The sequence below is a fragment of the Brevundimonas sp. AVps4 genome, from assembly GCF_058681525.1.
Genome location: NZ_CM178741.1, coordinates 671,335 through 781,593, shown reverse-complemented (window position 1 = coordinate 781,593; position 110,259 = coordinate 671,335). Strand labels below are relative to the sequence as shown.

Sequence of the window (110,259 nt, the reverse complement as noted above, 5' to 3'; positions counted from 1 at the left end):
ACACGTCGGCGCCGGCGAAGCGCGGCTGGTCGATTTCGCGCAAGGCGCGCACCACCTGGGCCACATCTCGAGACGAGCCGGAGATGATCAGGCTGTTGGTGAGGGGGTCGGGCGTAACCCGGGCGCCGCCCAGATTGGGAAAGAGATCGCCCAACAGCGACTGAAGAGCGTTCACCTCTATGGTTTGGACATTGAAGAACTGCACGACACGGCCGCCCCCCGTCGGCGCGGAACGGTCGCGACGTATGTCGCTGCCGAGCGGGCTGACCTGGCTGGAACCCACCGTCACGGCGCCGCCGTCGATGTAGACATCGATGCCGTATTGCTTCAGCGCCTGCTGCGTCAGCCGGAACAAGGCGCGCTTGCTGATCGTGCCGCCCGTGCCGCCCGCGATCACATCGGTACGGGAGGCCACGTCACCGCTGAGCGAATAGGGCAGGTTCAGTACGCCGCCGAACACCGTGGCGGCGAACTGAGGGATGGACTGGGGCGCCAGGGTGGCGTCGACGGGCTCGTCAGGGACCAGGGCCGCGATTTCAGCCTCCGTGGCGGCCGGACGTTGCGTCGCCTGTTCGCCGCGTCGCGGTATGGCGAGCCGTTCCGAGGAGCCGCGCTGCCCCCCCGTCACGGCGCCGGCCGCAGGACTCTCGACTGCCTCCCCCGTCGCTTCCATCGGATCGTGCGCCCGCGTGGCGGTGTTCATGGTGGGGAAGGCGGCGCACCCCGCCAGAACGAGCGGCGTCAAGCAAGCGGCCGCTCTTAGCGAGACGCGCCAGCCTCGGGGTGTGTCGTGTCTGGACATCTTCAGCTCCTGCGCCGCCTCAGTTGTAAAGATGGACCACGCGCGTCTCGCGGCCCTTTCTCAACGTCACGGCGTCTTCTGTAATTCCGTCAATTCGCCAGTCGTCCCCGAACCGGTCACCGTGCACCATAGACCGGATTTGCGCCCCCGGCGCGGCGGGATCGCTGACCAAAGCCTTCAGCGCGCCTGTCGTCGGGTCGCGTTCGACGCCGCGCAACGCCTGTTTGAAGACCACAGCCACATCGGGCGGCGGCGGAGGCGGCGGCGGCGGAGGCGGAGGCGGCGGAGGGGGCGGCAGAGGCGGAGGCGGAGGGTCTGACCGTAACGTCCTCAAGAAGCGGACGGCCGCAGCCGCACTTTCGCCGGGCCGCAAGACGAGCGAATCCTGTCCTGAACCGCCGCGACGCACGGCCGGCGGCTCCTCGGGGCGCCCAGGGGCCTGCCATCCCAGCAGGAAGACGGCGGCGAAAAAGATCAGCACCAACAGAGGCGTCCAACGCATCAGTTCGCCCCCACAGAACGATCCGCCGCACCCGGCGGCAAGGTCACGGGGAAGGCGAGGCGAAGACGCAGCTTGCCGCTGGCGGGAACAGGCTGACCTTGGCCGACCGCCCCCGCCTGCTGCACCTGAACCGCGGCGACCGGGCTCATCTCATAATCGAAGCCGACCACCCGAAAGCCCTCCGGCCAAGCCGATACGCGATCCAAAAAGGCGAAAGTCGGAGTCCACCGCAGGTCGGCCTGGATCTCGGCGCCGAGCCACTGGGTCGTTTCGATCGTTTCCGGTTCGGGGTCCGTCGTAATTATGAAGTTCGTCATGGCCGCGTCCGTGGCGGCCTTGGCCAGCCTCTGTTCGATACGGACCTGAGCGATTGCGACGTTTGCAGCCTCGAACCCCCAGGTCTTCATATCCTCCAAGGCCGTCTCATCGGCGGCGGCAGCCTGCACCCGCCGAGCCGCGCTCGCCGCCAGTCGAGCGCTGGCGCGAGATGTCAGAGCCTCGACATATCGATCTTCCTGTCGCACCCGCCAATCCGCAGCGCTGATCGGCGCATAGATGAGCGCCGCCAAGACCATTACGGCCAGCAAGACGCGCTCCCGAGGAGTGGTGCGTTGCAGTCGGGCGAGTAATGCCCGTGTATGCGTCCGGGCAGACACCCGCAGTCCGGCAATGATGTCCTGCAATACAGCCCCGCCGCATCCTCCGCGTCCGCTCGTTCACAATCGACGCGCACGCTCGGTTCCGCTATAGCAGGCGCCGGGCTGTGGTCATAGCTTCATGCTGATAGGGACGTTGCGTTTGTCCGTTATTTTTTCGCGTCTAATTTCTGGTCGGGCCATTGGTCGGAACGCGCACCGGAAACGCGCCAGGCAGGGGTTCAGCCTGCTTGAGATCCTGGTGGTGCTGGCGATCATCGCCATGCTGGCGGCCGTGGTGGGTCCGCGCCTCTTCGCTCAACTCGACCGATCTAAAACGACGACTGCGCGGCTTCAGATTCGCTCAATCGAAGCGGCCCTGGAGACCATGCGTCTGGACATCGGCCGTTTGCCGACCCAACAAGAGGGACTGGCGTTGTTGATGCAGGCGGATCCCCAACAGGTTGCAGGCTGGTCCGGCCCCTATCTGGACAAGGCCCTGCCTTCCGACCCTTGGAACCGGCCCTACATCTATCTGCCGCCCAGCGCCGCCGCCGACGGCTCTCCGGGCGCGCCTGAGAACCGCGCGAAGGTCGTCAGCTATGGCGCAGACGGCGCAGAGGGCGGCCAAGGAGCCAATGCCGACATCTCCTCCGATCAGCGCTGATCCCGCCAGAGCCGGATTTTCACTGATCGAGATTCTGGTCGTCCTGGCGATCTTTGCGCTCAGTGCGGCGATCATCATGCCGAGCACCGCGCGCATGCTCGATCAAGCGACGTCGCATGCCGTGTTCTTCGAATTCCAGAAGCAGGTCTCCGACTATCGGCGCGAGGCCAACCGAACCGGCATGGCTGTTCGCCTTACGGACCCGGAGGCGGCGCGGTTAGAGAAGGCCCGAGGCAATGGCGAAACGCGTGAACAGGATGATGACGGGTCCGAGCGCACGGTGACGCTTCGGTCACCGTGGCGCTACACCCTGGCTCCGGCCTTGGACATTGCGGCCGGCGGCGTCTGTTCCGCCTCGACCGCCAATCTGATCAACGGCGACCGTGTTGTGATGACGCTTCGAACTTCAGGCGGAGATTGTCGGTTCAGCCGCCTGCAGTCAGCGGCGGAGCGGCCTCGCGGGTCTTCATCTCGATGACCAGCTTCTGATTCTGGGAGTCCGTTCTCGGGCGAACGTCGTAAAAATATCCTGACCCTTCGAAGTCGGCGATCAAGCTGTCGGCGATGCCGACCGCCGTATAGGGCAGGGTCACAGTCAGGGACTCGCTTTCGGCTTCGACTGCTGTCGGCGTCAGATCATAGAAGGCGACGATCCCAATCGCCGCGCCCGCGGCGCTGAGCGGGTTGGTCTGCGCCTCGATCTGGGCATAGGCGGCCAGTTTGCGGCGATCTGCATCCAGTCCCGCCACCCGAGCGGCTTGCGGCGTCGCCGCCTGAACCTGCGCTGTTTCCTTTTCGATCTCCGCCGCATCGGATGAAAGGCGGGCTCCCTGACCTACCAGGAAAAGGCTGACGCCGAGCGTCGCCAGGGCGAGGCCCCCGGCTCCCAAGCCGAGAAGCTGTTCCTGGCTGAGGTCGGATGGCGAGATCGAAAACGCAGGCGTGCTGAAGTCGATGGGCAGGGTCTGGGGCGGGGGGGGCGTCTGGGGCGCGTCCGGAGCGCCGCGCTGGAGGCGCGTGAAGGCGCCCCATGAAGCGCCGTCGAACCGTTCGCGACGCCAGGCCGAGGCGACCAGGCGACGGTCCCGCCACAGCTGCGCCTCATACCCTTCGTCCAGGCGCACGATCCTCCACCCCTGACCCGGCGGCTGCGCCAGAGTCTCAGGCCGCACCATAGGCGATCGCGCGCCGTAGCGCGCAGCCACCAGGGCGTTCACGACTTCAGAATCCCACCACCACACGCCGAAGTCCGCACCGCTCCTGACCAATGCGGAACCGCTGACGAGGTAGGGGGAGCCGGTACGCGCGTGAAGGCGCGCGGCCTGTCCCCGACGCGTTCGAGGCAGGTGGGCGGTCTCAAACAGACTGAACGCCGTCAACTCGCGGGACAGAAGAACGACGGGCGGACGGAGACGCCCTCCCGGACCGCCCCGATGGACCTCGGCCCAGCGCCCGTCGGCGAACACCCGCTCAACGCGGGGCGTAAGGAAGTCGAACTGCATCAGACAAATCAGCCGCGGCCCGCCCCGGAGCCTCTTTCAATTCAGTCTGGTCGATCCAGACGGGGCGCTCAACCCCGAAAGGCGTCAAACTGAGTCTGGCGCTGTAGACCCATGCCGATCGGCTGTCTGCGACGGTCAATAGAATTCGGCCCGACGGAAAGGTGTAGAAGCTGTCTCCGCTCGTGTTCGGCAGACCCGTAGCGGCGGCGAACTCCGCAAAAGACAAAAAGGGCCTTTGCTCGCGCGCCCGCATCGCCGTTTCGACCTGGGCGGGGGTGGCTCCGTAGAGAAGCGTCATGGCCTCGCCGGGCGCCGTATTGACGTTCTCGTTCGTCGAGGTCGGATCCATGGCCAGAAACGGACGAATCCTGCGCCAGGCTGCGGCCTTCACTGCCCTGCGGACTCCGAGCATCGACAACCATTCGTCAGGGCTGCGCATGACCCGGTTGGCGGGGCCTTGGCCGCCATAGTCGCGGCGTTCGGCCCCATTCGGCTGCTCAAGGTCGTCTCGATCGACATAGTCGCCATAGAGAGGGGCTAGGCGACGCGCCAGACTCGGCGACAATCCCAGTGTTTCGCCAAGCCGGAGGTAGGCAGCGTCTGGAAGATAGGCCAGATTCACCAGCCCCGCCTGATCCTGCGGCGTGATCAGCAGTGCTCCGTCAAGATCGATCTGGTAGCGTCGCCCGTCCAGCCGCACCAGTTCGCCTTTCACGCCGACCGGATCAGAGCCGCCGTCGTCATAGACACGAGGAGCGCCCACGTTCAGACCAGTCGGCGCCATAGGTTCCGTGGCGGCCATGTAGGTCATCATCGCTTCGGCCGTCAGGGCGCGAGCGATGAAACGGACGCGGGCGCGGGCCGAGGCCGCCTCCGCCGTCAAGCTGGCCAAGGCGGTCATCGCCACCAGGAAAATCAACGTCACCACCCCGGTCACCGCCAGCACGGCGGGCAGGGCGAAGCCGGAGCGCCTACGCCTAGAGTGGATCATCGAACCGTATCCAACTTTCAGGCCGGCCCGAGTGCGCGGCCTCCAGCACATCGACAGCACCGCCTTGGAACCGAACGAATAGACGGATCGAACGTATCGGCCCGCCGGTGGGGGCTTCCGCCTGCCCGCCGTGTTCAAAGTCTGACGACCAGGTCACGCCGTCCGTCGAGTAGGAGAGACGAGCCTTTGGGTCGCTCGTGGAGATCAGGGTGACAGGCTCGCCCCCCGCCTGGCAGGTCAGCACGCCCTGTCCGCGTTCCGTTCGAACCGCAAGCACCATCCGACCCGCCCACCCCTGGGGGGCGCATTGCGTCGCCCTTTCCGTCACCACATCAGCTTGAAGCCGGTCCGGCGCCCCGACGACGGGCCGATCGATCTGGGCGTCGAACGTCTCGGAGGGACGCAATGCGATGCTTCGGATCATGACGCGGACGTCACCGACAGAAACATCCAGATCAGCGGCGCTCATGGCGCGCCGTCCGAGACTGAAGCCTGCGTCTCCCGCCTTGGTCCCGATCGAGAAAATGATGGCAAGGGCCATGCCGCCGATCGCAAGGACCACAAGCGCCTCAATCAGTGAAAAGCCTGGTCTTTGCGCTCGGCTATGCATCACGCCCCTGATAGCGGGTCCGACCGCAATCGCCAATGCAAGCGTCCCAAGCCACGCTTGGCTCATATCGTCCTATGCGATAACAACGGCTCGACACTCGGGGATCGGGATGAAACCGCTGACTTCGGTCATAGTTGCAAGCGGATTGACGCTGGCCCTTTGGGGCGGGATCAGCGGCCGTGCGCTCCTGGCTCAGGCGGAAGCCGGACCCACAGTCGCCTCCCCGCCCCCGCCGCCGAGCCCCGCCGCCGTCAAGACCGATCAGTCTCGACGCGCGGAACTCAACATGCGGCTTCGTGGAATGATTGCGGAGGGGCGGGGCGGCAGGTTGACCGATGCACCTCGAGCGGCGCCCATGGCGCAGCCCTCTCGCCGCCAAGCGCCGGTCAGCGCTGGAGAACCGGCTCCGGCTGTCCCATCCCGTTCCGAACCTCGCGCGACCATAATGCCGCCGCCTTATGACGCGGCCAAGGCCCGGCCGGCGTCGGCGAGGCGCGGCTATACGGCGCCGCGTCTGGACCTGACCACCCCGCCGACCATTCCCCAGGATCCGTTGGCCTGTCTGACCCAAGCCATCTACTACGAAGCCCGAAACGAGAGCGAAGAGGGTCAGGCCGCCGTTGCAGAAGTCATCCTGAATCGCGCCGCCAGCGGTCGCTACCCCCGTGACATCTGCCAAGTGGTCTACCAACGTAACTCGCGCACCTGCCAATTTACCTTTACCTGCGACGGCTCGATCGGGCGATCACCGGTGAACATGAACGCCTGGGCCAGGGCGGAGCGGATCGCGCGCGGCGTCTATGCCGGAGAGACCAAGGCTCTGCTGCCGCGGGCCTCGGTCAACTACCACGCCAACTACGTTCGCCCGACCTGGGCCAGCAGAATGGAGCGAGTTCGCCGCATCGGCGCACACATCTTTTATGGCGCGCCGCTGAACGGAGCGCCGACGCCCGGCGCCGAGACCCCGCCGCACCAGGGCCTGCTGTTCGTCAAGAATGACGCCATTGAAAGAGCTTACGCCGTATTGACGGGGCGAAGCGAAACTTCAGGATCTCATTGATCCACACGCGAAACTGTCGCGCCCAGCCAGCTGAGCCGCCCATGAAACGCGCCTTCCACCAGCATCAAGCGAATCTCGCTGGCGGCATGAGTTTTCCATTCGCGCTCCAGCGTGATCTCAAAGACGCCGCTTTGGCCGGGGGTGAAGTCGTGAAACACATAGTCTAGACTGTCTCCCCACTGAATCTGGTAAGGTCTGGCCCCGGCATCCACGTCGAATCCCATGCGCGCCGTAATGCGCCACACGCCCCTTGGCAAAAACATGTAGGGGCCGAAGACGAGAAAGCGTGGACGGCCCGTTATGTCCAAAACCCCAGGCTGTTCCGCACCTTCAGGTCCTGGAGTGTACTGAAATATCTCGGGCGCCCAACGGGCGGCCCCTTGTCCGACGAACGCCAAAGCTTCTTGGAAGCGCTCTTCGACAGCCGTTGCCGGACGAAGGTCGCCGACCACGCCGGTCATCTGCGAAAACGGATACGGAAGCGTCTCAGCGGGTGATGTTAGACTGCCTTCAAAGTTCCGAGCAGCGACGATCTTTCGACTCAAATCCAGAACCCGTAAAGGGCGGTCCGAGTCAGAACAGCTGGCCAGATCCATAAAGGCCGGCAAGTCTAATACCGTCGTGTTCTCAGCATTCGCCCCCATCGGGCGTATCCGATCCAAGTCGGATGACAGCACGATCTCCGACCCGACCTCCTCTTCTCCCGTGACCACTTCAACGACGGATAAACCCTGATCTTCTGCGTGCCGGCGCATCGCTAAACGCCAGGCATCCTGGTCTCGAGACGGCGGCAGCACGAACCAGTGCGCTTCGACAGGACTCATGCCGCCCTCAGCCAAGTGTAGACATCAACCGCCTCATTGACGTCCGAGAACATCTTGGCTCGGCCGCTTTCGATGACCAAGGCCGTGTCACAATAGCTGGCGACAAGATGAACGTCGTGAGACGCCATTAAAAACGCCCGATTGGCCCGGTGCTCAAAGAGCTCTTCCTGACATTTGCGTTGGAAGCGGGCATCACCCACGGCGACGAGTTCGTCGATCAGATAGCAGTCGAATTCGATGGCAAGAGACAGTCCGAAGGCGAGGCGCGCGCGCATCCCTGAAGAATAATGTTTTACGGGTCGTAGCAGAGCAGACCCTAGTTCTGCAAAGTCATCCACTCTTTCGCGCATCTCATGGTAATCACGCTCATAGAGACGTGATAGGAAACGGATGTTGTCCAGACCCGACAGGCTACCCTGAAAACCGCCGTTGAAGCCGATAGGCCATGACGGCGACATCTTCCAATCGATGCGGCCTACGGACGGCCGATCCACACCGCCGAGCATGCGGATCAAGGACGACTTGCCCTGGCCATTTCGCCCTAACACGGCCAGGCGACCGTCTCGGTTCAGGGAGAAGGACAGGTTGGAGAATAACGGCTTAGAGGCGCCGAGAAAGGTTCGACTTAGATTGTTGACACTTAGCCCCGGGCAGGCGTCAGGCATAGTCATCAGTCCTGCCGATGCTCTCGCACGCCGGCCCACACCAGCCAGCCGACCCCATAAATCAGCAACGAAGTGGCGAATACGATAAGGATGGAAATGAGGCGCCGAGGTTGGCTCGGACGATCGGGAAGATTGGGATTCACGATCCGCTCCAGGTACAGCTTCTGGCGCCGCGCCTCCTGCTCGGCGGCGACGAGGGCGGTCGTCGACTGGGTCAGTTCGCGATCCGCCAGTTCGCGCTGAAGCATGAGATCCTCATAGGCCCCCAACTTTCCAGCCAGGGAGTTGGACGATCCCGCGATCTTGGCCCGCTCCATCTCAATTTGGCGCTCGTAGGCGGCGATTCGATTGTCCAACGCAGGGATCTGCGGACTATCAGGGGCGCCGGCGGCGACCTGCGCTCGCTCCGCCCGCAGGGCGGCGACAGTCGCCAGAAGGTTGCCGATCAACTGCCCCCCTTCCGTTGCGGTGCGGGCGGGGTCGATGAACTGTTCCTGGTTTCGGAAGGCGGTCAACTGCGCCTGGGCGTCGGCAAGGCGCAACCGGGCCTCATCACGCGCAGCGCGGGCGTCGCGCACGGCGTCGGCGGAGGCTCGGTCATTCAGCCGGTTCACCAGCCGCTCGCCCCCCCGCAGCATGGCTTCGGCGAGCGCATGAGAGTCCCGCGCCGCAAAACCCTGAACCCGCAATGTGCTGATGCCTGTCGCCGAGTCGTATCCGATGGTGACAAAGCGTTCGAGCGCGGCTTCCAGGGAGCGATCTGAACGATCCTCCCCCAACCTAGGCCACCCGGAAAAAACGTCCGCGCCGCGAGGCTTCAACATCGCGTCCAGATCAAACTGCTTCTTGAGATCCTGAATTCCGTCCTGAGAGAGGGCGTATTCATGAACGGCGAAAGCGTCCGTCGAAGTCGTCGAAAGTCCAACCCCCTGAAGCGCCACACCTAATGAACTAGGCTGCGGCTGATTGGCCGCCCGCACGATAAAGCGCGCCTCTGATACGTAGCGCGGCGACGCGATGAGCAGAAAGTAGACCGCGGCGACGACGGTCGGGGCCACCACGACCAAGATCAGCGCCAACGGAACAGCGCGCCACCAAGGCTTCGGCACCGCCGGCCCTGCGAGCAGATCAGGCAAGGGCCCCACATAGTTCAACTTGGGATCATTCATTATTTCAACACCGATCTTACGTCGCGATCATTCAGATTCGAGATGATCACGCGATGTAGCGATCAATAACAAACCGATAACATTGAGCAATATCGCCCACAACAATGGATATCTCAAAGAATAATAGGTCGTCACAAATTCCCCAAATATAGCTTCTCGCGTCATCTCAATGCAATGAACGAATGGTATCATCAGATAGTACTTTTGCACTGACGCGGGAAACCAAGCCACCATCGCGAACGCGCCAGAAAGCGGAATCATTAGATAACCAATTAGTCCCGTGAGACGCTCTACAAACTCGTAACGGATGGAAAGGCCCGTCAATATCATTGCAAAGCCGGCCGACAAGAACCCTAACAAACACCACCCGTAATAAAGAAGCAGGTAATTGTAAGGAAGGCTAACCTGACCAATCACAAAAAGTACAATATAAACAATCATGTAAGCTGTGGTCGCGCCCGCAAACTCCATCATAATACGAGATGATATTATGTGAAGAGGCGCAACTTGGCGATGATAAAGAAGCCCAATGTTCGATTGGAGCGCCACTGTCAGATAGCTAATAAAGTGACGGATAAGAATTATAGCAAGATAACCCGTCATTACAAAGGGCGCCAGCCGAATGCCGTGCTCGTAACTTGGCTTGGTTATGCTCCAAAGCGTCATCACGCCGAACGTAAAGATCAGCGGCTCTCCAATCAGCCATGCGAAACCCAGGCCTTCTCGTCCAAAACGGGTGATGACTTCACGCATCATCAAGGCCGTAACGATGCGCACGTTCCTGCGAACCCAAGCCCAGAGCGGGATGAGCGGCGACCGACTGGCCCGTTGAAGGCGAAAAGTTGGATGACTCATGGGCACGGCGCTGTGAGCGAGAAGTTAGACATACGACGCCTAGGCCGCGACGCCAACGGCGGAGTAAGCCTGGAGAAGTCTTGCTTGATAAGACGCCGGACTGAATTTGGCGGCTTGGACAGGCCCCCTTCTCTCCAACTCTGATCGAAGGTCTTCATCCACGTCCAATGCACTAATCCCCATTTTTATGGCTTGGACGTCATGAGGGTCGACCAGCAGAGCCGCATCGCCGGCCACCTCTGGCAGCGCTCCGCCCGTTGACGTCAACACGGCGGTGGACAATGCCATGGCCTCCAGAACCGGCAGACCAAACCCTTCATACAGGGAAGGAAACAAGACGGCCCGCGCGCCGCGGATGAGGCTCACAAGCGTCGAGAACGACAGGTAGTCGTACTGGCGAATACGATCTGCATTCGCTCCGCCGTCACGCTTGATCTGGTTCAGAAGCGCGACCTCGCCTTCATCAAGCCAAGAGCGACCGCCAATCAGAATCAGCGGACGTTGCACGCCCGATGCGAGATAAGCTTCAACAATGCGGCCAAGGTTCTTTTTCGGCTCAACCGCGCCGAAGTGAAGGAAATAGTCTTTCCACCCTAGCTGGAAGACACCCTCCAACTCCAGAGCGACGTCCTCCCGCCCCCGGCGTGTCAACGGCTCTGGAATATGAACCGCTTGATAGGTGTTTGTGACCCGCCGTTCATCAACGCCAAGCAGCCGAATGACGTCCTGTCGCGTCGCCTCGGATACGACCACAATATGATCGGCCCGCGCGGCGACTTTGAGCCCCAGATCCAGAAAGCGAGCCTTGTCCCCCCCTACCGTATAGGGCAGGCGAAGCGGGATCAAATCGTGGAAGGTATAGATGTTCGGCGTTCGCGCCGAATAAAGGGGCAGCGGGGCAGTCCAATGCATAAGGCCGGGCGTCTCATCCCCCTCCGCCCTGAAGTTCGTAGGCGTTAGCCTTCCATAACGATGGAAGCTCCGGGCCGCCCTGACAAACAGGTCCTGCGCCGTCCAGTAGGTCTGCGCGAGAGGCGGATCGCCAGACGGCCATATCACTTCGCCCGAAGGTCGAACAGGGTACGCCGAACGCCCGAATTGAGACAGAAGGGTGTCCCGAAAACGTTTCACCCGACGTCGGCGATTATCCTGAGGGACAGAGAGCGCTCCCTCGACAAGAAGCGCTTCGTTCAAGGCGTTGTTGGTCTTCGGCGCGGCCGGGGGGCCGTAGAGGATCTGAGTTCCAAACCCTAGAGCATGGGCCGCGTCGAGCAGGTTTCTCCCATAGGTCGCAATTCCTGAGCCTTTCGGAATGGCGAGGTTGAAGCCGTCGATACAGATTGATGTCATTGGCGTCCTTGGGCGGCAGCCGCCCAAGGACGCCAGCCGACTCCTTGCGTCAACCCCAGCGCTACAAATTCAATAGCGCCGGATCGCCCCCCTGCGCCGCGATGTTCACGCTGATCGCCTTTTCCGCTGCATAGCGGATCAGGCTGTTCGGCCCTCCGGCCTTGGGGCCGGTGCCCGACAGGCCTTCGCCGCCGAAGGGCTGGACGCCGACGACGGCGCCGGTGATGGAACGGTTGACGTAGACGTTGCCGGCGGGGACCAGGGCCGTCACCTCGGCGGCGAAGGCTTCGATACGGCTGTGGACGCCCAGGGTCAGGCCATAGCCGCGCGCGGCCAGGCGCGAGGCGACCGATTGCAGCTCGGACGGCTCGTAGCGGTAGATGTGCAGGATCGGGCCGAACACCTCGCGCTCCAGGAAGTCAGGCGTGGGGATCTCGGCGATGGTGGGGGCGAACAGATCGCCCTTTTCCGAACCCAGCGGCAGGGCGGCGCGGGCGATCACCTTGGCTTCGCGGGCCAGACGTTCGACGTGGGCCTCCAGTGCACGGCGCGATTCGGAGTCGATGACGGGGCCGATGTCGGTCTTGGGATCGGCGGGGTCGCCGACGGTCTGGACCGCCAAGGCGCCCTTCAGCCCCTCGATCAGGGCGTCGGCCGACTCCTTGGGCGCATAGAGGATGCGCAGGGCCGAGCAACGCTGGCCGGCCGAGCCGAAGGCGGACTGGATCACGTCGTCGATCACCTGCTCCTTTAGGGCCGTGGTGTCGATGAACATGCCGTTCAGTCCGCCGGTCTCGGCGATGAAGGGAATGATGGCGCCGGGGCGGGCGGCGATCGACCGGTTGATGGCGCCGGCCGTGTCGGTGCCGCCGGTGAAGGCGACGCCGTCGACGCCCGGATGGGCGACCAGGGCCGCGCCGACCGTCTCGCCGCGTCCGGGAACCAGGGCCAGAAGATCGGGGTTCAGGCCGGCCTTGTGATACAGGCGCACCGCCTCCGCCGCGATCAGGGGCGTCTGTTCGGCCGGCTTGGCTAGGACGGCGTTGCCGGCGGCCAGGGCGGCGGCGATCTGGCCGGTGAAGATGGCCAGGGGGAAGTTCCACGGGCTGATACAGGCGAAGACGCCGCGCCCGTGCAGGATCAGCTGGTTGGTCTCGCCGGTCGGTCCCTTCAGGGTCTGGGGCGCGGCGAAGTCGCGCTCGGCCAGCAGGGCGTAGTATCGGCAGAAGTCGGCGGCCTCACGCACCTCGGCGACGCCGTCGTTCAGGGTCTTGCCGGCTTCGCGGCTGAGCAGGGCGACCAATCGGTCCAGATCGGCCTCCAAGGCGTCGGCCATGGCGCGCAGCGTCAAGGCACGCTGGGCTCCGCCCTGGCGGTCCCAAGCGATCTGTGCGCGGGCGGCCGCCTCGACTGCGGCGTCGATGTCGGCGGCCGTCGCTTCAGAAACATGACCCAGAACCTGCGACCGGTCGAACGGATTGGTCACGGCCTGGGCGTCGATCCCGGCCCGCAGCTTGCCGCCGATGATGGGGCCTGAGGTCAGCTTCTCGCGATCGACCGTCTCCAACGCCTTGGCATGGGCTTCGCGGTCTGCGGCCTGGGAAAAGTCGCGGCCGAGGGAGTTCTGACGATCGCCGTACATGTCTTTGGGAACCGGAATCTTGGGGTGGCGGTCGGGCGCCTGCTCAACCAGGGAGATGGGATCGGCCGCGACGGCCGAGGCGGGCACCCGCTCGTCGAGCAGGGCGTGGACGAAGGAGGAGTTGGCGCCGTTTTCCAGCAGGCGCCGCACCAGATAGGGTAGAAGCTCCTCATGTCCGCCGACCGGAGCATAGGCGCGAACGATGACGGTCTCGTCCTTCCACGCCTCCTGCGCCGCGTCGTAAAGAGCCTCGCCCATGCCGTGCAGCCGTTGATGCTCGACGGCGACGCCGCGATCGCGCGCCATGCGGCGGACGGCGGCCAGGGTATGGGCGTTGTGGCTGGCGAACTGGGAATAGATCGCCGGGGAGGCCTCGATCATGGCCCGGGCGCAGACCAGATAGTTCAGATCGGTCGCCGCCTTGGTGGTGAAGACCGGGTAGTCGGTGCGGCCGAAGACCTGGGCGCGCTTGATCTCCGTGTCCCAATAGGCGCCCTTGACGAGGCGCACCATCAGCCGGCGACCCGAGCGGCGGGCCAGGTCGGCGACCCGCTCAATCGTCTCCAGCCCGCGCTTCTGATAGGCCTGAACCGCCAGCCCCAGCCCCGTCCAGCCGCCGAGCGACGGCTCGTGCGCCAGCCGGTCGAGCAGTTTCAGCGACAGGGCCAGACGGTCCGCCTCCTCGGCGTCCATGGTGAAGTTGATGTCGTACTTCGCCGCGATCTGGGCCAGGTGGAGAATGCGGGGGTAGAGGCTCGTCCAGACCTCGTCCTCATGGGTGGCCTCATAGCGGGGCGAGAGGGCCGACAATTTGACCGACACGCCATGGCCGTGCTCCGGCCCCTGGCCCTTGGCCGTCCTGCCCACCGCCTCGATGGCGTCGGCGTAGATGCGTTCATAGCGGTCGGCGTCGGCCAGGGTCCGGGCGCCTTCGCCCAGCATGTCGAAGCTGCACAGCCAGCCTTCCCTGTTCGAGCGTTTCAGCGCGCTCTGGATCGTGCGGCCGACGACGAACTGCTCGCCCATGATCTTGACGGCGGTGGCCACCGCCTGACGGATCACCGGCTCGCCCAGACGACCGGCGATCCGCTTCAGAAAGCCCGGCAGGTCGCTGCGCGCCTGGTCGTCCACATCCACCAGCTTGCCGGTCAGCATCAGGCCCCAGGTGGAGGCGTTGACGAAGAGACTGTCGGACTGACCCAGGTGCGCGGCCCAGTCGGCCGAACCGATCTTTTCGGCGATCAGCCGATCGCGCGTCTCCTCGTCCGGCACGCGCAGCAGGGCCTCGGCCAGGCACATCAGGGCCAGGCCTTCGCGGGTGCCCAGGCTGAATTGCTGCAGGAAGCTTTCGACCACCCCCTGCTTCTTCTGGCTGCGGCGGGCCTGTTCGACCAAGGCCACGGCTTCGGCGACGACCGCGGCGCGTTCGGCGGCGTCCAGCGGAACGCGGGCCAGATTGTCGGCGACCACGGCCTTTTCATCGCGGAACTTGTGATGGTCCAGCTCGTCCCAGAGGGCCAGGGACGAGGGTGAGAAGGCGGGCGGGGTCATCGGCGACAAATCCTGTGGATTTTAGCCGTATATGCCGGAGTTCGTTGAAGGTGCTTCGTATGATATACGCCAAAGCCGAAGATCGTTCGTGAAAGGGCGTGATTTCCGATGACGGATTTGGATCCGGTAGACCGACGCATCCTGCGCGTGCTGCAGGCCGACGGTCGCATCTCCAACGCCGAACTGGCGCGCCGATGCCACCTCTCGCCCGCCGCCTGTTTCGAGCGGGTCAAGCGGTTGCGCGACCGGCAGGTCATCACCGGCTACGCCGCCATGGTCGATCCCGCCCAGGTCGGCCGCGACCTCTTGATCTTCGTCGAGGTCCTGTTGGACCGCACCACCGGCGACGTCTTCGAAGCCTTCGCCGCTGCGGTGCGCACACAGCCCGAGGTGCTGGAATGCCATATGGTCGCCGGCGGCTTCGACTATCTGATCAAGGCCCGCGTCGGCGACATGGACGCCTATCGCGCCTTTCTAGGAGACGTGCTGGTGCGCATGCCGGGGGTCCGCGAAACCCGGACCTATGCGGTGCTGGAAGAGGTGAAGTCGACAACCGTACTGCCGATTTGATCTCTCGTGCGTTCAGACCTCGTTCCAGCCGCAGTGAGCCTTGGCGCTCAACCTTGGTGACGGAACGTAGTGACTGACCTAAGAACAAATCACCTGACAGATCGCAGTGTTGAAAATGACCACCATCTATCCCGTCATCATGTGCGGGGGCGCTGGCACACGCCTTTGGCCGGCGTCCAGACCCTCTCTGCCCAAACAGTTCATTCCCTTGGCGGGCAATCGGTCGCTGTTTCAGGAAACGGTAGCCAGAGTTGCGGAGCTTGTCGGAGATGATGGCGAGCTGGTCGTGGTGGGTGGCGCTGTTCATAGACAGGCTATTCTGGACCAGCTTGAAGCCGTCGGTGTCAGCGCCGTCATTCTTCTGGAACCCGAAGGCCGTGATTCGTCGGCCGCCATGGCCGCAGCCGCCTTGTGGACTTGTCGCCGCGCGCCGACCGCCGTTAACCTCTTCGTCGCCTCTGATCATCACATCCCCGCCCCGGAAGCCTTTCGGCTGTCGGTCAGACAAGCCGCTTCCGCAGCGGCTGAGGGGCGGATCGTCACCTTGGGTGTGGTCCCAACCGAACCGTCTTCGGCCTATGGCTACATAGCCCCGACCGGCCCCGGACTGTCAGACGTCGCAGCCTTCGTCGAGAAGCCGGATCGCGCCACGGCGCAACGATATATTTCCGAGGGCTACCTGTGGAACAGCGGGAACTTCATCGTTCGAGCCGATGTACTGAGCCAGGAAATCGGCGAGCGTGCGCCTGCTGTCGACGCAGCCGTCCGCGTCGCCTTGGACCAATCTGAGACGGACGGCCCCTGCATGACCTTGGGCTCGGGGTTCAAGGCCGCGCCGAAGATTTCAATCGACTACGCCGTCATGGAAAAGACGAGCCGAGCCTCAGTCCTGCCTGTGCGCTTCGAATGGTCGGACCTTGGGGCGTGGGACGCCGTCCACGCCTCGGGCGAGGGCGACGTGGGCTTGCATATATTGGAAGATTCCGAAGGCTGTCTGGTTCGAGCTTGCGACGGCGTCATGGTGGCCGCCATCGGGCTTCGCGACATCGGAGTCATCGTCGAGCGCGACGCCGTGCTCGTTACCGACCTGAGGCGCAGTCAAGACGTCAAGAAGGTGGTGGAACGGCTCAAGGTGCTTTCGCCCCAGCATCTCGATTTTCCCGCCGCCCCTCCTCCGGAACCGCTGGAGGCCGGCGCGGCCCGCTTCGCGACCTGGATGAGGCAGGCGGCCCTGCCGGTCTGGTCCAGTCTGGGACAAGACGCGAAGGGCGGATTTGAAGAGGTCCTGGCGCTGGACGGCCGCCAGATCGCGACGTCGCGACGCGCGAGAGTCCAGGCGCGCCAACTGCAGGTGTATGCTGAAGCCGGTCGGCAGGGCTGGCGCGGGCCTTGGAAAGCCGTCGTCGCCAGCGGATTTGATCGTCTTCAAACCGCCTATCTGCGACCGGACGGGCGGATGCGCGCACTGCTGTCGATCGACGGATCGCCCCTGGACGAGACCCCTGCGGTTTACGATCAGGCCTTCCTGATTTTCGCCCTTGCGGGCGTCTTCGCCGCGACGGGCGAGCCGGGATTAGAAGGCAAGGCCGCCGCGGTGCGCGATCTGTTGGCGCAGGACGTCGATGCAATCGGCGGACTCAAGGAGGCGGGAGCCCACCCCTATCAGTCGAACGCCCATATGCACCTCCTCGAAGCGGCCCTGGCCTGGGAGCAGAGTGGTGGAGACGCCTCCTGGTCCGCCCTGGCGGACCAGCTTGTCCTACTGGCTCGCACCCGATTCATCGACCCTGAGACCGGCAGCCTGCGCGAGTTCTTCGATTCAAACTGGGCGCCGGCGCCAGGCGAGGACGGCCGGCTGATCGAACCCGGCCATCAGTTTGAATGGGCCTGGTTGATGGCGCGCTACGGCCGCCGACGCAACGCCGCCGAGGCGGTCGCGGACGCCTGGCGACTTTATGGATCCGGTTTGAGAGGCGTCCATCGCAGGCGTGGCGTCGCAGTTGACGCCATGGACATCGACGGGGGCGTTCGCAGCGCACGTTCACGCCTGTGGCCACAAACCGAATGGTTGAAGGCGTCCCTGATCTTGGCCGAGCTGAGTGAAGACGGACGACGCGACGCCTGCCTCGATCAGGCCGCCCGCGCCCTGCGCGCGCTCTGGCGCTATCTGACGCCCCAGGGCCTCTGGCATGACAAGATGCTGGAAGACGGCAGCTTTATCGATGAACCCGCGCCGGCGAGTTCCTTCTACCATATCATGGCCGCCTATGGTCAGTTGAGGGAAACCATCGACGCCCTGTTCCCTGAGAAGGCGCCACCTTTGGGCCTTTCCTGACGATTTGTTAGGAGCGGAAGACGGCTCCGTCACGTCAGACGTCAGACCGTCTCGCCATCGTCATTCGAAGCGTCTAGAAGTTCCGCTCTTACTCAACGGCTCAGGGTCCGCCCGCCTCCATGCGCATCGTTCTGGCCACTGACGCCTGGGAACCTCAGGTCAATGGCGTCGTCCGCACCCTGACCCGCACGGTCGCGGAATGCCGCGACATGGGCCATGAGGTGGAGGTCATCGAGCCCAGCCTGTTCAAGACCATCCCCTGCCCCACCTATCCGGAGATTCGGCTGGCGCTGGGGGCCGAGGAAGAGATTCGCGAAATGCTGCGGGCCTTCGAGCCGGAGGCCGTCCACATCGCCACCGAGGGGCCGATCGGCATCGCCACGCGGCGCATCTGCGTGGAATGGAAACTGCCCTTCACCACCAGCTATCACACCAAATTCCCGGAATATGTCTCGGCGCGTTTCCCGATCCCGGTCCAGGTCGGCTACGCCTATATGAAGTGGTTCCACAAGCCGTCCGGCCGGCTGATGGTGGCGACCCCGACCCTGCGGGACGAACTGGTCGAACACGGCTTCAAGAACGTCTCGCCCTGGTCGCGCGGCGTGGACACCGAGGTGTTCCGGCCCGATCTCGAGCCCATCTATGACGAGATGGGCGCCAAGGACTGGCCCCGGCCCTTCTTCCTGAACGTCGGCCGGGTGGCGGTTGAGAAGAATATCGAGGCCTTCCTGGAGCTGGATCTGCCCGGCACCAAGATCATCGTCGGCGACGGCCCCGCGCGCGCGGAACTTCAGGAAAAATACCCCGAGGCCAAATTCCTGGGCGCGCGCTTCGGCGGCGAACTGGCTCGGTGCTTCCGGGACGCCGACGTCTTCGTCTTCCCCAGCTGGACCGACACCTTCGGCCTGGTGATCCTGGAGGCCATGGCGGCGGGCACCCCGGTGGCCGCCTATCCCGCCCACGGGCCGATCGACATCATTCCCGGGTCGAACGCCGGGGTGATCGACGACGATCTGAAGACCGCCTGCCTGAAATGCCTTGATCTGGATCGGGGGACGGTCCGGGCCTATGCGGAGAAGTTCAGCTGGCGGGCGTCGGCCGAGCAGTTCGTGGAGAATCTGCAGCCCTATCCCGAGCCTGAACGGGGCCGCTTCTGGCGACGCCTGCGTCGCATCGCCCGCATCCGCAAACGCGCGGCCGCCTAGCGCTGTCGCCGCTACCGGTTCCTCTCCCCCCGATCGCCGACCGCCTCACGCCCTCAAAGGACCCACCATGCTCAAGCCCCGCCAGGACCTGAAGCCGAACACGGCCGCCTATGAGACGGAGCCCCTGGTCAAGCCGACGGGGTTTCGCGAATATGACGCGCGCTGGATCCTGGAAAAAGAAATCAACCTCCTGGGCGTCCAGGCCCTGGGGCTGGGGCTGGCGACCTATGTCCATGAGATCGGCGTGGCGCCGAAGATCGTCGTCGGCCACGACTTTCGCGGCTACAGCCTCAGCGTCAAACAGGCTCTGATCCTGGGCCTTCTGGAAGGCGGGATGGAGGTGCTAGACGTCGGCCTGGCCCTGTCGCCCATGGCCTATTTCGGTCAGTTCGAACTGGACGCGCCCTGCGTGGCCATGGTCACCGCCAGCCACAACGAGAACGGCTGGACCGGGGTGAAGATGGGCGCGAACAAGCCCCTGACCTTCGGCCCCGACGAGATGGGGCGGCTGAAACAGATCGTGCTGAACGGCGAGGGCGTGGCGCGACCGAACGGCAAACTCGTCCGGGTCGAGGACTTCCGGGAGACCTATGTCGCCGACGTCGCTTCCAAGGTGCAGATCAAACGCCCGCTGAAGGTGGTCTGCGCCTGCGGCAACGGCACGGCCGGCGCCTTCGCGCCCGACGCCCTGCGCCGGATGGGCGTCGAGGTGATCGAGATGGACACCGACCTCGACTACACCTTCCCCAAGTACAATCCGAACCCGGAAGATCACGCCATGCTGGTGCAGATGGCTGAGCGGGTGAAGGAGACCGGCGCCGACCTGGCCCTGGGCTTCGACGGCGACGGGGATCGCTGCGGCGTGGTCGATGACACGGGCGAGGAGATCTTCGCCGACAAGATCGGCCTGATGCTGGCGCGCGACCTGTCCAAGGTCCACCCGAACAGCACCTTCGTCGTCGATGTGAAGTCGACCGGCCTCTACAAGACCGACGAGATCCTCAAGGCCAACCGCGCCGAGGTGGTCTATTGGAAGACCGGCCATTCCTACATCAAGCGCAAGACGGCCGAACTGGGCGCCCTGGCCGGTTTCGAAAAGTCGGGCCACTTCTTCATGGCCGGCGACCTGGGCTACGGCTATGACGACGGCCTGGCGGCGGCAGGCGCAGTCCTGGCCATGCTGGACCGCAATCCCGGCAAGAAGCTCAGCGAGCTGAAGGCCGCCCTGCCCGACGCCTGGACCAGCCTGACCATGTCGCCCCATTGCGACGACGAGCTGAAGTACGGGGTGCTGGAGCGGATCGTGAAGGAATACGCCGATCTGGCCGCAGCGGGCGGCGAGATCCTGGGGCGCAAGATCGTCGAGGCCATCACCGTCAACGGGGTGCGGGTGCACCTGGAGGACGGCTCCTGGGTCCTGGTCCGCGCCTCGTCCAACAAGCCGGAGCTGGTCGTGGTGGTCGAGAGCATGCGCTCAGAAGACGACATGCGCGACCTGTTCCGCAAGGAGATCAAGCCGCGCCTGGCCGCCTATTCCGAGATCGGCGCCTTTAATCAGGAAATCTAAAAAGGCTGAACCAATCCGGCCGATCGTCGCTTCTTGCAGGTCTGCTGCTGGAGGTGGGGTTGCCGCGCTATTTCTTTCATACCCAGAACGGGGACCGCATTCGCGACGACCAGGGCGAGGACCTGCCGAACGTCGACGCCGCACGAGAGGAGGCGGTCACGATCCTGGGGGAAATTCTGCGCTATCGCAGCGCCGGATTTTGGGACACGGGCGTCTTCAGCGTCATCGTCACCGATGCAGAGGGCGTGACGGTGGTCAGCGTTACGGCCAAGGCGTCCCAAGAGGCCCCCCAGGGTTGGGCCTTGGCGGACGCCGACGAATGAACGCCGTCCCAACCGATCCGACCATAAGAACCCTGGTCGATAAGCTGGCGCTTCGCGACCGGCTGTCGCCCGAGGAGATCGCCGCCCTGGACAAGGTGCTCGGTCCGCCGAGGGAGGTCCGCAGCGGGGCGGACTTCGTCCAGCGCCACGGCCATCCGACCCACAGCACCCTTCTGATTAGCGGCTTCGCAGCGCGCCATGTGTCCCTCGCCGACGGCGGCCGGCAGATCACCGAGATCAATGTCGATGGCGACTTCGTCGATCTGCACAGCCTGCTGATGAAGCAGATGGATCACGGCGTGCAGGCCCTGACGGACTGCGTCATTGCCCAGGCGCCGCACGCGGAACTTATCGCCCTTACGGAAAATCACCCGCATCTGGCCCGACTGCTGTGGCTGGACACCTTGATCGACGCGGCGATCCACCGGCAGTGGCTGGCCGTCATCGGCCGCCGCAGCGGCCTCGGCGGCCTGGCCCATCTGTTGTGCGAACTCTATTTGCGCCTTGAGGTCGTGGGACAGGCGGAAGACCGAAGCTTCAGGCTTCCACTGACGCAATCCGTACTAGGCGATATGCTGGGCCTGTCGACGGTCCATATCAATCGTCTGGTCGCCGAGTTGCGCGCCCAGGGCCTGGTCAACTGGACCGGCGGCCAAGTCGAAATCCTGGATTGGCCGCGGCTGGCCGCGATCGCGGAATTCGATCCCGCCTATCTGCGTCTGCAGCGAGAACCGGTGTGACCCGCGCCCCGCGCGTCACTCCACCGTGACGGACTTGGCCAGATTGCGGGGCTGATCGACGTCCGTGCCTTTCTGAACGGCCGTGTAGTAGGCCAGAAGCTGCATCGGCACGGCGTAAACCAAGGGCGCGATCAGGGGGTGGCAGTCCGGGGCGTGGATACGGCGAATGCCGGCGCCGTGCGGGTCGGGGGCGTTTTCCGGGGCGATCATGATTACGGGGCCGCCGCGCGCGGCGACTTCCTGCAGGTTTGAGGCGGTCTTTTCGAACACATCGTCCAGGGGGGCCAGGGCGATGGTCGGGGTTTCCTCGTCGATCAGGGCGATCGGGCCGTGCTTCAGCTCGCCGGCGGCGTAACCCTCAGCGTGGATATAGCTGATCTCCTTCAGCTTCAGAGCGCCCTCCATGGCCAGGGGGAACATGGCGCCCCGGCCCAGGAACAGGATGTCGTCGGCCTTCGCCAGATCCTGGACCACGGCGCGGATGCTGGCGTCCATACGCAGGGCTTCGGCGATCAGGCGAGGGCTTTCGAACAGGGCCTTGACCAGTTCCGCCTCCTGGGCCGCGTCGATCCGACCACGCGCCACGCCCGCCGCGACGGCCAGGGCCAGCAGGGCCGCGACCTGGGCGGTGAAGGCCTTGGTCGAGGCGACGCCGATCTCCGGCCCGGCATGGGTGGGCCACAGCACCTCGGCCTCACGCGCCATGGAGGAGGAGTGGACGTTGACCACCGCGGCCGTCTTCAGCCCCTGGGCCTTGCACCAGGTCAGGCTGGCCAGGGTGTCGGCGGTCTCCCCCGACTGGCTGACGGCGACGGCCAAGGTCTTGGGCGACACTGCCGGCGAGCGGTAGCGGAACTCGGAGGCGATCTCGACGTCGCAGGGCAGGCCCGCCAGCCTTTCAAAGGCATAGCGACCGATCTGGCCGGCGTAGAAGGCGGTGCCGCAGGCCACGATCTGAATCCGCTCGACGGCGGCGAAGTCGATGGCGTTCGTCTTGGCCTTTCCGGTCACCAGATCGAGGTATTCCGACAGGGTGTGCTGGACGCTGTCGGGCTGTTCATGGATCTCCTTCTCCATGAAGTGGCGGTATTCGCCCTTCTCGACCATGGCCGAGGAGGCCGAGACCTGGACGACGGCGCGTTCGACCGGCTTGCCGGCGACGTCGAACATCTGGGCGCCGGTTCGGGTGACGGCGACATAGTCGCCCTCTTCCAGGTAGGAGATCTTCTGGGTGAAGGGCCCCACGGCCAGGGCGTCAGAGCCCAGATACATTTCATCCTCGCCCCAGCCGACGACCAGGGGGCTGCCGCGGCGGGCGCCCAGGATCAGATCGTCCTCGCCGTCGATCAGCACCGCGAGGGCGTAGGCGCCGGTCAGACGGTCCAGAGTGATCTTGAAAGCCTCCAGGGGGCTACGACCAGTGTTGAGCTCGGCGTCCAGCAGGTGGGCGATGACCTCGGTGTCGGTCTGGCTTTCGAAGACATGGCCCTCTGCGGCCAGTTCCGCCTTCAGCTCGGCGAAGTTCTCGATGATGCCGTTGTGGACCAGGGTGACGCGGCCGGCCTTGTGCGGGTGGGCGTTGGCGGTGGTGGGCGCGCCGTGGGTGGCCCAGCGGGTGTGGCCGATGCCGACCGTGGCCTTCAGCGGCGCTTCGGCCAGGACGGCTTCCAGATTGCGGATCTTGCCCTGGGCGCGCCGGCGCTCGACCGCGCCGTCCACAACGGCGGCGACTCCGGCGGAGTCATAGCCTCGGTATTCCAGCCGTTTCAGGCTGTCGATCAGCCGGGGAACGACGGGTCCATTGCCGGTGACGCCGATGATGCCGCACATGCGCTGGGAACTCCGAAGAGGAAGGAAACAGAAGGGCGCCGCTTTGCACTGGCGGCGATCCGGGGCTAAGCCACGCATCAGACCCCACCCGCCGTCTAGGCAATCTTAAGGCGGACTGCATCAAAAATGGGGTTTCGGAACGTTACCCGAAACGAAGGACGACGCCTTGGGCGACAGGAAATATTTCGGCACCGACGGCATTCGCGGGCGCGCCAACACCTATCCGATGACGGCCGAGGTCGCGCTGCGCGTGGGTCTGGCCGCAGGGAAACTGTTCCGCACCGGCGACGACCGCCGCCATCTGGTGGTGATCGGCAAGGACACGCGCCTGTCGGGCTATACGATCGAGCCGGCCCTGGTCGCCGGTTTCGCCTCAGTGGGCATGGACGTGCGCACCTTCGGCCCGGTGCCGACGCCGGGGGTGGCCATGCTGACCCGGTCGATGCGCGCGGACCTGGGGGTGATGATCTCGGCCTCGCACAACGACTATGCCGACAACGGGATCAAGCTGTTCGGCCCGGACGGCTACAAGCTGTCGGACGAGATCGAGCTGAAGATCGAGGCCCTGATGGACGACGGCCTGGACCAGGGGCTGGCGCCGTCGAACAAGCTGGGTCGGGTCAAGCGGATCGACGACGCCCAGGCCCGCTATATCGAGATCGCCAAACAGGCCTTCCCCAAGCGGCTGAGCCTGCAAGGCCTGAGGATCGCCGTCGATTGCGCCAACGGCGCCGGCTACAAGGTCGCGCCCACCACCCTGTTCGAACTGGGGGCCGAGGTCTTCCCCGTGGGGGTGGCCCCGAACGGGACCAATATCAACGCCGAATGCGGCTCCACCCACCCGCAAACCCTGGTCGAGGCGGTCAAACGCTACCGGGCTGACATCGGCATCGCCCTGGACGGGGACGCCGACCGGGTCATCATCTGCGACGAGAAGGGCCAGGTGGTGGACGGCGACCAGATCATGGCCCTGGTCGGCCTGGACTGGGCCCGGCGCGGCCGGCTGGCGGGCGGCGGGGTGGTGGCCACCGTCATGTCCAACCTGGGACTGGAGCGGCGGCTGAAGGCCGAGGGCCTGACGCTGGAGCGGACCAAGGTCGGCGACCGCTATGTGATGGAGCGGATGCGCGAGGGCGGCTTCAACATCGGCGGCGAACAGTCGGGCCACATCATCCTGCACGACCACGCCACTACCGGCGACGGCCTGATGGCGGCGCTGCAGGTGCTGGCGGTTCTGGTCGAGTCCGGCAAGCCGATGAGCGAACTGGCCCGCCAGTTCGACCCGGTGCCGCAGAAGCTGGAGAATGTGCGCTTCACCGCCGCAAAGCCGCTGGAGAACGAGAAGGTCAAGGCGGCGATCGCTGAGGCCGAGGCGGCGCTGAACGGCTCGGGGCGGCTGCTGGTGCGGCCCTCGGGCACGGAGAAGCTGATCCGGGTCATGGCGGAAGGCGACGACGCGGCCCTGGTGAAGCGGGTGGTGTCGGAGGTTTCGGCGGCGGTGAAGGCGGCGGGGTGACTTTCAAGACCCTCTCCCGCTTGCGGGGGAGGTGGCCCGGCGTTCGCGAAGCGAACCAGGGTCGGAGGGGGAAGTCTTCTTTCTTGCAGAAGCGGAACTTCCCCCATCGTCAGCCGTCTCGCTGCGCTCGACGAGCTGACACTTCCCCCGCAAGCGGGGGAAGGTGGTCTGCGCCTTTCCGTGATTTCACTTGCGGGTCACGGCGACCGGCGCTCCATTGGCGCGCAGACATATTCGCTGGGGCCTTCCATGATCGACCGTCGCCGCCTTCTTCTGTCCGCCGCCGCGGGCGCGGGTCTCGCCGCCGCCCACGGGCAGGCGTTTGCGCTGAACGCCCCGGCCGGCGACGCCGCCCAGTCCAAGGCCGCCCTGGCCGCCTTCATGGACCAGGCCTTCGAACAGACCCTGGACCTCAGTCCCGAAACCGTGACCGCCTTCGGCCTGGACACCGGCGCGCGCGCCGCCGCCAAGTCGCAGTTGACCGTTCCGACTCCGGAGAACGAGGAGAAGTTCCGCGCCTTCACCAGAGCCCAGCGGGCCGCACTCGGCGCTCTGGATCGGTCGTCCATGGACGCCCAGGACGGCATCTACTACGACACAATCGCCGATAATCTGGACGGGGTGATCGCCACCTTCGCCATCCCCTACGGCCAGGGCGGCTGGCCCAATCCCTACCGCGTCAGCCAGCAGGGCGGGGCCTATCAGTCGACGCCGGACTTCCTGGCCAACCAGCATACGATCCAGACGGCCGAGGACGCCGACGCCTATGTGGCCCGCATCTCCGCCTTCGCCGACGTCCTGACCGCCGAGACCGAACGTCTGCGCGAGGACTACGCCCTGGGGGTGATCCCGCCGGACTTCATCCTGGCCAAGGCCATCGGCCAGCAGGACGGGATTCTGGCCACCGCCGCCGCCGCCTCGCCCATGGTCGCCTCGGTCGTGGACCGCACGCAGGCCAAGGGCCTGTCGGGCGACTGGGGCGCCCAGGTCGAGGCCCTGCTGACCCAGAAGGTCTATCCCGCCCTGTCGGCCCAGAACGCCCTGCTGAAGGCCGCCCTGCCGCGCGCCGGACACGAGGCCTCGGTCCGACGCCTGCCGCAGGGCCAGCAGTATTACGCCAACAGCCTGCGCTACATCACCACCACCCGGCTGACGGCCGACGAGATCCACCGCGCGGGCCGCGCCCAGATGGCCGAGCTGACCGCCCGCGCCGACGCCCTGCTGAAGGCCCAGGGCCTGACCCAAGGCGCCGTGGCGGAACGGATTCGTGCGCTCGGTCAGGACCCGAAATACGTCTATCCCAACACCGACGCGGGCAAGGCCGAGCTGATCGAAAAGCTGAACCAGCAGATGGCCGACATGCAGGCGCGTCTGCCCGTCGCCTTCGGCCGCCTGCCCAAGGCCTCGGTCCAGATCAAGCGCGTGCCGCCCGAGATCGAGGCCGGCGCCTCCATGGGCTATTACAACGCGCCCAGCCTGGATGGATCGCGGCCCGGCATCTACTGGATCAATCTGAAGGACACGGCGGAATGGCCGTCCTGGACCCTGCCGACCCTTACCTATCACGAGGCCGCGCCGGGCCACCATCTGCAGATCAGTCTGCAGCAGGAAAGCGCGACGGCGCCCAAATATATGAACCTGCTGGGCTTCTCCAGCTATGTGGAAGGCTGGGGTCTGTACGCCGAACAGCTGGCCGACGAACTGGGCGCCTATGAAAACGATCCGATCGGCCAGATCGGCTATGTCCAGTCCCTGATGTTCCGCGCGGCGCGCCTGGTGGTGGACACCGGCATCCACTCGAAGGGCTGGAGCCGCGAACAGGGCATCCAGTACATGATGGAGGCCTATGGCGATCAGGAAGGGGCCGCTGTGTCCGAGGTCGAACGTTACTGCGGCTGGCCCGGCCAAGCCTGCGCCTACAAGGTCGGCCACAATGAATGGGTCCGCCTGCGCGAGAAGGCCAAGACCAGCCTGGGGGCCAGGTTCGACTTGAAGGGTTTCCACGACACGGCCCTGGCCGCCGGGGGCGTGCCCCTGTCGGTGCTGGAGCGGATCGTGGACGGCTGGATCGCGACCCAGGCTTAAGTAAGGGGCCCTAGTCGGCGACCGTCAGCCCGTCGATCCAGCGCAGGCGATTGTGGATGTCGGTGGCGGCCACGGCCGCCTCGGCGGTGGCGACGGCGATCTGGTTGAGGCCGCGCACCACGTCGCCGGCGGCGTAGAGGCCGGACACGCTGGTGGCCTGATGCAGATCGACTTCCAGCCGGCCGTCGGCGGCCAGCCGGGCGCCGAGCCCCCTCGCCAGATCGGCGTTGGGCGACGCGCCCAAGGCGGAGTAGACGAGGTCGAAGGCGCGGCTCTGACCGCCATAGCTCAGGGCCGTCACCCGGTCGTTTTCGATGTCGATCGAGTCCAACGGCGCCAGGATCAGTTCGACGCCGAGCCGTTCCAGCTCGTCAGGACGGCTGAGCGCGTCAGGCGGCCCGATGTGGATCAGTGTCACCCGATCGGAATAGGTGCGCATGAAGGCGGCTTCACGGGCGCCCTTGTCGCTTTGGCCGATGATCGCGACGGCCTTGCCGACGGCCTCATAGCCGTCGCAGATCGGACAGATGCGGACCAGCGCCCTGCGCACCGCCGCTTCGACGCCCGGCAAGTCAGGATGATGATCGACGACTCCCGTCGCCAGAAGAACGGCGCGGGCGCGAACAGATCGGCCAGCCCTCTCTGCGATGAAACGCTCGCCGTCGTGGGTCAGGCGATCGATAAGACCCGGCGTGATGACGGCGCCGTATTCTTCAGCCTGTTCGCGCATCCGCTTCAGAATACCCGCGCCAGTGACGCCCGCCGGAAAGCCCGGCATATTGTGGCTGAGCGGAATCCAGCTGGCGCGAGGCGCGCCGCCGTCCGCCACCAGGGTGCGCCGACGAAACCGGCCCAGATAGGTCGCCGCCGTCAGGCCGGCCGGACCGGCGCCGATGATCAGAACCTCCGGGTCGTTCACCGCGTGCGCCAGGCGACGGGCCACAGATCGGACGGCACGCCGGCGCATTCGCCCATGACGCTTTCCTGCGTCAGGGTGAAGCCCTGCCCGGTCCAGGCCCAGGTCTGGGCCGCGCCGCAGTCGCCGATGCCGCGCCCCTTGGCGAAGGCCGACAGGGTGCGGGTCTTGGGATCATAGGCGCCGTTGACGGTCGCATTGTCGGGCATGACCGGATCGGAGCCTGGGCCTTCCGTTCCGGCGAGGATCGCAGGACGAGGATCGCGGCCGCTCGGCCCCGTCAGATACCAGTTGTGAGTGACGTTATAGGTGCCTGCGCCGCAGGGCACGCCCCACAGCTCGGTCCGCGCGTCAAGTCGGGCGGACATGACCATGTCGCTGACGGCGGGCATGGCGGACTCTTTCAGGCAGTTTCCGACCTCGGTGCGGGCGCGCAGCGCGGCGGGCACGCGCTGGTTCTGATCACCGAACCCCGACTGGTCCACGGCCGGAGCGGGGGTGACGGTCGGCAGCGGCGGCGCGACCGGGACGAGGGCGGCCGGACGGGAGCCGCGTCGGATCAGGGCGGTGGGCGTGTCCAGACGGCCCTGTTTCTCGTCGATCCACAACAGGGCGGCGGCGGCGCCGTGCAGCGAGACTTCCTGGGTGGAAGCCCCGCGAATGGTCATGACCTTTCCCTGGGCAAGGGCGTCAAGGGCGCCGCGGACCCCAGTGCGGATTTCGCCGATGGGCGCGTCGGCGTTGCTCGCCTCGCTGAGCGCGGCCGGATAAGCGCGGCCGTCGATGGTCAAGCCGAGGGGGTTGGCGCCCTTGGCGTCGCCGTCGGGCCAGTAGCCAAACAGGATTTGCGGCTGGGCGTCCGGTCCGGGCGCCAGGGCGATACGGACCCAGCCGGCGGCGAAGTCGGGCGCGAAGCCGAAGGCCCAGCAGGTCCCGTCATTGCCGCAGGTGGCGCGCCAGTCGCGGAAGGTCTTGGTCTCGGGGCGAATTTGCAGCACCGGCGCGGCGACGGCGGGCGCCGCCGTACTGGCGGCCTTAGGCGCAGCAGGGGTCTCGGCCGCATCCTTATCGCCGCATCCGGCGACAGCGAACGCAGCCAGAACAAGAGAGGACAGGGGGACGCCGCGCGACAGTGCGTTCAGCTTCATGCCTTCTTCAACTCCGACGGCCTGTGCGCCGCGCGTGCGCCGGTCTTGGCGCTTTCGACGATATACTCCGGATTGTCCTCGGAGGCCGCAACCTTGTGGCCCTTGACCCTTGTTTCGGAGGTCACCTTCTTGACCACCTTGCCGGTCGTCACGCCCTGGCTGTGGTCCCATTTCACCTTGTCGCCGGCCTTGAATGTCTTGTCCGACATGGTTTCGCTTCCTGCTGCGTCGTTTCCTGCTCAGCGATCAGCCTGCGCATCAGTTCCGCATCGACCACCGGCGGCGCCTCGCAGAAGGTGACGATCCACTGATCCACCAGTCGGCGCTCTTCCTCCGTCATCCTGACGTCCGTGTCTGTTGCTGAGCCAAAGAGAAGTCCGGGCGCGCCAAAGGGTTCAGGCGGGATCTGCGTTATTCCGCGCGGCGACGATGGGCGGCGGGGTTTGCGCGGGCGCTTGGCCTCGCTATACCGCCGCCACGACATTCCCTTCCCCACAGTCACAGGCGGACCGCACGCATGGCCAAGATCAAGGTCGAAAACCCCATCGTCGACATCGACGGCGACGAAATGACCCGCATCATCTGGCAGATGATCAAGGACAAGCTGGTCTTCCCGTTCCTGGATCTCGAGCTGGACTATTACGACCTGGGCATGGAGAACCGCGACGCCACCGACGATCAGGTGACGATCGACGCGGCCCACGCCATCCAGAAGCACGGCGTCGGCGTGAAGTGCGCCACCATCACCCCGGACGAGGCCCGGGTGAAGGAGTTCGGCCTGAAGAAGATGTGGAAGTCGCCGAACGGCACCATCCGCAACATCCTGGGCGGCGTGGTCTTCCGCGAGCCGATCATCTGCTCGAACGTGCCGCGCCTGGTGCCGGGCTGGACCCAGCCGATCGTCGTCGGCCGTCACGCCTTCGGCGACCAGTACAAGGCCACCGACTTCCTGATGCCGGGCGCCGGCACCCTGTCGATCAAGTTCGTCGGCGACGACGGCCAGGTGATCGAGCATGAGGTGTTCAAGTCGCCGGGCGCCGGCGTCGCCATGGGCATGTACAACCTGGACGCCTCGATCCGCGACTTCGCCCACGCCTCCTTCGCCTACGGCCTGGCGCGCAACTATCCGGTCTATCTGTCGACCAAGAACACGATCCTGAAAGCCTATGACGGCCGCTTCAAGGACATCTTCCAGGAGGTGTTCGACGCCGAATACGCCGAGGAGTTCAAGAAGCGCGGCCTGACCTATGAGCACCGCCTGATCGACGACATGGTCGCGGCCGCGATCAAGTGGTCGGGCGGCTTCGTCTGGGCGTGCAAGAACTACGACGGCGACGTCCAATCGGACGTCGTGGCCCAGGGCTTCGGCTCGCTGGGCCTGATGACCTCGGTCCTGATGACGCCGGACGGCAAGGTGCTGGAGACGGAAGCCGCCCACGGCACCGTGACCCGTCACTATCGCCAGCACCAGAAGGGCGAGGCCACCTCGACCAACTCGATCGCCTCGATCTTCGCCTGGACCCGCGGCTTCAAACACCGCGCCAAGCTGGACGGCAACGAGGCCCTGGGCGTCTTCGCCGACACCCTGGAGAAGGTGGTCGTCGAGACCGTGGAGTCGGGCGACATGACCAAGGACCTGGCCCTGCTGGTCGGCGATCAACAGGGCTGGCTGACCACCGAAGGCTTCCTCGACAAGGTCGCCGAAAACCTGAAGGCCGCCCTGCCGGACGTCGGCTGAGCCCGTCCTCAAGCCGTCAGCGCGGCAGGACAGCGAGCATCCTGAAGCCGCGCAAAGCGCGGCAGGACAACAGCCGTCCTCAAGCAGAGCGAAGCGCGGTAGGACACCAAGAGAGAGAGAGAGAGAGAGAGAGAGACAGCCCCGCCGGATCCGTCCGGCGGGGCTTTTCGTTGCGTCCTCCGATGGGCCGTGCATGATCGGGCCCACTGTGGGGGAAGCGACGTGAAACGGTTGTTCGGCAATCTGGTGGTTCTGGCGCTCGTGACGGCGGTCGCGGCCTTTTTTGCGGCGCCGGCGGTGGGCTTTTTCGCCATCCGGTCGGCGGCGGAGGCGGGCGACGTCCAGGGCCTGACCCGGCTGATCGACTTCCAGGCCGTTCGCCAGTCGTTGCGGCCGCAGCTGAGCGGCGGGGTTCAGGCGCCGGCGCCCTCCTTCCTCGAAGACCCGATCGGGGCGGTAAGGCGCCAGATGGAACGGACCCCGGTGCTCAACGCCCCGGACGTCGACGCCTATTTGACTCCGGCGGCCATCTCGGCCCTGACGCGGGGCGAGGGGCGCTACGCCAGCCACTGGTCCGGCGCGGTTGCGCCCCAGGCGGGGGCGGAAACACCCAAGCCCTGGCCTCGGCCGGTGTTCTGGAGCGTGAACCGGGCGCGGATGGCGGTTCAGGACCAGGGCGGATCGCGCACCGTCTTCACCTTCGAACGGCGGGGGCCGTTCGAATGGGTGCTGGTCCAGATCGGCCTGCCCGACGGGGCGGCGCCGGCCGCGCCCGCGCCGGCTGAGCCCTCGTCGAAACCCTAGACGCAACATCCGGCCCGTCTCGACGTTTCGGCTGAAGGAGCACCCATGAAGAAGATCGCCATTGGTCTGGTCGCGGCCATTCTGGGACTGGCCCTTGTCGCCTGTTTCATCTCGCCCTTCGTGGCGGCCCAGAGGCTGATCCGAGCGGCGCGGACGGGGGATGTGGCGGGCCTGGAGCAGACGGTGGACTTCCCCGCCTTGCGCGCCAGTCTGAAGGCCGAGCTGAACGCCCGGGCGGCGATGGAGATCCGCGATCGGACCGGCGAGAACCGGGCTCTGGCCGCCCTGGGCATGATGTTGGCGCCGTCCCTGGTCGAGGGCGCCGTGGACGGCCTGGTCACGCCAGAGGGCGTAGCCGCCATGGTCCGGTCGGGCGACAAGCCCCGGCCCGAAAAACCGGTCCCGTCGGCCGATACGCCGGCGACGCCGAAGGAGCGGATTCATCAGTCCTGGGCCTATCGCGGCGTCAACCGGTTCGCCGTCACCCTGACCCGCGACGACCGACCCGACGACCCCCTGGTGCTGATCATGGAGCGGCGGGGGCCGTTGAGCTGGAAACTGGCGGGGGTGGATCTGACGCCGGACCCGATGGGCTAGGCGCGGCGATCGCCCTCTCCGTCGCTGGATCGCTTCGCGATCGACGCGACACCTCTCCCGCAGGCGGGAGAGGGTCGGGGTATGCTCAGGCCTTCAGCGCCTCGCGGACGGCGGTGAGGCCGTCTTCGGCCTTGGAGCCGTCGGGGGCGCCGCCCTGGGCGAAGTCGGGCTTGCCGCCGGCGCCCTGGCCGCCCATGGCGAGGACGGCGGCGCGGGCCAGGGCGGCGGCGTTGACGCGGTCCGTCAGGTCCGAGGTCACGGCGACAGTGACGGCGGCCTTGCCCTCGGTCACGCCGATCAGGGCGACAACGCCGGTTCCGACCTGTTTGCGGAAGTCCTCGGCCACGCCGCGCAGCCCCTTGCCGTCCACCCCGTCCAGGACGCGGGCCATCAGCTTGATACCCCCGATCTCTTCCGGCGCGGATGACCCGCCCGAACCTCCGCCCAGGGCCAGTTGCTTCTTCAGCTCGGCGACCTGTTTCTCCAGCGTCTTGACCGAACCCTGAAGGGCCTCGACCCGAGCGGGCACGTCGGGGGTCTGGATCTTGAAGTCGCGGGCCAGCTTGCGGGCCACGCCGGCCTGACCTTCCAGATAGAGGCGGGCCGCCTCGCCGGTCAGGGCCTCGATACGGCGGACGCCGGCGGCGACGCCGGTCTCCTGAACAATCTTGAACAGGCCGATGTCGCCGGTGCGGGCGACGTGGGTGCCGCCGCAGAGTTCGACCGAATAGGGGGCGTTGTCGCTGGTCAGCGACCGGCCCAGCGTCAGCACCCGGACCTCGTCGCCGTATTTCTCGCCGAACAGGGCGATGGCGCCGGCGGCGATGGCGTCGGCGGGGGCCATCAGCTTGGTCTCCGCCGGGACGTTCTGGCGGATGACCGCGTTGACCTCGGCCTCGATGGCGGCCAGCTCGTCCTCGGTCACGGGGGCGCCGTGGCTGAAGTCGAAGCGCGCGCGCTCAGAATCGACCAGCTGGCCCTTCTGGGCGACCGCCGGGCCCAGCACATTCTTCAGGGCCGTGTGCAGCAGGTGAGCGGCCGAATGGTTGGCGCGGGTGGTCATACGCTTGTCGGCGTCCACCAGTTGGGCGACGCGGGCGCCCATCTCCAGCCGGCCGGCCGTGATCTGGACCGACAGAACGTGCAGGTCGCCGGCGTGCTTCTTGACGTCGAGAACTTCGGCCTCTCCGCCCGGCCATTCCAGCGTCCCCTGATCGCCCGTCTGACCGCCGCTTTCGGCGTAGAAGGGGGTCGTATCGAGCAAGACCTCGACGATCTCGCCGGCCTCGGCCGCCTCGACGGGCGCGCCGCCGTTCATGACGGCCAGGACCTCGCCCGAACCATCTAGAGAGTCATAGCCGGTGAAGACGGTCGGCCCCATGCGGTCGCGCACGGCCAGCCATTCGCCGGCGTTGGCCGACTGGCCCGAGCCCTTCCAGTTCTCGCGCGAGCGCTGGCGCTGTTCGGCCATGGCGGCCTCGAACCCGTCGACATTGACCGAAAAGCCGCGACGACGCGCCTCGTCCTGGGTCAGGTCCAGCGGGAAGCCGTAGGTGTCGGACAGGGTGAAGGCCGTCTGGCCGTCCAGCATGTCGCCCGGCTTGAAGCCCTGAACCGCCGTGTCGAACAGGGCCATGCCTCGGCCGAGCGTGGTGCGGAACCGGACCTCTTCCTGTTTCAGCGTGTCCTCGATGAAGGGCTGGGCGCGGGCCAGTTCAGGATAGGCGTCGCCCATCTGATCGACCAAGGTGGGGACCAGACGGTGCATCAGCGGGTCGGCCGCGCCCAGCAGATGGGCGTGGCGCATGGCGCGGCGCATGATCCGGCGCAGCACATAGCCCCGGCCTTCGTTCGACGGGGTCACGCCGTCGGCGATCAGGAAGGAGGAGGAGCGCAGGTGGTCGGCGATGACCCGGTGGCTGGCGGCCTGGTCGCCGGCGGCCTTGGTCGAGGTGGCGTCTTCCGAGGCGGCGATCAGGGTCTTGAACAGGTCGGTCTCGAACACTGAATGCACGCCCTGGAGCACGGTGGTCATCCGCTCCAGACCCATGCCGGTGTCCACGCTGGGCTTGGGAAGGTTGCGAACGATCTGGTCGTTCTCCTTCTCGAACTGCATGAAGACGTTGTTCCAGATCTCCACGAAGCGGTCGCCGTCCTCATCCGGCGAGCCGGGAGGGCCGCCGGCGACCTTGTCGCCGTGGTCCCAGAAGATCTCGGTGCAGGGACCGCAAGGCCCTGAGTCGCCCATGGCCCAGAAATTGTCCGAGCCGGCGATGCGGATGATCTTGTCGTCGGAGAAGCCCGTGACCTTCTTCCAGATGGCGGCGGCCTCGTCGTCGTCGATATAGACGGTGACCAGGAGGCGCTTGGGATCCAGGTCGAAGTCCTGGGTCACCAGTTTCCACGCCCGGTCGATGGCGTGTTCCTTGAAATAGTCGCCGAAGGAGAAGTTGCCCAGCATTTCGAAGAAGGTCAGGTGACGGGCGGTGTAGCCGACATTGTCCAGGTCATTGTGCTTGCCCCCGGCGCGGACGCATTTCTGCGAACTGGTGGCGCGCGGATAGGGCGGCTTGGACGCGCCGGTGAAATAGTCCTTGAACGGCACCATGCCCGCATTGACGAACAGCAGGGACGGATCGTTCTGCGGCACCAGCGGCGCCGAGTGCACCTTCTCGTGACCGTCGGCCGCGAAGAAGTTCAGATAGGTGGCGCGGATCTCGTTCAGGCTGGGCATTTGGGCGTGTCTTCGGCTCGGCGGTCGCTAAGGAACCGGCGTCATATAGGGTTTTGTCGGGGAACGCATCATCTGGGCGAGGTGGGGACCGGCCAGATGACCACGCTGTCTCCTCCCCGCCTGCGGGGAGGGGGACCGCGAAGCGGTGGAGGGGGTCTTGAAGTCCCACTGCCGCCTGTTCTTCGTGCTTGAAGAACCCCTCCGTCACGGCGCTGAAGAAGCGCCGCGCCACCTCCCCGCGAAGCGGGGAGGAGACAATGGGCCAGCCTCACACCTGCGGCGGCGGACCGAACTTGCCGGACTGGTAGTCCTGGATCGCCTGGATGATTTCCTCGCGGGTGGTCATGACGAAGGGGCCGTGGCTGAAGACCGGTTCGTTGATCGGTTCGGCGTGGCCGAGCAGGACGACGGCGTCCCTGCTGGCCGTGATCTCGACCGCGTCGCCGTCGCCCAGGGCGGCCAGGTTCCATTCGGGCACGGGGGTTCCGGCGACCGACACCTGGCCGTTGATCGCATAGAAGAAGACGGTGCGGCCGGGCGCGACCGGGACTTCGAACCGGGCGCCGGCGGGCAGGCGGACGATGGCCAGATGGATGTCGATCAGCGACTGGATCGGCGCCTTGACCCCCAGCCATTCGCCGGAGACCGGCTCGACCACCACGCCGCCCTCGGTGGTGAAGGTGGGGATGTCGGCGGCCTGAAGCCCCACATAGGCGGGCCGGGTCATCTTCAGCCGGGACGGCAGGTTCACCCACAGCTGCAGGATCTCCATCGGCCCGCCGTCGCGCTTGAAGTCGGCCGGCGACAGTTCGGCGTGGATCAGGCCCGAGCCGGCGGTCATCCACTGGATCCCGCCCGCCTTGATGATGCTCTCGCCGCCGCCGGAATCGTTGTGGGCCAGCTCGCCGTCCAGAATGAAGGTGACGGTCTCGAACCCCCGGTGCGGGTGCGGGCCGAAGGGCAGGCCGGCGTTGTTCGGCGGATAGGTCTGGGGGCCGTGATGGTTCAGGAACAGGAAGGGATCGACCTGATCCAGGCCCGGACCGGGCACCGGCCGACGCGTGATCAGGTCGCCGATGTCATCCCGGTGGGCCGGATGCAGCCGAAGGACGGGGCGGGGCGTGGTCTCGGTCATGGGCCCCATATAGGGGCAGGCGCGGCTTTGGCGAGCTTGGCGGCGCGCCGCGATCCAAAACCCAGGGCGCCGCGTAAAACCTGCATCTCAGGCGGAGCGTGGATCGATCATGCCTTGAATATCGCGATTTCGACACGCATCGGCCTGAGCGACGCTAGAATCCGCTAAGTGATCAACGGTCCGTTGACACCGTCCCTCTAGGGTCACAAAAGCCTTCGCAACCGCACACGGCGATTGAATTCATTCGCTTTTGAGAAGCATTCGCATGACTCAGCCCAAGCCGAACCCGGGGGTTGCATCGGGCGACCGAACCGGTCGTTTCGTCATCCAGCCCAACGGCCATCTGACCCCGCTCTCGCCCCATATGGGAATCTGGCGCTGGCACGTGACCATGGCCGCCTCGATCCTGTTCCGGGCGACCCTGATCGCCGGCACCGTCGGCCTGGTCTTCGTCGTCGCCTGGCTGGGCGCCCTGGCCTTCGGGCCCGAGGCCTATGAGACGGCCTTGGCCTTGGCGGGCTCGCCGCTGGGCTTGTTCGTCGGCTTCGGCCTGACGGTGGTCCTGTTCTCCTTCATCCTGAACGGCGCCCGCCACACGATCAACGACACCGGCAACGGCCTGACGATCAAATCGGCGACGACCCTGTCCAACATCGCGGTCTGGGCGCCCGTTCCCCTGGCGATCCTGTTCTGGGTCGTCCTGTTCGCTGTCGGGAGGGTTTCGCTGTGAGCGGCGCCGCCAAGTTCAAGAACAACGTCAAGATTTCCGAGCGCCACGGCGCCGGCGAATGGCTGGCCGAGCGGGTGCTGCTGACGGCCCTGCTGCCGCTGGGCGTCTGGGTCGCCTCGACCGGCTTCACCCTGGCGGGCGCCTCTTATGACGCCGTCATGACCTGGTTCGCCAGGCCGCTGAACGCCGGCCTGATGGCGGTCACGGCGGTGCTGCTGTTCGGCTACCTCAGCCTGGCCTGGAAGGTCATCCTCGAGGACTATGTGCCCCAGGTCGGCGCCCGCAAGGCCCTGACGGGCCTGCTGAACCTGGTCCTTCTCGTGCTGGCGGCCGCCAGCGTCTTCTTCATCGTGCGGCTGGCGCTGGGTTCTGCGCCCCTGCCCGCCGGTTTCGGAGCCTGATCCCCAGATGGCCGCTTACGAACTGATCGATCACGAATATGACGTCGTCGTCGTCGGCGCCGGGGGCTCGGGCCTTCGCGCGGCCCTCGGCGCCGCCCAGCAGGGGCTGAAGGTCGCCTGCGTCACCAAGGTCTTCCCGACCCGCTCCCACACCGTCGCCGCCCAGGGCGGCATCTCCGCCTCGCTCGGCAATATGGGCGAGGACAGCTGGCAGTGGCACATGTACGACACCGTCAAGGGGTCGGACTGGCTGGGCGACCAGGACTCGATCGAATATCTGGTCAGGAACGCCCCCAAGGCCGTCTATGAGCTGGAACACTGGGGCGTGCCCTTCTCGCGGACCGAGGAAGGCAAGATCTATCAGCGCGCCTTCGGCGGCATGACCCGCAACTTCGGCGAAGGCCCGGTGCAGCGCACCTGCGCCGCCGCCGACCGCACCGGCCACGCCATCCTGCACACCCTTTACGGCCAGTCGGTGCGCCGCGAGGTGAAGTTCTTCATCGAATATTTCGCGCTGGACCTGATCATGCAGGCCCAGTCTGATGGAACTCAGGCCTGCACCGGCGTGACGGCGCTGCAACTGGACAACGGTCAGCTTCACCAGTTCCGCGCCAAGATGGTGGTTCTGGCGACCGGTGGATACGGCCGGGCCTATTTCAGCGCCACCTCGGCCCACACCTGCACCGGCGACGGCAATGCGATGGTGCTGCGCGCCGGCCTGCCGCTGCAGGACATGGAGTTCGTCCAGTTCCACCCGACCGGCATCTACGGCGCCGGCTGCCTGATCACCGAGGGCGCCCGCGGCGAGGGCGGTTATCTGACCAACTCGGAAGGCGAGCGCTTCATGGAGCGTTACGCCCCGACCGTGAAGGATCTGGCCCCGCGCGACATGGTCAGCCGCTCCATGACCATCGAAATCCGCGAAGGCCGCGGCGTGGGCCCGAACAAGGACCACATCTTCCTGCACCTGGACCACCTGGACCCCAAGATCCTGCACCAGCGCCTGCCGGGCATTTCCGAAAGCGCCAAGATCTTCGCCGGCGTGGACGTCACCAAGGCGCCGATCCCGGTCCTGCCGACCGTCCACTACAATATGGGCGGCATTCCCACGAACTATCACGGCGAGGTGCTGACCCTCCGTGATGGAAACCCCGACAGCGTGGTGCCCGGCCTGATGGCCGTGGGCGAGGCGGCCTGCGTCTCGGTGCACGGCGCCAACCGCCTGGGCTCCAACTCCCTGACCGACCTGGTGGTGTTCGGCCGCGCCGTCGGCCTGCGCTGCGGCGAGGTGGTGGACAAGGCATCGGCCGTGCCCAGCGCCTCCAAGGCCCAGACCGACGCCCACCTGGCCCGACTGGACCGCTTCCGCAACGCTGACGGCTCCACCCCGACGGCTGAGCTGCGGCTGGCGATGCAGAAGGCGATGCAGGCCGATGCGGCGGTGTTCCGCACCGGCGACACCCTGCAACAGGGCACGGACAAGCTGCGCGCCATCGACGCCGCCGGTTCCGACATCAAGACCACGGACCGCGGCCTGATCTGGAACACGGATCTGATGGAAACGCTGGAGTACGACAATCTGATTGCCCAGGCCGTCGTCACCATCGAGAGCGCCCTGAACCGCACGGAATCGCGCGGCGCCCACGCCCGCGAGGACTATCCGGACCGGGACGACGCGAACTGGATGAAACACACCCTGGCGTGGAAGCGCCCGGGCGAACAGGTCCAGATCGACTACCGCCCCGTGCACAATTACACGATGTCCGACGACATCGCGTACATCGAGCCCAAGGCTCGGGTTTACTGAGGTCGAACGCAGATGGTTCAACTCTCCCTCCCCCGCGGCTCCAAGCCCACCAAGGGCAAGGTCCACAAGGCCCCGGCCGGCGCCAAGAACGTCAAGACCTACAAGGTCTACCGCTACGACCCCGAGGTCGACGCCGACCCGCGCTGGGACGTCTATGAGGTCTCGTCCGACGATCACGGGCCGATGCTGCTGGACGCCCTGATCCACATCAAGAACACCATCGACCCGACCCTGTCGTTCCGGCGCTCGTGCCGCGAGGGCATCTGCGGCTCCTGCTCGATGAACATCGACGGGCGCAACGCCCTGGCCTGCACCAAGGGCTGGGAAGAGTGCCAGTCGCACAACATCACCATCTCCCCCCTGCCGCACCAGCCGGTGGTCAAGGACCTGGTGACGGACCTGAGCCTGTTCTACGCCCAGTACGACTCGATCCAGCCCTATCTCCAGTCGGACGAGCCCGACCCCGAGAAGGAACGGCTGCAGACCCCGGCCGAGCGCGAAAAACTGGACGGCCTGTACGAGTGCATCCTGTGCGCCTGCTGCTCCACCTCCTGCCCCAGCTACTGGTGGAACCAGGAGGAGTATCTGGGCCCGGCGGCCCTGCTGCAGTCCTATCGCTGGATCTCCGACAGCCGCGACGACGCCACCCAGAAGCGTCTGGACGACCTGGAAGACCCGTTCAAACTGTACCGCTGCCACACCATCATGAACTGCGCCCAGGTCTGCCCCAAGGGCCTGAACCCGGCCAAGGCCATCGCCGAAACCAAGAAGCTGATGGTCGCCCCCGGCCGCAAGAAACAGGCGGCCTGATCCAGACGGCTTGGCCGCCGACGCCGCCGCCTCCATGACCGCCGGAAGCCTGCTGTTCGCCTATGGCACGCTGCAGGACCCGGCGGTCCAGACGGCCGTCTTCGGCCGCGACCTGGGGCCGGGCGCCCCGGACCGACTGAGCGGTTTTCGCCTGTCGCACATCCCCGTCGACGACCTCCAGGTCACGGCCGAGACCGGCCTGACCCACTATCCGATCCTGATCCCGACGCCGGACGCCGCCCCGCCCGTCCCCGGCCGCCTCTACCCCCTGACCCCCGCCGACCTGACCGCCGCCGACGCCTATGAGGGCGAGGCCTATCGCCGGGTGCGTGTGACGACGGAGGCGGGCGTGGGGGCGTGGGTGTATGTGGCGGCGGAGGGGTGAGGGGTGGATTTGCGCCAAGAGCGGACATCAGCGGTCGATCGGAAAGTAGACATCCAAGAGCGTTCGCCGGCGCAACTACGTTCCTAGACTCCGCGATTAGCGCCTAGCGCGGAAGCAGCCGGCCGCGGCCGCGTCATGCATCGTGACCCCGCTCCCGAGCTGAACCCGAAGTTGCGATTCCAAGTTGGCGCGCGCAAATGTAGTGAAAGTGAGGCGCCCCCCTCTGGTCCCTCGATCATTATGAGAGTCCAGGGGGTTGATAGCCGATCTGCTTCGCCGACGGGAGCGGCCGTGCGGCGGAGCTGATCAAGTTGCGCAGCCGAACGGCCGCGGGGTTCAGGCGCACCGCCTCCGGGGTCAGTCCCCCGTGCGCCGAGTGCGGCCTGACGTGGTTGTAGTCGATGCGCCAGCGCTCGATGACGGCGCGGGCCTCGGCCAGGGTGGCGAAGACCTCCTCGTTCAGACACTCGTCGCGGAGCCTGCCGTTGAAGCTTTCGACGAAGCCATTCTGCTGCGGCTTGCCCGGCGCGATGTAATGCCAGGCCACGCCGGTGCGGTTGGTCCATTCCAGGATGGCCCGGCTGGTCATCTCGGTCCCGTTGTCGCTGACGATCATGGCCGGACGCCCGCGTCGGGCGATCAGCCGGTCCAACTCGCGCGCCATGCGTGAGCCGCCGATCGAGGTGTCGACCACCAGAGCCAGGGCCTCGCGCGTGAAGTCGTCCACGATGCACAGGATGCGGAAGCGTCGGCCCCACGACAGACTGTCGGCCACGAAGTCCAGCGACCAGCGCTGGTTTGGGCCGTCCGGCAGGGCCATGGGCGCACGGGTTCCGGTGGCCCGCTTGCGGCCCCGTCGCCGTCGCACCGCCAAGCCTTCCTCCCGATAGAGCCGGAACAGCCGCTTCTTGTTCATGCTGAGGCCCTCCCGTTGCAACAGAATGCCCAAGCGCCGGTAGCCGAACCGGCGGCGCTCAGCCGCCAGGCTGCGCAGGCGCTCGCGCACCTCCACATCGCCCTGTTCAGGCTCGCGACGCACCGTCTTCGGATCGATCTGAACCAGCCCGCAGGCGCGCTTCTGGGAGAAGCCGCGCTCCGCCATCAGACGAAGCACGGCCGCTCTGCGCGCTGCAGGCCCGATCAGTTTTTTCCCAGAAGATCCTTCAGCGCCGACACGTCCAGCATCGACTCCGCCAGCAGCTTCTTCAGCCGCCGGTTCTCGTCTTCCAGCGCCTTCAGCTTCGTGGCGTCCGACACGCTCATGCCGCTGTACTTCGCCTTCCACCGATAGAAGGTCTGCTCGCTGATCCCGTGCCTTCGGCATACCTCCGCCGTCGGGCTTCCGGCCTCCTGCTCGCGCAGCACGCCTATGATCTGCGCTTCGTTGAACCTGCTCTTCTTCACGTCCGTCTCCTTGATGAAACGGACTCTCACTCAAAACGAGGGATCAGGAAGGGGGCGCCTCACATGTAGTCGATTATTCCCTGCTCCTCGTGGGGGTCGCGGTCGGGGCTGTACCGCCACATCTCTTCCGGCGGGACCGGGTGATCATGGACGATGCAGTCGTCCGACTCAGGGTTGTCGTTTTCGGCCATGCGCAATGCTACCATCTCGACACACCGTGTCAGAGGCTGCCGTAAGCGGATACTCCCAGAGTCCGACATGAGTCAGGTTCAGCCTCCTGCGCCCACTTGAACCGCCCCAGCCCTCCATCCGCCCTTGCACCATCCCCCCGTCTTGATATGAGCGGGCCATGGCCAGCATCACCTATATCGAGCATGACGGAACCGAGCACGTGGTCGACGTGAAACCGGGGCTTTCCGTCATGGAGGGCGCGATCCGGAACAATGTGCCGGGGATCGATGCGGATTGCGGCGGGGCCTGCGCCTGCGCCACCTGCCATGTCTATGTGGATGAAGCCTGGCGCGAGGCGACGGGCAAACCCTCGGCCATGGAGGAGTCGATGCTGGACTTCGCCGAGGAGGTCGAGCCCAACAGCCGGCTGTCGTGCCAGATCCGGGTGTCGGAGGCGCTGGACGGCCTGGTCGTGCGTCTGCCGCAGAACCAGCACTGAGAACCCGCCCCAAGACCCCGTACTGAGGTCAGGCCGCCCGGCGCCTTTGTCGTCGGCGCGCGTTGCAGGACGGCAGTGTTTCCAAGGCCGAGTTTCCCCATGCGTCTGTTCGGATCCAAGCCCGCCCTGCCCGCCGATCGACGCGGCGAGGCTCGTCGCACCGTCAATGCGCGCGGCGTGGTCAGCGCGGCGGGGCTGGAGACGGTCTGCGTCATCGTCGATCTGTCGGACACGGGAATGCGGCTGAGGCTGGACCGCAGCGCGGCCCTGCCCGCCCAGGTGGTGGTGATCGATGTGGCCGAGGGCCTGGCCTATGAGGCGGCCCTGGTCTGGCAAAAGGGGCAGGAGGCGGGTCTGAAACAGACGGGCGCCAAATCCCTGCGCGGCCTGGCGCCCGCCCGGCTGGCCGGGGCGCGCGACGCCTGGGTGAGGGCCGGGGCCGCTAGGCCTACATCCCCGCCGGCATGGCCCCGGCGTTGATGGCGATCCGGCCGATCAGCCCCTTGACGATCAGGTCCAGGGCCGAGCCCTCGCGATAGTCGGCAGCGGCGACGAAATTGACCCGATCCTCCGAGATCAGGGAATAGACCTTCTTCTGGTCCTTCTCGTTCGAGCGCGGGTCATAGACGGCGATCGAAAAGCCGCCCTTGGTGTGCATCATCTTCATGGTCGGCACGTCCGTGTCGCCGTCGCCGATGAAGATCATCCGGTCGAAGGGGACCGGCCGCTGGTCGTCGGGGATGAAGTGGTTGATCCGCTCGTGCTCCCAGTGGTTCTTCACCCCCTTGTTGATGCGGAACAGATACTGGGTCTTGGTGGTGTAGTTGACGCCGACCGCCGGCCAGGCCGCCTCGCCCTTTTCGTCATAGACATAGTGGGAGGCGAAGACGTGTGTCAGGGCGGGCCGGATCGGCGTGCCGTCGATCATCTCCTCCAGCCCGGCCGAGACGATATAGTGTTCGATCTCCAGCCCGTATCGGGCGCCGAAGGCGTTCATCCGGTCGAACCAGCTGAGGTCCTTCAGACCTTCGAACAGGGCCACCGCCTCGCCGTGGCGACGCAGGGTCTCGCGCGTCACCGGGGCGCCGTTCTGGCGCGCATGGTGCAGCATCAGCTGCATGTACATCAGTATGCCGTCGCCGTCGGCGTCCTTGGTCAGGGCCTCGGCCTCGCCCCAGAAGGCGCCGACGTCCATGCCCACCGAGGGGATGAAGCTGACCTCCTGCATGTTGCCGCGCGCCAGGGTGCCGTCGAAATCATAGATCAGGGCGGTCTTGAGCGGGGGCGCGGCAGAGGGGGCGTCGGCCATGGGCGAGGTCCGGAAGAGCGGCAGGGAACCCCGCCCTCTATATCAGCCGGCCTCCTGCGTCGATCTCCGCCTCTGACCGAAGGTCGGGGCCGCCGCCTTCTGCTCGGCCCAATAGTCGGCCCCGGTGGTCGGTTTGAACATGGTGCGGGGCGTGCCGTCCTTGGCCACCACAGCGAAGGTGTTGGTCGAGGCCTGATAGATCAGGGTGTCGCCGTTCGGCCGTTTCACCGTCTCGGCGTCGCCGGGCGGCCGGGTGGTGAAGGCGGTCACCTTGTCCAGATAGGCTTCGGCCGAGGCCGCGCCGAAATCGGCGCCGTTGCGCGCATAGAGGCGGGCGATCTTGGCGTCCACCGTTTCCCGCCGGCTGGCGGTCAAAACCGGCTTGGCCGTTTCCGCCGCAGTCGCCTCGACCGGCGCGGAGGACGGGTCGCCGGCCCCGACGGGCGCCGACGCCGTCCGATCGCGCGTCTGCACCGCCGAACTGTTGTCGCAAGCCGCCAGACCCATGAGGCCGCACAGCATCAAGCCAAACGAGACCGGAACGGCCCCTCTTATCCTCAGCGCGATCATCTTCCCCTCCAACACTCGCTTAAGGCGACGTAAGCACAACTCTATTGTTCGCGCAATGTTCTTTTTGATCGTCTCGACGCCGTCGCCTGAGACCGCTAGAGCGGGGCCATGGACATGCGCGCGCTTACCGACCGAAAGGTGCTGTTGATCGTCGGCGGCGGCATAGCGGCCTATAAGGCGCTGGAGCTGGTGCGTCTGATCGCCAAGGGGGGCGGCGAAACCCGGGTGATCCTGACCGAAGCGGGGGCCGAGTTCGTCACACCCCTGTCCCTGGCGGCGCTCAGCGGCCATCCGGTGCGGTCCGGCCTGTTCCACCCGGACGACGAGACCAGCATGGGCCATATCGAGCTGTCGCGCTGGGCCGATCTGGTGGTCGTGGCGCCGGCGACGGCCGGGCTGATCGCCAAGGCGGCCAATGGGATCGCCGACGACCTGGCCTCCACCACATTGATCGCCACGGACAAGCGGGTGCTGCTGGCGCCGGCCATGAATGTGCGGATGTGGGACCACCCGGCGGTCCAGGCCAATATGGAGCGGCTGAAATCCTTCCCCGGCTTCCACGGCGCGGCCGTGGTCGGACCGGATGAGGGCGAGATGGCGTGCGGCGAGTACGGACCCGGCCGAATGGCTGAGCCGGCGGCCATACTGGAGGCGATCCAGGGCCTGCTGGGCGGCCCCCGGTCACTGGCGGGCCGGAAGGCAGTGGTCACGGCCGGCCCCACCTTCGAACCGATCGACCCCGTGCGCGGCCTGACCAATCGCTCCAGCGGCAAACAGGGCTACGCCGTCGCCGCCGCCCTGGCCCAGCGGGGGGCGGAGGTGACGCTGGTGTCCGGCCCCACCGCCCTGTCCGCTCCGCCCGGCGTCACTCGGATGGAGGTGGAAAGCGCCCTGGAGATGAAGGCGGCGACGCAAGCCGCCCTGCCGGCCGACATCGCCGTCCTGTCCGCCGCCGTGGCCGACTGGCGTGTGGACACCGTCGCCGGGGGCAAGATCAAGAAGGGGCCGGGCGGGCCGCCGACCCTGGCCCTGATCGAGAACCCGGACATTCTGGCCGGGGTCGCCGCGCCGGGACCGAACCGGCCCGCCCTGGTCATCGGCTTCGCCGCCGAGACCACCGATCTCGAGGCCAACGCCCGCGCCAAATTGTCGAGGAAGGGCTGCGACTGGATCGTCGGCAACGACGTCTCGGACGAGGTGTTCGGATCCGACGGCAACGCCGTTCTGCTGGTCACCGCCCAGGGCGCCGAGGTCTGGCCCCGCCAATCCAAGACCGCCGTCGCCCAGGCCCTAGCCGACCGTATCGCCGACCATTTCAAGAGCGCCCAATGACCGAAGCCGTCTCCGTTCAGATCCTGCGCCTGCCCCACGCCGAGGGCCTGCCCCTGCCCGCCTATGAGACGGCCGGGTCGGCGGGCATGGACCTGCGCGCCGCCGTGCCCGAGGACCAGCCCCTGACCCTGGCGCCGGGCCGGCGCGCCCTGGTGCCAACGGGGCTGAAGATCGCCCTGCCTTTGGGCTATGAGGCCCAGGTCCGCGCCCGCTCGGGCCTGGCCCTGAAGCACGGGATCATCTGCCCCAATGCGCCGGGCACGATCGACAGCGACTATCGCGGCGAGTGCGGCGTCATCCTGGCCAATATCGGCGATGAAGACTTCGTCATTCGCCGGGGCGAACGCATCGCCCAGCTGGTGATCGCCAAACACGAACGGGCGGACTGGATCGAAGTCGAGACCCTGGACGACACCGCGCGGGGCGCGGGGGGGTTCGGTTCGACGGGGCGGTAGGGCTCACCTGAAGGCGGGACCACGGCCTCAGGCCGGCCTTGTCGGAGACGGCGCCGCCCCGGCGCGCTGATCCGATTGCGCGCCGCTCAGGCCGTCGCGGCCACGGCGGCCTCGCCTCGCACGGCCGCCTCCAGCGCCGAGGCGAGGCGCGCCGGGTCGATCGGCTTGGTGACGAAGTCGTCCACCCCCACCGTCGCCCAGGCCGCGCGATGGGTCTCCAGGGCGTTGGCCGTCAGGGCGATGACCGGCGTGCCGGCATTGGGCCCGTCCGAGCGAATGGCCCGCGTCGCCGTCAATCCGTCCATAACCGGCATCTGCATGTCCATCAGAATGGCGTCGAACCGGCGCAGGGCCGCCGCCTCCACAGCCTCCTGACCGTTTTCGGCGAAGGTCAGGACACACCCCATGGGCTCGAGCAGCAGGGCCACGATCCGACGATTCACGGGGTGATCGTCCACCGCCAGAATGTCCAGCCCGTGTGCGAAGGTCGAGGGTGCGCTGACCGCCAGGGTCGCCGAGGGGGCGGCGGCGATCCCCATCGGCAGATCGACCGTGAAGATCGAGCCTTCTCCCAATCGACTTTCGACCGACACGGACCCGCCCATCAGCTGGGCCAGTTTGCAGGTGATGGCCAGGCCGAGGCCTGAGCCCCCGTGCCGGCGCGTCACCCCCGCGTCGACCTGTTCGAACACGTCGAAGACATAGGGCAGGCGGTCGTCGGGAATACCGCATCCGGTATCGGTCACCGCGACGGTCAACCGGCCCAGGGCGGCGTTCCAGCGGGCGCGGACCTCGATCCGTCCCGTCGCCGTGAACTTGACGGCGTTCGAGACGAGATTGAACAGAATCTGTTGCAGCCGCAGCGGATCGGTCCGCACGTGGCGCGGCAGGTCGTCAGGCAGGGAGACCTCAAAGGCGACGCCGGCGGCCTGCGCCTTGGGCGCCCACATCCGCTCGAGAGCCTTCAGCTTGTCCACCAGATCGACGGGCGCCTCTTCCAGCTCCATCTTTCCGGCCTCGATCTTCGAAAAGTCGAGAACGTCGTTCAACAGGCCGATCAGAACCTCGCTGGCGTCCTTGAGCATCACCACGTGCTCTTTCTGCGCCGGATCGAGCTGGGACCGTTCCAACAGATTGGCCGAAGTGACCACCGCATTCATGGGGGTGCGGATTTCGTGGCTGACCACGGCGAGGAAGTCGGATTTGGCGGCGCTGGCCACCTCGGCCCTGCGGCGCTCCTCCTGAGCGCGGTCGTTGGCGATCTGAATGGCGCGGTTGGTCTGTGAACTCTGCCGCACCGCGACCAGCAGATGGGTCATGTACAGGACGCAACCCACGGCCACGAGAAGATCGGTAGGCTGGCCCAGGACATAGCCGTGGATGACGGGCAGGGCCAGAAAATAAACGACGGGCGGCGTGGCGGCGCTGATGAGGATTTCACGCTCATGATAGAGGTGTATGGTCACATGAAGCAGCGCCCCTGCGATTAGGATGCTGCCGAACACCATCTGGGACCCACCCCCGTCCGCCCACAGATAGGCGGCGATGGCGGAATAGAAGACGCTGTTGACGAACAGGCTGATGCAGGCGGCGATCCTGAGCCCCCGCGAGGGCGTTCCCCCTCCCAGCCTGCGGATGGCGCCGAAGACGATCCAGTCGGCCGACTGTCCGGCGAAGACCAGCGCCAGCCAGATCGCCGGCCATTTCGACGGCGCTAGCGCCCAGACGGTGCAGGCGATGAAGACGGCGAAGCCGACCCTGACCTTAATTTCGCGTTGCCTGGCCTCGGCGATCCGTGCGTAACGCGCGTGCATTCTTGTGTTTCTCCCGGCCTGCAGCATGCACGGGATTCCCTAACCGCGGCTTTCGCCGGGCCGAGGGACACTACCTAGGGTCGGAGGGTCGCCCCTGCGCGTCTCACACCTTCGACAGGATCAGGGTTCCGTTGGTGCCGCCGAAGCCGAAGCTGTTGGACATGACGTGGGTCAGCTCGCCCTCGTGGCGCTGACGCAGGATCGGCATGCCCTCGAAGGCCGGATCAAGGGTCTCGATATGGGCGCTCTCGGCGGCGAAACCGTTCTGCATCATCAGCAGGCAGTAGATGGCCTCTTGAGCGCCCGCCGCGCCGAGCGAGTGGCCCGTCAGCGACTTGGTCGAGGAGATCATCGGCATCTGATCGCCGAAGACGGCGCGCACGGCCTCCATCTCCTTCGAATCCCCGACCGGGGTCGAGGTGCCGTGCGGGTTCAGATAGTCGATCTTCGGATTGCCGGCCTGTTCCAGGGCGATCTTCATGCAGCGCTGGGCGCCCTCGCCCGAGGGGGCGACCATGTCGTAGCCGTCGGAATTGGCGCCATAGCCGGTGACCTCGGCATAGATGGTCGCGCCGCGCGCCTTGGCCCGCTCATATTCCTCCAGCACCACTATGCCGGCGCCGCCGGCGATGACGAAGCCGTCGCGGTTGACGTCATAGGCGCGCGAGGCGACCGAGGGGGTCTCGTTGAAGTCGGACGACATGGCGCCCATGGCGTCGAACATGTTCGACATGGACCAGTCGATGTCCTCGCAGCCGCCGGCGAAGACCACGTCCTGCTTGCCCCACTGGATCTGTTCGACCCCGGCGCCGATGCAGTGGGCGGAGGTCGCGCAGGCTGAGCTGATCGAATAGTTGACGCCGCGCATCTGGAACCAGGTCGACAGCACGGCCGAGGGGCCGGACGCCATGGCCTTCGGCACCGCGAACGGCCCGATGCGCTTAGGCGAGGTCTTTTCGATGGTGGTGGCGGCGGCCTGAAGGATGACCTGGGTCGAGGGGCCGCCCTCGCCGACGATCAGGCCGATGCGGTCGTCCCGGATTTCCTCGGCCGTCATGCCCGACGACTTCAGCGCCTCTTCGAAGGCGATATGGCCCCAGGCCGTGCCGTTGGCCAGGAAGCGGGCGGCGCGGCGGTCCACCAGTTCCTCCCACGGGCCGATCTTGGGCGGGGCCCAGACCTGGCTGCGGAAGCCGTATTTGGCGTGATCAGGCGCATGGACGACGCCCGAACGGGCTTCGCGCAGGGACTGGGTCACCTCTTCGGCGCCGTGGCCGATGGAAGAGACGATGCCCAGGCCGGTGACGACGACACGACGCATGGTGTTTCCTTACTCTAGCTTCTCGACCCTGGGGGTCTTCCGCGCTGTCCGCGGTTATATAGGTGTTCAGGCGCCCGCCTGCTCGTCCTTGGCGGCGCCGAAGAGTCCCACCCGCATGTCGTTGCAGGTGTAGATCACCTCGCCGTCGGCCTCCAGCACGCCGTCGGCTATGCCCATCACCAGTTTGCGATTGATCACCCGTTTCAGGTCGATCTTGTACACGACCTTCTTGATGTCCGGCGTCACCTGGCCGGTGAACTTGACTTCGCCGACGCCGAGCGCTCGGCCGCGGCCGGGCCCGCCGATCCAGCCCAGATAGAAGCCGACCAGCTGCCACATGGCGTCCAGACCCAGGCAGCCGGGCATGACCGGATCGCCGATGAAGTGACACTGGAAAAACCAGAGGTCGGGATGGATATCCAGCTCGGCCTCCACATAGCCCTTGCCGTGGGCGCCGCCGTCGGCCGTGATCTGGGTGATCCGGTCGAACATCAACATAGGCGGCGCAGGCAGTTGGGCGTTGCTGGGACCGAACAATTCGCCGCGCCCGGAGGCGAGAAGGGCCTCGTGATCGAAGGACGAGGGATATTGGGACTGGGTCAAGGCGATTCCGTCAGGTCTGCTGTTGCCTGCGGGTTACACGACCGCGCCGCTTCGCTCAACAGCGGCGGTCATCGACCCTTCAGCCTCGACCGGTTCCCGCAGGCCGGTTGGCGTTGCATAGCGCGCGTTGCTGGACGCCGAAGACGGCCCTTTCCTGAATCCAGCCGCGCAGGCGGCGCGCCCGCACCCGGCACCAGCCGTCCTCACATTCGTCCAGCGACACCAGGGACCGGGGCGACAGGCGCGCACGGACCGCCGAGGCCTGGGACTTGCCGGCGTGGATCATCACCTCTTCGGCCGAGGTGTTGAAGACATAGCGGCGGCCGGAAGAGACGGTGCGGTGAATCCAGGCCACGGCCCCGTCCGGATCGCAGATCTTTCGCCATTCGGTCGTCTCGGCGATCACCTGGACCGGCAGGCCGGCGGCGCGATACTCCCACAGGATCGGATAATCCAGCCCCGGCCCCTGGCGGGCGCGGACGTGGGAGGACTTCAGCGAGATCCAGCGCGGCACCTCCAGCCCCGTCGGGGTGGGGCGCCCATCGGGCATGGTCGCGCCGGCGCCGGCCATCACCCCCAGGCCCAGAACGGCCAGGGCGACGGCGGTGCGGCGTCGCAGGCTTTGGAAGATGGCGGCGGCTTTGCTAGACACAGTTGGAACGACCCGTCGCGCGGGCTTCGATCCTGAACCATCGCCCGCTAACCAAGGCCCGCAATGTCCGTTCGCAAGCTTAAGGTCGTATTAACCAGACGCCTGCCGGACGCGGTCGAAACGCGGATGCGCGAACTGTTCGACGCCGAGCTGAACCTTAAGGACCAGCCGATGGACCGGGCGGCGCTGGAGGCGGCGGTTCAGCGGGCGGAGGTCCTGGCGCCCACCATCACCGACCTCATTGACGCAGACCTGATCAACGGCGCCGGCGAACAGCTGAAGATGATCGCCAACTTCGGCGCCGGGGTCGACCATATCGACGTCGAGGCGGCCGTGGCGCGCGGCATCATCGTCACCAATACGCCCGGCGTCCTGACCGAGGATACGGCCGACCTGGCCATGAGCCTGATCCTGGCCGTCAGCCGCCGCATCGTCGAAGGGGCCCAGGTGGTGGCCGAAGGCCGTTTCGAGGGCTGGACCCCGACCTGGATGTGCGGGCGCAAGCTGTGGGGCAAGCGGCTGGGGATCGTCGGCATGGGCCGGATCGGCCAGGCCCTGGCCCGCCGCGCCAAGGCCTTCGGCCTGCAGGTGCATTATCACAATCGCAAGCCCGTCTCGGACCTGATCGCCGAGGAGCTGGGCGCCACCTATTGGGACGATGTGGACCAGATGCTGGCGCGGATGGACATCGTGTCCCTGAACTGTCCAGCCACACGGGAGACTCATCATCTTCTGTCGGCCGAACGCCTGGCCCGGCTTCAACCCCACGCCATACTGATCAACACCGCGCGCGGCGAACTGATCGACGAGGCGGCCCTGGCCCAGGCGGTGGCGGCGCGGGCGATCGCCGGCGTGGGCCTGGATGTGTTCGAACATGAGCCGGCCATCCATCCGGGCCTGATGGGCCATCCGAATGTGGTCCTCCTGCCCCACCTCGGTTCGGCGACGCTGGAGGCGCGCCAGGACATGGGCGACCGGGTCATCGCCAATGTCATGACCTTCCAAAACGGACATCGCCCGCCCGACCGGGTCATTCCGGCCATGCTTTAGGACCTGCGATTTCACAGGAGTGTCGGGGCGGCCTCATACCCCTGTCGAAAACGCCGATCACTGGAGGAACCGCCGCGATCAGGGATCGTTTCGGCGGCCTGTAAGGGAAGCGTGCGTTGGACTCCTACTATTGTATCGTCAACCTGCCGGGTGTTCCGGTGCGTGACATCTGCGTTCTGAAGGCCGAGGACGATCGCGCCGCCGACCGGGCCCTGGCCGATGTGGCGGCGACTTGGCCGGGATTCGAAACTCTTTGCCTCTATTGCGGCGAGCGGCTGGTGACGGTGCTCAGCAATCCTGCCCTGGGCTTCGCCGCTCCCCTGCCCGAGTTGGCCCTGGACGACGTGCGGTTCGAAACCGCCGCCTGAGTCGGACAAATCAGCCGCCGCAAACCGGGCATGCGGGATCAGGCGCGATCCGCACCGTTCGCGCCGTTCCCGCCAGGCCGTCATAGATCAGCAGCCGCCCCTGAAGGCTCTGACCCGCGCCTACGATCCATTTGATCGTCTCCAGGGCGGCCATCGAACCGATCACCCCCGCCAGGGCGCCGACGACCCCCACACGCGCGCAGGTCTCCGCATCCGGCGGAACCTCGGGCGTCAGGCACTGATAGCAGGGCCGACCCGCAAACACCCCCACCTGACCGCTCCACCGACCCAGGGCGCCCGAGACCAGGGGCTTGCCCGCCGCCACACAGGCGGCGTTGACCGTATGGCGCGTGGCGAAGTCGTCGGTTCCGTCCAGAACCAAGTCGAAGTCGGCGATCCGGCGCGCTGCGTTTTCGGGCGTCAGACGTTCGGCGCAGGTCTGGATCGCGACATGCGGATTGAGGCCGGCCAATCTGTCCCGCGCCGCCTCCACCTTGGCCCGACCCACGTCGGCGGTGGCGAAAAGGATCTGACGCTGAAGATTGGACAGGGCCACGACGTCGTCGTCGATCAGGCCCAACGTCCCGACGCCCGCCGCCGCCAGATAGAGGGCGGCCGGCGCTCCGACCCCGCCCGCGCCGACGACCAGGACGCGGGCGCGCTTCAGCGCCTGCTGCCCCGGCCCTCCGACCTCGGCCAGCACCAGATGGCGGGCGTAGCGTTCGACTTCATCGTCAGAAAAGGCCATGCCCGTCTCTAGACCGTCGGCGAGGGCGGTGGAATGGCGCGTGCGGCCCCGTCAGCGCGTCCCATCGAGGGCCAGACGGGCGTCGGCGATCACCTGATCCACTTCGAAGGTCACTTCCGACAGGAGCCGCGTCCCGGCCAAACGGGTCAAGATCGGTTCAAGACTGGGCAGGGGGTCGATCTGGGCCATGGCCCATTGCGGAAAGAGACGCCGGTCCACCGGCGTATCGACCAGGACCCGAATATTCTGATGACGGCGGTCGGCCGCCAGCCGGCCCATCAACCGCTCCAGATCAACCCGCCCGCCTTCCAGCAGCTGGAAGAATCGGTCCTGATGCCGCAGCAGGAAACCGGTCACGTGGTCGCGCCGATTGTTCCGATCCGAGGCCCCGATGATGTCGATCAAGGGCAGAAGCCCCGCGCCCGCGTCGCCCACGGCGTCGCTGACATAGAAGATGCGAAACAAACTCATAGGGTACTCATACGCTTAACAACTCGACCGACGAAAAAGGCTCTAGGAGCGAGAGGGTTAACGAAGCCCCCTTGGTTCGACCCATCGCACACTGCGGCCGGCGCCGCTCTCGCTTAGGTTAAGGCTGACGGACGCCGGAACCTCTGCGGTAGCCAGGTAAGGCCAAGGAAATGTGACACACCCCTCAACAGGCGAGCGAGGCTTGATCGCGACGGGCCGCCGCTCCATCTGCGGACCATGACCCAATCCAATTTTCCCGACTGGCACGGCACCACGATACTGGCGGTTCGCAAAAACGGCCGCACGGTGATCGCCGGCGACGGCCAGGTCTCGATGGGACCGACCATCGTCAAGGGCGCGGCGCGAAAGGTGCGGACCCTGGCCGGCGGCAAGGTTCTGGCGGGGTTCGCCGGGGCGACGGCCGACGCCTTCACCCTGATCGAACGCCTGGAGGCCAAGCTGGAGCAGTACCCGGACCAGCTCGCCCGGGCCTGCGTCGATCTGGCCAAGGACTGGCGCACAGACCGCTATCTGCGGCGGCTGGAGGCCATGCTGCTGGTGGCGGACAAGACGTCGATCTTCACCGTCACCGGCGTGGGCGACGTGCTGGAGCCGGAGCATGGGGTCGCGGCCGTCGGTTCGGGCGGCAACTACGCCCTGTCGGCGGCCCGCGCCCTGATCGAGGAAACCGATCTGGACGCCGAGGCGATCGCCCGCAAGGCCATGAAGATCGCCGCCGAAATCTGCGTCTACACCAACGGCAATCTGACGGTGGAGACCCTGGGGGACTGACGCCGCGGGGTCACAGCACGCCGGCGACCAGGCCGAGGGCCTTCGCCTCCTGAGCCTCGATGTACCAGTTCTCCGGCGCGCGCCGAAGCACCTCGTCCATGGTGACGGCGCTGCCGCGCACCAGGTTCTCGAACCCTTCGTTCTGGATGGCGATGGAGTGCTCAAGTTCGTTCAGCATCGCCTTGACCGAGGCGATGCAGGTGGTCAGCGGCCCGGCGATGTGGAGCGTCTTGTCCATCTTTCGCTCATGGATCATCACCCGAGCGCCGCGCGTCAGATAGCGGTTTTCCACCGCAAAAAAGCTCATGAAGGTCGCGCCGGCCGAATAGATGGCGGCCTTGCCCAGAAAGACCAGACGGCGCGCCGGGTTGATGTCGCTCTGAAACCGCACGTCCTCGCCCATCATTCGCGCCACCTCCGGATCGCCGCCCAGGGTGGACAGTTCGATCACCACCAGGCCGCTGTCGGGCGCCTGGGTCAGTCGGTCGCGGAACCGGTCGTACATGGCGTAGTCTACGGCGCCGGCCAGAAGGATGCGCGGGGTGTCGAAGGCCGAGGCGTCGAGCGGACCCGAGGGGGCGGCGCCGATCATCGCGCGTCCTGGATGTCGGCGTCGTCCACCGGATAGCCTTCGGACGAGGCCCAGGACTTGGCTTCGTCCAGCGAGAAGAAGGCCCGGTTTCGCAGACGGCGCGCGCCCTGGTCGTCGATCAGTTCGCACTCATACCACCGGATGGTCCGCCGGTCGGAGGTTCTGCAGGTCCGCGTGAAGACGAGGGCGTGGGGGATCATGGCGCTGAAACGGCGACGGCCCACGCCTGTTCCGTCTGTGTAGGCGTTTTTCCTTTAAGGTCAGTATATTGCATAGGCTGAGGCAAAGACGGCGCCGCCACTCGGCGCCGGAGCATTTGCGCCGCGCCGCCCCTTGGCTTAAGCGCCCGGCATGACCGACGCCCCTCCTCGCCCCCTCGCCCGCAATCCACGCGGCTTCGCCGACAAGCGCGGCCGCGACCTGACCGCCGAACGCCGCATCGTGGCGCGCGTGTCGGAAGTGTATGAGCGCTGGGGCTTCGAGCCGCTGGAGACGCCGGCCTTCGAATACGCCGACGCCCTGGGCAAGTTCCTGCCTGACGCCGACCGGCCCAATGAGGGGGTGTTCGCCCTTCAGGACGATGCGGGTTCGGACCAGCCGGGCGAATGGATGGCCCTGCGTTACGACCACACCGCCCCCCTGGCCCGGTTCGCCGCCCAGACCTGGGAGACCCTGCCCAAGCCGTTCCGCCGCTACGCCTATGGGCCGGTGTGGCGAAACGAAAAGCCGGGTCCGGGCCGGTTCCGCGAGTTCTGGCAGTGCGACGCCGACACCGTCGGCTCGGACCGGCCCGAGGCCGACGCCGAGATCATCGCCATGGCCTGCGAAGGCCTGGGCGCCGCCGGCCTGGACGCGGGCCAGGCCCAGATCCGCGTCTCAAACAGAAAACTGTTCGACGGCCTGTTCGACGCGGGGGGCGTGACCGACGCGGGTCAGCGTCTGACGGCCCTTCGCGCCATCGACAAGTTCGACCGGCTGGGCTGGGAAGGCGTGGTTCAGCTGCTGGGCGAAGGGCGACTGGACGAGTCCGGCGACTACACCAAGGGCGCGCGGCTGCCCCCAAAGGTCACGGGCGCAATCGAGGCCTTTCTGGCGTCCGCCAACACGCCCGGCCTGTCCCGGGCGGCGACCTTGGAGGCCGTAGCCCGGTCCGGCGACCTGGGGGCGGCGGGCGATGCGGCGCTGAGCGAACTGGCGGCGATCGACCGGGCGCTGAACGCCATGTCGGTGGGCCAGAACGCCGTGAAGTTCGACCCCACCATCGTGCGGGGCCTTGAGTATTACACCGGCGCCGTCTTCGAGGCGGAGCTGTTGCTGGAGACGACCGACGACAAGGGGCGGCCGGTGCGATTCGGCTCCATCGGCGGCGGCGGCCGCTATGACGACCTGGTCGCGCGCTTCACCGGCCAGAGCACCCCGGCGACCGGCTTCTCCTTCGGGGTCTCGCGCCTCGCCTCCGCCCTGCGCGCGGCCGGACGCGGCGCGGAGGACGCCGTGCGCGGGCCGGTCGTGGTCATCGTCTTCTCCGAAGAGGACATGGCCCACTATCTGACGGCCGTCGCCGAACTGCGCGGCGCGGGGATCGCGGCCGAACTCTATCTGGGACGGGCCGGGATGAAGGCCCAGATGAAATACGCCGACCGCCGCGGATCGCCTGCGGTCGTCATCCTGGGCGGGGACGAGATCGCCGCCGGCGAGGTCACGATCAAGGACCTGGACGCCGGGCGCGCCGCCGCCGCCGCCATCGCCGACAATGACGCCTGGAAGGCGCAACGGCCGGGGCAGATGCGTGTCGCCCGAACGGCACTGGTCGGCGCCCTTCGAGCCATTATCGAATAAGCTTCGATAAATAACTCTGAGCAGGGTGAGTTATCGACGATAAGTCGAAGAAAGTTCGATTCCGTCCGAGAAGCCCGTTGACGACCTCGGGGGGGTTGCGTCAAATGAACTCACTCGAGGGCAAGCGTTGCTCAAGCGCGCAGCACTCGAAGGCGTTTCGGGGAGGAAACGTCCGCTCTTTAAAGAGCGCGAAAGCCCGCTGCGATGTATCCCCCGCAGCGGGCTTTTTCGCGTCTTGAGTCCAGGCCGACATCGAAAATTTGCAGAAACTGTCGCGGCCATCGACCAATTTTCAGTCTGATGTGTCCAAGGGCTCATGAAAAAAGGCCGGGGCGAACCCCGGCCTTTTCCCGTTTTGCGATCCGGCGACCTACCAGATGCGGACGCGCTCTTCCGGCGTCAGATAGTATTTCGTCCCCGGCTGGACGTCGAAGGCGTCGTACCAGGCGTCGACGTTGCGCAGCGGGCCGATGACCCGGAACTGGGCGGCCGAGTGGGGATCGGTGGCGACCTGCTGCTTCAGGGCCTCGTCGCGATATTTCGACTGCCAGACCTGGGCCCAGCCGTAGAAGAAGCGCTGGTCGCCGGTCGTGCCGTCCAGCACCGGGGCCGGCTGGCCGTTCAGCGACAGGTGATAGGCTTCAAGACCCACGGCCACGCCCGAGGCGTCGCCGATGTTCTCGCCCATCGTCAGGCCCGGATTGATCTTATAGCCGGCGATCGGCTCATAGGTAGCGTACTGGGCGCCCAGACGGGCGGTCAGGGCTTCGAAATTGGCCTTGTCCTCGGCCGTCCACCAGTTGCGCAGCACGCCGTCGCCGTCGGACTTGGAGCCCTGGTCGTCGAAGCCGTGGCCGATCTCGTGGCCGATCACCCCGCCGATGCCGCCGTAGTTGACCGCCGGATCGCCGTTCGGATCGAAGAAGGGCGGCTGCAGGATGGCGGCCGGGAAGACGATCTCGTTATTGGCCGAGTTATAGTAGGCGTTGACCGTCTGAGGCGTCATGCCCCACTCGGACTTGTCGACCGGCTCGTCCAGGCGGGCCAGATCGTAGTTCCATTCGAACAGGCCGCGACGCTCGGCGTTGCCGACCAGGTCGTCGGCGCGGATCTCGAGACCCGAATAGTCGCGCCACTTGTCGGGATAGCCGATCTTGACGGTGAATTTGCGCAGCTTCTCCTGCGCGGCCGCCTTGGTCTCGTCGCCCATCCAGGTCAGGTTGTCGATCCGGTGCGACAGGGCCGTGCGCAGATTTGCGACCAGCTCTTCCATCTTGGCCTTGGATTCGGCCGGGAAGTACTGGGCGACATAGAGCCGGCCCGTCGCCTCGCCCAGCGAACCCTCGGCGAAGGAGATGGCCCGCTTCTCGCGGGTGCGCTGCTCGGGCTGGCCCGACAGGTCGCGGGCGCGGAAGCCCCACTGGGCGTCCGAGAACCGCTTGGACAGCAGGGGCGCCATGTCGTCGGCGGTGTGGAAGGCTTCCCAGGCCTGGAGCAGTTCGACCGGCGTCTCGGCGTAGATGGCCGCGATCTTGGGCATGGCCGTGTCCTGACGCACGATCAGGCGCGGAACGCCGCCCAGCTTGGCCGCGTCGAAATAGGACTGCCAGGCGAAGCCCGGCGCGTCTTCAGCCAAGCGAGCGATGGTGTATTCGTTGTAGGTGCGGTCGCGGTTGCGGTTCTCGACCGGGCTCCAGTGGGCCTCGGCGATCTTGGTCTCCAGGGCGACGATCTGGGCGGCGGTCTCGGTCGGATTGGCCCAGCCGATCATGCCCAGCATGTCGGCGACATAGGCCTGGTACTTCTCTTTCTTGTCGGCGTAGCGGGCGTCCAGATAATAGTCGCGGTTCGGCAGGCCGATGCCCGACTGACCGGTGGAGACGACGTAGCGCGTCGGCTGTTTGGCGTCGATGGTGATGCCGCTGCCGAAGAAGGAGCCGCCGAAACGGCCGACCGTCTGGCCCATGTAGACGGCCATCTTCTCATGACTGTCGGCGGCGCGGATGGCGGCCAGATAGGGCTGCAGCGGCTGGGCGTCCAGCTGTTCGATCCGCGCCTCGTCGATGTAGGAGCGATAGGCGTCAGCCACCTTGGCCTCGTCGGAGCCGGGCGTCAGATCGGTGCGCGCGGCCAGGCCCAGCACCAGCTCCTTCATCCGGTTGTCGGACAGTTCGCGCAGCAGGGCGAAGGAGCCGTAGCTGGTGCGGTCCGATGGGATGACGATCTTGTCGATCGCGGTCCCGTTGGCGTAGCGGAAGAAGTCGTCGCCCGGCTTCACCGAGGTGTCGCGGCCGGCCATGTCGAAGCCCCAGGTCCCGTACTTGGGCGCCTGGGTTCCCTGCCAGCCCGCCGCGGTCTCTTCGCCCGAGAAGAGCGAGACGACGGAGCAGGTTTCGTCCAGGCAGGCGTGGTCGTGATCGACGTCCTGGGCCAGGGCGGCGGCCGGCAGCAGAAGGGCGCCGACCGCGGTCCCGATAAGCAGTCTTTTCATCACTCTATCCTCGGTTCCACCCCCCACGGGCGGGTCGGAGCGGACCCTAGACCCGACGCGGGGCCTGTCGCCTTAAAAAAAGTTCATGAAAGCGCCGCGACCTCTCGCCACAGGCGCCGGTTCCGGGTCACATGCCGGCAGAGCTCGGAGGGCGAATGCAGACGCACGGCGGCGACTATAAGGATCTGGTGGTGTTTCTGGCGGCCGCCGGGGTCATGGTGCCCCTGGTCAATCGTCTGAAGATCAGCCCCGTCCTGGGTTTCCTGGCCGCAGGGGTGGTGCTGGGCCCCGACGGCCTGGCGCGCTTCGCCGACCGGCTGCCCTGGTTGTCCTATTTCACCATCAGCGACCCCGGCCAGCTGGCCCAGCTGTCGGAGCTGGGAGTCGCCTTCCTGCTGTTCATGATCGGGCTGGAGCTGTCGTGGGAACGGCTGCGGGCCCTGCGACGGCTGGTGTTCGGCCTGGGGCTGATGCAGGTGGCGGCCTGCACCCTGGTGCTGGCGGGCCTGTTCATGCTGCTCGGCCAAAGCCTGGTCAGCGCGGCCGTCCTGGGCATGGGCCTGGCCCTGTCGTCGACGGCGGTGGTGATGCCGGTTCTGGCCGAGGGCGGACGGTTGAAGACCAGTGTCGGCCGATTCACCTTCGCCGTCCTGCTGGCTCAGGACCTGGCCGTGGCCCCCATTCTGATCACCGTCAGCGTGATGGCGGCCCTGGCCCAGGGCGGGGGAACGCTGGACCCCGCCGTCCTGGGCCGCGCCCTGTTCACCCTGGTCCCGGCGGCGATGGGCCTGGGCCTTCTGGTGCTGCTGGGCCGGGTGGTGCTGCGGCCCATGTTCCGGTCGGTGGCGCGGGCGCGCAAGGCGGCCCAGGGCGGGGAGCTGTTCGTCGCCGCCAGCCTGCTGGTGGTGGTGGGCGCCGGCCTGGCGGCCCAGGCGGTCGGCCTGTCGATGAGCATCGGCGCCCTGGTCGCGGGGGTGCTGCTGGCCGAGACCGAGTTCCGGCGCGAGGTGGAGGTGTCGATCGAACCCTTCAAGGGCCTGTTGCTGGGGGTCTTCTTCGTCGGGGTTGGGCTGGGGCTGGACCTGGGCGCGGTGGCGGCCGATCCGGTCCTGCTGTTCGGCCTGGCCCTGGCCGTCACAGTGGTCAAGACCGGCGTCATCTTCGCCCTGGCCCGGCTGTGGGGCATGGGCGCCCGGCCCGCCCTGGAGACGGCCCTGGTGCTGGCGCCGGCGGGCGAGTTCGCCTTCGTCGTCTTCGCCACCGGCATGGTGGAGGGCATCGCCCCGCCCGCCCTGACCAGCACAGTGGCCCTGTCGGCGACCCTGAGCATCTTCTCCATCCCGCTTCTGGCCCTGCTGGGCCAGAGGCTGTCGCGCGCCAAGGCCCCCGACCGCCCGACCACGCCAGAGGGCGCCGCGCCGCCGGAACAGGCGGACGGGGCGGTGATCGTCGTCGGCTTCGGTCGCGTCGGCCGCCTGATCGGCGAATTGCTGAAGGCGCACGACCAGCCCTTCATCGCCCTGGACACGGACGCTGCGGCCGTGGCGGCGGGGCGTCGGGACGGGTTCGACGTCTTCTACGGCGACGCCGGCCGGCCCGAAATGCTGTCCCATTGCGGGGTTCAGACCACCCGCGCCCTGATCGTCACCATGGACGCGCCGGGCAAGGTCGATGAGGTGGTGACGGCGGCCCGCGCCCTGCGCGAGGATCTGATCCTGATCGCCCGAGCGCGCGACGATCAGCATGCGGCGCGCCTTTACGCCCTGGGGGTTACGGACGCCGTGCCGGAGACGACCGAGGCCAGTTTGCAGCTGGCTGAGAACACCCTGGTCGATCTGGGCGTGCCCATGGGCCGCGTCCTGGTCTCCATCCATGAGAAGCGCGAACAATTCCGCAGAGCCTTCCAGGCCGCCATGCCCGCAGGAGGACGCAGTAGAACCACCCGCGCGTTGAGAATGTCCCAAATCAATACAGCCAAGCTTGAAAGTTAACCTTGAATATTTTCTCGCCTCACAGGAGAAAAATCGGCCGACCCATTTTCGTCATGGTTCCGTGATGCAAGCCGTCCCTCAGTATCGCGCCGATGACGAGGTCCGGGCCGCAACGCCTCTCTCGTCAGCTCAAGGCGCTTCACCCAAAGTCAACTCGGACCGCCTAGGCGCATCCGAAATTGCGTAGAGTTCAACCTGATTTCATGACCGAATCCGCCCTATCGACCGAAGCTGCGCCCCGCCTGAACCGTCGTCAGGCGGCCAAGGTGCGGACCCGCCAGAAGGTTTTGGACGCCGCCCGCTCCCTGTTCGCTGAGCGGGGCTATGAACCCGCCACCATCCGCGACATCGCCAAGGGCGCGGGCATGTCGACCGGCGCGGTCTTCGCCAACTTCCAGGACAAGGCCGAGCTGTTCGAGGCGGTCCTGACCGAGGACATGTCGCGCCTGGCCGAGGTGGTCGAGGCCGGGGCGCCCGAGGGCGAGCCGGTCCGCCAGCGTCTGCTGGGCGCGCTGAGCGCCGGCTATCATTCGTCGCTGGAGCATCTGCCCCTGTTCCAGGCCATCGTCGCCCGATCCTGGTTCCAGCCCCTGGCGGCCGAGATGCGCGCCCGGGCCGCGACCAAGAAGCTGCTGCTGACCATCGGCGATATTCTTCAGGAGGCGGTCGCCAAGGGCGAGCTGCGCCAGGACGCCGATCTGCGCCTGTTGGTCGAGCTGATCTGGGACGCCTATCTGTCCAACTATCGCCGCGCCGCCTATGACGAATGGGACGCAGCCGCCCTGTCGGACCATATGGGCAAGCAGATCGACGTCATCCTGGCCGGGGCCCTGTCGGCCAAATAGGCCGCCTTTCCCTTTTCAGAGCGCCCTTCAGGCCCGCCCGCGCCCGTCGCCGGCGGGCCTTCGTCCGTCTGGGGCCGGGCCTCGCATCGGACCGAGAAAAAACAGTCCGATGAGTCCCATCGGTCCGACGCCGCGGTCGCGGTTTCGGACATCGAAAAAGACTGTCCGATGTGTCCGACGCCCTTTGTTTTCAAAGCGGATTTTTGGCGCATCGTATCGGACAGTCCGATGGGCGTCCGGCGGGCGGGAGGTGGAGAGACGTCCAGAGCCGCACAATGTCAAAGACCGGGCCGCAAGCCTGACACGGTTTCGAGGGGCGCCGGGTCGAGGCCGCCCGTGAGAGCCTGTCCCTTGAAAAGCCAGGACCTTGTCTTTGAACTTGCGAGGATCGACCCTCAGCCGCGGCGTTTCAGGGTGACGTAGAAGGCGCCGTCGCCGCCGTGGCGCCGATGGGCCGAGGTGAAGCCCGAGACCACGCCGCGCAGGGCCGGCGACTGCATCCATTCGGCGAAGGAGGCGCGGATGACCCCGCCGCCCAGCCGCCCCTGGCCGGTGATGACCAGGACCGCCCGCAGGCCCCGCGCCTGGCAGCCGGTCAGAAAGGCCCGAAGCTGGTCCTCGGCCTCGAACCGGCCGAAGCCGTGCAGGTCGATCCGGGCCTCGATCGGATCGCGCTCGCGCGACAGCCGCTGTTTGCGGCGGGGCTCCAGATCCTCGGGCGCGGGCCGGAGGCGAGAGGGCGCGGGGCGAACCGGGAGGCGGGGCTCGGACGTGGGCTCGGTGCGGGCGAACCGCGCCGGAGAGGTCTTGGCCGGGGGCTTTTCCGCGCGCGACAGAGGGCGGTCCGAGGTCGGGGCGATCAGATGGGCCGGCGCCTCGGCGCCGGGCGTGACCCGCGCGGCCTTGCGCGTTCGGGGCGGCGAGACCGTGCCGGTGATGCGGTTCCAGATGCGACGGTCCTCGGGCGTCAGGCCGTTCTCGTCCCGGCCGGAACCCTTGCGCCTCATGCCGCTTCGTCGTCCTCGATAGGGTCGGCGGGACCGGGTTCATGGGCGAGGAGATCGCCCGGCTGGCAGTTCAGTTCACGGCACAGGGCGTCCAGGGTCGAAAACCGCACCGCCCGCGCCTTGCCCGTCTTCAGGACCGACAGATTGGCCACCGTGACCCCCACCCGGTCGGCCAGCTCGGTCAGCGACATGCGGCGTTCGACAAGGACGCGATCAAGCTGGACGCGGATGGCCATGGGGAAGTCCTAGCGGAAACGGTTCAGATCGTCAGTTCGGATTCGCGGCGCAGCCGCGCGCCCTCGCGAAAGACCTCCGCAAGGACGAAGACGATCAGGACGGAAAACACCGGGGTCAGCAGTTCGCCCAGCCCTTGCGGGTCCATGACGCCGGGCGCCAGGCGGGCGGCGACGAAGCCCTGGGCCAGCCAGACCCCGCCGGTGACCAGGGCCAGGATCAGGCCGATCTGGCGCAGGCGGCGCACATTGGCCGGATGAAAGGGGTCGCCCATGATCAGAGTACGGAAGATGAGGCGCAGGCTGCGCAGAATCAGCATGAAGCCGCCGAAATATGCGGTGGCCGCCCCCAGGCCGAACAGCAGAAGCAGCCGGGTCAGGGGCAGTTGGCGGCCGCCGGTCTCGCCGCTGACGGTGATGTTCACATTGTCCAGCGGGATGAAGACGGCCGCGATCAGCAGCAGAAGAAGAAGGCCGGTGACCAGCCAGAGCAGGACATAGGCCACGTCCAGGGCCACCTTCAGCACGCTGGAGACCGAACCCGGTCCCAGGGCGCGAAACGGGGCGGTGATCGGGGCCCACAGCTGCGGCGTGCGCCCCTCGCCTCGCTTCAGCAGATGGGGCAGGGGCAGGCGCATGGTCGGTCGGTGCTCAGGCCGGAAGGAAGGACGCGGCGGCTGCGCGGGGTCCGGCGAACCCGCACGCAGCCCTATACATCGCGATCTTCGTCAAGGTCGTCAAAGCTCTCGTGATCGATAAGGACTGGACTTGAGGTCGATCAAAAGGCTTGGACCAGGATGGCGACCAGGGCGGTCGGCAGGGCGGCGATCAGAACCGTGTTGACGAAGGCGGCGCCGACCTTGTCCAGTAGCAGCGAGAGGTTCATCGTATGCATAATGTGTCTCCGTTTTTCCTGTTGGGCGATCATCGCCCGTTTTAAGTTTTTTCCGCATGATCCTTCCGGTTATGTCCGGCGTCTTGAACGTTGCGGCCCCGTTCCTGACGATCAATAGATAGGCCGTGTCCTGCGGAAAATCACGTTACATATCGTTTAACGATATTGAACTTTGGCAATAGACTGTTTCAGGACCGTGATCGGCAATGAGTCTCAAGCTTTTCAAGGGGATGCGTATCGTCCTCGCCACCCACAATCCGGGCAAGGTTCCCGAGATCGCCGCCCTGCTGGGCGAAGATTACGAGATCCTCACGGCGGGGCAGCTGAATCTGCCTGAACCCGAGGAGACAGAGACCACCTTCGCCGGCAACGCCCTGCTGAAGGCGCGGCAGGCGGCCGATCGGTCGGGCGAGGTCGCCTTGGCCGACGATTCGGGCCTGTCGGTCGCGGCCCTGGACGGGGCGCCGGGCATCTATTCCGCCCGCTGGGCCGGTCCGGGCAAGGATTTCGCCGTGGCGATGAAGAAGGTCGAGGAAAGGCTGGAGGAGATCCAGGCTGCGGACATGAGCGCCTGGTTCACCTCGGCCCTGGCGGTGGCCTGGCCTGACGGGCCCAGCGTGGTGGTCGAGGGAGTGGTGCGGGGTCGGTTGAGCTTTCCGCCGCGCGGCGACCGGGGCTTCGGCTATGATCCGATCTTCATTCCGGACGAGGCGCCTGATGACGCAAGCGGCCTGACCTTCGGGGAGATGGAGCCTGAGGCCAAGGAGGCGATCAGCCACCGCACCCGCGCCTTCGCCAAGCTGAGAGCCGCCCTGATTGACTGATCCCGCCCAGACCTGGGTCGATCCCGGATCAGACGTCGGCCTCTATGTCCACTGGCCCTATTGTGCGCGCATCTGCCCCTATTGCGACTTCAACGTGGTGCGCGACCGGGGGCGGGTCGAGGAACAGGGGCGGCTGGTGGAGGCGATCCTGGCCGATCTGCGGGCGCAGCGCGCCCTGACCGGGCCGCGCCGGCTGGCCTCGGTCTTCTTCGGCGGGGGGACGCCGTCGCTGATGGCGCCGGACGCCGTGGCGCGGATCATCGATCAGGCCCGCGACCTGTTCCCGCCGTCAGGGCCGATCGAGATTTCGCTGGAGGCCAATCCGACCGATGCGGAGGCGGCCCGGTTCGACGCCCTGGCCCAGGCCGGGATCAATCGGCTGTCCATGGGGGTGCAGGCCCTGGACGACGCCGCCCTACGGTTTCTGGGGCGCGACCATTCGGCGGCCGAGGCGCGGCGCGCGGTCGCCCTGGCCGGACGCGCCTTTGACCGGCTGTCCATCGACCTGATCTACGCCCGGCCGGGCCAGACGCCCGCCGACTGGGCGACGGAGCTGGGCGCGGCCCTGAACATGGGGTTCGAGCACGTCTCGCCCTATCAGCTGACGCTCGAGCCGACGACGGCCTTCGGCCGGGCCCTGGCGCGCGGAACCCTGGTTCCGCCGGACGAGGAGACGGCCGCCGCCCTGTATGAGGCCACCCAGGCGGTGCTGGAGGCCGCCGGTTTCGACACCTATGAGGTGTCCAACCATGCGCGGGGCGTGGCGGCCCGGTCGGCCCATAATCTGCATGTCTGGCGCGGCGGGGACTATCTGGGCCTGGGGCCGGGGGCGCATGGGCGACTGACCCTGGACGGCGTTCGCACCGCAACCGTCGCCCATCGCCGCATCGGCGACTATGCGGCAGGGGTTCAGGCGGGCGCCCCCTGGGCCGAGGTCGAACGGCTGGACGCCGCCGGGGCGGCGGAGGAGCGGCTGCTGCTGGGGCTAAGGACGGTGGAGGGAGCGCCGGTCCGCCTGCTGGCGGACCTGGGCCTGTCGCCCGAGGCGGGACCGACTGCGGACCTGATCGCCGACGGCTTTCTTGCGGTCATGGACGGGCGGCTGGTCGCCACCCCGCGCGGGCGGCCGGTGCTGGACGGGGTGCTGAAGGCCCTGCTGACCTGAGGTCGCGCCTCAGTCCAGGGTCGCGCCGGTGGTGCGCATGATCTCGGCCCGCAGCTCGGGCAGGCCCAGCCCCTTTTCGGACGAGGTCAGGGCCACCACGGGGAAGGCGGCGGGGCGTTTGGAGATGGCCTTAAGCGTGGCCTCCTGCATCCGCTCGCCCTCGCCCTTCTTCAGCTTGTCGGCCTTGGTCAGGACGATCTGATAGGAGACGGCGGCCAGATCCAGGGCGTCCAGCGCCTCGGCGTCCACGCTCTTCAGCCCATGGCGGCTGTCGATCAGCAGATAGACCCGTTTCAGGGTGACCCGGCCGCGCAGGTAATCGCGCCCCAGGTCCTGGAACTTCTTGACCGTGGTCTTGGACGCCTTGGCCCAGCCGTAGCCGGGCAGGTCGACCAGCCGCAGCCGACCGTCCAGATCGAAGAAGTTGACCTCGCGCGTCCGGCCCGGCTCGTTGGAGGCTCTGGCCAGCTTGTGCATGCCGACCAGGCCGTTGATCAGGCTGGACTTGCCGACGTTGGAGCGGCCCGCAAAGGCGATCTCGGGCAGGTCCGGATCGGGCAGTTGCTCGATCTTGGCCGCCCCCATGACGAAGGTCGCCGGCCGCGCGAACAGAATCCGTGCGGCCTCGATCTCTTCGGGGCTGAACTCGGTTTCCTCGATCACGCGGGCGTTTTCTTGAAACGGGCGATGAAGTCGTCGATCGGGTTCTCGGCCTTGTAGCGGTGCATGATGACATACTGCTGCAGGATGGTCAGGATGTTGGACCAGGCCCAATAGACCAGCAGGCCCGCCGCAAAGGGCGCCATGATGAAGGTGAAGACCAGGGGCATGAACTGGAAGATCTGGCGCTGAACCGGATCGGCCGCCGGCGGGTTCATCGCCGTCTGCAGCCACATGGTCAGGCCGTAGGCGACCGCCAGCAGACCGATGCCCAGAGGCCCGACCAGCAGCCCGCCCAGGAGCGGCAGGGTCGCCGGATCCCAGGGGATCAGGCCGAACAGGTTCCACACCACCGAGGGATCGCGCGCCGACAGGTCGTGGATGAAGCCCAGGAACGGCTGGTGGCGCATTTCGATGGTGACCGTCAGCACCTTGTACAGGGCGTAGAAGACCGGAATCTGGAGCAGAAGCGGAAGACAGCCGGCGACCGGATTGATCTTCTCCTTCTGGTACAGGGCCATGGTCTCCTGCTGCTGCTTCTGCGGATCGTCTTTGAACTTCTTCTTGATCTCCTCCATCTTGGGCTGGAGGTTCCGCATCTTGGACATCGAGGCGTAGGCGTTGTTGGCCAGGGGGAACATCACCAGTTTGACGATGACGGTCAGGGCCAGGATGGCGACGCCGAAGCTGCCGACCAGGCCGTAGACATTCTCCAGGATCCAGAAGATCGGGCGTGTCAGGAACCAGAACATGCCCCAGTCGATCGCATAGACGAAGCGCGGCAGGTTGAGGTTGGTCTCATAGGTCTTCAGCACCTCGGCCCGCTTGACGCCGGCGAACAGGCGCTGGGTCTCGGTGGCGGTTCCGCCGGGCTGGATGGTGCGGGTCGCGCCCAGGACGTTGGCTTCCAGCTGCGGCTGGCCGCCCGGAACCTCGCGGACCCGGAATTCGGTTTCGACCGCCTCGTCCTGCTGCGGCAGCAGGGCCGCCAGCCAGTATTTGTCGGTGATGCCCAGCCAGCCGCCGGTCGAGGCGTTCTCGATCCGCGGCTCCTTCAGCCAGTCCTTGTACTTCTTCTGCTCGGTCCGGTAGTCGCCCGGCTTGCCGAAGGTACCGATGGCGCCTTCGTGGACGATGTGGGACGAGCCGGCCAGCGGCGGGACGCCCTGGCGCTGGACGCTGCCGTAGGGGGCGATGGTGATGGCCTGGGTTCCCAGGTTCTGGACCGTGTCCTTGATCGAGAAGACGTAGCGGTCATCGACCGAGACCACGCGGGTGAAGCGCAGACCCTGCCCATTGTCCCAGGTCAGGGTGATCGGCGAGGTGGGGGTCAAGGTCGAACCGGCCGTCAGGCGCCAGACGGTGTTGGGACCAGGCACGCCGCCGGCCACATTGGGGCCGGTCCAGCCGAACTGGGCGAAATAGGCGTTCTGCATCCCCTGGGGGCGGAACAGTTCGACCGGCTCAGGCTTGTCCTGGACCTCCTTGTAGTCGGTCAGGAACAGGTCGTCGATCCGACCGCCCTGGAGCGACAGCGAGCCCTTCAGGGTGCCGGACTGGATCGGCACGCGCGCGGCGGTGCTCAGCGCCTGGCGGCGATCGGTGACGAAGACCGGCCCCTGGGGGCTCAGCGCCGTGCGAGCGGCGTTCTCGGCCGTCTGAGACTGTTCGGCCTGGGCCTGCTGCTGGACGGCGCGGCGCTCGGCCTGGGGCCGCAGCACGGCGAACCAATAGACCCCCAGGATCAGGGCCGAGCACACGATGAAGAGGATCGTGTTGCGCGAGTTCTCGTTTTTCATGGATTCGGGCGGTCCTGGCCGGAGGGGGCGGGGGCGGGCGAAGGCCGGTCGGCCCCCCGATCGTTTCTCGGTGTCGCCAGCCTTGTAAGCGTCGATTTCACATCGTCAAGCAGACGGTCCCACGCCCGCTCGGTCGTGCCCATGCGGGCGATGAAGACATAGTCGCTTCCGGGCACGCCATATTGGGGCAGCATGGCCCGCGCGGCCTCGCGCAGGCGGCGTTTGGCGCGGTTCCTGACCACCGCCCCGCCGATCTTGCGCGTGGCGGTGAAGCCCAGGCCGACGTGCGGCGAACCGTCGCCGCGATCCAGCCTCTGGATCACCACCCCGCCGCGCGCTTCGGAAACGCCTTTGGCGGCCGCCAGAAACTGGGGCCGCCGCAACAGACGTTTGATCTGTAAAGGGTCGCTCATGCGTCCTTGGCTCCGGACGCGAGAGCCGCTTACGCCGTCAGGCGCTTGCGGCCCTTGGCGCGACGGCGCGCAACAATCTTCTGGCCGTTCTTGGTGGCCATCCGGCTGCGGAAGCCGTGACGGCGCTTGCGCACGAGTCGCGACGGCTGATAGGTCCGCTTCACGGTCGGCTCCTGACGTTAAAAGGTTGGGCGACGGGGCAAGAGGCGTCCGTCGCAGGAAGGGCGGGCGTATAAGTCGCATGACCGCGCGAGTCAACGCTCGGTCGGCAATTCGGGAATGACGAGCGTATGGCGAAACGAACGGCGAAGGACTGGGCCCTGCGGTTGGCGCCGCTGGCGGTCATCGCCGGCCTGGTGGTCGTTTTCTTCGCCCTGGGCTGGAACCGCTATCTGTCGATGGACCTGATCCGCGAGCACGGGCTGAACCTTCGGGCCTATGCCCAGGCCCATTGGTGGATCGCCCTGGCCGCCTTCGTCGCCGTCTACGCCGTGGCCACCGCCTCGACCATTCCCGGCCCGGTCTTCCTGACCCTGCTGGGCGGCATGATGTTCGGCCCCTATGTGGGCGCCCTGGCCCAGGCGAGCGGGGCCACCATAGGCTCGGTCGTCATCTATTCCGTCTATCGCACCTCGATCGGCACCTGGCTGCGCGCCAAGTTCGAGGCCGACGCCGGCTTCATGGATCGGGTGGCCAAGGGCATCGACCGCAACGCCTTCACCACCCTGTTCACCCTGCGCGTGATCCCCAGCGTGCCCTTCGTCCTGGTCAACGCCACGGCGGGCATGATGGCGGTGCCGCTGCGGCCCTATGTGATCGCCACCTTCATCGGCCTGCTGCCCTCCACCTTTATCTACACCTGGATCGGATCCCAGCTGGGCGACCTGCTGCGGGCCGGGGTGCGGCCGGATCTGCCGATGCTGTTGCGCCAGTTCTTCTGGCCGCTGATGGGGGTGGTCTTCCTGTCCCTGCTGCTGCCCATCGGCATCAAGCTGGTCCAGATGATCCGCGCCCGACGCGCGGAGGCCGCCCCGGCATGAGCGCGCTGTTCGACAAGGCGGCGGCGGCGCTGAAACTGTCGCCCGAAGCGGTAGAGACCTGGCGCGAGCGCTTGCGGCCCCGCGCGCCCGACGGCCTGTCGGCGCGGCTGCTGCTGCTGACCGTGGCCTTCACCCTGGCGGTCGAAGCCCTGATCATGGGGCCGAACCTGGCCGCCTTCCACGAGCGCTGGCTGCGCGACCGGCTGCAAGCGGCCGAACTGGCCTCGGTCGGGGTCGAGGCCCTGCCCTATAGCGCGGTCGAGGACGACACGGCGGCCGAGCTGATGCGGATCGGCGGCGTCCAGGCCGTGGCCCTGACCGAACAGGGGGTGCGGCGGCTGCTGCTCCAGGCCCCCAATCTGCCGCGGGCCCCCGAACTGATCGACCTGCGCCAGCAGAACAGCTGGGCACGGCTGACCGACCCCTGGCGCACCCTGTTCGGCCATCCGGACCGGTCGCTGCGCGTCCAGGCCAAGCCCCGCTATCGCTCGGGCGACTTCATCGAGATCGTCACCCCGGCCCAGCCGCTGAAACTGGAGCTGAAATCCTTCCTGCTCAACAGCCTGCTGGTGTCCCTGCTGGTGTCCCTGACGGCGGGGGCCCTGCTCTACGGCGGTCTGGCCCTGCTGGTGCTGCGGCCCCTGCGGCGCGTCACCCGGTCGATGGAGCGATTCGCCGCCGATCCCGAGAGCGAGGCCGAGGCGCCGTCCGACCGGCATGACGAAATCGGCCGAGTCGAGCGCGAGCTGTCGCGGATGCAGGAGGAGGTCCGTCAATCCTTGCGTTCGCGCGCCCGCCTGGTCGCCCTGGGCGAGGCGGTGGCCAAGATCAACCACGACCTGCGCAACATGCTGACCTCGGCCCAGATGGCGTCCGAACGGCTGGCGACCTCGGCGGATCCGCAGGTGGCCAAGGCCCTGCCTCGACTGGAGCGGGCGCTGAGCCGGGCCGCAAGCCTGTCGCGCAATGTGCTGGAGTATGGCCGCAGCGAGGAGCCCGCGCCCCAGAAGACCCGCGTGGTCCTGACCAAGGCCCTGACCCTGGCGGCCGAGGACGCGGGGCTGGAACCGGACGGCGTGCGGCTGGTCAAGCAACTGCCGGCCCGGTTCGCGGTCGAGGCCGATCCGGACCAGCTCTATCGCATTCTGGTCAATCTGATGCGCAACGCCCGTCAGGCCATCGAGGCCGACGCGGGCCGACCGCCCGAGCGGCGCGGTCGGGGGACGATCACGGTCAGCGCCTTCGGCGAGGACCGGCTGTGCGTCATCCGCATCGCCGACGACGGGCCGGGCATTCCGCCGCGCCTGGCGGAGCGGCTGTTCGAACCCTTCGTCAGTTCCAAAAGTTCCGATGGATCGGGCCTGGGCCTGACCATATCCCGCGAACTGGCGGCCCTGCACGGCGGCGACCTGAGGCTGGTCCCCGGCGAAGGCGCCAATGAGGGAAGCGGCGCCGTGTTCGAGCTGCGCCTGCCGGCGTGAAGCGTAGAGTGAGACCACCCAAAAGCAGAACTTTCTCGTTGCAACTCCAGATCTTGAACCTAATATTCACAAATAGCGGCGAGGCAGGAGCAGGAAAATATGTCCGAAGTTAGCAAAAATTCTTACATCACCCCCGAAGACATAATAGCCTGCATTGAATTTCTACTTGGCCGTACGCCTGACGATGATCTGGTCAAACATCATCTTTCACTAGGCTTCAAGGATAGATTTGAACTAGGCCGTTACATTATTTCGACATCTGAATTTCGATCGCATCATCTGAACGCACAATTTTCCCCGATATTCCTTGGGGACCGCGTAATGGCGATGACCCACCGAGGGGAAGTGATCTACCTTGTCCCCGGAGACTTAGATCTTACCCCCGCCATATTGAAAAGCGGCCGCTATGAAGTTCATGTCGAGCAGGCGATTCTGTCATGCCTTCAATCAGGAGACACGGTCGTCGATATCGGCGCGAACGTCGGATACCATACGATGGCGATCGCAGGCGCCTACGGCAGGAGCTGTAAAATCCATGCTTTCGAAGCCAACCCTGCGATCATCCCGCTGCTTCGCGCATCGCTGTTCGTGAACGGATACTCATCTTTTCGAGGCGTGGGACAGGTGGATCTTCATCCAGTAGCGGTCGCGGACAAGCCGGGCCAAATCGCACTCCAAGCGGCTCCCGGCCACTTCGGAAGTGGCCACATTGTTACAGCCAGAGCCGATTCGGACTTCGGAGAGGCCTATTCCGAAAGAACGGCCGTCGACGCCGTACGATTGGATGACGTGTTAGCCACAGTCCCGTCAGTTGATTTCCTTCATATGGATATCGAGGGAGCCGAACCGTTGGCAATCGCTGGCGCCCGGCGAATTTTGGAACGGTCGCCGAGAATCCGCATCTTGACAGAATGGTCGACCTCGATGATGTCGACGCTCGCCGACATAAATGAATATGTCCAAGATTTGAGTGCTCTAGGTTTTCGTTTCTGGAAAGTCGACGCCGCTGGATTTGCTCCAGTTCCGGTCAGCGACGTTTTAAACCTTGGCCACTGTGATATGCTGATCTCTCGTCAAGATCTACCATAACTAACGCGACACAGATCAATCCGGGCTTCCAGATGGGAGCGATCATGTTTTAGTCAAGTCCGTCGGTCGTGACTACATAGCGCCAATTTTCAATTAGCGCGCGCGCCGCCAGCTCATCCTGCACCAGATGCCAGCGCCGCAGCCGTTCATAGTCGATGGCGTGCTCGGGCGAGGCGTCCAGCCAGTGGCGGAAATCCTCGATCTGCAGCCGCGCGTTCGGCGCGGCCGGATCGGGCAGGGCGGGTACGTTCGGCAGTTGACGCGCGACGTCGGCGGGGATCGGATAGTCTCCGGACGAGGTGCTTAGGATCATGAGGTCTGCTCGGTGTCGGGCTGGGCGATCGGAACGACCGCGACCATGACGTGAAGCGGCCCCGCGCGCCACCTTTTCGTCACGACTGCGTTATTGCGGATCGACGCCGTTACGGCGAAGGTCGGGCGACGAGCCTTGAGCGAAGGATAGCTGCATGACCATCCGAATGTCCCTGTTCGGCGCCCTGCTGGCGACGATCGCCCTGACCGGCGCGGCTCAGGCCCGGACGGCGCCGCAGACGGCCCCGGATCCCTATAGCGCGCCGGACCCCTATCGCGATCAGCGCGCCCTGCCCGACCCCCAGGACCCCGCCGCGCGCGAGGCGCTGCTGCGGGCGAAGGGCGAAGCCTACCACCGGGCTGAGGATTCCAGACAGACCGAGGAAGAATTGCGTCTCACCCGAGCGCTGAACGACGAGATCGCCGCCCAGAACGCCCTGGCCGACAAGGCGGACGAGGCCGCCCGGCTGGACTATGACGCCGCCGTGGCCCGTCATCAGATCGAGGTGCGTCAAGCCGAGGAACAGGCGCGAGCCGCGGCCGAGGCGACCCGGGCGGCCCAGGACCAGTACGACCGCGACTATGCGGCCTGGCGCGAACAGGTGCGGCTGTGCCAGTCGGGCTTCCGCGAGGCCTGCACGGCCCGACCCGCCTGGGTCAGGCCGCAGCCGTAGCCAACCGGGCTCAGCCCGCGACCAGGCTCATGTCGCGGCGGGCCATCATCCGGTCGAACTCGGTCCAGACGCCGTCCGAACCGTGCCAATTGCCCTGCGTCGCGGCCTTCGAATATTCGGTGGCGCGGGCCTCGAAGAAGTTGGCGTGTTCGACGCCCGACAGCAGGGCCTGCAGCCAGGGCAGCGGGTTTTCCTTGACCCCATAGACCTCGGGCAGCTTCAGCTGACGCAGGCGCCAGTCGGCGATGAAGCGGATGTACTGTTTGATGTCGTCGGGGGTCATGCCCTCGACCGCGCCCATTTCGAAGGCCAGGTCGATGAACTTGTCCTCCATCTTCACCACCGTCTTGCAGCAGTCGACGATGTCGTCGGCCACGGCCTTGGTGACGGCGCCCGTCTCCTTGTTGAAGGCGTGATAGAGCTTGATGATGCCCTCGCAGTGCAGGCTCTCGTCGCGCACCGACCAGGAGACGATCTGGCCCATCCCCTTCATCTTGTTCATGCGCGGGAAGTTCATCAGCATGGCGAAGGAGGCGAACAGCTGAACCCCTTCTGAGAAGCCGCCGAACATGGCCAGGGTCCGGCAGATGTCGGCGTCCGAATCCACGCCGAACTGGCCCATATAGTCGTGCTTGTCCCGCATGGCCTCATATTCCATGAAGGCGCCGAACTCGCTCTCGGGCATGCCGATGGTCTCGAGCAGCAGGGCGTAGGCCGCGATATGGATGGTCTCCATATTGCCGAAGGCGGCCAGCATCATCTTCACCTCGGTCGGTTTGAACACCCGGCCGTAGCGTTCCATGTAGTTGTCCTGAACCTCGATGTCCGCCTGGGTGAAGAAGCGGAAGATCTGGGTCAGCAGATTGCGTTCATTGTCGTTCAGGGTCGAGGCCCAGTCCTTGACGTCCTCGCCCAGCGGCACCTCTTCCGGCATCCAGTGGACCTGCTGCTGCTTCTTCCACATGTCGAAGGCCCACGGATAGCGGAACGGCTTGTAGGCGACGGAGGGCGTCAGAAGACCGGCGCGGTCGGGGCGGATGATCGGGGTGATGGCGTTCATCGAACTGGACCTGAGAGAGCGATTCCGGAGAGGCCAGCACCATGCGACTCAGCGCGCCCGGCGCCAAGTCGGAAATCATCTATGTTGCGATCACATTTTGTCCTACCGCTACATCTTGTGTGCGGCGGTTAAGAAGCTGGGGACGGCCCTGGGGATGGGCGCCCCGCCTTAGGCGGCCTGGGCGTCGTCCCGACGGTCAGACGCCGCAGCCAGGGCGGCGTCGATCGCCGCATAGAGGGCCGCCTGGGTGATGGGCTTGGCCAGATGACCGTCCATGCCGGCGGCCAGGCAGCGGGCGGCGTCTTCGGGCATGGCCTCGGCGGTGACGGCCAGGACGGCGACGTCGGCGGCCGGTCCAGCCAGACTGCGGATGGCGCGGGTGGCGGCGATCCCGTCCATGACCGGCATGCGGACGTCCATCAGGACTAGGTCGAAGGCGCCGGCCGCGACGGCCTCCACCGCCTCGGCGCCGTCACACGCCTCGGCCGTGTCGCAGTCGGCCGCCTCCAGCATGACTCGCATCAGATTGCGGTTCAGGGGATGGTCGTCAACGACGAGGATCCGCATGCGCCGCGCCTCCAACGGCTGGGGGGCGTCGCTCTGAACGATTTCGACCGGCTCGGCTGGGATTTCGACGGTGAAGGTCGTTCCCATGCCGGGCGCGCTCTCCACCGAAATGGTTCCGCCCAGTCGGTCCACATGGCTCTTGGCCAGGGCCAGACCCACTCCCGCGCCCTGATGCGCCCGGCTGGTGGTGGCGTCCGCCTGCTGGAACAGGGAGAAGACGCCGCAGAGCACCTCATCCGTCATGCCGCAGCCGGTGTCGTGAATTTGCACGCGGAGATGATCGCCCCGTCGGTCCGCCACGACCCGCACGCCGCCCAGGCCGGTGAATTTCACGGCGTTGGCGCTGAGATGGTGCAGAATCTGGCGCAGACGCCGGCCGTCGGTCCAGACCCCGCCCTGGGCCTCGGGGGCGATGCTGACGGTGAAGTCCAGGCCGCGAACATTCGCCCACTCCCGCGACGGCGCGACCGCCTCTTCGATCAAGGCGGGGATGTCGGTCGGTTTCAGCGCCACCTCGGCCCCGCCGTGGGACACCTCCAGCAGATCCTCAATCAGGCGCAGCATGGCCTCGCCGCACTGTTTGATCGCCTCGACCTGACGGCGCCCCTCGTCGTCCAGCCCAGGACGTCGGGCCAGAAGGTCGGCATATCCGGTGACGCCGGTCAGAGGCGTGCGCATCTCATGGCTCATCATGGCCAGGAAGCGGGACTTGGCCTGATCGGCCGTCTCGGCCCGTTTGACGGCGGCTAGGGCGGCCTCGGTGCGCACGCCCAATCGCGTCATCAGCCGCCGCCGCTCGGTCGATAAAGTGGTGATCGGCAGGGCGGTGACGACCAGAGTCAGAAGAAACAGATGCAGGACGCTCATCTGCCGCATGACGGTCGGGACCGTGTCCAGAACCGGGTCAGGCTGAAGGCGCGTCAGGGTGACGGGGCCGTGACCCGTCACGGTGGCGCCCACGGCGATGACCGTAACCCACAGAACCGCCCCTGCGGTCCAGGGCGGAGACAGTCGGAAGGCCAGCAGGATCAGAGGCGGCAGGATCATGAACAGGATCGGCGCCTGGTTCTGGCCGAAGGCCCAGACCACGGCGGCGGTCACAAGAACCATCAGGAGCACGAATTCAGCGGGTCGGGCCTGGGCGTCGGAGCGGAAGCGGTGACTGCGCGCCACCAGCAACAGGGTCGGCGTGACGATCATCATCGCCAGCAGTTCCATGTCGAAGAGGTGCCGCATCCGAAAGCCTAGGCTTTCCAACGGCGGTCCGCTAACGACGACGGCGACAAGGCCGGCCAGGAGGGTGGTGAAGGCGACGGAGGGCGCCGCAGCGATCAGGGCGAACCGCAGCAGCCGTTTCGGACGACGCATGTCCAGGGCGGCGCCGCAGAAGCGACGGATCAGCAGGGTGGCGACGATCACCTGGGTCATGTTGAAGGCGACGTTGGTGACCGCGATCACGGCGGCGTCGCCGCGTATGATGTTGCTGACCAGATTGATCAGGGCGCACCCGACCAGAACCCCCAGGGCCTTGTAACGCGACAACTGCAGGACGGCGGCCAGCAACACCGCATTAGCCGGCCACATCACCTTGGCGTCCAGCGCGGCCACGCTCCACAGCCCCAGAAGCTGGGAGGCGACGAACAAAAGCAGATAGACGGAGGGCGGGGGACCCGCCTCCTGTCCGGCGTCATGGCGGAAGAACCGCCAGCGCCCGCGCCGCATGGATGTCGTCAGACCGACCATGCTTCACCCGTGAATGAATATCCTAAGAATACGGTTTTGCGACGCCTAGGTAGAATTGCGGAGAAGGGGCGCAGGAACCGCCGTTGCGGGCCGCCGTTCCACTGCCCTCGCCATTCCAGGGCCCGCCATGTCCGACGTCATCGCCGAACCGACCTTCGAGCCGCCGCCGGACGCCCTGGCCTTCTATGAGGAAAGCCTGGGCCTGCTGAAGGAAAGCGGCATACCGTTTCTGCTGTCGGGCACCTACGCCGTCACCGCCTATACGGGGGTGCGCCGCCCGACCAAGGATCTGGACGTCTTCTGCAAGCCCGGCGACTATCCCCGCATTCTCGCCTATTTCCAGAAGCGCGGCTATCGCACCGACGTCGAGGACGAACGCTGGATCGCCAAGGTCTGGAAGGACGACCGACATTTCTTCGACGTCATCTTCGCCATGTCGAACGGCGCCATCGCCGTGTCGGACAGCTGGTTCGGCGGGGATGTGATCCGGGTCTATGGCCATGAGGTGCGGATCACCCCGCCCACGGCCCTGATCCTGTCCAAGGTCTTCATCCAGGACCGCTATCGTTACGACGGGGCGGATGTGAACCACGTCATTCTGAAACAGTCCGACGCCGTGGACTGGAAGAGCCTGCTGGACCAGATGGACCTCTATTGGGAGGTGCTGGCCGCCCATCTGCTGAACTTCCGCTTCGCCTATCCGACCGAGCGCGACCGGGTGCCGCGCTGGCTGATGGAAGAGCTGACCGAACGGCTGGCGGCCCAAATCGACCTGCCGCCCCCGCGGGTGAAGGTGTGCCGCGGCCGTCTTCTGAGCCCGCGCGACTATGTGATCGACGTCGCCGAATGGGGCTTCGGCGACGTGGTCGGCAAGGGGCTGGAAGAACGCCACGATCCCGTGACCTGAGCCCCCGCTGGAGAGCGACCCATGACCGACGCCCCCCAACCCCCTTCCTCCGCGCCTTCCCCCGCCTCTGGACAGACGCCCCAGCCGGGACTGGAGCCGGGACCGGCCAAGAAGATGCGCGTCGCCGCCGTGGGCGATCTGCACGTCGGCGAGGACGCGCGCCGCCCCTATCGCGATCTGTTCGAACGTGTGTCGGAGGAGGCCGACGTGCTGTGCCTGTGCGGCGATCTGGTCAACTACGGCAAGACGGCCGAGGTGGAGCGGCTGCTGGAGGATCTGCGGCTGTGCCGCATTCCGATGGTGGGCGTTCTGGGCAATCACGAACACGAATGCGGCCAGCCCGATCAGGTCGCCAGGATGCTGGCGGACGCCGGGGTCCGCATGCTGACCGGCCAGGCCTATGAGATCGACGGAGTGGGCTTCGCCGGGGGGAAGGGGTTCGTCGGCGGCTTCGGCCGCTATATGTTGAGCGCCTTCGGCGAGGCGGCGGTCAAGACCTTCGTCCAGGAGGCGGTCGAGGACGCCAATCTGATCGAAAACTCCATCCGCATGCTGCGTACCGAGCGGTCGGTCGTCCTGCTGCACTATGCGCCCGTGGTCGAGACGGTGATGGGCGAGCCGCCCGAAATCCACGCCTTCCTGGGCTCGTCGCGCCTGGCCGAAACCATCGACCGATACGACAACATCAGCCTGGTGGCGCACGGCCACGCCCATCGCGGCGGGCCGGAGGGGCGCACCAATCGGGGCGTGCCCGTCTATAACGTGGCTCTGCCGGTGTTGCGGTCTCTGGGGGAAAAGCCGTATCGGGTGTTTGAAGTCTGAGCCTCACAGGCGACGGCCTCGTCCCTGCGGCGATCCCGCCGCCTCCAGCCCAAAGGTCCATGGCCATGCGTCTTCTGTCCTCCGTCGCGGCCCTGGCCGTTTTGACCCTCGCCGCCCCGGCGCTGGCCGCCGCCCAAGCCGCTGCGCCTGCCCCTGCACAGGCCCAAGCGGAGACCCAAGCGGAGGCCCAGAGCCCGGAAGAGGCGGCCCTGGAGGCCAAGGCTGAGGCCTTTGAGGCCGATCTGGAGCAGATGAACACCGAGCTCGAGGCGATTCTGGGCGACGCCACGAAGGACGCCGCCGCCAAGACGGCCGCCGCCTACGCCGTGATCGACCGGCACGCGCCGGGGATGAACGCCTTCGCCGCAGAGGTGGAGGCCTTTTTCAAGGCCGAGGCCGAAAAGCCCGAAAACGCCGCGCGCAAGACGGAGCTTCTCACGGCGTCGACGGCGGCCGGCCAGTCGATCCGCGCCATTCCCGAACAGTTCCGCGAGGGTGTCCAGCAAGCCGTAGCCGGTAAGACCGAGCCGGCGCCTGCGGCCCAATAGTCGCCTTACCGCGATTTCACTTGAGACGGGGCGGCTGACGGCGGAGTTTGCGCGGGTCATTCAAAGGGAGATTTCCCATGATCCGCCTGCTCAGCCTGACCGCCGCCCTGGCCCTGTCGCCCCTGTCCTGCGCATTCGCCGGCGCCTTGGCCTCCCCTCAGGAAGACCGGGCCGAGGCCGCCGAGTCGAAGGCTGAAGCCCGTCTGGAGACGGCGGCCGCCGCCTTCGAGGCGCGGATGGAGGCCTTCGGCAAGCGCGCCGAAGCGATTTCCGAAGACGAGAGCCTGGACGAGGCCGTGCGCGGCCAAAGGATCGCCGCCCTCTGGTCCGAATATGCGCCGGACGTGGCCGCCTTCACCGCCGAGGCCACGCGCCACGCCTCCGAGGCGGCGGCCGAGGCCTTGAAGGACATCGACGTCGACGCCCTGGTTCAGGAGGCGCTGAACGATCCCGAGGTGAAACAGGCGATGGAGCAGGGTCTGGCGGCCGGAACCGGCATCGCCCGCAACAGCGCCTGGACCAATCCCGATCCCGAACAGATGGAGACCTATGGGCTGATCGCCCAATATGCGCTGGACCAGGCCCAAGACGCCGTGCTGACCGAGGCGGACGAAGCGCCGGAAGAGGCCGAAGCGCCCGAGGCCCCCGAGGCGCCTGAACCGCCCGCCCCGCCCAAGGCGCCTCGCGCGCGATAGGACGCAAGGCGCGCCTCACAGGCCTTGACCACTGGGGCCGATGCAGCGACACGACGCCGCATGTCCGCCCTGCCCGTCGACCCGCACCTCTATCTGACCTTTCTGGGGGTGATGGTGGTGATGGCGATCACGCCCGGCCCCGCCAATCTGTTCGCCGTCGCCGCCGGGGTGGAGCGGGGGCGCGCCCCGGCCCTGATCGGCGTGGTCGGGATGAATACGGCGACCCTGGTCTGGTTCGGCGCGGCGGCCCTGGGCCTGGGCGCCCTGGTCAAGGCCTTCCCCCAGGTCTTTCACCTGATCGCCGTCCTGGGGGCCCTCTATGTGGCCTGGCTGGGGCTGAAGGCTCTGCGCGGCGCCTTCGCCACGGCCGCCGAGCCCGAGGCCGTCGAAATCCACAAGAGCCGCAACGCCTTTCTGGACGGTTTCATGGTCCAGATCGCCAATCCCAAGGCCATTCTGTTCTTCACCGCCGTCCTGCCGCCGTTTCTGGACATCTCCCGCCCTGTGGCGCCGCAGCTGGCCCTGTTCGCCTTGGCCGTGATCGGCATGGACCTGACGTCGATGAGCGCCTACGCCCTGTCCGGCGCGGCCCTGTCGCGGCGGATGCAGACGCCCCGGTTTCGCCGCGGCTTCGGCCTCTTCGTCGGCCTCTTGCTGCTGACCGCCGCGGTCCTGATCGTCTCGCGCCTGCAGGCCTAGCTGCTGTAGGTCTGGACGCGGCCGAGCTTCGGTCTAGAGTGCCGAGGGAACAGGCTCGTTCATGCCCCGTTCAGCCGCCAGCGCGCCCGAATGGGCGATCAAGGAGTTGATTTCATGAAAGCCCCCTCAAGAACGACGTCCGCGCTCAAGGTGCTGGCGACGACGGCCGTCGCCGGCCTCGTCCTGGCCGCCTGCGCCACCGCCACCCCCTATCAGCCCGCCGGCTACAACGGTCAGCGCGGCGGCTATTCCGAGCAGCGCGTCGAGAGCAACCGCTATCGCGTGACCTTTGCGGGCAATTCGGTGACCTCGCGCGAACAGGTCGAAATGTCCCTGCTGCTGCGCTCGGCCGAGCTGACGGTCGAAAGCGGCTATGACTGGTTCGCCACCGTCAACCGCGCGACCGAACGCGACACCCGCTTCGTCTCGACGCCCGATCCCTTCTACGGCCCCTATTCCAGCTTCTACGGTCCCTACTGGGGTCCGTCCTGGCGCTATTACCGGAGCGGTTTCTGGAGCCCGTGGGATCGCTGGGGCCCCTGGGGTCCGCAAGACATCGACACCCGCCAGATCGACCGTTACGAGGCCAGCGCCGAAATCATCATGGGTCGCGGTCCCAAGCCCGCCGGCGATCCCAACGCCTTCGACGCCCGCGAGGTGATCCAGAACCTGGGCTCGCGCGTCACCCGGCCCGGGGCCTGACGTCGAACCGCCCCGTCCGCCGCGGGGACGGGGCGGGCCTTTCGGTCAGCCGACGCGGGGCGATTTAAGCCGGCGCTTGTTCGAATGGGTGGGCGGGGCCGCGCCCAGATCCTCGGGCACCTCGCCCTTGAAATAATAGCGCTGCCACGCCTCCTTGGCCGCGTCCGGGTCGCCGCTGGCCAGGCGCTGGTTGAAGTCCGTCCGGGCGCGGTTCCAGGCCTCGAACTGACCCTTCATGACCGGATTGGACTGCAGGGTCCGGATCACCGGCTGGAACTGTTCGACCTTCTTGTGCTCGATCAGATTGATGAAGCAGAACGGTTCGCCCCGCTCGAAGGTCACGCGGCCCGGCCGGGTGAAGATCCAGTTCATCGTGAAGGGGAAGGGCAGCCAGTCGGTTTCGATCAGGCCGACCAGGGGCTGGATTCCGTCCTTCACATGGTTGGGCGAACCCGAACACATCATGCCCCAGCCCGGCGGGGTGCGGAACAGATACTGGGGATGCATGGTCAGAACCCCCCGCGAGAAGTGGGAGGTGACGAAATGGTCCAGGTCGTGCTGGGGCCGATCGGGCGTGATGACGATGTCTTCCTGACGCGGCCCGCCGTTCCATTCGGCCGAAAAGCCGAACGGGCACAGGATCTCCCAGCCCGTGGTGTTGGCCATGTTCAGCGGCAGGCACCGATAGGGATGGCGGCTGATGAAGGCGTCCATCCAGTTGCGCGACTGGCGACCGGGCACGAGGTCCGGCGGCCGGGCCGTCATCGGATAGCATTCCAGTTCCAGTTGGCGGGCGGGCGCTGTATCGACCATGACCTGTTCCTAACGCCCGATGTGCGACCACTCAACCATGAGAACGACCGGCATGAGAACGACGGCATGAGCGAACCGGCTTTCGACCGCGACCGCCTTCTGGCCTGGTTCGCCGAAAAGGGCGTGAACCACCGGACCCGCCACCATCCGGCCGTCTTCCGCGTCGAAGAGGGGCTCGAACTGAAGGCCGCCCTGCCCGGCGCCCACACCAAGAACCTGTTCCTGAAGGATCATAAGGGCCGGCTGTGGCTGATCTCGGCCCGTCAGGACACGGCGATCGACCTGAAACGCGCCGCCGCCGTCATGGGGTCAGGCCGGCTCTCGTTCGGAAACGAGACGCTGATGTTCGAAACCCTGGGCGTCCGGCCCGGTTCGGTCACGGCGCTCGCCCTGATCAACGACGCCGAGCGGCGCGTGACCTTCGTCCTGGACCGGCGGCTGTGGGAGGCCGAGGTCGTCAACTTCCACCCCCTGATCAACACCGCCACCACGGCGCTGGATCAGGCGGGCTTTCGCCGCGTCCTCGCCCTGTTGGAGCGGGAGCCTCTGGTGGTGGACTTCGACGCCCTGCCCTAGGTTCAATCGGCATTCAGCTTACTGCGGTCAGGCCGCTCTTCCCGCGTCAGAGGGCCTTGATGCGGCGACAGGGTTCATCACAGCGATCACGGCGGATTCACAGCGGTCACGACGCCGTCGGAACGCACCGTGTCCGCCGTGACCTCGTCGTGCACGTTGTGATGAACCCACCCTCAATCGGCGTTCCGCCGCCAGATGTTTTTCCTTCCGCTGACGCGGGAAAGGAGACCGACACTCAATGGAATAGAGTCTTCAACGCCCGAGGCGCCTCTCCTTGGTTGGCGGCTGCGCGCCGCCCGGCAGGACGGCGGCAGGCCCAATGTCGATTGGCCCTTAGGCCCTCAGTTCGCCGGACGGGCGGCGGCCAGGGCGGCCTTCTGGCGGGCGATTTCGGCGTCGCGGGCGCGGTCCTGGGCGGCGAGTTCGTGTTCGATACGGACCAGTTCGCGATTCTTTTCGGCCGAGGCCTGGGCGCGCGAGACGCCGTTGGGGCGGCCGGTGATCTGGGCGATGGAGATGGGCTGGGCGCAGATGCGGTTGTCCATGTCGTACCATTTGCCCGCCGCCTCGCAGCGTTCGCCCGGCGTGACCCAATAGGCCTGGACCGCGAAAACGCCCGCCACGGCGACGCCGAACAGGCCCAGAAAGATCATCGACAGGCGGGGAAAGGTCAGAAAACGCTTCATCTCAGCATCCGTTAGGCGGGTTTTGCACGGGAGCTTGACCCCGCGTTACGTTGACAGGCCTTCGCGACCGCTCCATGTCCTGCCCCTACATTCAGGCGAATTCACGGATAGACCCATGAAGGTTCTCGTCCCCGTCAAACGGGTGATCGACTATAACGTCAAGGCCCGCGTCAAGGCTGACCAGTCGGGCGTCGACTTGGCCAACGTCAAGATGAGCATGAATCCCTTCGACGAGATCGCCGTCGAAGAGGCGGTTCGTCTGAAGGAAGGCAAGGAACACCACGCCGCCGGCACGGCGACCGAGATCGTCGTGGTCTCCATCGGCGTGACCCAGGCCCAGGAAACCATCCGCACCGCCCTGGCCATGGGCGCGGACCGGGGCGTGCTGATCCAGTCGGACTCCGATCTGGAGCCGCTGGCGGTCGCCAAACTGCTGAAGGCCGTGGTCGAGGAAGAAAAGCCCGACCTGGTGCTGATGGGCAAACAGTCGATCGACGGCGACAACAACGCCGTGGGCCAGATGCTGGCCGCCCTGCTGGACTGGCCCCAGGCGACCTTCGCCGGCAAGCTGGTCATTGACGGCGGCAAGGCCACGGTGACGCGCGAGGTCGACGGCGGCCTGCAGACGATCGCGGCGGAACTGCCCGCGGTGGTCACGGTGGACCTGCGGCTGAACACGCCGCGCTACGCCTCCCTGCCCAACATCATGAAGGCCAAGAAGAAGGAGATCGCCATGAAGGCGGTCGCCGACTACGGCGTCGACGTGGCCGACCGTCTGAAGGTGGTCAAGGTCACCGAGCCGCCCAAGCGCGCCGCCGGGGTCAAGGTCGAGAGCGCCGCCCAGCTGGTCGAATCCCTCAAGTCCGCAGGAGTGCTGTAAGATGGCCGTCCTCGTCATCGCCGATCACGACGGCTCGGCCGTCCGCGACACCACCCACAAGACCGTGACCGCCGCCCTGGCCCTGTCGTCCGACGTGGACGTTCTGGTCGTGGGCCAGGGCGCGCAGGCCGTCGCCGACGGCGCCGCCAAGATCGCCGGGGTCCGCAAGGTGCTGCTGGCCGAGAGCGCCGGCCTGGGCAAGGTGCTGGCCGAGGCCGTCGAGGCCACGGTCCTGCCGCTGGCCGGCGGCTACGACGCCATTCTGACGCCCGCGACCACGGACGGGAAGAATTTCGCCCCCCGGATCGCCGCCAAGCTGGACGTGGCCCCGATCTCGGACATCGTCGAAGTGGTCTCGGCTGATACCTTCGTGCGCCCGATCTACGCCGGCAATGCGCTTGAGACGATCCAGTCGGGCGACGCCAAGAAGGTGATCACCGTGCGTCCGACCGCCTTCGCCGCCGCCGCCGAAGGCGGCTCGGCCCCGGTCGAGAGCGTGGCCGGCGCCGAGGCCCCCAAGACGACCTTCGTCGCCGAGGAAATGGTCAAGTCGGACCGTCCGGAACTGGGCGCCGCCAAGATCATCGTCTCGGGCGGTCGCGCCCTGGGTTCGGCGGAAGAGTTCCACACCGTGATGGAGCCCCTGGCCGACAAGTTGGGCGCCGCCATCGGCGCCAGCCGCGCGGCGGTCGATGCGGGCTACGCGCCCAACGACTATCAGGTCGGCCAGACCGGCAAGGTGGTCGCCCCGATGCTGTACATCGCCATCGGCATCTCGGGCGCCATCCAGCACCTGGCCGGGATGAAGGACTCCAAGACCATCGTCGCCATCAACAAGGACCCGGACGCCCCGATCTTCCAGGTCGCAGACTTCGGCCTGGTCGCCGACTACAAGACCGCCGTGCCGGAACTGATGGCCGCCCTGGGCTGAGGCCCGAATGAAGCTGCCAGGCGGCAGGCAGGCGGTCGTTCCGGATGGAAAGATCGAAGCCTACTGCCTGTCGGCGGACCACCCGGAGGGCCGGCACAAGGCCCGGGTTTTCGCGTCCGCCCTGGGGCTGACTCGGGCGGACGCTCCCTATCTGAAACGCCGGCTTCTGGAAGCGGCCAGGGAGGCCGAGGCCGAGGTCGTCGGGACGGCCCCGTTCGGGACTCTGTACCGTGTCCGCTTCGTGTTAGAGTTCGGCGGTCGCTCGGCCCTGATCCGCAGCGGCTGGATCGTAGGATCGGACGGGGTTCCCCGCCTGACGACCGCGATGGTGGAGTGACGACCATGATTGAGGAACTCGACGTCGTGGCCCTTAGGGCCGATCTTCCGGACCTGGGCCTGAAGAAGGGCGAGCGCGGCACGGTGGTGATGATGTTCGGCCCGACCCGCTTTCTGGCGGAGTTCGCCGACGACAGAGGCGTGGAACGGGCGACCTCGACCCTGAGCGCCGAAGATGTCGAAGTGGTCTGGCGCGCCGCCGATCATCGCGCCCCGGATCGACGCGCCGCCGGTTGATCCCCTGGCCCGACTTCCGATCAAACTGCAGCCCGGCGCTTCCGGCGACCGGATCGACGGCTGGGACGCCGATCCCGAAGGCCGGCCCGTGCTGAAGGTGCGGGTGCGCGCCCGGCCGGTGGACGGCGAGGCCAACGCCGCCCTGGTGAAATTCCTGGCCAAGGCGCTCGGCGTGTCCCGGTCCTCGGTCACGCTGGAGCGGGGCGGGCAGTCGCGGCTGAAGATGATCATGGTCGAAGGTCTGGACGAGGCCGGGCTGAAGGCGCGGATCGCCGCAGCCACGGGCGAGGCGGGCTGAGCCGTCCGGAGCCGTGGCGGGAGACGGCGACTGTCACAGGTTCGCGGTAGACAGGTTGGGGCGGTTCGGGGGACGCGGACGACCTTGTCTGATTTACTGGACCGACGCCCATGCCCCCCGTCTCCCTCCGCCTGATTTCCGCCCTTGCGCTTGCGATCGGTCTTTGTGCTTCCGGGGGCGCCTCTGGAAGCGCCTGGGCCCAGACGGCGGCCCGTCCGTCGGTCGAACAGAGCCAAAGCGGGGGCCGGGCGAAGAATGTGATCCTGTTCCTCGCCGACGCCGGGGGCGTGGCCTCGGTCCATGCCGCCAGTGTGATGGCCTATGGCGAGCCGCTGAGGCTGCACGTTCAGCAGTGGCCGAACCTGGGGCTCAGCGAGACCTCGCCGGTCGACGCCTTCGTCTCGGACTCGGCCAACGGCATGAGCGCCATCGTCACCGGGGTGAAGACCCACAACGGGGTGATCAGCCAGGGGCCGGACGGCGAACGCGGCCGGCGCGACGGGACGCCGACCAAGACGGTGCTGGAATACGCCGAGGAGCACGGCCTGCTGACCGGGGTGGTGACCGACCGTCCCATCACCGATGCGACCCCGGCGGCGACCTACGCCCATTCCAATGATCGCGGCAAATGGGGCGAGATCTTCCCCCAGGCCTTTTCGCCGCGCTTCGGCGACGGGGTGGACGTGCTGATCGGCTCGGGCCGGGCGGAGATCGCCGAACAGATGGCGGCGAACGGGGTCAGCTTCGACAGCCTGGCCCGGGCGCACGACCGGCCGATCTATGCGACCCTGGAGGCGGCGCCGGCGGGGAACCGGCGGCCCGTGGTCGTGGCCGAAGAGGTCGACGTGCGGGCGGCGACCCTGAGGGCGCTGGACCTGCTGCAGGCCGGGGACAAGGGCTATCTGCTGGTGGTGGAATGGGACGCCCATACCGACGACCCGCGCGAGGGTCTGCAGAACATCGCCAATCTGGACCGGCTGATCGCCGAGGTGCAGGCGCGCGTCGATCTGGACGAGACCCTGATGATCTTCACCGCCGACCATTCCTTCGGCCTGCAGGTCGACGGCGGGCGGCGCGGAGAGCCCCTGCTGGAAGGCTATGAGGCCTGGAAGGCGCGGGACGGCGACGAGCGCGTGGTCCGGCTGGAGAATGTTACGGTCAACCGCACCCATACGGCCGAGGAAGTCCCGGCCCTGGCCGTCGGCGTCGGCGCCGAGCGGGTGCGGGGCTATTTCCCCAACACCCACCTGTTCGACGTCATGATGAAGGCCTTCGGCTGGACGCCCTCGTCCGGCGAGTGAAGGCTTCGCTTCGGGCGGGTTCAGAGACCGACCTCGGACGGAACGGAGCGGCGGCTCGCGGGTTGCCTTGGCATGCAGCCCGCCGACACCCCTGCGCCCGAGGCGCCCCGCCCCGAAGACATCGACGCCGTTGGCGACGAGGCCAACCGCCTGGAAGAGCGGGCTGAAGACGACGGCGTCCTGCCCAAGCCGGCTGAAGACGACGCGGGCGTCGGTCCGCAGACCGGGGTCGTCCCCTAGGTCGATCGCCGACAGTCTGCCGTCTTGGGCCAACCAGCCGCGTCCGGCCGAGGTCTTGGGTTCGGAAACAGCGCAGGCCGCTGTTAAACAGGCGCCGTGTTGATACCTTTATAGTTGACGAAACTATGTATCACAGGGTGGCGAGAGGGGCTGGGAATCGCTAGCGTAGGGTCCATGAATTCGACAGAGATCGCCCCCTCCCCCAGCGCCGCAGCCCTGCGCCCCCTTCGCATCAATGATCCGGCGCCGGACTTTATCGCGCGCACGACCCAGGGGGAAAAACGGCTCAGCGACTACCGGGGGCGGTGGCTGGTGCTGTTTTCGCATCCGGCCGATTTCACCCCGGTCTGCACAAGCGAATTCATCGCCCTGGCCAAGCAGGCGGATGCGTTTGAGGCCCTGGGCTGCGACCTGATGGCCCTGTCGGTGGATAGTCTGTATTCCCACCTGGCCTGGCTGAAGGACATCTATCGCCGCTTCGGCGTCAAGGTGGCCTTTCCGATCATCGAGGATCCGTCCATGGCCATCGGCCACGCCTTCGGCATGGTGGATGCGGGCTCCAGCGACAGCGCCACGGTGCGGGCGAGCTTCGTCATCGATCCGGACGGAATCGTGCGGGCGGTCAGCTGGTATCCGATGAACATCGGCCGTTCGGTCGATGAACTGCTGCGGCTGGTGACGGCGCTGCAGACCGCCGACCGCGAACAGGCGTCGACCCCGGCGGGATGGTCCCCGGGCGAGCCCCTGCTGGAGCCGGCCGCCACCACCCTGGACGCGGCCCTTGCCGACGGCGAGGGCGAGACGCCCTGGTATTATCGCGAGCGCAGCGCATGAGCGACGACTCGATCGCCGCCATGGAGCGGCTGAAGGACAAGGCCCCCCAGGCCGCCGAACTGTTGCGTCAGCTGGCCAACGCCAATCGGCTGTTGATCCTCTGCCACATCGCCGCAGAGGAACGATCGGTCGGACAGCTCGAGACGGATCTGGGCATCAGACAGCCGGCTCTGTCGCAGCAGTTGGCCGAGCTGCGCCAGTACGGCCTGGTGAAGACCCGGCGGCAGTCGCGGTCGATCTACTATTCCATCGCCGATGATCGAGCCCAGGCGGTGATGGACATGTTGTACGACATCTTCTGCGGCGACGGACAGCCGGTTTCCACGCGCGCCAAGAACCCCCGCGTGGAAACGCCGGCGCGTCCCCGCGGGGATGCGGCCCAGTTCGCTCGCGTCGCGCCCGTTCTCCGCCGCTAGAGAATGATCCACGCTTCAATCTGAGCGGCCCCTCTGCGTCCCCGCCGCTCGCAGCACGGCGTCATCGGGTCGCCGGTTTTCCGTCATCCCGCAACACGACATAGATGGCGGGAATGACCAGGACGGTCAGCAGGGTCGAGGAGGCCAGGCCGAACAGCAGCGAGATCGCCAAACCCTGGAAGATCGGGTCCGTCAGGATCACCGCCGCCCCGATCATGGCCGCCAGGGCGGTCAGCAGGATCGGCTTGAACCGGATGGCGCCTGCCTCGATCAGGACGTCGCGCAAGGGTTTGTCGGGCGAAGCCGTGTGCCGGATGAAGTCCACCAGCAGGATCGAATTGCGCACGATGATGCCGGCCAGGGCGATGAAGCCGATCATCGAGGTGGCCGTGAACGGCGCGCCGAACAGCATGTGGCCGATGACGATGCCGATCAAGGTCAGGGGGATGGGGGTCAGGATGACCAGGGGCAGTCTGAAACTGCGGAACTGGGCCACGACCAGCACATAGATGCCCAGCAGGGCGACCATGAAGGCGGCGCCCATGTCGCGGAAGGTGACCCAGGTGATCTCCCACTCGCCGTCCCACAGCAGCGAGGGGACGGACTCGTCCTCCGGCTGGCCGTTGAGACGGATCGCCGGCTTTTGCAGGCCCAGGGCGTCCCAGTCGTGGGCCTGAATGGCGCGATTCACCGCCTGCATGCCGTAGACGGGCGCCTCGTACTGGCCCGCCAGTTCGGCGGTCACCATGTCGACCGGTCGTCCGTCGCGGCGGAAGACGGCGTAGCTGCCGGTCTCGCGCCGGCTGTCCACGACCTCGCCCAGTTCGATCAGGCGCGGACCGGCGGGACCGGCCGTCACGGCCACCGGCGTCGTGGCCAGGGTGCGGCTCCAGCTGCGCGCCGACTGGGGCAGGGCGACGGTGATCGGCAGGGGGGCGCGACCGTCCCCGCGCGGGGCGTAACCGACCGTGGAGCCGCCCAGGATCGCGCCTATGGAATCCTGCAACTCGCGTTCGGACAGGCCGTAATAGTCCAGACGGTCCCGGATGGGGATCAGCCGCAGCCGCGGCCGTTCCTGGCCGAAGCTGTTGTCGACGTCGACGACATAGGGAACGGAACGGAAGAGCTTCTCGACCTCCAGGGCGGTCTTGCGACGGGTCTCGGCATCGGGTCCGTAGATCTCCGCCAGCAGCGTCGCCAGGACGGGCGGTCCGGGCGGCGTCTCCACCACCTTGATCGAGGCCCCGGCGGGCAGGGACAGGGCCTTCAGCCGGGCGCGCAGATCCAGGGCGACGGCATGGCTGGACCGGCTGCGCGCGTCCTTGGGCAGGAGGGAGATCATCAGATCGCCCATCTCGGGCCGGTCGCGCAGGAAATAGTGCCGCACCAGGCCGTTGAAGTTGAACGGCGCCGAGGCGCCGGCATAGACCTCCATGGCCTCGGCCTCCGGCAGGGCGCGGATCTGGGCCGCAGCCTCGTCCAGGGTGCGGGCGGTGGCTTCCAGGCTGGTCCCTTCGGGCATGTCGACCACCACCTGGATCTCCGACTTGTTGTCGAAGGGCAGCAGCTTCACCGTCACCGCCTTGAAATAGAACATCGAACAGGCCAGCAGGGTGGCCACGCCGACCCCGATCAGGAAGTTGCGGGCCGAGGCGCGCGTGCCGATCACGCGATGGGCCACGCGGGCGTACAGCCGCCCCAGCTTGCCGCCGCCCTCTTCATGGGCGTGATCGGGCCCGCCGTGGGCCAGGGTCTTTCGCGCGAACCGGATCATCAGCCAGGGCGCGATCACCACGGCGACGAAGAAGGAGAAGATCATCGCCGCCGAGGCGTTGACCGGGATCGGCGCCATATAGGGGCCCATCAGCCCCGAAACGAACAGCATGGGCAGCAGGGCCGCCACCACGGTCAGGGTCGCCACGACGGTGGGGTTGCCGACCTCCGCCACCGCCTCGACAGCCGCCTCCGTTCGGCTGCGGCCGTCGCGCATCCCCCAGTGACGGGCGATGTTCTCGATCATGACGATGGCGTCGTCGACCAGGATGCCGATGGAGAAGATCAGGGCGAACAGGCTGACGCGATTGATCGTATAGCCCATGACATAGGAGGCGAAGAGGGTCAGCAGGATGGTGGTGGGAATGACCATGGCGGTGACGGCGGCCTCGCGCCAGCCGATGGCGAAGCCGATCAGCACGACGATCGACACGGTCGCCAGGGCCAGGTGGAACAGCAGTTCGTTGGCCTTTTCGTTCGCCGTCTCGCCGTAGTCGCGGCTGACCGCGACCTCGACCCCCTCGGGGATCAGCTTGCCTTTCAGGTTTTCGACGCGCTGACGCACGGCCTCGGACACCACCACCGCATTGGCGCCGGCGCGTTTGGCGATGGCGAGGCTGACGGCGGGCGCGCCGGCCCACTGACCTTCATGTCGGGCCCAGCGCCAGACGCGAGCCTGGTCTTCGCGGGGCCCCTGGGCCACGTCTGCGACGTCGCGCAGATAGACCGGCGCGCCGGTGACGGATCGGACGGTCAGCAGCCCGACCTCCTGGGCCGAGGCCAGGGTGCGGCCGGAGGTGACGGCGACGGCCTGACCGTCCTCGCGGATATTGCCGACGGGGAAGCTGCGGTTGGCCTGGGACGCCGCCTCCATCACCTGGCCCAGGGGCACGCCGTACAGGTTCAGCTTGGCCGGATCGGGGGCGATGCGGATTTCGTCGGGCCGGCCGCCGGTGATGAAGGTCAAGCCCACGTCGTCGACCTTGGCGATCTCGGTGCGCAGCTTGTGCGCCAGGTCATAGAGGGCCTGATCGGTCCACTGGCCCGCCGCGCCCGGCTTGGGCGTGAGGGTCAGGACGATGGCCGGCACGTCGTCGATGCCGCGCACCGTCACCTTGGGATCGGGAACGCCCACCGGGATCCGGTCCTGGTTGGCGCGGAGCTTTTCTTCGATCCGTATGGCGGCGTCCTCGGGGTTTGATCCCACCAGAAAGCGCGCCGTCACCAGCACTCCGTTGTCTTCGGCCTGGGTGTAGACGTGCTCGACCCCGTTCACGCTCTTGACGATGGTCTCGAGCGGAACGCCGATCAGTTCGACGGCGTCGGCGGCCGCCAGGCCCGGCGCCGCCACCTGGATGTCGACCATGGGCACGCTGATCTGCGGCTCTTCCTCGCGCGGGATCGAGACCAGGGCCAAAAGGCCGACGGCTATGGCCGCCAGCAGGAACAGCGGCGTCAGAGGCGAAGCGATGGTGAAGCGCGTCAGACGCCCGGACAGGCCCAGTTTCATCCCTGCGTCCTCGTCGCGACCAGCCGGTCGCCGGCTCTGACGCCGCTCAGGATTTCCAGCGTGTCGGGATCGTTCGTCGGCGCGGTCTGGACCGGAACGGCGCTGCGCTTGCGGTCAGGAGAGACGACCTCGACATAGTCCAGGCCGTAGCGGGTCGTGACAAAGCGCCGGGGCACGGTCAGGGCCTGCCTTTGACCGATCTCGATCGAGGCGGCGACGCGACGACCGACCAGTTCGGTGGTCAGGCCCGGAACGGAGGCGTCGACCTGAACCCGCCCGCCGACGATGGCGGGATAGACCTGGGTCACCTGTCCCTGGCGCGCTTCGGCCGGAAGATCATCGGCCGCCAGCAGGACGCGGGCTCCGGGCTTGACCTGGCCGGCGAGCGATTCCGGCAGTTCAAGACGCAGGACGGGCGGACCGGCGGTGATGGTCGCGATGGACATGCCGGGGCTGACCGCCGACCCCGCCGTAACCTCGACCTTCAGCACGCGTCCGGCGGCGGGCGCCAGGATCGCGCCCTGCCCCGCCATACTGGCGCTGGCGCCCCGTTGCGCGCGAGCGGCGGCGGTCTGGGCGTCGGCGGCGCGGGCGGCGGCGACAGCCTGGTCCAGACGCGCCTTGGCGTAGATATTGTGGTCGTACAGATCCTGAATCCGCGCCAGGTCGGCGCGGGCACGGGTCGCCTCGGCCTCGGCGGCCGCGACCTGGGCGTCATAGGCCCGGGTCTCGAAACCGATCCGGTCGTCGACGACCCGGCCGATCTGCTGGCCCTTGCCGACCCTATCCCCTTCGCGCACGGACAGGGCGACGAGGAGGCCGGGAATGCGCGCCCGGGCTTGGGACTGGTCGCGGGTGGTGATCTCACCCGCCACCGTCTTGGTGTCGGCAAGCGCGTTCGACGTCAGAACAAGCTCCTCGCCGGCAGGCGCGGTCCGGGCGGCCGGCGTCCTGCTCTCTTCCGAGCCGCCGCAGGCGGACAGGGTCAGGGCGACCGCAGCCATGAGGGTCCACTTCTTCATCGGCGTCGTCCTTCCGTCGTCACCGCGCCGATCAACCGCGCTCGACCGGCAGGCCCGCCGACTTCCAGGCGCCCAGGCCCCCGGCCAGATGGGTGTCGATCGCGGCCTGAGCCTCGGCGCAGCGGTCCAGCGCCATGCCGGATCGCTTTCCGCCGGCGCACTGGAGGATGACGGTCTTTCCGTCCGCCGCGGGCAGGCGGGCCGGATCGAACGAGGAGAGGGGCAGGTTGACGGCGCCGGCGATGTGTTCGGCTGCGAACTCTCCCGGCTCGCGCACATCGATCACCAGCGCCTCGCCTTGATCGAGCAGGGCCTTCAGCTCGGCCGGGCCGATCTCGCGATGCTTTGCGCTCTTTCCAGATCCGAACATTCCAATCTCCCGAGGTCCGCAGGCTGCAGTCTCACAATTTTATAATTGTATATATCATGTAATCATTATATCCGGTCAAGCGCATAAGGGTGATGGAAACGCCTGCTGGAGGAAGACATGGCCAAACCCAGGATTGTGATCATCGGGGCGGGGTTGGGCGGAACGATCGCCGCCTATGAGATCAAGGCGGCGCTCAAGGGGCGCGCCGACGTCCTTATGATCGCCGAGTCTGAGACATATTCGTTCGTCCCTTCAAACCCTTGGGTCGCCGTCCGGTGGCGGGAGCCCGAAGCAATCCAGGTTCATCTGCCGCCGATCTTCGCCCGCAAGAAGATCGGCTTCACCGCCATCGGCGCGAAACGGCTTCACGCCTCGGAGAAGCGGGTCGAGCTCAATGACGGCGAGAGCGTTGATTACGATTATCTTGTAATTGCGACAGGGCCGGATCTGGCCTTCGATGAGATCGAGGGGCTCGGTCCAGGCGGTTATACGGCCTCGGTCTGTCAGACGGCTCACGCCTCCCACGCCGCGACCCTGTTCGACGCCTATCTGGAGAACCCCGGCCCGATCGTGGTCGGGGCGGTCCAGGGCGCCTCCTGCTACGGCCCCGCCTACGAATTCGCCCTGATCCTGGACACCGAGCTGCGCAGGCGAAAGATCCGGGACCGGGCGCCGATAACCTTCGTCACCGCCGAACCCTATATCGGCCATCTGGGCCTGGACGGGGTGGGGGACACCAAGTCGCTTCTGGAAAGCAAGCTGCGCGATCGACACATCAAATGGATCACCAACGCCCGCGTCGCCAAGGTCGAGCCAGGCCTGATGCATGTGGAGGAGGTGGCCGAGGACGGGGCCGTCGCCAAGACCCACCAGCTCCCCTTCGGCTATTCGATGATGCTGCCGGCGTTCCGCGGCGTGCCGGCTGTCCGCGACATCGCCGGACTGACCAATCCGCGCGGCTTCATCCTGGTCGATGAGCACCAGCGCAACCCAGCCTTTCCGGAAATCTTCGCCCTGGGCGTCTGCGTCGCCATCGCCCCCACCGGTCCGACGCCTGTGCCGGTGGGGGCGCCCAAGACCGGCTTCATGATCGAGAGCATGGTGACGGCGGTGGCCGCAAATCTGGCCGCCCTCGTCGCCGGCGAGACGCCGACTTCGGAGGCGACCTGGAACGCCGTCTGTCTGGCGGATTTCGGCGACGGCGGCGTCGCCTTCGTCGCCCAGCCGCAAATTCCGCCCCGCAACGTCAACTGGGCCGCCAGCGGCAAATGGGTCCATCTGGCCAAGGTGGGGTTCGAGAAATACTTCCTGCGCAAGGTGCGCAAGGGCGAGAGCGAACCCTCCTACGAACGGCTGGCGATGCACATCATGGGCATCCGCAAGCTTCGCATGTGACCCTTCCTCTAGATCTGGAGCCTACCGATGAACCTCGATCGCGCCGTCATGATCTTCGCCGGATGCGTCGTGCTGGCGGGCGTGACCCTGTCCTACGCCGTCCATCCGTGGTGGATCGCCCTGACCGTCTTCGCGGGGTTGAACATGATCCAGGCCGGGTTCACGGGCTTCTGTCCGGCGGCCATGGTCTTCAAGGCCATCGGCCTGCGCCCCGGGAACGCCTTCCGATGAGCCTGAGACGCGCCGCCCCCTGGGCCTTGGCCCTAATCCTCGCTTCGCCGGGTCTGGCCCAGGCGACGACGCTGGAGGAGGCGATCGCCGCCGCCCTCGCCCACGCGCCCGAGATCGCCGCCGCCGACGCCGAGGCCGAGGCCGCGAAAGGCCGATTGCAGCAGGCCCGTTCGGCGTTCGCCCCCTCCCTCAGCCTCAACGGCACGGTCGGCCAGGGCCGGCTTGATCCGACGGCCTTCTTCGGCCTGGACGCGGCGGACGTCACGCCTCGGGCGGCCCAGCTGACGCTGGAACAGCCCCTGTTCACCGGCGGTCGGGCGACGGCGGGAATCGCTCGGGCCCGCGCCGACATGGCCGCAGCCGAGGCCGGCGGCGAGGCCGTTCAAGGCCAGGTCGTCACGGCGGTGGTTCAGGCCTATGGCGACATGCTCGCGGCCGATGAAGTGCTGAGGCTGTATCGCGCGCTGGCGGCTCAGATGACGGAAATCGAGCGACAGGCGCGCGAGCGCTTCCGGGCGGGAGAAACCCCGAGCACGGACGTCGCCCAGGCCGCGTCGCGCGCCGCCGAGGCCCGCGCCGATCTGGCCCGGGCGGAGGGCATGCAGGTGTCCGCCCGCGCCCGTTATCGCAATCTGACCGGCCTGGAGCCGGTGGATCTGCAGCCGATTCCGCCCAATCCGCCCCTGCCCGCCTCCCTTGAGGACGCGATGGCGACTGCGCTCGGCGCCAGTCCCGCCCTGCGGCGGGCGCAGGCCGATGTCGAGGCGGCCGAGGCCGGCGCCCGCGCCGCGCGCGGCGAACGCCGGCCCACCGTCAGCGCCTTCGTCGAGGCGGGATCGGTTCGGGATCAGTTTTTCCCCGACTATCGCGCCGACAGCGCGACCGTGGGGATCCTGGGACGCTGGACCCTGTTCAGCGGCGGCCTGACGTCGGGCAGGATCGCCGAGACTGCCGCCGATGTCCGCGCCGCCCTTGCCCGCCTGCGCGCCGCCCGCATGGGCCTGGAGGAACAGGTGCTCTCCGCCTGGCAGGACATCCACACCGCCGAACTGGTGGCCCAGGCCTCCGACGAACAGAGCACGGCCGCAGACCAGGCCCTGACCAGCGTCCGGCACGAGGTCCGCGTCGGTCTGAAGCCGCAGATCGACCTGCTGAACGCCGAACGCGAAGCCGCGGCCGCCGCCGCCGCCGCCGCCCAGGCCAGGACCGCCCGGATCGTCGCCGCCTATCGGCTGAGGGCCCTGATCGGATCGGCTTGAGATCAGAGCCGGTGATCCGCTTCCCAGACCGAGCTTGCCCGGACCTTCGGCACGCGACGAGGGCGTCAAGCCGCCGCTGGCGGAGTTCTCGATTTTAAACCGAAGTGGCGCACCCGACACGATTCGAACGTGTGACCTTTGCCTTCGGAGGGCAACGCTCTATCCAGCTGAGCTACGGGTGCGTGGTCGGCGAGAAGGCCGGAAGAGGCCGCTTACAGCAAGCGGCGGGCGGCCTCAATCCCCGAATACGCAGATGAGGGGCGGATACCGTTCCAAACTGGCGTCGGTGCGAAATGCCGGAGCGCGCCCACGGCCTCAAGCAGCGCGAAGCGCGGTAGGCCCCCAAAAGAAAGCCATAGGGCGCCTGGGCCCTATTGCGCGGTCATGCCGCCGTCGATCTTGAATTCGGACCCTGTGACGAACCTGGATTCGTCGGAGGCGAGATAGAGGACGCAGTACGCCACGTCGTCCGGGTCGCCGATCCGCTTCAGGGGAATGCCGCGGGTCAGGCGTTCGTGGGCCTTGGCCTCGTCGCCGCCGGCCATGGCGATGAAGGGATCCAGGATCGGGGTCTTGATGAAGACCGGGTGGACAGAGTTGCAGCGCACGTTCCAGTCGGCCTTGGCCGCCTCGAGCGCCAGGGTCTTGGTGTACATCCAGACGGCGGCCTTGGTGGCGTTATAGGCGCCCATGCCGGGGGCGGCGACCAGGCCGGCGATCGACGAGATGTTGATGATCGAGGCCGGTGCGGCGGCGCGCAGGTGCGGCATGGCGTATTTGGCGCCCAGCATGATCGAGCGCAGATTGATCTCGTACTGACGTTGCCAGTTGTCGACCGTGTCCTGTTCGACGAAGGCCAGGGGGCCGCCGACGCCGGCGTTGTTGACCAGGACCGACAGGCCGCCGAGGTCGGCCACGGCGGCGGCGATCACCTGTTCCCACTGGGCTTCGTCGGCCACGTCGTGGGCGTAGGCGAAGGCGGCGCCGGGGATTTCGGCGTTGATGCGGGCGGCCAGGGCGGCGGCGCGGTCGCCGTCGATGTCGGTCAGGGCCAGGCGGGCGCCCTCGCGGGCCATCATGAAGGCCATGGCCTCGCCCAGGCCGCCGGCGGCGCCGGTGATCAGGACGGTCTTGCCGGCGACGCGGCCGGGGCGGGCGTGGGGAGCGCTCACGAGTTCGCCCCCGTTTCGGCGGCGGCGCGATCGATGAACCGGGCCAGGGCGACGTCCTTGTCCGTCACCCCGTCGGCGTCATGGGTGGTCAGCAGCACCTCGACGCGGTCGTAGACGTTCGACCATTCCGGATGATGGTCCATCTTGTCGGCCATCAGGGCGACGCGGGTCATGAAGCCGAAGGCGGCGTTGAAATCGGCGAACCTGAGTGAGCGCGCGATCGCGGGGCGGTCGCCGTCGTCGGCGCGCCAGGCGGGCAAGGTTTCGAGCGCTTTCGCGACCTCGATGCGGACGTCGGTCATGGGGCTTCCTCTTTTTTCCAAGGCGTAAGGCGTTCGGGAGAGCGCCGCAAGCGTACAGGCGACGCCGCAACATGACCCCGAAAGGGTCGCGGAACGCGGGATCAAGCTTGGGCGTTGGGCGTGGACGAAAAGCGTTGCTGCTGACGTCGGATGTAGAGGAAAGAGGATGATGGACAATCTGTGGATCGCCGCCCTCGATCCGGCGGACCGCGAGCGGATCAAACCCTATCTGGAGGAACGCGAGGTCGCGCGTGGCCAGATGCTGTACGACGCCGGCGAAGCGGTCGATCAGGTCTGGTTCCCGATCAAGGGGGTGGTGTCGCTGATGACCGTCCTGCCTGACGACAAGACGGTGGAGACGGCCGCCATCGGCCGCGAGGGCCTGGTCGGGGTGACCTGCGGCCCGTTCAACGCCCGGGCCGCCAGCCGCGCCATATCCCAGGGCGACGGCGTCGCCGCCTGCTGCTCGGCCGCGGCGTTCGGCGCGGCGCTGGACGCCAGCGAAACCCTGCGCCAGGCCCTGTCGCGCTTCACCGAAGGCCTGATGGCCCAGGTGCAGCAGGTCGCCGCCTGCAACGCCCAGCACCGGCTGGACGAGCGGCTGGCGCGCTGGCTGCTGACCCTGCACGACCGGGCCGAGGACGACCGGATCGACCTGACCCAGGCCGACATCGCCGGCATGCTGGGCGTGCGGCGCGCCACCGTATCCGAGGTGGGCACGGTGCTGGAGGACAGGAAGCTGATCCAGCGCGGCCGCGGCTGGGTGCGGGTGCGGGACCGCGACGGTCTGGAGGCGGCGTCCTGCGGCTGCTACGGCCTGATGCGCCAGGTGATGAAGGATCTGGCCCTGCCCCAGCCGGAAGCCGGGCCTGAAGCCGGATCCGAAGCGGCCTGATCGCGTGACGGGCGGCTCGCGACGCGCTAGACCCCCGATATGACCGACGCCTCCTCCCACGGCCCGCATTCGTCGGGCGACCGTTCCTCCTTCGGTTTCCGCGACGTCGACGCGCGCGAAAAGGTCAAGATGGTGCGCGGGGTCTTCGACTCCGTCGCCTCGAACTACGATGTGATGAACGACCTGATGAGCGTCGGCGTCCATCGGGTGTGGAAGGACATCGCCGCCGCCAAGCTGAACCCGCGCCCCGGCGAGACCATTCTGGACGTGGCCGGCGGCACCGGCGACATGGCGCGGCGCTATTCCAAGATGGCGCGCGCGGCCCAGGAGCGGCGCGGCGGGGCGGACGCCTCGGTCATCGTGCTGGACTATAACGCCGAGATGATCCTGGCCGGGGTCAACAAGGGCGGCGAGCCGGAGATGAGCTGGTCGGTCGGGGACGCGATGAACCTGCCCCTGCCGGACGCCTCGGTCGACGCCTATTCGATCAGTTTCGGCATCCGCAACGTGGCCCATATCGACAAGGCCCTGGCCGAGGCGCGGCGGGTGCTGAAACCGGGCGGGCGGTTCCTGTGCCTGGAGTTCTCGCGCCCCACGGCGGGGCCGGTGCGCAAGCTCTATGACGCCTGGTCCTTCCACGCCATTCCGCGCATCGGCGGCTGGGTGGCCAAGGATCGCGACAGCTATCAGTATCTGGTCGAGAGCATCCGCCGCTTCCCCGACCAGGCGGCCTTCAAGGCCCTGATCGAAGAGGCCGGGTTCAAACGGGTCTCGGTGACCAATCTGTCGGGCGGCATCGCCGCCATCCACCACGGGTGGGCGATCTGACCGGCCGGATCTATCGCACGGCTCCGCCGCCGCCCGCCGCCGTCGCGGTGCGCAACCCCGTGGCCGCCTTCCTGCGCCTGGTCGGCTGGCTGTGGGTGCTGGCGCGCCACGACGCCCTGATCCCGCGCGAGGTCACCCCCCTGCTGCCGGTCTGGGCCCGGCCCTTCGCCCGGTTCGTGCAGATGCTGTCGGGTCGCGACGGGCGCGAGGGGCGGCCGGGCCAGAGGCTGGGCAAGGCCTTCGAACATCTGGGGCCGGTGGCGATCAAGCTGGGCCAGGTCCTGGCCACGCGGGCCGACATCTTCGGCATCCAGTTCGCCCGCGACCTGGGCCGGCTGAAGGACGCCCTGCCGCCCTTTTCGCTGGAAGAGGCGCGGCGCGAGATCGAGAAATCCCTCGGTCGATCGGTCGAGAGCCTGTTCATCGACCTGAGCCCGCCGGTCGCCGCCGCCTCCCTGGCCCAGGCGCACCGGGCGACCCTGGCCGACGGTCGGGCCGTGGCGGTCAAGGTGCTGCGGCCGGGGGTCGAGCGGCGGGTGGCCGACGGCCTGGACGCCATGCGGCTGGGCGCCGCCCTGGTCTACCGCCTGGTTCCCCTGTCGCGCCGGCTGGAGCCCCAGGCCTTCGTCGAGACCATCGCCAATTCGCTGGAGCTGGAGCTGGACATGCGGCTGGAGGCGGCGGCCGCCAGCGAAATGGCCGACATCCTGGCCAAGGACGGCTATATGTCCGCCCCCGCCGTCGTCTGGGACGGGGTCGGCAAGCGGGTGCTGACCCTGGAATGGGCGCAAGGTCTGCCCATGACCGACCCGGCCCTGGCCGAGCTGCCCGGTCTGGACACCGACCTCCTGGCCGACAATGTGGTGCGCGCCTTCCTGGTTCAGGCCCTGGATCACGGGGTGTTCCACGCGGATCTGCACGAGGGCAATCTGTTCGCCAGCGCCCCGGCCCATCTGACGGCCATCGACTTCGGCATCGTCGGGCGACTGGGTCCGGCCGAGCGGCGCTATCTGGCCGAGATCCTGTGGGGCTTCATCAGCCGGGATTACGACCGGATCGCCCGGGTCCACTTCGAGGCCGGCTATGTGCCGCCGCACCATTCGGTCGAGACCTTCGCCCAGGCCCTGCGCGCCGTGGGCGAGCCGGTGATCGGCCGCGCCGCCAGCCAGGTGTCGATGGGCCGGCTGCTGGGCCAGCTGTTCGAGATCACCGCCCTGTTCGACATGCGGCTGAGGCCCGAACTGATCCTGCTGCAAAAGACCATGGTCTCGGTCGAGGGGGTGGCGCGCCGGCTCCAGCCCGACCACGATCTGTGGAAGGCGGCCCAGCCGGTGGTGGAGCGGTGGATTCGCCGCGAGCTGGGGCCCCAGGCCCAGGCGCGCGACGCGCTGAACGAGGTGATCGCGGCGGCGCGGGCCCTTTCGCGCCTGATCCAGGATCCGCCCGCCCCGACGGCGATGGTCATCGAAAAGCCGAGAACTCCGGCTTGGGTCGCGGCTTCATTGACGGTCGCGGTCGTCGCGGCCCTGACGGCCCTGGGCCTTTCGCTCTGGCCCTATCTGCACTGACCGGAGCCTTCGCATGAAGACCATCCTGATCGTGGCCCTGGCATTGACCGCTGTCGCCGCGCCGCACGCCGCCCTCAGCCAGGTCGCGGCCGGCGCCGTGGCCAACACCTTCGACGGCGCAGCCCCGGCGGCCCAGGTCCCCCCCGTTCAAACGCCCACCCAGGCCCAAGCCGAACCTCAGACCCAAGCCCAGGCACCCGACATCGCTCGTGCGGAAGAAGCGCTGCGCAACGTCATCGCCTCGGCCCAAGGCGCTGGTTTCAACTACGCCGTCTTCACCCCCGACCTGGGCGGGCGCATGCGCCAGCTGGCGCCCCAGCTGATCCCCCTGATCAAGAGCTTCGGGGAGGTCCGCTCCGTCGACTTCGTGGCGGCCGAAGGCGACGCCCAGTTGTTCCGCATTACTTTCGACAACAAGGTGACCGAATGGATGATCCTGTTCGATCCCGAAGATCGGATCGCGGGCCTGCGTTTCCGCCCGGTCGAAGAGTGATCCGAGCCTAGTCGAGCGACGGTCGGCCCCGCCCCGACTTGATCGAGGCGCGGCTGGTCTTGGCCTTCAGCCGGCGCTCCTTCGACGCCCTGGTGGGCCGGGTCGGGACGCGGAAGACCGGCTTGATCGAGGCCTCGTCCACCAGGGCCTGCAGCCGTTCGATCGCATCGGCGCGGTTGCGTTCCTGGGTGCGGAAACGGACGGCGTTGATCAGGATAACCCCGTCGAGCGTCAGCCGACTGCCGGCCAGCTTCATCAGCCGCGCCTTGACTGGTTCGGTCAGGCTGGGGGAGTTTTTCACGTCGAACCGCATCTGGACGGCGGTCGCGACCTTGTTGACGTTCTGCCCGCCGGGGCCGCCGGCGCGATAGAAGCGGAACTCCAGCTCCTCCTCGGGAATGACGGTGCTCATGAGGCGGCCTTGCGCGCCTTGACCACGGCCTGGTCCAGGGCCTGGAGGAAGCGCGACCGGTCGGCGGCCGAGAAGGGCGGCGGGCCGGAGGTGGCCACCCCCATCGACCGCAGATGCTCGCCCACCATCCGCCCGGCCAGGGCCGAACCGATGGAGTCCGGGGTGAAGGCCTGGCCGTTCGACTTCAGCGCTTGGGCCCCGGCCTTCAGGCAGCGGTCGGCCAGGGGAATGTCGGCCGTGATCACCACATCGCCCACACCCGCCCGTTCGGCGATCCAGTCGTCGGCCACGTCGGGGCCTGCGTCCACCACCACCTGTTCGATCAGGGCCTCGCGCGGCACCTGCATCCAGCCGTTGGAGACCACATAGGTCTTCAGCCCATAGCGCCGCGCCACGCGATAGACCTCCTCCTTCACCGGGCAGGCGTCGGCGTCGATGTAGAGGGCGGTCGGCATGGGCCTGACCTAGCGCGGACGGGGGTGGGGCGCCACACCCTCCCTCATGCGACCGGCGACGGGGGCTCCAGAGGGAAGACGATCTCCACCTCCAATCCTTCACTCGCCCAGTTGCGGCTCAAGGCGCCGCCCAGTTGCCGGGCCATATTGGTTTGCAGCGAAGAGCCGAAACCTTGGCGCGTCGGCGCACTGACAGGCGGGCCGCCAACCTCGCGCCATCTCAGGGTCGCCTGACCGTCCTTGATCGCCCAGTCCACGCAGATGCGACCGCCGCTGCGGCTGCAGGCTCCATATTTGCTGGCGTTGGTGGCGAGCTCATGCAGCAGCATGCTGAGGGGCTGCACCTGTTCGGGGGACAGATCGACCGGCGGACCCTCGACCTCCACAGCCTCTTTCGGACACAGGGCGTCCAGTTCTTCCCAGACGACGTCCTCCAGCCGCCCGCCCTCCCAGCGCCGGCTGGCCAGGGAGGTCTGGGCGCGGGCCAGGGCGCCGATCCGGCCCGCCAGGACCGACTTGTAGTTTTCCAATTCGTCGGCGCGGGTCAGGCGCACCAGGGACTGGACGATGGCCAGAAGATTGCGCGCCCGGTGGTCCACCTCGTGCATCAGCAGGGCGCGGACCTCGGCGTTGCGCTTTTCCTCGCTGATGTCGCGGGCCTCGATCACGGTCCCGATCACCTGGGCGCCCTCGCCATGGATGGGGCTGGCGGTGAAGGCGACGGGATAGAAGCCGCCGTCCTTGTGGACGAAGACCTCCTCCCCCTGGACGCCGGCCCGCTCGGGGAAGGCGCGGTCGATGGCGCATTCGGACAGTGGGAAGTGGGATCCGTCCGGACGGGTGTGGTGGATGACGTCGTGCAGCGGTCGCCCGGTGGTCTCCTCGAAGGCGTAGCCGGTCAGTTTTTCCGCCGCCCGGTTCATGAAGACGCAGTGCTGCCGGTCGTCCATCAGGAAGACCGCCATGGTGGTATTGTCGAGGATGACGTCCAGCCGCTGGGCCGTGTCGCGCAGCTGCTGCTCCACACGCCGGTATTCGGTCGTGTCCTGGATGGCGGCGTAGAAGACCGGGTCGTCGCCGTCGTCGAACAGCTGGAGCTTGACGGAGACGTCGTATTCGGACCCGTCCTTGCGCCGATGGACGGTGTCGAAGTCGAGCCGATCGACTTCGCCGGCGAGGAGCGGCCGGATCAGAGCCAGGAAATCGTCACGGCGTATGCGGGGCTTCAGATCCCAGGGCGTCAGGCGGGACAGTTCGTCGGCGCTGTAACCCAGATTGTCCCGGGCGCCCTTGTTGACGAGTCGAAAATAGAAGTCCTCGACGCCGAAGACATAGACCTCGCTCGCGGCCTCCTCAACGATCCGCCCCAGGCGCTCGCTGGTCACCGCGATGGATCTGGTCATGCCCGGCGCCTGTCTCCGATGGTTCGGCGAACCTAGATAAGCCGCCTCTCTCTGGCAATGATTTTGATTATAAGGAGAAAATCAGTGCGAAGGATCGAAACAGGATGACCCAGGATCAGCTCTCGGACCGGTTCGGGCTTCAGCACGCGGCCTCGCGGGCGGAGGGGGCTGCGTCGGCCCAGGTGCGGCGCGGGCGGCTGGAGACGCTGAAGGCCCTGGTGCTGGAGCGGCGCGAGGCCTTTGCGCGGGCCATAGATGCGGATTTCGGGGCGCGGTCGGCGATGGAGACGGGGCTTTTGGAGGTCACGCCCCTGATCCGCAGCCTGGACCATGCGCGCGCCCATCTGGGGCGGTGGATGCGCGACGAGCGGCGTCCGGTGGACCTGATGTTCCAGCCGTCGCGGGCCTGGATCCGGCATGAGCCCCTGGGCGTCGTCGGGGTGATCGCGCCGTGGAACTATCCGCTGCTGCTGGCGCTCGGGCCAACGGTCGACGCCCTAGCGGCGGGCAATCGGGTGATGATCAAGCCGTCCGAGCTGACGCCCGCCTTCGGCGCCCTGCTGGAGGCCGCCGTGGCCGAGCGGTTCGATCCGGCGGTTCTGACGGTGGTCAACGGCGGGGTGGACGTGGCCCAGGCCTTTTCGCGTCTGGCCTTCGACCATCTGGTCTTCACCGGTTCGACGCGGGTGGGGCGCGAGGTGATGCGGGCGGCGGCGGAGAACCTGACGCCGGTGACGCTGGAGCTGGGCGGCAAGTCGCCGGCGGTCGTGGCGCCCGACTATCCGCTAGACAAGGCGGCGCGGTCGATCGCCTTCGGCAAGTTCCTGAACGCGGGCCAGACCTGTATCGCCCCCGACTACGCCCTGGTTCCGGCCGGTCAGGTCCGGGCCTTCGCCGAGGCGGTGCTGGATCAGGCGCAGCGGGCCTATCCGACCCTTCAGGACAATCCCGACTACAGCGGGGTGATCAGCGACCGTCACCGGCTCCGGCTGCGCGAGGCGGTGGCGGCGGCGCGGGCGGCGGGGGCCGAGGTGCTGGAGCACCCGGATGCGGGCGACGGGAACAACGGCAAGATCGCCCCGACCCTGGTGCTGAACCCGCCGAGCGACGGCCTGCTGATGCAGGAGGAGATCTTCGGCCCGGTCCTGCCGGTGGTCGGATACGACAGCCTGGATGAAGCCCTGGCCTTCGTGGCCGCCCGGCCCCGGCCCCTGGCCCTGTACGGCTTCACCAACCAGGCCCGGACGCGCGACCGGATCCTGGGTTCCGGCCTGTCGGGCGGCGTGACCCTGAACGGGACCATGCTTCATATCGCCCAGAACGACCTGCCGTTCGGCGGGGTCGGCCCCAGCGGCCTGGGCGCCTATCACGGGCCTGAGGGCTTCAAACGCTTCAGCCATGCGCGGGCGGTCTATGACGTGGGGCCGGTGAACGCCTTTGAACGGCTGGGGCCGCCGTGGGACGGGGCGGCGGGCCGGCTGGCGCGCGCGGCCCTGCGGTTTCTGGCCCGGTAGGCGGAGACGAAAAAGGGCGGAACCGTGCGGCCCCGCCCTTTCCGTTCGGACCTGAAAGGCCGTCAGTTGCGATAGGCCGGCGGCATCGGCGTCTGTTGACGATAACGGTTGCGCAGCAGCAGGGGCCGGCTGGTCAACGGTTGCTCGACCCCGTCGATGAAGACGGCCGAGGGCTGGCTGAGCGGCTCCAGCGGGTCGCCGGACCAGACCACGACGTCGGCGGCGGCGCCCGGCGCGATCTGGCCGAACTGTCCGGCCATGCCGAAGATCTTCGCCGGATTGACCGTCAGGGCGGCGATGGCGGCGCCGTAAGGCAGGCCGTGGGAGACGGCGTTGCCGGCGTTGTAGCGGGCCTCGCGGGCGCGGTGGGTCGAACCCTCGTTGCCCTTGATGGCGATGACCACCCCGGCTGCGTTCAGGGCCGCCGCATTCTCCATCCGCGCCGCCCGCATCTCGAAATCGCTGGGCAGGTTGGAGATGGGGTTCAGCAAGACCGGCACGCCCGCCGCCGCGATGTCGCCGGCGACCAGCCAGCCTTCCTCGGCGCCGTCCAGAATCAGCTTGATCCCTTCCTCGCGCGCCAGACGCAGCACCTGCTGGATGTCGGACGCCCGGTGGACGGTGACGATCAGGGGCATCGAACCGTTGGCGACCGGGATCAGGGCCTCCAGGTCGGCGCGCGACAGGCTGAGGTCGCGCAGGCCCGCCCGCTCATAGGCCGATTTGTTGCGGGCGTAGAGGCGGACCTCGGCCAGGGTCTCCTTGAACAGGACGAACTGGGCCCCGCGCGCGCCGCCGGCGATGTCGGCCCCGGCCTCGCCGAAGGGGGCGACCATGGCCACGCGCGGCTTGACCAGGATATTGGCGTCCTGACCCAGGTCGATGACCGCCGCCTGACCCGCGAACAGGCCCGGCGTCTGATAGCCGCCGTCGCCGGCGCCGGCCGTCTCGTCCTCATGGACATGGCCGCCCGATGAGCCGGGGTGTTGGGGCACGACCACGGCGCGGGTGATGCCGCCCAGACGCGCCACCGGCAGGGTGAAGGACCAGGGGTCTAGGCCGTAGGAGATGTCGAAGGCGGCGCTGAGGGTGTTGGACGCATTGCGCAGCTCGTTGGTGCCGCCGACGGCGCCGACCTCGGTCCCGGCCAGGCCGGAATCGACGGCGACGAAGCCGGGGGCGACCGTCTTGCCGGTCGCGTCGATGACGCGGGCGCCGGCCGGGGCGGCGGCCGTTCCGACCGAGACGATCTTGCCGTCGCGGATCACCACCGTGCCGCGTTCGATGACGGAGGTTCCGGTCAGAACCCGGCCGCCCGTGATCGCCACGGTGTCCTGGGCGACTGCAGGCGCGGCGACAGACAGGGCGGCCACTGCGGCCGCAAGGATGTGAGGCAGACGCATCAGCGGGCTCCTTCGGCGACGTTGGCGGCGGTCAGGCCATAGCCCGGCTGGCCCAGCTCGAAATCGCTGGTCGGCTGATAGGCGGGGTCAGTCCGGTCGAAGGTCAGGGCGCCGTCGATGAAGACCTGATCCGCACGGGCGTAGATCGAAAAGGGATCGGCGCTCCAGATCACCACGTCTGCGCGCTTGCCGGGCTCCAGCGAGCCGGTCTGGTCGGCGACGCCGATGGCCCGGGCGGCGTTGGAGGTGATCCAGCTGATGGCGTGTTCTTCCGAAATGTTCAGCCCGGCGCGGCGACCGGCCGACAGGGCGGCGGCGGCCTCCTGATTCAACCGTTGAGTCAGTTCGGCGTCGTCGGAATGGATGACGGCGCAGGAGCCTTCGGGCGCGTCCACCAGGGCGGCGTTCTCCTCGATGGCGTCGAGCGCCTCCATCTTGAAGCCCCACCAGCCGGTCCACATGGCGGCGCAGATGCCGTTCTGGGCCAGTTGGGGGGCCAGCTTATAGGCCTCGGTGGCGTGGTGGAAGGTGGTGATGCGGTAGCCGAACTCCTTGGCCATATCCATCATCAGCGCCATTTCGTCGGCGCGGTAGCAGTGGTTCTGGATCAGGATCGAGCCGTCCAGCACCCCGGCCAGGGTCTCGTTCTGCAGGTTACGGGTCGGGGGCGAACCCTCGTGATCCGCCTGCCACTTGTCCCACTTGGCCTTGTATTCGCGCGCGGCGATGAAGGCGGCGCGATAGCCGGCCATATTGCCCATGCCGGTCGCCGGGCTCTGGTTGCGGCCGCCATAGACCCGCGACGGGTTCTCGCCGCAAGCCATCTTGAGCGTATAGGGGGCTTGCGGAAACTTCATGCCCTGCATGGTGATGGAGGGCGTATTGCGGATGGTGACGCCCCGGCCGCCGAACAGATTGGCCGAGCCGGGCAGGATGTGGAGCGTGGTCACCCCGCCGGCGCGGGCGGTGTTGAAGCCCGGATCCTGGGGCCAAAGCGAATGTTCGGCCCAGACCTGGGCGGTGTTCGGGCTGGTCGCCTCATTGCCGTCGCTCATGCCCTGGACCCCGGGGGACGGATAGACGCCCAGGTGGCTGTGGACGTCGATGATCCCCGGCGTGACATAGCGGCCGCGCGCCTCGATCAGCCGATAGCCCGCAGGGACTGGGGTCGAGGCGTCGCCGACGGCGGCGATCTTGCCATCAGTGACCACGACCACGCCGTTTTCGATCTTGCGGTCCGTCCCGGTCAGGACCGTAGCCCCGACCACGGCGAAATTCTCGCGCGGCAACGGTTGATAGGTCGAAGGATAGGGGTCCGACCTCGTCGCCGGGTCCAGCCCGGCCGCCAGGCTCCTGTCCTTGGCCGGGGCGGTCCCGCCCTGGTCCGGCTCCGTCGTGGCGCAGGCCGACAGGCCCAAGGCGCACGCCAAGGCCGCGAGGCCGACGCCCCGCAGATGATGTCTGATCATCAGATCCCTCTCCCGACGACACGCCAGCCCCGGCGTGTCTTGCAGCTGTCATAGAAGGGGCTCGCCGCCCGGCCGTCAAAAGATTTCGACGTTCTTTCTCGATCGCGCCATGCTCGCACGGCCGGGGGAGTTGTGTTGGGCCGGTAAGGCGACCATCTGGGGTTCTAAGGCTCTTCGATACACGGACTTCCCCATGACCTTCGCCGACCCGACCCTGGACCCGCGCCCATCCGGCGACCTGATCAAGGAAGGCACGGACGCCTCCTTCATGAAGGACGTGATCGAGGCGTCGAAGACCCAGCCGGTGATCGTCGACTTCTGGGCCACCTGGTGCGGCCCCTGCCGGACCCTGGGCCCGGCGCTTGAGAAGGCGGTGCGCGCCGCCAAGGGGGCGGTCAAGATGGTCAAGATCGACGTCGACGCCAACCCGGCCTATGCGGGCCAGCTGCGCGTGCAGTCGATCCCGACCGTCTACGCCTTCGTCAACGGCCAGCCGGTGGACGGCTTCCAGGGCGCCATTCCCGAAAGCCAGATCAAGGCCTTCATCGACAAGCTGACCGGCGGCCAGGGCGGCTCCGCCGAGACGGCCCAGCTGCTGGAGCTGGGCGAAGAATCGCTGGGCCTGAACGACTTCGGCGGGGCAGCCCAGGCCTTCGCCCACGTCCTGTCGATCGAGCCGGAGAACGAAAAGGCCATCGCCGGCCTGGCGCGCGTCTATATGGCGGGCGGCGACGTCGAACAGGCGGCCCAGACCATCGCCATGGCGCCGGCCGAGTCCAAGGAACCGGCGGTTCAGAGCGTGCGGGCCCAGCTGGCCCTGGCGGCCAAGGCGCCCGCCGGCGCATCGGCCGAGCTGGAAGCCAAGGTCGCGGCCGATCCGAACGATCATCAGGCGCGCTTCGATCTGGCCGAAGCCCAGAGCGCGGCCGGCGACTTCAAGGGCGCGATCGACAATCTTCTGTCCATCGTCCAGGCCGATCGCGAATGGAACGATCAGGCCGCGCGCAAACAGCTTCTGGTCATCTTCGAGGCGGCCGGCCTGGGGTCGGACGTCTCCAAGGACGGGCGCCGCCGCCTGTCCTCCATCCTCTTCTCCTAGGGCGGACAGCTCCATGCCCCAGGGCTATGTGCGCGCTTTGGACCTGCCCCAGGTCATTCCGGTGTTTCCGCTGGGCGGCGCCATCCTGTTGCCGCGCGGACAGCTGCCGCTGAACATCTTCGAGCCGCGCTATCTGAACATGGTGGACGACGCCATGGCGGGCGACCGGATCATCGGCCTGATTCAGCCCAAGGGCGGGACGCCGGCCCTGCCCGGCCTGTCTTCGGTCGGCTGCGCCGGACGGATCACCGGCTTCGCCGAGACGTCGGACGGGCGCTATCTGATCACCCTGACCGGGGTGTCGCGATTCCGCGTCGCGGCCGAACTGCCGACCAAGACGCCGTATCGACAGGTGCGGGCGGCGTTCGACGCCTATGAGGACGATCTGGCGCCCCCGCCCGAGGAGCCGGATTTCGACCGCCACGCCTTTCTGGACGCCTTGCGGGATTATATGGCCCACCGCGCCTTGGACATCGACTGGGACACGGCCGAGACCGCGCCTATGGAGGCCCTGGTCAACAGCCTGGCCATGGCCCTGCCGTTCGAACCCGCCGAAAAACAGGCCTTGCTGGAGTCGATGAGCCTGATGTCGCGCGCCGAGGCCCTGACCGCCCTGTTGCGGATCGACGCCGCCGACGGGGGCGACGACTCCGCCTCGTCGATCCAATAGGCCCGCCCATATGGCGCAAAGCGCGCCGTGACCCTAAACAGCCTTTCCGACCTGGTTTTCGCAGACGACAGGAGCCCTCATGAGCGACGCCTTCCAGACGCCGGTTTCCGTCGACCCCCGCCTGCTCGAGGTGCTGGTCTGTCCGGTGACGCGGGGCCGCCTGACCTATGACCGCGAGGCCGGCGAACTGATCTCGCCGGGCGCCAAACTGGCCTACCCGATCCGGGCGGGCGTGCCGATCATGCTGGCCGAAGAAGCCAGGCCCCTGGACTGAACCGCAACAGACGAAGACGAACCCTCGGCTCGGGCGCCTCGCGCCGATCGGGCCCAAGCAGCGCAAGGCGCGATAGGCCCCAGACACCATGACCCTCAAAGTCGCCATCCAGATGGACCCGATCGAGGCCGTCAATATTGAGTCCGACACCACCTTTCTGATGGCGGAAACGGCCCAGGCGCGCGGGCACCGGCTGTGGGTCTATGATTTCCGCACCTTGGCCCTTGACGAGGGTCAGCTCTACTGCCGCGCCCGTCCGGTCGCCGTTCGTCGCAAGGCCGGCGACCATGTCGATTTCGGCGAGCCCGTTCGGCTGGACCTGGGGCAGGACGTCGACGTGG

Annotated in this window: 116 protein-coding genes, 1 tRNA gene and 1 pseudogene (2 of these 118 cut by a window edge); 63 read left to right on the top strand and 55 right to left on the bottom strand. The window is 67.1% G+C overall.

Annotated elements, in window-relative coordinates:
* From ACW178_RS03820 to ACW178_RS03810, 3 genes are all read right to left on the bottom strand, one after another.
* Positions 1–745: the 5' end (the start) of a secretin GspD/PilQ domain-containing protein gene (locus ACW178_RS03820; protein ID WP_492024878.1), read on the bottom strand. It extends 1,529 nt beyond the left edge of the window; only the first 745 of its 2,274 coding nucleotides appear in the window; its start codon is at positions 743–745; its stop codon lies off the left edge, out of view.
* Positions 746–821: 76 nt separating this feature from the next.
* Positions 822–1,037 carry a hypothetical protein gene (locus ACW178_RS03815; RefSeq protein ID WP_492024877.1) on the bottom strand — a complete coding sequence of 72 codons (216 nt, stop codon included), beginning with the start codon at positions 1,035–1,037 and terminating at the stop codon, positions 822–824.
* Between the two features lie 266 nt (positions 1,038–1,303).
* Positions 1,304–1,891, bottom strand: coding sequence for a hypothetical protein (locus ACW178_RS03810; RefSeq protein ID WP_492024876.1), 588 nt, complete (start codon positions 1,889–1,891; stop codon positions 1,304–1,306).
* 190 nt (positions 1,892–2,081) lie between these two features.
* Between ACW178_RS03810 and gspG the strand changes: the two genes are divergently transcribed.
* Positions 2,082–2,606: a type II secretion system major pseudopilin GspG gene (gene gspG / locus ACW178_RS03805; protein ID WP_353781786.1), complete on the top strand. Its 525-nt coding sequence runs from the start codon at positions 2,082–2,084 to the stop codon at positions 2,604–2,606.
* Positions 2,578–3,084, top strand: a complete 507-nt coding sequence (locus ACW178_RS03800; protein ID WP_492024875.1) for a prepilin-type N-terminal cleavage/methylation domain-containing protein — start codon at positions 2,578–2,580, stop codon at positions 3,082–3,084. The genes gspG and ACW178_RS03800 overlap by 29 nt, the downstream gene beginning before the upstream one ends.
* Here the strand turns inward: ACW178_RS03800 and ACW178_RS03795 are convergent.
* The 4 genes and pseudogenes from ACW178_RS03795 to ACW178_RS03780 all read right to left on the bottom strand — a co-directional run.
* Entirely contained in the window at positions 3,032–3,823 is a 792-nt protein-coding gene (locus tag ACW178_RS03795) for a hypothetical protein (protein WP_492024874.1), read from the bottom strand. The genes ACW178_RS03800 and ACW178_RS03795 overlap by 53 nt on opposite strands.
* A gap of 253 nt (positions 3,824–4,076) precedes the next feature.
* Positions 4,077–5,054, bottom strand: coding sequence for a type II secretion system minor pseudopilin (locus tag ACW178_RS03790; protein WP_492024873.1), 978 nt, complete (start codon positions 5,052–5,054; stop codon positions 4,077–4,079).
* Between the two features lie 31 nt (positions 5,055–5,085).
* Positions 5,086–5,640, bottom strand: coding sequence for a hypothetical protein (locus ACW178_RS03785; protein WP_492025064.1), 555 nt, complete (start codon positions 5,638–5,640; stop codon positions 5,086–5,088).
* A gap of 9 nt (positions 5,641–5,649) precedes the next feature.
* Positions 5,650–5,709, bottom strand: a pseudogene (locus ACW178_RS03780) (prepilin-type N-terminal cleavage/methylation domain-containing protein); the annotation flags it as partial.
* Positions 5,710–6,154: 445 nt separating this feature from the next.
* On the opposite strand from ACW178_RS03780, the gene ACW178_RS03775 reads away from it, so the two are divergent.
* Positions 6,155–6,769, top strand: a complete 615-nt coding sequence (locus ACW178_RS03775; RefSeq protein ID WP_287105449.1) for a cell wall hydrolase — start codon at positions 6,155–6,157, stop codon at positions 6,767–6,769.
* Here ACW178_RS03775 and ACW178_RS03770 read toward each other — a convergent pair.
* The 6 genes from ACW178_RS03770 to putA all read right to left on the bottom strand — a co-directional run bounded on the left by ACW178_RS03770 (position 6,763) and on the right by putA (position 14,825).
* Complete coding sequence (locus ACW178_RS03770) at positions 6,763–7,593, bottom strand: hypothetical protein (protein WP_287105450.1); 831 nt, start codon at positions 7,591–7,593, stop codon at positions 6,763–6,765. The genes ACW178_RS03775 and ACW178_RS03770 overlap by 7 nt on opposite strands.
* Positions 7,590–8,264, bottom strand: a complete 675-nt coding sequence (locus tag ACW178_RS03765; protein WP_287105452.1) for an ABC transporter ATP-binding protein — start codon at positions 8,262–8,264, stop codon at positions 7,590–7,592. Before ACW178_RS03765 ends, ACW178_RS03770 begins: the two co-directional genes overlap by 4 nt.
* Positions 8,264–9,427, bottom strand: coding sequence for a KpsE/RkpR family capsule polysaccharide export protein (locus ACW178_RS03760; RefSeq protein ID WP_492024872.1), 1,164 nt, complete (start codon positions 9,425–9,427; stop codon positions 8,264–8,266). Before ACW178_RS03760 ends, ACW178_RS03765 begins: the two co-directional genes overlap by 1 nt.
* A 27-nt stretch (positions 9,428–9,454) precedes the next feature.
* Positions 9,455–10,282, bottom strand: coding sequence for an ABC transporter permease (locus tag ACW178_RS03755; protein WP_492024871.1), 828 nt, complete (start codon positions 10,280–10,282; stop codon positions 9,455–9,457).
* Between the two features lie 39 nt (positions 10,283–10,321).
* The gene (locus tag ACW178_RS03750) at positions 10,322–11,632 is read right to left on the bottom strand and encodes a glycosyltransferase family 4 protein (protein WP_492024870.1); all 1,311 of its coding nucleotides are present in this window, start codon (positions 11,630–11,632) and stop codon (positions 10,322–10,324) included.
* Positions 11,633–11,693: 61 nt separating this feature from the next.
* Positions 11,694–14,825 carry a bifunctional proline dehydrogenase/L-glutamate gamma-semialdehyde dehydrogenase PutA gene (putA, locus tag ACW178_RS03745; RefSeq protein ID WP_287104751.1) on the bottom strand — a complete coding sequence of 1,044 codons (3,132 nt, stop codon included), beginning with the start codon at positions 14,823–14,825 and terminating at the stop codon, positions 11,694–11,696.
* Positions 14,826–14,933: 108 nt separating this feature from the next.
* Here putA and ACW178_RS03740 point away from each other — a divergent pair, with 108 nt between their 5' ends.
* From ACW178_RS03740 to ACW178_RS03715, 6 genes are all read left to right on the top strand, one after another.
* On the top strand, positions 14,934–15,395 hold the full coding sequence (locus ACW178_RS03740; protein WP_182713356.1) for an Lrp/AsnC ligand binding domain-containing protein: 462 nt from the start codon (positions 14,934–14,936) through the stop codon (positions 15,393–15,395).
* A gap of 115 nt (positions 15,396–15,510) precedes the next feature.
* The gene (locus ACW178_RS03735) at positions 15,511–17,730 is read left to right on the top strand and encodes an AGE family epimerase/isomerase (RefSeq protein WP_492024869.1); all 2,220 of its coding nucleotides are present in this window, start codon (positions 15,511–15,513) and stop codon (positions 17,728–17,730) included.
* A 119-nt stretch (positions 17,731–17,849) separates the two neighbouring features.
* A complete protein-coding gene (locus tag ACW178_RS03730; protein ID WP_492024868.1) occupies positions 17,850–18,935 on the top strand; it encodes a glycosyltransferase family 4 protein in 1,086 nt (361 codons plus the stop codon).
* Positions 18,936–19,002: 67 nt separating this feature from the next.
* Positions 19,003–20,502: a phosphomannomutase/phosphoglucomutase gene (locus tag ACW178_RS03725; protein WP_287105659.1), complete on the top strand. Its 1,500-nt coding sequence runs from the start codon at positions 19,003–19,005 to the stop codon at positions 20,500–20,502.
* 59 nt (positions 20,503–20,561) lie between these two features.
* Positions 20,562–20,825 (top strand): DUF6894 family protein, encoded by a 264-nt coding sequence (locus ACW178_RS03720; protein ID WP_054764577.1) that lies wholly within the window; start codon positions 20,562–20,564, stop codon positions 20,823–20,825.
* Entirely contained in the window at positions 20,822–21,565 is a 744-nt protein-coding gene (locus ACW178_RS03715) for a Crp/Fnr family transcriptional regulator (RefSeq protein ID WP_182713353.1), read from the top strand. The genes ACW178_RS03720 and ACW178_RS03715 overlap by 4 nt, the downstream gene beginning before the upstream one ends.
* A 15-nt stretch (positions 21,566–21,580) precedes the next feature.
* On the opposite strand, the gene glmS is transcribed toward ACW178_RS03715, so the two are convergent.
* Positions 21,581–23,395, bottom strand: a complete 1,815-nt coding sequence (glmS, locus tag ACW178_RS03710; RefSeq protein ID WP_152949383.1) for a glutamine--fructose-6-phosphate transaminase (isomerizing) — start codon at positions 23,393–23,395, stop codon at positions 21,581–21,583.
* A gap of 166 nt (positions 23,396–23,561) precedes the next feature.
* Between glmS and glmM the strand changes: the two genes are divergently transcribed.
* Positions 23,562–24,911: a phosphoglucosamine mutase gene (gene glmM / locus ACW178_RS03705; protein ID WP_082382587.1), complete on the top strand. Its 1,350-nt coding sequence runs from the start codon at positions 23,562–23,564 to the stop codon at positions 24,909–24,911.
* A 249-nt stretch (positions 24,912–25,160) separates the two neighbouring features.
* On the top strand, positions 25,161–26,996 hold the full coding sequence (locus ACW178_RS03700; RefSeq protein WP_191557866.1) for a DUF885 domain-containing protein: 1,836 nt from the start codon (positions 25,161–25,163) through the stop codon (positions 26,994–26,996).
* A gap of 10 nt (positions 26,997–27,006) precedes the next feature.
* On the opposite strand, the gene ACW178_RS03695 is transcribed toward ACW178_RS03700, so the two are convergent.
* From ACW178_RS03695 to ACW178_RS03685, 3 genes are read right to left on the bottom strand one after another with little or no spacing between them, the layout of a single operon-like run.
* A complete protein-coding gene (locus ACW178_RS03695) occupies positions 27,007–27,915 on the bottom strand; it encodes an NAD(P)/FAD-dependent oxidoreductase (protein WP_263596056.1) in 909 nt (302 codons plus the stop codon).
* Positions 27,912–29,060 carry a DUF1176 domain-containing protein gene (locus ACW178_RS03690; protein WP_492024867.1) on the bottom strand — a complete coding sequence of 383 codons (1,149 nt, stop codon included), beginning with the start codon at positions 29,058–29,060 and terminating at the stop codon, positions 27,912–27,914. Before ACW178_RS03690 ends, ACW178_RS03695 begins: the two co-directional genes overlap by 4 nt.
* Positions 29,057–29,269 carry a hypervirulence associated TUDOR domain-containing protein gene (locus tag ACW178_RS03685; protein WP_152949379.1) on the bottom strand — a complete coding sequence of 71 codons (213 nt, stop codon included), beginning with the start codon at positions 29,267–29,269 and terminating at the stop codon, positions 29,057–29,059. Before ACW178_RS03685 ends, ACW178_RS03690 begins: the two co-directional genes overlap by 4 nt.
* Positions 29,270–29,577: 308 nt before the next feature.
* On the opposite strand from ACW178_RS03685, the gene ACW178_RS03680 reads away from it, so the two are divergent.
* From ACW178_RS03680 to ACW178_RS03670, 3 genes are all read left to right on the top strand, one after another.
* On the top strand, positions 29,578–30,798 hold the full coding sequence (locus ACW178_RS03680; RefSeq protein WP_152949378.1) for an NADP-dependent isocitrate dehydrogenase: 1,221 nt from the start codon (positions 29,578–29,580) through the stop codon (positions 30,796–30,798).
* Positions 30,799–31,020: 222 nt separating this feature from the next.
* Positions 31,021–31,602, top strand: coding sequence for a DUF2939 domain-containing protein (locus ACW178_RS03675; protein WP_191554886.1), 582 nt, complete (start codon positions 31,021–31,023; stop codon positions 31,600–31,602).
* 45 nt (positions 31,603–31,647) lie between these two features.
* Positions 31,648–32,199, top strand: coding sequence for a DUF2939 domain-containing protein (locus tag ACW178_RS03670; protein WP_191554885.1), 552 nt, complete (start codon positions 31,648–31,650; stop codon positions 32,197–32,199).
* Positions 32,200–32,284: 85 nt separating this feature from the next.
* Here ACW178_RS03670 and alaS read toward each other — a convergent pair whose 3' ends face one another.
* Positions 32,285–34,933, bottom strand: coding sequence for an alanine--tRNA ligase (alaS, locus tag ACW178_RS03665; protein WP_191554884.1), 2,649 nt, complete (start codon positions 34,931–34,933; stop codon positions 32,285–32,287).
* 268 nt (positions 34,934–35,201) lie between these two features.
* Positions 35,202–36,068, bottom strand: a complete 867-nt coding sequence (locus ACW178_RS03660; protein WP_287105976.1) for a pirin family protein — start codon at positions 36,066–36,068, stop codon at positions 35,202–35,204.
* Between the two features lie 265 nt (positions 36,069–36,333).
* Between ACW178_RS03660 and sdhC the strand changes: the two genes are divergently transcribed.
* Genes sdhC through ACW178_RS03635 form a run of 5 tightly spaced genes read left to right on the top strand, consistent with a single transcriptional unit; the run spans position 36,334 to position 40,201 of the window.
* Complete coding sequence (sdhC, locus tag ACW178_RS03655) at positions 36,334–36,798, top strand: succinate dehydrogenase, cytochrome b556 subunit (RefSeq protein ID WP_287105978.1); 465 nt, start codon at positions 36,334–36,336, stop codon at positions 36,796–36,798.
* The gene (sdhD, locus tag ACW178_RS03650) at positions 36,795–37,199 is read left to right on the top strand and encodes a succinate dehydrogenase, hydrophobic membrane anchor protein (protein ID WP_287105979.1); all 405 of its coding nucleotides are present in this window, start codon (positions 36,795–36,797) and stop codon (positions 37,197–37,199) included. The genes sdhC and sdhD overlap by 4 nt, the downstream gene beginning before the upstream one ends.
* A 7-nt stretch (positions 37,200–37,206) precedes the next feature.
* The gene (gene sdhA / locus ACW178_RS03645; RefSeq protein ID WP_191557858.1) at positions 37,207–39,006 is read left to right on the top strand and encodes a succinate dehydrogenase flavoprotein subunit; all 1,800 of its coding nucleotides are present in this window, start codon (positions 37,207–37,209) and stop codon (positions 39,004–39,006) included.
* Positions 39,007–39,018: 12 nt separating this feature from the next.
* Positions 39,019–39,816 (top strand): succinate dehydrogenase iron-sulfur subunit, encoded by a 798-nt coding sequence (locus ACW178_RS03640; protein WP_191557857.1) that lies wholly within the window; start codon positions 39,019–39,021, stop codon positions 39,814–39,816.
* Positions 39,817–39,826: 10 nt separating this feature from the next.
* Positions 39,827–40,201, top strand: coding sequence for a gamma-glutamylcyclotransferase family protein (locus tag ACW178_RS03635; RefSeq protein WP_183216151.1), 375 nt, complete (start codon positions 39,827–39,829; stop codon positions 40,199–40,201).
* Between the two features lie 238 nt (positions 40,202–40,439).
* Here ACW178_RS03635 and ACW178_RS03630 read toward each other — a convergent pair.
* Both ACW178_RS03630 and ACW178_RS03625 read right to left on the bottom strand, forming a co-directional pair.
* Positions 40,440–41,605 (bottom strand): IS3 family transposase gene (locus tag ACW178_RS03630; RefSeq protein ID WP_191559183.1). Its coding sequence is split into 2 segments (ribosomal slippage): positions 40,440–41,347 and positions 41,347–41,605, totalling 1,167 coding nucleotides; the frame shifts between segments, so codons are not numbered across the junction.
* 59 nt (positions 41,606–41,664) lie between these two features.
* Positions 41,665–41,796 carry a hypothetical protein gene (locus ACW178_RS03625; protein WP_287105767.1) on the bottom strand — a complete coding sequence of 44 codons (132 nt, stop codon included), beginning with the start codon at positions 41,794–41,796 and terminating at the stop codon, positions 41,665–41,667.
* Between the two features lie 158 nt (positions 41,797–41,954).
* Here ACW178_RS03625 and ACW178_RS03620 point away from each other — a divergent pair, with 158 nt between their 5' ends.
* Positions 41,955–42,275: a 2Fe-2S iron-sulfur cluster-binding protein gene (locus ACW178_RS03620; RefSeq protein ID WP_054764560.1), complete on the top strand. Its 321-nt coding sequence runs from the start codon at positions 41,955–41,957 to the stop codon at positions 42,273–42,275.
* A gap of 99 nt (positions 42,276–42,374) precedes the next feature.
* Positions 42,375–42,755 carry a PilZ domain-containing protein gene (locus tag ACW178_RS03615; protein ID WP_287105765.1) on the top strand — a complete coding sequence of 127 codons (381 nt, stop codon included), beginning with the start codon at positions 42,375–42,377 and terminating at the stop codon, positions 42,753–42,755.
* On the opposite strand, the gene ACW178_RS03610 is transcribed toward ACW178_RS03615, so the two are convergent.
* Positions 42,724–43,584 (bottom strand): haloacid dehalogenase-like hydrolase, encoded by an 861-nt coding sequence (locus ACW178_RS03610; protein ID WP_054764558.1) that lies wholly within the window; start codon positions 43,582–43,584, stop codon positions 42,724–42,726. The genes ACW178_RS03615 and ACW178_RS03610 overlap by 32 nt on opposite strands.
* A 42-nt stretch (positions 43,585–43,626) precedes the next feature.
* Positions 43,627–44,154 (bottom strand): S-type pyocin family protein, encoded by a 528-nt coding sequence (locus ACW178_RS03605; RefSeq protein WP_224764303.1) that lies wholly within the window; start codon positions 44,152–44,154, stop codon positions 43,627–43,629.
* Positions 44,155–44,262: 108 nt separating this feature from the next.
* On the opposite strand from ACW178_RS03605, the gene coaBC reads away from it, so the two are divergent.
* A complete protein-coding gene (gene coaBC / locus ACW178_RS03600; protein ID WP_183216161.1) occupies positions 44,263–45,486 on the top strand; it encodes a bifunctional phosphopantothenoylcysteine decarboxylase/phosphopantothenate--cysteine ligase CoaBC in 1,224 nt (407 codons plus the stop codon).
* Positions 45,483–45,941, top strand: coding sequence for a dUTP diphosphatase (gene dut / locus ACW178_RS03595; protein ID WP_183216163.1), 459 nt, complete (start codon positions 45,483–45,485; stop codon positions 45,939–45,941). The genes coaBC and dut overlap by 4 nt, the downstream gene beginning before the upstream one ends.
* 86 nt (positions 45,942–46,027) lie before the next feature.
* On the opposite strand, the gene ACW178_RS03590 is transcribed toward dut, so the two are convergent.
* From ACW178_RS03590 to ACW178_RS03575, 4 genes are all read right to left on the bottom strand, one after another.
* Positions 46,028–47,755 (bottom strand): ATP-binding protein, encoded by a 1,728-nt coding sequence (locus tag ACW178_RS03590; protein WP_183216165.1) that lies wholly within the window; start codon positions 47,753–47,755, stop codon positions 46,028–46,030.
* A 103-nt stretch (positions 47,756–47,858) separates the two neighbouring features.
* The gene (gene fabB / locus ACW178_RS03585; protein ID WP_287105262.1) at positions 47,859–49,076 is read right to left on the bottom strand and encodes a beta-ketoacyl-ACP synthase I; all 1,218 of its coding nucleotides are present in this window, start codon (positions 49,074–49,076) and stop codon (positions 47,859–47,861) included.
* A gap of 66 nt (positions 49,077–49,142) precedes the next feature.
* Complete coding sequence (fabA, locus tag ACW178_RS03580; protein ID WP_287105261.1) at positions 49,143–49,679, bottom strand: 3-hydroxyacyl-[acyl-carrier-protein] dehydratase FabA; 537 nt, start codon at positions 49,677–49,679, stop codon at positions 49,143–49,145.
* Between the two features lie 79 nt (positions 49,680–49,758).
* Entirely contained in the window at positions 49,759–50,331 is a 573-nt protein-coding gene (locus ACW178_RS03575) for an SH3 domain-containing protein (RefSeq protein WP_224761158.1), read from the bottom strand.
* 63 nt (positions 50,332–50,394) lie between these two features.
* Here ACW178_RS03575 and ACW178_RS03570 point away from each other — a divergent pair, with 63 nt between their 5' ends.
* Together ACW178_RS03570 and ACW178_RS03565 are read left to right on the top strand one after the other, a co-directional pair.
* Complete coding sequence (locus tag ACW178_RS03570; RefSeq protein ID WP_287105257.1) at positions 50,395–51,381, top strand: 2-hydroxyacid dehydrogenase; 987 nt, start codon at positions 50,395–50,397, stop codon at positions 51,379–51,381.
* 116 nt (positions 51,382–51,497) lie between these two features.
* On the top strand, positions 51,498–51,749 hold the full coding sequence (locus ACW178_RS03565; protein WP_054764550.1) for a hypothetical protein: 252 nt from the start codon (positions 51,498–51,500) through the stop codon (positions 51,747–51,749).
* A gap of 10 nt (positions 51,750–51,759) precedes the next feature.
* On the opposite strand, the gene ACW178_RS03560 is transcribed toward ACW178_RS03565, so the two are convergent.
* Both ACW178_RS03560 and ACW178_RS03555 read right to left on the bottom strand, forming a co-directional pair.
* The gene (locus ACW178_RS03560; protein ID WP_287105253.1) at positions 51,760–52,497 is read right to left on the bottom strand and encodes a HesA/MoeB/ThiF family protein; all 738 of its coding nucleotides are present in this window, start codon (positions 52,495–52,497) and stop codon (positions 51,760–51,762) included.
* Positions 52,498–52,548: 51 nt separating this feature from the next.
* Positions 52,549–52,968, bottom strand: a complete 420-nt coding sequence (locus ACW178_RS03555) for a BLUF domain-containing protein (RefSeq protein WP_152949361.1) — start codon at positions 52,966–52,968, stop codon at positions 52,549–52,551.
* Between the two features lie 237 nt (positions 52,969–53,205).
* Here ACW178_RS03555 and hslV point away from each other — a divergent pair, with 237 nt between their 5' ends.
* Positions 53,206–53,760, top strand: a complete 555-nt coding sequence (gene hslV, locus ACW178_RS03550; RefSeq protein ID WP_152949360.1) for an ATP-dependent protease subunit HslV — start codon at positions 53,206–53,208, stop codon at positions 53,758–53,760.
* A 10-nt stretch (positions 53,761–53,770) separates the two neighbouring features.
* Here the strand turns inward: hslV and ACW178_RS03545 are convergent, their stop codons facing one another.
* Both ACW178_RS03545 and ACW178_RS03540 read right to left on the bottom strand, forming a co-directional pair.
* Entirely contained in the window at positions 53,771–54,352 is a 582-nt protein-coding gene (locus ACW178_RS03545) for a peptidase S14 (protein WP_152949359.1), read from the bottom strand.
* Positions 54,349–54,576, bottom strand: a complete 228-nt coding sequence (locus ACW178_RS03540; RefSeq protein ID WP_224761157.1) for a hypothetical protein — start codon at positions 54,574–54,576, stop codon at positions 54,349–54,351. Before ACW178_RS03540 ends, ACW178_RS03545 begins: the two co-directional genes overlap by 4 nt.
* Positions 54,577–54,703: 127 nt before the next feature.
* Between ACW178_RS03540 and hisS the strand changes: the two genes are divergently transcribed.
* Positions 54,704–56,191, top strand: coding sequence for a histidine--tRNA ligase (hisS, locus tag ACW178_RS03535; RefSeq protein WP_287105252.1), 1,488 nt, complete (start codon positions 54,704–54,706; stop codon positions 56,189–56,191).
* 370 nt (positions 56,192–56,561) lie between these two features.
* Here hisS and ACW178_RS03530 read toward each other — a convergent pair whose 3' ends face one another.
* A complete protein-coding gene (locus ACW178_RS03530; RefSeq protein WP_492024866.1) occupies positions 56,562–58,682 on the bottom strand; it encodes a M13 family metallopeptidase in 2,121 nt (706 codons plus the stop codon).
* A gap of 155 nt (positions 58,683–58,837) precedes the next feature.
* On the opposite strand from ACW178_RS03530, the gene ACW178_RS03525 reads away from it, so the two are divergent.
* Together ACW178_RS03525 and ACW178_RS03520 are read left to right on the top strand one after the other, a co-directional pair.
* Positions 58,838–60,673, top strand: coding sequence for a cation:proton antiporter domain-containing protein (locus ACW178_RS03525; protein ID WP_287105251.1), 1,836 nt, complete (start codon positions 58,838–58,840; stop codon positions 60,671–60,673).
* A 203-nt stretch (positions 60,674–60,876) separates the two neighbouring features.
* A complete protein-coding gene (locus ACW178_RS03520; RefSeq protein WP_054764542.1) occupies positions 60,877–61,518 on the top strand; it encodes a TetR/AcrR family transcriptional regulator in 642 nt (213 codons plus the stop codon).
* A 395-nt stretch (positions 61,519–61,913) separates the two neighbouring features.
* On the opposite strand, the gene ACW178_RS03515 is transcribed toward ACW178_RS03520, so the two are convergent.
* From ACW178_RS03515 to ACW178_RS03505, 3 genes are read right to left on the bottom strand one after another with little or no spacing between them, the layout of a single operon-like run.
* Entirely contained in the window at positions 61,914–62,525 is a 612-nt protein-coding gene (locus ACW178_RS03515; RefSeq protein ID WP_287105249.1) for a Smr/MutS family protein, read from the bottom strand.
* Complete coding sequence (locus tag ACW178_RS03510) at positions 62,522–62,761, bottom strand: helix-turn-helix domain-containing protein (protein ID WP_152949355.1); 240 nt, start codon at positions 62,759–62,761, stop codon at positions 62,522–62,524. Before ACW178_RS03510 ends, ACW178_RS03515 begins: the two co-directional genes overlap by 4 nt.
* Before the next feature lie 23 nt (positions 62,762–62,784).
* On the bottom strand, positions 62,785–63,396 hold the full coding sequence (locus ACW178_RS03505) for a DUF2975 domain-containing protein (protein ID WP_054764539.1): 612 nt from the start codon (positions 63,394–63,396) through the stop codon (positions 62,785–62,787).
* 463 nt (positions 63,397–63,859) lie between these two features.
* On the opposite strand from ACW178_RS03505, the gene rdgB reads away from it, so the two are divergent.
* On the top strand, positions 63,860–64,477 hold the full coding sequence (gene rdgB, locus ACW178_RS03500; protein WP_287105248.1) for an RdgB/HAM1 family non-canonical purine NTP pyrophosphatase: 618 nt from the start codon (positions 63,860–63,862) through the stop codon (positions 64,475–64,477).
* The gene (gene hemW / locus ACW178_RS03495) at positions 64,470–65,642 is read left to right on the top strand and encodes a radical SAM family heme chaperone HemW (RefSeq protein WP_191558501.1); all 1,173 of its coding nucleotides are present in this window, start codon (positions 64,470–64,472) and stop codon (positions 65,640–65,642) included. The genes rdgB and hemW overlap by 8 nt, the downstream gene beginning before the upstream one ends.
* 9 nt (positions 65,643–65,651) lie before the next feature.
* Here the strand turns inward: hemW and yihA are convergent, their stop codons facing one another.
* Genes yihA through rpmH form a run of 4 tightly spaced genes read right to left on the bottom strand, consistent with a single transcriptional unit; the run spans position 65,652 to position 68,678 of the window.
* Entirely contained in the window at positions 65,652–66,305 is a 654-nt protein-coding gene (gene yihA, locus ACW178_RS03490; protein ID WP_191558502.1) for a ribosome biogenesis GTP-binding protein YihA/YsxC, read from the bottom strand.
* Positions 66,302–68,101, bottom strand: coding sequence for a membrane protein insertase YidC (gene yidC / locus ACW178_RS03485; protein ID WP_191558503.1), 1,800 nt, complete (start codon positions 68,099–68,101; stop codon positions 66,302–66,304). The genes yihA and yidC overlap by 4 nt, the downstream gene beginning before the upstream one ends.
* Positions 68,098–68,514 (bottom strand): ribonuclease P protein component, encoded by a 417-nt coding sequence (rnpA, locus tag ACW178_RS03480; RefSeq protein WP_054764534.1) that lies wholly within the window; start codon positions 68,512–68,514, stop codon positions 68,098–68,100. Before rnpA ends, yidC begins: the two co-directional genes overlap by 4 nt.
* 29 nt (positions 68,515–68,543) lie before the next feature.
* Complete coding sequence (gene rpmH / locus ACW178_RS03475; protein ID WP_003164000.1) at positions 68,544–68,678, bottom strand: 50S ribosomal protein L34; 135 nt, start codon at positions 68,676–68,678, stop codon at positions 68,544–68,546.
* A 126-nt stretch (positions 68,679–68,804) separates the two neighbouring features.
* On the opposite strand from rpmH, the gene ACW178_RS03470 reads away from it, so the two are divergent.
* From ACW178_RS03470 to ACW178_RS03460, 3 genes are all read left to right on the top strand, one after another.
* On the top strand, positions 68,805–69,554 hold the full coding sequence (locus tag ACW178_RS03470) for a TVP38/TMEM64 family protein (RefSeq protein WP_492024865.1): 750 nt from the start codon (positions 68,805–68,807) through the stop codon (positions 69,552–69,554).
* Positions 69,551–71,035, top strand: coding sequence for a sensor histidine kinase (locus ACW178_RS03465; RefSeq protein WP_492024864.1), 1,485 nt, complete (start codon positions 69,551–69,553; stop codon positions 71,033–71,035). The genes ACW178_RS03470 and ACW178_RS03465 overlap by 4 nt, the downstream gene beginning before the upstream one ends.
* A 99-nt stretch (positions 71,036–71,134) precedes the next feature.
* Entirely contained in the window at positions 71,135–72,124 is a 990-nt protein-coding gene (locus tag ACW178_RS03460) for an FkbM family methyltransferase (protein ID WP_492024863.1), read from the top strand.
* Positions 72,125–72,173: 49 nt separating this feature from the next.
* Here the strand turns inward: ACW178_RS03460 and ACW178_RS03455 are convergent, their stop codons facing one another.
* Positions 72,174–72,437 (bottom strand): hypothetical protein, encoded by a 264-nt coding sequence (locus ACW178_RS03455; protein WP_492024862.1) that lies wholly within the window; start codon positions 72,435–72,437, stop codon positions 72,174–72,176.
* 154 nt (positions 72,438–72,591) lie between these two features.
* Here ACW178_RS03455 and ACW178_RS03450 point away from each other — a divergent pair, with 154 nt between their 5' ends.
* Positions 72,592–73,110, top strand: coding sequence for a hypothetical protein (locus tag ACW178_RS03450; protein ID WP_492024861.1), 519 nt, complete (start codon positions 72,592–72,594; stop codon positions 73,108–73,110).
* Between the two features lie 10 nt (positions 73,111–73,120).
* On the opposite strand, the gene ACW178_RS03445 is transcribed toward ACW178_RS03450, so the two are convergent.
* Positions 73,121–74,170, bottom strand: coding sequence for a ribonucleotide-diphosphate reductase subunit beta (locus ACW178_RS03445; protein ID WP_492024860.1), 1,050 nt, complete (start codon positions 74,168–74,170; stop codon positions 73,121–73,123).
* A 168-nt stretch (positions 74,171–74,338) separates the two neighbouring features.
* A complete protein-coding gene (locus tag ACW178_RS03440; RefSeq protein ID WP_492024859.1) occupies positions 74,339–76,480 on the bottom strand; it encodes a hybrid sensor histidine kinase/response regulator in 2,142 nt (713 codons plus the stop codon).
* A 127-nt stretch (positions 76,481–76,607) separates the two neighbouring features.
* Between ACW178_RS03440 and ACW178_RS03435 the strand changes: the two genes are divergently transcribed.
* From ACW178_RS03435 to ACW178_RS03410, 6 genes are all read left to right on the top strand, one after another.
* Complete coding sequence (locus ACW178_RS03435; protein ID WP_054764530.1) at positions 76,608–77,387, top strand: nucleotidyltransferase family protein; 780 nt, start codon at positions 76,608–76,610, stop codon at positions 77,385–77,387.
* Between the two features lie 21 nt (positions 77,388–77,408).
* On the top strand, positions 77,409–78,209 hold the full coding sequence (locus ACW178_RS03430; RefSeq protein ID WP_492024858.1) for a metallophosphoesterase family protein: 801 nt from the start codon (positions 77,409–77,411) through the stop codon (positions 78,207–78,209).
* 65 nt (positions 78,210–78,274) lie between these two features.
* Positions 78,275–78,757, top strand: a complete 483-nt coding sequence (locus ACW178_RS03425) for a translation initiation factor IF-2 (protein WP_152949346.1) — start codon at positions 78,275–78,277, stop codon at positions 78,755–78,757.
* Positions 78,758–78,834: 77 nt separating this feature from the next.
* Entirely contained in the window at positions 78,835–79,452 is a 618-nt protein-coding gene (locus ACW178_RS03420; protein ID WP_152949345.1) for a hypothetical protein, read from the top strand.
* 60 nt (positions 79,453–79,512) lie between these two features.
* Positions 79,513–80,151 (top strand): LysE family translocator, encoded by a 639-nt coding sequence (locus ACW178_RS03415; RefSeq protein WP_182714335.1) that lies wholly within the window; start codon positions 79,513–79,515, stop codon positions 80,149–80,151.
* Between the two features lie 114 nt (positions 80,152–80,265).
* A complete protein-coding gene (locus tag ACW178_RS03410) occupies positions 80,266–80,853 on the top strand; it encodes a CC0125/CC1285 family lipoprotein (RefSeq protein WP_287104525.1) in 588 nt (195 codons plus the stop codon).
* Positions 80,854–80,898: 45 nt separating this feature from the next.
* On the opposite strand, the gene ACW178_RS03405 is transcribed toward ACW178_RS03410, so the two are convergent.
* Positions 80,899–81,666, bottom strand: coding sequence for a DUF6065 family protein (locus ACW178_RS03405; protein ID WP_287104526.1), 768 nt, complete (start codon positions 81,664–81,666; stop codon positions 80,899–80,901).
* A gap of 66 nt (positions 81,667–81,732) precedes the next feature.
* Here ACW178_RS03405 and ACW178_RS03400 point away from each other — a divergent pair, with 66 nt between their 5' ends.
* Positions 81,733–82,242, top strand: coding sequence for a prolyl-tRNA synthetase associated domain-containing protein (locus tag ACW178_RS03400; RefSeq protein WP_287104527.1), 510 nt, complete (start codon positions 81,733–81,735; stop codon positions 82,240–82,242).
* Between the two features lie 341 nt (positions 82,243–82,583).
* Here ACW178_RS03400 and ACW178_RS03395 read toward each other — a convergent pair whose 3' ends face one another.
* Complete coding sequence (locus tag ACW178_RS03395) at positions 82,584–82,928, bottom strand: hypothetical protein (protein ID WP_182714337.1); 345 nt, start codon at positions 82,926–82,928, stop codon at positions 82,584–82,586.
* A gap of 115 nt (positions 82,929–83,043) precedes the next feature.
* Here ACW178_RS03395 and ACW178_RS03390 point away from each other — a divergent pair, with 115 nt between their 5' ends.
* The 9 genes from ACW178_RS03390 to ACW178_RS03350 all read left to right on the top strand — a co-directional run bounded on the left by ACW178_RS03390 (position 83,044) and on the right by ACW178_RS03350 (position 88,401).
* On the top strand, positions 83,044–83,808 hold the full coding sequence (locus tag ACW178_RS03390; protein ID WP_287104530.1) for an electron transfer flavoprotein subunit beta/FixA family protein: 765 nt from the start codon (positions 83,044–83,046) through the stop codon (positions 83,806–83,808).
* A 1-nt stretch (position 83,809) separates the two neighbouring features.
* Positions 83,810–84,739, top strand: coding sequence for an electron transfer flavoprotein subunit alpha/FixB family protein (locus ACW178_RS03385; protein WP_287104532.1), 930 nt, complete (start codon positions 83,810–83,812; stop codon positions 84,737–84,739).
* Between the two features lie 7 nt (positions 84,740–84,746).
* Positions 84,747–85,076, top strand: coding sequence for a DUF6883 domain-containing protein (locus ACW178_RS03380; RefSeq protein ID WP_287104534.1), 330 nt, complete (start codon positions 84,747–84,749; stop codon positions 85,074–85,076).
* Positions 85,077–85,081: 5 nt separating this feature from the next.
* Complete coding sequence (locus tag ACW178_RS03375; protein WP_183216218.1) at positions 85,082–85,312, top strand: DUF4926 domain-containing protein; 231 nt, start codon at positions 85,082–85,084, stop codon at positions 85,310–85,312.
* Positions 85,251–85,610, top strand: coding sequence for a DUF167 domain-containing protein (locus tag ACW178_RS03370; protein ID WP_395942141.1), 360 nt, complete (start codon positions 85,251–85,253; stop codon positions 85,608–85,610). The genes ACW178_RS03375 and ACW178_RS03370 overlap by 62 nt, the downstream gene beginning before the upstream one ends.
* Positions 85,611–85,720: 110 nt before the next feature.
* Entirely contained in the window at positions 85,721–86,911 is a 1,191-nt protein-coding gene (locus ACW178_RS03365) for an alkaline phosphatase (protein ID WP_492024857.1), read from the top strand.
* Positions 86,912–86,983: 72 nt separating this feature from the next.
* Positions 86,984–87,151, top strand: coding sequence for a hypothetical protein (locus ACW178_RS03360; protein WP_156314143.1), 168 nt, complete (start codon positions 86,984–86,986; stop codon positions 87,149–87,151).
* 174 nt (positions 87,152–87,325) lie between these two features.
* Positions 87,326–87,985, top strand: coding sequence for a peroxiredoxin (locus tag ACW178_RS03355; RefSeq protein ID WP_054764518.1), 660 nt, complete (start codon positions 87,326–87,328; stop codon positions 87,983–87,985).
* Entirely contained in the window at positions 87,982–88,401 is a 420-nt protein-coding gene (locus tag ACW178_RS03350) for an ArsR/SmtB family transcription factor (protein WP_054764517.1), read from the top strand. The genes ACW178_RS03355 and ACW178_RS03350 overlap by 4 nt, the downstream gene beginning before the upstream one ends.
* Positions 88,402–88,462: 61 nt before the next feature.
* Here ACW178_RS03350 and ACW178_RS03345 read toward each other — a convergent pair whose 3' ends face one another.
* From ACW178_RS03345 to ACW178_RS03335, 3 genes are read right to left on the bottom strand one after another with little or no spacing between them, the layout of a single operon-like run.
* Complete coding sequence (locus ACW178_RS03345) at positions 88,463–91,684, bottom strand: efflux RND transporter permease subunit (protein WP_287104543.1); 3,222 nt, start codon at positions 91,682–91,684, stop codon at positions 88,463–88,465.
* The gene (locus ACW178_RS03340) at positions 91,681–92,706 is read right to left on the bottom strand and encodes an efflux RND transporter periplasmic adaptor subunit (RefSeq protein ID WP_492024856.1); all 1,026 of its coding nucleotides are present in this window, start codon (positions 92,704–92,706) and stop codon (positions 91,681–91,683) included. Before ACW178_RS03340 ends, ACW178_RS03345 begins: the two co-directional genes overlap by 4 nt.
* A gap of 31 nt (positions 92,707–92,737) precedes the next feature.
* Entirely contained in the window at positions 92,738–93,076 is a 339-nt protein-coding gene (locus tag ACW178_RS03335) for a rhodanese-like domain-containing protein (protein WP_054764514.1), read from the bottom strand.
* A gap of 117 nt (positions 93,077–93,193) precedes the next feature.
* On the opposite strand from ACW178_RS03335, the gene ACW178_RS03330 reads away from it, so the two are divergent.
* Genes ACW178_RS03330 through ACW178_RS03320 form a run of 3 tightly spaced genes read left to right on the top strand, consistent with a single transcriptional unit; the run spans position 93,194 to position 95,961 of the window.
* The gene (locus ACW178_RS03330; RefSeq protein WP_492024855.1) at positions 93,194–94,471 is read left to right on the top strand and encodes an NAD(P)/FAD-dependent oxidoreductase; all 1,278 of its coding nucleotides are present in this window, start codon (positions 93,194–93,196) and stop codon (positions 94,469–94,471) included.
* A 27-nt stretch (positions 94,472–94,498) separates the two neighbouring features.
* A complete protein-coding gene (locus ACW178_RS03325) occupies positions 94,499–94,702 on the top strand; it encodes a YgaP family membrane protein (RefSeq protein ID WP_492024854.1) in 204 nt (67 codons plus the stop codon).
* Entirely contained in the window at positions 94,699–95,961 is a 1,263-nt protein-coding gene (locus ACW178_RS03320; RefSeq protein ID WP_492024853.1) for a TolC family protein, read from the top strand. Before ACW178_RS03325 ends, ACW178_RS03320 begins: the two co-directional genes overlap by 4 nt.
* A 105-nt stretch (positions 95,962–96,066) precedes the next feature.
* Here ACW178_RS03320 and ACW178_RS03315 read toward each other — a convergent pair.
* From ACW178_RS03315 to ACW178_RS03305, 3 genes are all read right to left on the bottom strand, one after another.
* Positions 96,067–96,143, bottom strand: a tRNA-Arg gene (locus ACW178_RS03315).
* Between the two features lie 189 nt (positions 96,144–96,332).
* A complete protein-coding gene (locus ACW178_RS03310) occupies positions 96,333–97,133 on the bottom strand; it encodes an SDR family oxidoreductase (RefSeq protein WP_054764511.1) in 801 nt (266 codons plus the stop codon).
* Entirely contained in the window at positions 97,130–97,435 is a 306-nt protein-coding gene (locus ACW178_RS03305) for a 4a-hydroxytetrahydrobiopterin dehydratase (protein WP_152949329.1), read from the bottom strand. Before ACW178_RS03305 ends, ACW178_RS03310 begins: the two co-directional genes overlap by 4 nt.
* A 166-nt stretch (positions 97,436–97,601) precedes the next feature.
* On the opposite strand from ACW178_RS03305, the gene ACW178_RS03300 reads away from it, so the two are divergent.
* The 4 genes from ACW178_RS03300 to ACW178_RS03285 are packed head-to-tail and all read left to right on the top strand — an operon-like array spanning position 97,602 to position 101,219.
* The gene (locus ACW178_RS03300) at positions 97,602–98,330 is read left to right on the top strand and encodes a Crp/Fnr family transcriptional regulator (RefSeq protein WP_227976028.1); all 729 of its coding nucleotides are present in this window, start codon (positions 97,602–97,604) and stop codon (positions 98,328–98,330) included.
* 39 nt (positions 98,331–98,369) lie between these two features.
* Positions 98,370–99,158: a class I SAM-dependent methyltransferase gene (locus ACW178_RS03295; RefSeq protein WP_287106054.1), complete on the top strand. Its 789-nt coding sequence runs from the start codon at positions 98,370–98,372 to the stop codon at positions 99,156–99,158.
* A complete protein-coding gene (gene ubiB, locus ACW178_RS03290) occupies positions 99,146–100,726 on the top strand; it encodes a 2-polyprenylphenol 6-hydroxylase (protein WP_287106056.1) in 1,581 nt (526 codons plus the stop codon). Before ACW178_RS03295 ends, ubiB begins: the two co-directional genes overlap by 13 nt.
* Positions 100,727–100,739: 13 nt before the next feature.
* Entirely contained in the window at positions 100,740–101,219 is a 480-nt protein-coding gene (locus ACW178_RS03285; protein ID WP_054764508.1) for a hypothetical protein, read from the top strand.
* A gap of 7 nt (positions 101,220–101,226) precedes the next feature.
* On the opposite strand, the gene arfB is transcribed toward ACW178_RS03285, so the two are convergent.
* Genes arfB through ACW178_RS03270 form a run of 3 tightly spaced genes read right to left on the bottom strand, consistent with a single transcriptional unit; the run spans position 101,227 to position 103,489 of the window.
* Positions 101,227–101,631 (bottom strand): alternative ribosome rescue aminoacyl-tRNA hydrolase ArfB, encoded by a 405-nt coding sequence (arfB, locus tag ACW178_RS03280; protein WP_191554853.1) that lies wholly within the window; start codon positions 101,629–101,631, stop codon positions 101,227–101,229.
* On the bottom strand, positions 101,628–102,086 hold the full coding sequence (locus ACW178_RS03275) for a YaiI/YqxD family protein (protein WP_054764506.1): 459 nt from the start codon (positions 102,084–102,086) through the stop codon (positions 101,628–101,630). The genes arfB and ACW178_RS03275 overlap by 4 nt, the downstream gene beginning before the upstream one ends.
* A 44-nt stretch (positions 102,087–102,130) precedes the next feature.
* Positions 102,131–103,489: a PAS domain S-box protein gene (locus tag ACW178_RS03270; protein ID WP_333895776.1), complete on the bottom strand. Its 1,359-nt coding sequence runs from the start codon at positions 103,487–103,489 to the stop codon at positions 102,131–102,133.
* A gap of 104 nt (positions 103,490–103,593) precedes the next feature.
* Between ACW178_RS03270 and ACW178_RS03265 the strand changes: the two genes are divergently transcribed.
* A complete protein-coding gene (locus tag ACW178_RS03265) occupies positions 103,594–105,003 on the top strand; it encodes a coniferyl aldehyde dehydrogenase (protein ID WP_287104308.1) in 1,410 nt (469 codons plus the stop codon).
* 62 nt (positions 105,004–105,065) lie between these two features.
* On the opposite strand, the gene ACW178_RS03260 is transcribed toward ACW178_RS03265, so the two are convergent.
* Together ACW178_RS03260 and ACW178_RS03255 are read right to left on the bottom strand one after the other, a co-directional pair.
* Positions 105,066–106,406 carry an amidohydrolase family protein gene (locus tag ACW178_RS03260; protein ID WP_492024852.1) on the bottom strand — a complete coding sequence of 447 codons (1,341 nt, stop codon included), beginning with the start codon at positions 106,404–106,406 and terminating at the stop codon, positions 105,066–105,068.
* The gene (locus ACW178_RS03255; RefSeq protein ID WP_191558777.1) at positions 106,406–107,875 is read right to left on the bottom strand and encodes an amidohydrolase; all 1,470 of its coding nucleotides are present in this window, start codon (positions 107,873–107,875) and stop codon (positions 106,406–106,408) included. The genes ACW178_RS03260 and ACW178_RS03255 overlap by 1 nt, the downstream gene beginning before the upstream one ends.
* A 193-nt stretch (positions 107,876–108,068) precedes the next feature.
* Here ACW178_RS03255 and trxA point away from each other — a divergent pair, with 193 nt between their 5' ends.
* The 4 genes from trxA to gshB all read left to right on the top strand — a co-directional run.
* On the top strand, positions 108,069–108,974 hold the full coding sequence (gene trxA / locus ACW178_RS03250; protein WP_182714352.1) for a thioredoxin: 906 nt from the start codon (positions 108,069–108,071) through the stop codon (positions 108,972–108,974).
* Between the two features lie 13 nt (positions 108,975–108,987).
* The gene (locus ACW178_RS03245) at positions 108,988–109,644 is read left to right on the top strand and encodes an LON peptidase substrate-binding domain-containing protein (protein WP_182714353.1); all 657 of its coding nucleotides are present in this window, start codon (positions 108,988–108,990) and stop codon (positions 109,642–109,644) included.
* A 79-nt stretch (positions 109,645–109,723) separates the two neighbouring features.
* Positions 109,724–109,918 carry a Trm112 family protein gene (locus tag ACW178_RS03240; RefSeq protein ID WP_191558778.1) on the top strand — a complete coding sequence of 65 codons (195 nt, stop codon included), beginning with the start codon at positions 109,724–109,726 and terminating at the stop codon, positions 109,916–109,918.
* A gap of 88 nt (positions 109,919–110,006) precedes the next feature.
* Positions 110,007–110,259, top strand: the start of a protein-coding gene (gene gshB / locus ACW178_RS03235; protein ID WP_191558779.1) for a glutathione synthase. Its footprint extends 704 nt past the window's final position; only the first 253 of its 957 coding nucleotides appear in the window; it begins with the start codon at positions 110,007–110,009; the stop codon falls past the right edge of the window.

Coding starts and splice junctions, on each gene's coding strand:
- ACW178_RS03425 (WP_152949346.1), top strand. CDS start 78,275: ATGCGTCTTCTGTCCTCCGTCGCGGCCCTGGCCGTTTTGACCCTCGCC.
- ACW178_RS03545 (WP_152949359.1), bottom strand. CDS start 54,352: ATGATCGGCGCCGCCCCCTCGGGTCCGCTCGACGCCTCGGCCTTCGAC.
- ACW178_RS03555 (WP_152949361.1), bottom strand. CDS start 52,968: ATGAGTTTGTTTCGCATCTTCTATGTCAGCGACGCCGTGGGCGACGCG.
- ACW178_RS03295 (WP_287106054.1), top strand. CDS start 98,370: ATGACCGACGCCTCCTCCCACGGCCCGCATTCGTCGGGCGACCGTTCC.
- ACW178_RS03570 (WP_287105257.1), top strand. CDS start 50,395: ATGTCCGTTCGCAAGCTTAAGGTCGTATTAACCAGACGCCTGCCGGAC.
- ACW178_RS03430 (WP_492024858.1), top strand. CDS start 77,409: ATGACCGACGCCCCCCAACCCCCTTCCTCCGCGCCTTCCCCCGCCTCT.
- ACW178_RS03730 (WP_492024868.1), top strand. CDS start 17,850: ATGCGCATCGTTCTGGCCACTGACGCCTGGGAACCTCAGGTCAATGGC.
- rnpA (WP_054764534.1), bottom strand. CDS start 68,514: ATGAGCGACCCTTTACAGATCAAACGTCTGTTGCGGCGGCCCCAGTTT.
- sdhA (WP_191557858.1), top strand. CDS start 37,207: ATGGCCGCTTACGAACTGATCGATCACGAATATGACGTCGTCGTCGTC.
- ACW178_RS03640 (WP_191557857.1), top strand. CDS start 39,019: ATGGTTCAACTCTCCCTCCCCCGCGGCTCCAAGCCCACCAAGGGCAAG.
- ACW178_RS03335 (WP_054764514.1), bottom strand. CDS start 93,076: ATGTTCGGATCTGGAAAGAGCGCAAAGCATCGCGAGATCGGCCCGGCC.
- ACW178_RS03560 (WP_287105253.1), bottom strand. CDS start 52,497: ATGGCCTTTTCTGACGATGAAGTCGAACGCTACGCCCGCCATCTGGTG.
- coaBC (WP_183216161.1), top strand. CDS start 44,263: ATGGACATGCGCGCGCTTACCGACCGAAAGGTGCTGTTGATCGTCGGC.
- ACW178_RS03340 (WP_492024856.1), bottom strand. CDS start 92,706: ATGAAGAAGTGGACCCTCATGGCTGCGGTCGCCCTGACCCTGTCCGCC.
- ACW178_RS03775 (WP_287105449.1), top strand. CDS start 6,155: ATGCCGCCGCCTTATGACGCGGCCAAGGCCCGGCCGGCGTCGGCGAGG.
- ACW178_RS03435 (WP_054764530.1), top strand. CDS start 76,608: ATGTCCGACGTCATCGCCGAACCGACCTTCGAGCCGCCGCCGGACGCC.
- ACW178_RS03385 (WP_287104532.1), top strand. CDS start 83,810: ATGGCCGTCCTCGTCATCGCCGATCACGACGGCTCGGCCGTCCGCGAC.
- ACW178_RS03450 (WP_492024861.1), top strand. CDS start 72,592: ATGACCATCCGAATGTCCCTGTTCGGCGCCCTGCTGGCGACGATCGCC.
- hisS (WP_287105252.1), top strand. CDS start 54,704: ATGACCGACGCCCCTCCTCGCCCCCTCGCCCGCAATCCACGCGGCTTC.
- ACW178_RS03610 (WP_054764558.1), bottom strand. CDS start 43,584: ATGGCCGACGCCCCCTCTGCCGCGCCCCCGCTCAAGACCGCCCTGATC.
- ACW178_RS03360 (WP_156314143.1), top strand. CDS start 86,984: ATGCAGCCCGCCGACACCCCTGCGCCCGAGGCGCCCCGCCCCGAAGAC.
- ACW178_RS03505 (WP_054764539.1), bottom strand. CDS start 63,396: ATGCGCCTGCCCCTGCCCCATCTGCTGAAGCGAGGCGAGGGGCGCACG.
- ACW178_RS03375 (WP_183216218.1), top strand. CDS start 85,082: ATGATTGAGGAACTCGACGTCGTGGCCCTTAGGGCCGATCTTCCGGAC.
- ACW178_RS03615 (WP_287105765.1), top strand. CDS start 42,375: ATGCGTCTGTTCGGATCCAAGCCCGCCCTGCCCGCCGATCGACGCGGC.
- ACW178_RS03380 (WP_287104534.1), top strand. CDS start 84,747: ATGAAGCTGCCAGGCGGCAGGCAGGCGGTCGTTCCGGATGGAAAGATC.
- ACW178_RS03750 (WP_492024870.1), bottom strand. CDS start 11,632: ATGACATCAATCTGTATCGACGGCTTCAACCTCGCCATTCCGAAAGGC.
- ACW178_RS03625 (WP_287105767.1), bottom strand. CDS start 41,796: ATGGCCGAAAACGACAACCCTGAGTCGGACGACTGCATCGTCCATGAT.
- ACW178_RS03420 (WP_152949345.1), top strand. CDS start 78,835: ATGATCCGCCTGCTCAGCCTGACCGCCGCCCTGGCCCTGTCGCCCCTG.
- ACW178_RS03800 (WP_492024875.1), top strand. CDS start 2,578: ATGCCGACATCTCCTCCGATCAGCGCTGATCCCGCCAGAGCCGGATTT.
- ACW178_RS03755 (WP_492024871.1), bottom strand. CDS start 10,282: ATGAGTCATCCAACTTTTCGCCTTCAACGGGCCAGTCGGTCGCCGCTC.
- ACW178_RS03390 (WP_287104530.1), top strand. CDS start 83,044: ATGAAGGTTCTCGTCCCCGTCAAACGGGTGATCGACTATAACGTCAAG.
- ACW178_RS03735 (WP_492024869.1), top strand. CDS start 15,511: ATGACCACCATCTATCCCGTCATCATGTGCGGGGGCGCTGGCACACGC.
- ACW178_RS03300 (WP_227976028.1), top strand. CDS start 97,602: ATGATGGACAATCTGTGGATCGCCGCCCTCGATCCGGCGGACCGCGAG.
- ACW178_RS03620 (WP_054764560.1), top strand. CDS start 41,955: ATGGCCAGCATCACCTATATCGAGCATGACGGAACCGAGCACGTGGTC.
- ACW178_RS03320 (WP_492024853.1), top strand. CDS start 94,699: ATGAGCCTGAGACGCGCCGCCCCCTGGGCCTTGGCCCTAATCCTCGCT.
- ACW178_RS03260 (WP_492024852.1), bottom strand. CDS start 106,406: ATGCGTCTGCCTCACATCCTTGCGGCCGCAGTGGCCGCCCTGTCTGTC.
- ACW178_RS03255 (WP_191558777.1), bottom strand. CDS start 107,875: ATGATCAGACATCATCTGCGGGGCGTCGGCCTCGCGGCCTTGGCGTGC.
- ACW178_RS03715 (WP_182713353.1), top strand. CDS start 20,822: ATGAACGCCGTCCCAACCGATCCGACCATAAGAACCCTGGTCGATAAG.
- ACW178_RS03410 (WP_287104525.1), top strand. CDS start 80,266: ATGAAAGCCCCCTCAAGAACGACGTCCGCGCTCAAGGTGCTGGCGACG.
- ACW178_RS03680 (WP_152949378.1), top strand. CDS start 29,578: ATGGCCAAGATCAAGGTCGAAAACCCCATCGTCGACATCGACGGCGAC.
- ACW178_RS03240 (WP_191558778.1), top strand. CDS start 109,724: ATGAGCGACGCCTTCCAGACGCCGGTTTCCGTCGACCCCCGCCTGCTC.
- ACW178_RS03285 (WP_054764508.1), top strand. CDS start 100,740: ATGAAGACCATCCTGATCGTGGCCCTGGCATTGACCGCTGTCGCCGCG.
- ACW178_RS03305 (WP_152949329.1), bottom strand. CDS start 97,435: ATGACCGACGTCCGCATCGAGGTCGCGAAAGCGCTCGAAACCTTGCCC.
- ACW178_RS03690 (WP_492024867.1), bottom strand. CDS start 29,060: ATGAAGCTGAACGCACTGTCGCGCGGCGTCCCCCTGTCCTCTCTTGTT.
- ACW178_RS03530 (WP_492024866.1), bottom strand. CDS start 58,682: ATGAAAAGACTGCTTATCGGGACCGCGGTCGGCGCCCTTCTGCTGCCG.
- hslV (WP_152949360.1), top strand. CDS start 53,206: ATGACCCAATCCAATTTTCCCGACTGGCACGGCACCACGATACTGGCG.
- ACW178_RS03510 (WP_152949355.1), bottom strand. CDS start 62,761: ATGGCCATCCGCGTCCAGCTTGATCGCGTCCTTGTCGAACGCCGCATG.
- ACW178_RS03355 (WP_054764518.1), top strand. CDS start 87,326: ATGAATTCGACAGAGATCGCCCCCTCCCCCAGCGCCGCAGCCCTGCGC.
- dut (WP_183216163.1), top strand. CDS start 45,483: ATGACCGAAGCCGTCTCCGTTCAGATCCTGCGCCTGCCCCACGCCGAG.
- ACW178_RS03265 (WP_287104308.1), top strand. CDS start 103,594: ATGACCCAGGATCAGCTCTCGGACCGGTTCGGGCTTCAGCACGCGGCC.
- ACW178_RS03725 (WP_287105659.1), top strand. CDS start 19,003: ATGCTCAAGCCCCGCCAGGACCTGAAGCCGAACACGGCCGCCTATGAG.
- ACW178_RS03330 (WP_492024855.1), top strand. CDS start 93,194: ATGGCCAAACCCAGGATTGTGATCATCGGGGCGGGGTTGGGCGGAACG.
- ACW178_RS03470 (WP_492024865.1), top strand. CDS start 68,805: ATGGCGAAACGAACGGCGAAGGACTGGGCCCTGCGGTTGGCGCCGCTG.
- ACW178_RS03400 (WP_287104527.1), top strand. CDS start 81,733: ATGAGCGAACCGGCTTTCGACCGCGACCGCCTTCTGGCCTGGTTCGCC.
- glmS (WP_152949383.1), bottom strand. CDS start 23,395: ATGTGCGGCATCATCGGCGTCACCGGCAATGGACCCGTCGTTCCCCGG.
- ACW178_RS03520 (WP_054764542.1), top strand. CDS start 60,877: ATGACCGAATCCGCCCTATCGACCGAAGCTGCGCCCCGCCTGAACCGT.
- ACW178_RS03670 (WP_191554885.1), top strand. CDS start 31,648: ATGAAGAAGATCGCCATTGGTCTGGTCGCGGCCATTCTGGGACTGGCC.
- fabB (WP_287105262.1), bottom strand. CDS start 49,076: ATGCGTCGTGTCGTCGTCACCGGCCTGGGCATCGTCTCTTCCATCGGC.
- sdhC (WP_287105978.1), top strand. CDS start 36,334: ATGACTCAGCCCAAGCCGAACCCGGGGGTTGCATCGGGCGACCGAACC.
- ACW178_RS03700 (WP_191557866.1), top strand. CDS start 25,161: ATGATCGACCGTCGCCGCCTTCTTCTGTCCGCCGCCGCGGGCGCGGGT.
- ACW178_RS03345 (WP_287104543.1), bottom strand. CDS start 91,684: ATGAAACTGGGCCTGTCCGGGCGTCTGACGCGCTTCACCATCGCTTCG.
- ACW178_RS03365 (WP_492024857.1), top strand. CDS start 85,721: ATGCCCCCCGTCTCCCTCCGCCTGATTTCCGCCCTTGCGCTTGCGATC.
- ACW178_RS03270 (WP_333895776.1), bottom strand. CDS start 103,489: ATGACCAGATCCATCGCGGTGACCAGCGAGCGCCTGGGGCGGATCGTT.
- ACW178_RS03460 (WP_492024863.1), top strand. CDS start 71,135: ATGTCCGAAGTTAGCAAAAATTCTTACATCACCCCCGAAGACATAATA.
- ACW178_RS03370 (WP_395942141.1), top strand. CDS start 85,251: ATGTCGAAGTGGTCTGGCGCGCCGCCGATCATCGCGCCCCGGATCGAC.
- ACW178_RS03515 (WP_287105249.1), bottom strand. CDS start 62,525: ATGAGGCGCAAGGGTTCCGGCCGGGACGAGAACGGCCTGACGCCCGAG.
- ACW178_RS03415 (WP_182714335.1), top strand. CDS start 79,513: ATGTCCGCCCTGCCCGTCGACCCGCACCTCTATCTGACCTTTCTGGGG.
- ACW178_RS03465 (WP_492024864.1), top strand. CDS start 69,551: ATGAGCGCGCTGTTCGACAAGGCGGCGGCGGCGCTGAAACTGTCGCCC.
- ACW178_RS03405 (WP_287104526.1), bottom strand. CDS start 81,666: ATGGTCGATACAGCGCCCGCCCGCCAACTGGAACTGGAATGCTATCCG.
- arfB (WP_191554853.1), bottom strand. CDS start 101,631: ATGAGCACCGTCATTCCCGAGGAGGAGCTGGAGTTCCGCTTCTATCGC.
- ACW178_RS03685 (WP_152949379.1), bottom strand. CDS start 29,269: ATGTCGGACAAGACATTCAAGGCCGGCGACAAGGTGAAATGGGACCAC.
- ACW178_RS03765 (WP_287105452.1), bottom strand. CDS start 8,264: ATGACTATGCCTGACGCCTGCCCGGGGCTAAGTGTCAACAATCTAAGT.
- ACW178_RS03660 (WP_287105976.1), bottom strand. CDS start 36,068: ATGACCGAGACCACGCCCCGCCCCGTCCTTCGGCTGCATCCGGCCCAC.
- trxA (WP_182714352.1), top strand. CDS start 108,069: ATGACCTTCGCCGACCCGACCCTGGACCCGCGCCCATCCGGCGACCTG.
- ACW178_RS03440 (WP_492024859.1), bottom strand. CDS start 76,480: ATGGTCGGTCTGACGACATCCATGCGGCGCGGGCGCTGGCGGTTCTTC.
- ACW178_RS03245 (WP_182714353.1), top strand. CDS start 108,988: ATGCCCCAGGGCTATGTGCGCGCTTTGGACCTGCCCCAGGTCATTCCG.
- ACW178_RS03455 (WP_492024862.1), bottom strand. CDS start 72,437: ATGATCCTAAGCACCTCGTCCGGAGACTATCCGATCCCCGCCGACGTC.
- yidC (WP_191558503.1), bottom strand. CDS start 68,101: ATGAAAAACGAGAACTCGCGCAACACGATCCTCTTCATCGTGTGCTCG.
- ACW178_RS03525 (WP_287105251.1), top strand. CDS start 58,838: ATGCAGACGCACGGCGGCGACTATAAGGATCTGGTGGTGTTTCTGGCG.
- rdgB (WP_287105248.1), top strand. CDS start 63,860: ATGAGTCTCAAGCTTTTCAAGGGGATGCGTATCGTCCTCGCCACCCAC.
- ACW178_RS03760 (WP_492024872.1), bottom strand. CDS start 9,427: ATGAATGATCCCAAGTTGAACTATGTGGGGCCCTTGCCTGATCTGCTC.
- ACW178_RS03445 (WP_492024860.1), bottom strand. CDS start 74,170: ATGAACGCCATCACCCCGATCATCCGCCCCGACCGCGCCGGTCTTCTG.
- ACW178_RS03350 (WP_054764517.1), top strand. CDS start 87,982: ATGAGCGACGACTCGATCGCCGCCATGGAGCGGCTGAAGGACAAGGCC.
- putA (WP_287104751.1), bottom strand. CDS start 14,825: ATGACCCCGCCCGCCTTCTCACCCTCGTCCCTGGCCCTCTGGGACGAG.
- ACW178_RS03275 (WP_054764506.1), bottom strand. CDS start 102,086: ATGCCGACCGCCCTCTACATCGACGCCGACGCCTGCCCGGTGAAGGAG.
- ACW178_RS03325 (WP_492024854.1), top strand. CDS start 94,499: ATGAACCTCGATCGCGCCGTCATGATCTTCGCCGGATGCGTCGTGCTG.
- ACW178_RS03770 (WP_287105450.1), bottom strand. CDS start 7,593: ATGAGTCCTGTCGAAGCGCACTGGTTCGTGCTGCCGCCGTCTCGAGAC.
- ACW178_RS03395 (WP_182714337.1), bottom strand. CDS start 82,928: ATGAAGCGTTTTCTGACCTTTCCCCGCCTGTCGATGATCTTTCTGGGC.
- ACW178_RS03785 (WP_492025064.1), bottom strand. CDS start 5,640: ATGGCCCTTGCCATCATTTTCTCGATCGGGACCAAGGCGGGAGACGCA.
- ACW178_RS03590 (WP_183216165.1), bottom strand. CDS start 47,755: ATGCACGCGCGTTACGCACGGATCGCCGAGGCCAGGCAACGCGAAATT.
- gspG (WP_353781786.1), top strand. CDS start 2,082: ATGCTGATAGGGACGTTGCGTTTGTCCGTTATTTTTTCGCGTCTAATT.
- ACW178_RS03605 (WP_224764303.1), bottom strand. CDS start 44,154: ATGATCGCGCTGAGGATAAGAGGGGCCGTTCCGGTCTCGTTTGGCTTG.
- ACW178_RS03740 (WP_182713356.1), top strand. CDS start 14,934: ATGACGGATTTGGATCCGGTAGACCGACGCATCCTGCGCGTGCTGCAG.
- alaS (WP_191554884.1), bottom strand. CDS start 34,933: ATGCCCAGCCTGAACGAGATCCGCGCCACCTATCTGAACTTCTTCGCG.